The sequence below is a fragment of the Amycolatopsis vancoresmycina genome, assembly GCF_000716785.1.
Lineage (GTDB): Bacteria > Actinomycetota > Actinomycetes > Mycobacteriales > Pseudonocardiaceae > Amycolatopsis > Amycolatopsis vancoresmycina.
In genome coordinates this window covers 392,125-505,276 of record NZ_JNYY01000002.1, presented here as the reverse complement: position 1 = coordinate 505,276, position 113,152 = coordinate 392,125, and the positions used below count along the sequence as shown (strand labels likewise).

General features: G+C 70.4%; 105 protein-coding genes and 1 pseudogene (2 of these 106 running past the window's edge). 49 read left to right on the top strand and 57 right to left on the bottom strand.

Going from position 1 to position 113,152, the window contains the following annotated elements:
* From OO60_RS07890 to OO60_RS07875, 4 genes are all read right to left on the bottom strand, one after another.
* A protein-coding gene (locus OO60_RS07890; RefSeq protein WP_003058082.1) for an MmcQ/YjbR family DNA-binding protein crosses the window boundary here: on the bottom strand, positions 1–112 show its start. The gene continues 215 nt to the left of window position 1, outside the view; 112 of the gene's 327 nt are visible here — the first part of the coding sequence; it begins with the start codon at positions 110–112; its stop codon lies off the left edge, out of view.
* Positions 113–150: 38 nt separating this feature from the next.
* The gene (locus OO60_RS07885) at positions 151–1,842 is read right to left on the bottom strand and encodes a bifunctional metallophosphatase/5'-nucleotidase (protein WP_003058079.1); all 1,692 of its coding nucleotides are present in this window, start codon (positions 1,840–1,842) and stop codon (positions 151–153) included.
* A 117-nt stretch (positions 1,843–1,959) separates the two neighbouring features.
* A complete protein-coding gene (locus OO60_RS07880) occupies positions 1,960–2,739 on the bottom strand; it encodes an alpha/beta fold hydrolase (RefSeq protein WP_003058076.1) in 780 nt (259 codons plus the stop codon).
* A gap of 39 nt (positions 2,740–2,778) precedes the next feature.
* Positions 2,779–3,858 carry a Gfo/Idh/MocA family protein gene (locus OO60_RS07875; protein WP_003058073.1) on the bottom strand — a complete coding sequence of 360 codons (1,080 nt, stop codon included), beginning with the start codon at positions 3,856–3,858 and terminating at the stop codon, positions 2,779–2,781.
* Positions 3,859–4,109: 251 nt separating this feature from the next.
* Here OO60_RS07875 and OO60_RS07870 point away from each other — a divergent pair, with 251 nt between their 5' ends.
* On the top strand, positions 4,110–4,736 hold the full coding sequence (locus OO60_RS07870; protein ID WP_033261121.1) for a VanZ family protein: 627 nt from the start codon (positions 4,110–4,112) through the stop codon (positions 4,734–4,736).
* Here the strand turns inward: OO60_RS07870 and OO60_RS47090 are convergent.
* Positions 4,677–4,853, bottom strand: a complete 177-nt coding sequence (locus OO60_RS47090) for a hypothetical protein (protein ID WP_003058066.1) — start codon at positions 4,851–4,853, stop codon at positions 4,677–4,679. The two genes, OO60_RS07870 and OO60_RS47090, sit on opposite strands and share 60 nt — an antisense overlap.
* Before the next feature lie 119 nt (positions 4,854–4,972).
* Here OO60_RS47090 and mug point away from each other — a divergent pair, with 119 nt between their 5' ends.
* The 4 genes from mug (at position 4,973) to OO60_RS07850 (ending at position 8,972) form a co-directional block, all read left to right on the top strand.
* Positions 4,973–5,533 carry a G/U mismatch-specific DNA glycosylase gene (gene mug / locus OO60_RS07865; RefSeq protein ID WP_003058064.1) on the top strand — a complete coding sequence of 187 codons (561 nt, stop codon included), beginning with the start codon at positions 4,973–4,975 and terminating at the stop codon, positions 5,531–5,533.
* Between the two features lie 265 nt (positions 5,534–5,798).
* Entirely contained in the window at positions 5,799–6,584 is a 786-nt protein-coding gene (locus tag OO60_RS07860; RefSeq protein WP_033261076.1) for a response regulator transcription factor, read from the top strand.
* 139 nt (positions 6,585–6,723) lie between these two features.
* Positions 6,724–8,559, top strand: a complete 1,836-nt coding sequence (locus OO60_RS07855; protein ID WP_003058058.1) for an acyl-CoA dehydrogenase — start codon at positions 6,724–6,726, stop codon at positions 8,557–8,559.
* A 137-nt stretch (positions 8,560–8,696) separates the two neighbouring features.
* Complete coding sequence (locus OO60_RS07850; RefSeq protein WP_003058054.1) at positions 8,697–8,972, top strand: GlsB/YeaQ/YmgE family stress response membrane protein; 276 nt, start codon at positions 8,697–8,699, stop codon at positions 8,970–8,972.
* A 61-nt stretch (positions 8,973–9,033) separates the two neighbouring features.
* Here the strand turns inward: OO60_RS07850 and OO60_RS07845 are convergent, their stop codons facing one another.
* Complete coding sequence (locus tag OO60_RS07845) at positions 9,034–10,440, bottom strand: MFS transporter (RefSeq protein WP_003058053.1); 1,407 nt, start codon at positions 10,438–10,440, stop codon at positions 9,034–9,036.
* A gap of 110 nt (positions 10,441–10,550) precedes the next feature.
* On the opposite strand from OO60_RS07845, the gene OO60_RS07840 reads away from it, so the two are divergent.
* Positions 10,551–11,393, top strand: a complete 843-nt coding sequence (locus OO60_RS07840) for a helix-turn-helix transcriptional regulator (RefSeq protein ID WP_003058050.1) — start codon at positions 10,551–10,553, stop codon at positions 11,391–11,393.
* A complete protein-coding gene (locus OO60_RS07835) occupies positions 11,390–12,097 on the top strand; it encodes a leucine-rich repeat domain-containing protein (RefSeq protein ID WP_003058047.1) in 708 nt (235 codons plus the stop codon). Before OO60_RS07840 ends, OO60_RS07835 begins: the two co-directional genes overlap by 4 nt.
* A gap of 4 nt (positions 12,098–12,101) precedes the next feature.
* On the opposite strand, the gene OO60_RS07830 is transcribed toward OO60_RS07835, so the two are convergent.
* The 3 genes from OO60_RS07830 to OO60_RS07820 are packed head-to-tail and all read right to left on the bottom strand — an operon-like array spanning position 12,102 to position 16,393.
* On the bottom strand, positions 12,102–14,216 hold the full coding sequence (locus OO60_RS07830; protein ID WP_155848814.1) for a VanW family protein: 2,115 nt from the start codon (positions 14,214–14,216) through the stop codon (positions 12,102–12,104).
* Between the two features lie 28 nt (positions 14,217–14,244).
* Positions 14,245–14,577, bottom strand: coding sequence for a GroES family chaperonin (locus tag OO60_RS07825; protein WP_003058043.1), 333 nt, complete (start codon positions 14,575–14,577; stop codon positions 14,245–14,247).
* A gap of 1 nt (position 14,578) precedes the next feature.
* Positions 14,579–16,393: an NHL domain-containing thioredoxin family protein gene (locus OO60_RS07820; RefSeq protein ID WP_003058041.1), complete on the bottom strand. Its 1,815-nt coding sequence runs from the start codon at positions 16,391–16,393 to the stop codon at positions 14,579–14,581.
* 153 nt (positions 16,394–16,546) lie between these two features.
* On the opposite strand from OO60_RS07820, the gene OO60_RS07815 reads away from it, so the two are divergent.
* Positions 16,547–17,122 carry a hypothetical protein gene (locus OO60_RS07815; protein WP_033261075.1) on the top strand — a complete coding sequence of 192 codons (576 nt, stop codon included), beginning with the start codon at positions 16,547–16,549 and terminating at the stop codon, positions 17,120–17,122.
* 373 nt (positions 17,123–17,495) lie between these two features.
* Here OO60_RS07815 and OO60_RS07810 read toward each other — a convergent pair whose 3' ends face one another.
* Genes OO60_RS07810 through OO60_RS07795 form a run of 4 tightly spaced genes read right to left on the bottom strand, consistent with a single transcriptional unit; the run spans position 17,496 to position 22,511 of the window.
* Positions 17,496–19,799 carry a hypothetical protein gene (locus OO60_RS07810; RefSeq protein WP_003058039.1) on the bottom strand — a complete coding sequence of 768 codons (2,304 nt, stop codon included), beginning with the start codon at positions 19,797–19,799 and terminating at the stop codon, positions 17,496–17,498.
* A 55-nt stretch (positions 19,800–19,854) separates the two neighbouring features.
* Positions 19,855–20,628, bottom strand: a complete 774-nt coding sequence (locus tag OO60_RS07805) for an amino acid ABC transporter ATP-binding protein (protein WP_003058038.1) — start codon at positions 20,626–20,628, stop codon at positions 19,855–19,857.
* Positions 20,625–21,557 carry an amino acid ABC transporter permease gene (locus OO60_RS07800; protein ID WP_003058037.1) on the bottom strand — a complete coding sequence of 311 codons (933 nt, stop codon included), beginning with the start codon at positions 21,555–21,557 and terminating at the stop codon, positions 20,625–20,627. Before OO60_RS07800 ends, OO60_RS07805 begins: the two co-directional genes overlap by 4 nt.
* A 15-nt stretch (positions 21,558–21,572) precedes the next feature.
* The gene (locus OO60_RS07795; RefSeq protein WP_003058036.1) at positions 21,573–22,511 is read right to left on the bottom strand and encodes an ABC transporter substrate-binding protein; all 939 of its coding nucleotides are present in this window, start codon (positions 22,509–22,511) and stop codon (positions 21,573–21,575) included.
* A 138-nt stretch (positions 22,512–22,649) separates the two neighbouring features.
* Between OO60_RS07795 and OO60_RS07790 the strand changes: the two genes are divergently transcribed.
* Genes OO60_RS07790 through OO60_RS07780 form a run of 3 tightly spaced genes read left to right on the top strand, consistent with a single transcriptional unit; the run spans position 22,650 to position 26,105 of the window.
* Entirely contained in the window at positions 22,650–24,308 is a 1,659-nt protein-coding gene (locus OO60_RS07790; protein ID WP_033261074.1) for a circularly permuted type 2 ATP-grasp protein, read from the top strand.
* A gap of 10 nt (positions 24,309–24,318) precedes the next feature.
* Entirely contained in the window at positions 24,319–25,266 is a 948-nt protein-coding gene (locus OO60_RS07785; protein ID WP_003058034.1) for an alpha-E domain-containing protein, read from the top strand.
* On the top strand, positions 25,263–26,105 hold the full coding sequence (locus tag OO60_RS07780; RefSeq protein WP_003058032.1) for a transglutaminase family protein: 843 nt from the start codon (positions 25,263–25,265) through the stop codon (positions 26,103–26,105). Before OO60_RS07785 ends, OO60_RS07780 begins: the two co-directional genes overlap by 4 nt.
* On the opposite strand, the gene OO60_RS07775 is transcribed toward OO60_RS07780, so the two are convergent.
* A complete protein-coding gene (locus tag OO60_RS07775; protein ID WP_003058030.1) occupies positions 26,102–27,106 on the bottom strand; it encodes a saccharopine dehydrogenase family protein in 1,005 nt (334 codons plus the stop codon). The two genes, OO60_RS07780 and OO60_RS07775, sit on opposite strands and share 4 nt — an antisense overlap.
* A gap of 81 nt (positions 27,107–27,187) precedes the next feature.
* Here OO60_RS07775 and OO60_RS07770 point away from each other — a divergent pair, with 81 nt between their 5' ends.
* Positions 27,188–27,748, top strand: a complete 561-nt coding sequence (locus OO60_RS07770) for a TetR/AcrR family transcriptional regulator (protein ID WP_003058028.1) — start codon at positions 27,188–27,190, stop codon at positions 27,746–27,748.
* Here the strand turns inward: OO60_RS07770 and OO60_RS07765 are convergent.
* Positions 27,745–29,166, bottom strand: coding sequence for a M20/M25/M40 family metallo-hydrolase (locus tag OO60_RS07765; RefSeq protein ID WP_003058026.1), 1,422 nt, complete (start codon positions 29,164–29,166; stop codon positions 27,745–27,747). The two genes, OO60_RS07770 and OO60_RS07765, sit on opposite strands and share 4 nt — an antisense overlap.
* Positions 29,167–29,537: 371 nt before the next feature.
* Here OO60_RS07765 and pdhA point away from each other — a divergent pair, with 371 nt between their 5' ends.
* From pdhA to OO60_RS07740, 5 genes are all read left to right on the top strand, one after another.
* Positions 29,538–30,743 carry a pyruvate dehydrogenase (acetyl-transferring) E1 component subunit alpha gene (gene pdhA, locus OO60_RS07760; RefSeq protein ID WP_003058024.1) on the top strand — a complete coding sequence of 402 codons (1,206 nt, stop codon included), beginning with the start codon at positions 29,538–29,540 and terminating at the stop codon, positions 30,741–30,743.
* Entirely contained in the window at positions 30,743–31,735 is a 993-nt protein-coding gene (locus tag OO60_RS07755) for an alpha-ketoacid dehydrogenase subunit beta (protein ID WP_003058023.1), read from the top strand. The genes pdhA and OO60_RS07755 overlap by 1 nt, the downstream gene beginning before the upstream one ends.
* A gap of 16 nt (positions 31,736–31,751) precedes the next feature.
* Positions 31,752–33,074: a dihydrolipoamide acetyltransferase family protein gene (locus tag OO60_RS07750; protein ID WP_033261073.1), complete on the top strand. Its 1,323-nt coding sequence runs from the start codon at positions 31,752–31,754 to the stop codon at positions 33,072–33,074.
* A gap of 123 nt (positions 33,075–33,197) precedes the next feature.
* Positions 33,198–33,788 carry a TetR/AcrR family transcriptional regulator gene (locus OO60_RS07745; protein ID WP_003058020.1) on the top strand — a complete coding sequence of 197 codons (591 nt, stop codon included), beginning with the start codon at positions 33,198–33,200 and terminating at the stop codon, positions 33,786–33,788.
* A 20-nt stretch (positions 33,789–33,808) separates the two neighbouring features.
* On the top strand, positions 33,809–35,755 hold the full coding sequence (locus OO60_RS07740) for an ABC transporter ATP-binding protein (protein WP_051767649.1): 1,947 nt from the start codon (positions 33,809–33,811) through the stop codon (positions 35,753–35,755).
* 80 nt (positions 35,756–35,835) lie between these two features.
* Here OO60_RS07740 and OO60_RS48395 read toward each other — a convergent pair whose 3' ends face one another.
* On the bottom strand, positions 35,836–36,165 hold the full coding sequence (locus tag OO60_RS48395; RefSeq protein ID WP_420835531.1) for a helix-turn-helix domain-containing protein: 330 nt from the start codon (positions 36,163–36,165) through the stop codon (positions 35,836–35,838).
* A 97-nt stretch (positions 36,166–36,262) separates the two neighbouring features.
* Positions 36,263–37,129 (bottom strand): hypothetical protein, encoded by an 867-nt coding sequence (locus tag OO60_RS46350; protein WP_155848813.1) that lies wholly within the window; start codon positions 37,127–37,129, stop codon positions 36,263–36,265.
* Between the two features lie 442 nt (positions 37,130–37,571).
* Here OO60_RS46350 and OO60_RS07735 point away from each other — a divergent pair, with 442 nt between their 5' ends.
* Positions 37,572–38,036 carry an FxsA family protein gene (locus tag OO60_RS07735; RefSeq protein ID WP_003058016.1) on the top strand — a complete coding sequence of 155 codons (465 nt, stop codon included), beginning with the start codon at positions 37,572–37,574 and terminating at the stop codon, positions 38,034–38,036.
* Here OO60_RS07735 and OO60_RS07730 read toward each other — a convergent pair whose 3' ends face one another.
* Genes OO60_RS07730 through OO60_RS07720 form a run of 3 tightly spaced genes read right to left on the bottom strand, consistent with a single transcriptional unit; the run spans position 38,037 to position 40,545 of the window.
* Positions 38,037–39,227, bottom strand: a complete 1,191-nt coding sequence (locus OO60_RS07730; protein WP_156081297.1) for a YDG/SRA domain-containing protein — start codon at positions 39,225–39,227, stop codon at positions 38,037–38,039.
* A 53-nt stretch (positions 39,228–39,280) separates the two neighbouring features.
* Positions 39,281–39,832 carry an SCP2 sterol-binding domain-containing protein gene (locus tag OO60_RS07725; RefSeq protein WP_003058014.1) on the bottom strand — a complete coding sequence of 184 codons (552 nt, stop codon included), beginning with the start codon at positions 39,830–39,832 and terminating at the stop codon, positions 39,281–39,283.
* A gap of 56 nt (positions 39,833–39,888) precedes the next feature.
* Entirely contained in the window at positions 39,889–40,545 is a 657-nt protein-coding gene (locus tag OO60_RS07720) for an SCP2 sterol-binding domain-containing protein (RefSeq protein ID WP_205624090.1), read from the bottom strand.
* A 127-nt stretch (positions 40,546–40,672) separates the two neighbouring features.
* Here OO60_RS07720 and OO60_RS07715 point away from each other — a divergent pair, with 127 nt between their 5' ends.
* Positions 40,673–41,329 carry a TetR/AcrR family transcriptional regulator gene (locus OO60_RS07715; RefSeq protein ID WP_043787198.1) on the top strand — a complete coding sequence of 219 codons (657 nt, stop codon included), beginning with the start codon at positions 40,673–40,675 and terminating at the stop codon, positions 41,327–41,329.
* Here OO60_RS07715 and OO60_RS07710 read toward each other — a convergent pair.
* Both OO60_RS07710 and OO60_RS07705 read right to left on the bottom strand, forming a co-directional pair.
* The gene (locus OO60_RS07710) at positions 41,321–42,154 is read right to left on the bottom strand and encodes a MaoC/PaaZ C-terminal domain-containing protein (protein WP_003058009.1); all 834 of its coding nucleotides are present in this window, start codon (positions 42,152–42,154) and stop codon (positions 41,321–41,323) included. The two genes, OO60_RS07715 and OO60_RS07710, sit on opposite strands and share 9 nt — an antisense overlap.
* Before the next feature lies 1 nt (position 42,155).
* Positions 42,156–43,490, bottom strand: a complete 1,335-nt coding sequence (locus OO60_RS07705; protein WP_003058008.1) for a 3-oxoacyl-ACP reductase — start codon at positions 43,488–43,490, stop codon at positions 42,156–42,158.
* Between the two features lie 92 nt (positions 43,491–43,582).
* Here OO60_RS07705 and OO60_RS07700 point away from each other — a divergent pair, with 92 nt between their 5' ends.
* Positions 43,583–44,872 carry an acetyl-CoA C-acetyltransferase gene (locus OO60_RS07700; protein ID WP_033261072.1) on the top strand — a complete coding sequence of 430 codons (1,290 nt, stop codon included), beginning with the start codon at positions 43,583–43,585 and terminating at the stop codon, positions 44,870–44,872.
* A 47-nt stretch (positions 44,873–44,919) separates the two neighbouring features.
* Here OO60_RS07700 and OO60_RS07695 read toward each other — a convergent pair whose 3' ends face one another.
* Entirely contained in the window at positions 44,920–45,465 is a 546-nt protein-coding gene (locus OO60_RS07695; protein ID WP_003058006.1) for a DoxX family protein, read from the bottom strand.
* 171 nt (positions 45,466–45,636) lie between these two features.
* Here OO60_RS07695 and OO60_RS07690 point away from each other — a divergent pair, with 171 nt between their 5' ends.
* The 4 genes from OO60_RS07690 (at position 45,637) to OO60_RS07680 (ending at position 49,274) form a co-directional block, all read left to right on the top strand.
* On the top strand, positions 45,637–46,365 hold the full coding sequence (locus tag OO60_RS07690) for a MerR family transcriptional regulator (RefSeq protein ID WP_003058005.1): 729 nt from the start codon (positions 45,637–45,639) through the stop codon (positions 46,363–46,365).
* 155 nt (positions 46,366–46,520) lie between these two features.
* A complete protein-coding gene (locus tag OO60_RS07685) occupies positions 46,521–47,711 on the top strand; it encodes an ATP-binding protein (RefSeq protein ID WP_003058004.1) in 1,191 nt (396 codons plus the stop codon).
* Positions 47,712–47,959: 248 nt separating this feature from the next.
* Positions 47,960–48,121: a hypothetical protein gene (locus OO60_RS47085; protein ID WP_003058002.1), complete on the top strand. Its 162-nt coding sequence runs from the start codon at positions 47,960–47,962 to the stop codon at positions 48,119–48,121.
* A gap of 223 nt (positions 48,122–48,344) precedes the next feature.
* Positions 48,345–49,274, top strand: a complete 930-nt coding sequence (locus OO60_RS07680; protein WP_003058000.1) for a bifunctional helix-turn-helix transcriptional regulator/GNAT family N-acetyltransferase — start codon at positions 48,345–48,347, stop codon at positions 49,272–49,274.
* On the opposite strand, the gene OO60_RS07675 is transcribed toward OO60_RS07680, so the two are convergent.
* The gene (locus OO60_RS07675; RefSeq protein ID WP_003057998.1) at positions 49,271–49,846 is read right to left on the bottom strand and encodes a peroxidase-related enzyme; all 576 of its coding nucleotides are present in this window, start codon (positions 49,844–49,846) and stop codon (positions 49,271–49,273) included. The genes OO60_RS07680 and OO60_RS07675 overlap by 4 nt on opposite strands.
* A 32-nt stretch (positions 49,847–49,878) precedes the next feature.
* On the opposite strand from OO60_RS07675, the gene OO60_RS07670 reads away from it, so the two are divergent.
* On the top strand, positions 49,879–50,472 hold the full coding sequence (locus OO60_RS07670) for a hypothetical protein (RefSeq protein ID WP_003057996.1): 594 nt from the start codon (positions 49,879–49,881) through the stop codon (positions 50,470–50,472).
* Here the strand turns inward: OO60_RS07670 and mctP are convergent.
* Positions 50,469–52,124, bottom strand: a complete 1,656-nt coding sequence (gene mctP / locus OO60_RS07665) for a monocarboxylate uptake permease MctP (RefSeq protein WP_003057994.1) — start codon at positions 52,122–52,124, stop codon at positions 50,469–50,471. The two genes, OO60_RS07670 and mctP, sit on opposite strands and share 4 nt — an antisense overlap.
* Positions 52,121–52,399: a DUF3311 domain-containing protein gene (locus OO60_RS07660; protein WP_003057992.1), complete on the bottom strand. Its 279-nt coding sequence runs from the start codon at positions 52,397–52,399 to the stop codon at positions 52,121–52,123. Before OO60_RS07660 ends, mctP begins: the two co-directional genes overlap by 4 nt.
* Positions 52,400–52,586: 187 nt before the next feature.
* Between OO60_RS07660 and OO60_RS07655 the strand changes: the two genes are divergently transcribed.
* Positions 52,587–54,206 carry an alpha/beta hydrolase gene (locus OO60_RS07655; RefSeq protein WP_003057990.1) on the top strand — a complete coding sequence of 540 codons (1,620 nt, stop codon included), beginning with the start codon at positions 52,587–52,589 and terminating at the stop codon, positions 54,204–54,206.
* Positions 54,207–54,320: 114 nt separating this feature from the next.
* Positions 54,321–54,593 (top strand): helix-turn-helix domain-containing protein, encoded by a 273-nt coding sequence (locus OO60_RS07650; protein WP_033261071.1) that lies wholly within the window; start codon positions 54,321–54,323, stop codon positions 54,591–54,593.
* On the opposite strand, the gene OO60_RS07645 is transcribed toward OO60_RS07650, so the two are convergent.
* The 13 genes from OO60_RS07645 to OO60_RS07585 all read right to left on the bottom strand — a co-directional run bounded on the left by OO60_RS07645 (position 54,590) and on the right by OO60_RS07585 (position 67,521).
* Positions 54,590–55,168, bottom strand: coding sequence for an EndoU domain-containing protein (locus OO60_RS07645; protein ID WP_003057986.1), 579 nt, complete (start codon positions 55,166–55,168; stop codon positions 54,590–54,592). The two genes, OO60_RS07650 and OO60_RS07645, sit on opposite strands and share 4 nt — an antisense overlap.
* A 31-nt stretch (positions 55,169–55,199) precedes the next feature.
* Entirely contained in the window at positions 55,200–56,480 is a 1,281-nt protein-coding gene (locus tag OO60_RS07640) for a hypothetical protein (protein ID WP_033261070.1), read from the bottom strand.
* On the bottom strand, positions 56,474–57,079 hold the full coding sequence (locus tag OO60_RS07635) for an ABC transporter ATP-binding protein (protein WP_033261069.1): 606 nt from the start codon (positions 57,077–57,079) through the stop codon (positions 56,474–56,476). Before OO60_RS07635 ends, OO60_RS07640 begins: the two co-directional genes overlap by 7 nt.
* A complete protein-coding gene (locus OO60_RS07630) occupies positions 57,076–57,918 on the bottom strand; it encodes an LLM class F420-dependent oxidoreductase (protein WP_081911160.1) in 843 nt (280 codons plus the stop codon). The genes OO60_RS07635 and OO60_RS07630 overlap by 4 nt, the downstream gene beginning before the upstream one ends.
* Positions 57,919–57,932: 14 nt before the next feature.
* Positions 57,933–58,775 (bottom strand): TIGR03621 family F420-dependent LLM class oxidoreductase, encoded by an 843-nt coding sequence (locus tag OO60_RS07625; RefSeq protein WP_081911158.1) that lies wholly within the window; start codon positions 58,773–58,775, stop codon positions 57,933–57,935.
* A gap of 88 nt (positions 58,776–58,863) precedes the next feature.
* Positions 58,864–60,687 carry a phosphoenolpyruvate carboxykinase (GTP) gene (locus OO60_RS07620; protein WP_003072779.1) on the bottom strand — a complete coding sequence of 608 codons (1,824 nt, stop codon included), beginning with the start codon at positions 60,685–60,687 and terminating at the stop codon, positions 58,864–58,866.
* A gap of 349 nt (positions 60,688–61,036) precedes the next feature.
* Positions 61,037–61,729, bottom strand: a complete 693-nt coding sequence (locus OO60_RS07615) for a hypothetical protein (protein WP_003072782.1) — start codon at positions 61,727–61,729, stop codon at positions 61,037–61,039.
* A 101-nt stretch (positions 61,730–61,830) separates the two neighbouring features.
* Entirely contained in the window at positions 61,831–63,669 is a 1,839-nt protein-coding gene (locus OO60_RS07610; protein ID WP_003072789.1) for a dynamin family protein, read from the bottom strand.
* Positions 63,666–64,052 (bottom strand): nucleotide exchange factor GrpE, encoded by a 387-nt coding sequence (locus OO60_RS07605; RefSeq protein ID WP_003072791.1) that lies wholly within the window; start codon positions 64,050–64,052, stop codon positions 63,666–63,668. The genes OO60_RS07610 and OO60_RS07605 overlap by 4 nt, the downstream gene beginning before the upstream one ends.
* Before the next feature lie 18 nt (positions 64,053–64,070).
* Positions 64,071–64,685 (bottom strand): TetR/AcrR family transcriptional regulator, encoded by a 615-nt coding sequence (locus OO60_RS07600; RefSeq protein ID WP_003072793.1) that lies wholly within the window; start codon positions 64,683–64,685, stop codon positions 64,071–64,073.
* Entirely contained in the window at positions 64,682–65,158 is a 477-nt protein-coding gene (locus OO60_RS07595) for a YqeB family protein (RefSeq protein WP_033261067.1), read from the bottom strand. Before OO60_RS07595 ends, OO60_RS07600 begins: the two co-directional genes overlap by 4 nt.
* A gap of 45 nt (positions 65,159–65,203) precedes the next feature.
* Positions 65,204–65,851 (bottom strand): hypothetical protein, encoded by a 648-nt coding sequence (locus tag OO60_RS07590; RefSeq protein WP_003072799.1) that lies wholly within the window; start codon positions 65,849–65,851, stop codon positions 65,204–65,206.
* A 59-nt stretch (positions 65,852–65,910) separates the two neighbouring features.
* Positions 65,911–67,521: a dynamin family protein gene (locus OO60_RS07585; RefSeq protein ID WP_205624126.1), complete on the bottom strand. Its 1,611-nt coding sequence runs from the start codon at positions 67,519–67,521 to the stop codon at positions 65,911–65,913.
* A 100-nt stretch (positions 67,522–67,621) separates the two neighbouring features.
* Between OO60_RS07585 and OO60_RS07580 the strand changes: the two genes are divergently transcribed.
* Complete coding sequence (locus tag OO60_RS07580) at positions 67,622–68,791, top strand: sensor histidine kinase (RefSeq protein ID WP_420835548.1); 1,170 nt, start codon at positions 67,622–67,624, stop codon at positions 68,789–68,791.
* A complete protein-coding gene (locus OO60_RS07575; RefSeq protein ID WP_003072807.1) occupies positions 68,788–69,444 on the top strand; it encodes a response regulator in 657 nt (218 codons plus the stop codon). Before OO60_RS07580 ends, OO60_RS07575 begins: the two co-directional genes overlap by 4 nt.
* A gap of 4 nt (positions 69,445–69,448) precedes the next feature.
* On the opposite strand, the gene OO60_RS07570 is transcribed toward OO60_RS07575, so the two are convergent.
* A complete protein-coding gene (locus OO60_RS07570; RefSeq protein ID WP_003072809.1) occupies positions 69,449–70,285 on the bottom strand; it encodes a LysR family transcriptional regulator in 837 nt (278 codons plus the stop codon).
* A 95-nt stretch (positions 70,286–70,380) separates the two neighbouring features.
* Here OO60_RS07570 and OO60_RS07565 point away from each other — a divergent pair, with 95 nt between their 5' ends.
* The gene (locus tag OO60_RS07565; RefSeq protein WP_003072811.1) at positions 70,381–71,097 is read left to right on the top strand and encodes an SDR family NAD(P)-dependent oxidoreductase; all 717 of its coding nucleotides are present in this window, start codon (positions 70,381–70,383) and stop codon (positions 71,095–71,097) included.
* A 6-nt stretch (positions 71,098–71,103) separates the two neighbouring features.
* On the opposite strand, the gene OO60_RS07560 is transcribed toward OO60_RS07565, so the two are convergent.
* Positions 71,104–72,048 carry an SDR family NAD(P)-dependent oxidoreductase gene (locus OO60_RS07560; RefSeq protein ID WP_051767648.1) on the bottom strand — a complete coding sequence of 315 codons (945 nt, stop codon included), beginning with the start codon at positions 72,046–72,048 and terminating at the stop codon, positions 71,104–71,106.
* On the bottom strand, positions 72,045–72,632 hold the full coding sequence (locus OO60_RS07555; protein WP_003072827.1) for a TetR/AcrR family transcriptional regulator: 588 nt from the start codon (positions 72,630–72,632) through the stop codon (positions 72,045–72,047). Before OO60_RS07555 ends, OO60_RS07560 begins: the two co-directional genes overlap by 4 nt.
* Positions 72,633–72,920: 288 nt before the next feature.
* Here OO60_RS07555 and OO60_RS07550 point away from each other — a divergent pair, with 288 nt between their 5' ends.
* The 6 genes from OO60_RS07550 to trmB all read left to right on the top strand — a co-directional run bounded on the left by OO60_RS07550 (position 72,921) and on the right by trmB (position 77,826).
* Positions 72,921–73,859 carry an ABC transporter ATP-binding protein gene (locus OO60_RS07550; RefSeq protein WP_003072834.1) on the top strand — a complete coding sequence of 313 codons (939 nt, stop codon included), beginning with the start codon at positions 72,921–72,923 and terminating at the stop codon, positions 73,857–73,859.
* Between the two features lie 17 nt (positions 73,860–73,876).
* A complete protein-coding gene (locus tag OO60_RS07545) occupies positions 73,877–74,626 on the top strand; it encodes an ABC transporter permease (RefSeq protein ID WP_003072836.1) in 750 nt (249 codons plus the stop codon).
* A gap of 108 nt (positions 74,627–74,734) precedes the next feature.
* Positions 74,735–75,643, top strand: coding sequence for an ABC transporter ATP-binding protein (locus tag OO60_RS07540; protein ID WP_003072839.1), 909 nt, complete (start codon positions 74,735–74,737; stop codon positions 75,641–75,643).
* Positions 75,640–76,401, top strand: coding sequence for an ABC transporter permease (locus OO60_RS07535; RefSeq protein WP_003072842.1), 762 nt, complete (start codon positions 75,640–75,642; stop codon positions 76,399–76,401). The genes OO60_RS07540 and OO60_RS07535 overlap by 4 nt, the downstream gene beginning before the upstream one ends.
* Positions 76,402–76,548: 147 nt before the next feature.
* Positions 76,549–77,118, top strand: a complete 570-nt coding sequence (locus OO60_RS07530) for a hypothetical protein (RefSeq protein ID WP_033261115.1) — start codon at positions 76,549–76,551, stop codon at positions 77,116–77,118.
* Positions 77,119–77,190: 72 nt separating this feature from the next.
* Positions 77,191–77,826, top strand: coding sequence for a tRNA (guanosine(46)-N7)-methyltransferase TrmB (gene trmB / locus OO60_RS07525; RefSeq protein ID WP_425304644.1), 636 nt, complete (start codon positions 77,191–77,193; stop codon positions 77,824–77,826).
* A gap of 89 nt (positions 77,827–77,915) precedes the next feature.
* Here the strand turns inward: trmB and OO60_RS07520 are convergent, their stop codons facing one another.
* Positions 77,916–80,165, bottom strand: a complete 2,250-nt coding sequence (locus OO60_RS07520; RefSeq protein ID WP_033261066.1) for an ABC transporter permease — start codon at positions 80,163–80,165, stop codon at positions 77,916–77,918.
* Positions 80,162–80,863, bottom strand: coding sequence for an ABC transporter ATP-binding protein (locus tag OO60_RS07515; RefSeq protein ID WP_033261114.1), 702 nt, complete (start codon positions 80,861–80,863; stop codon positions 80,162–80,164). The genes OO60_RS07520 and OO60_RS07515 overlap by 4 nt, the downstream gene beginning before the upstream one ends.
* Before the next feature lie 173 nt (positions 80,864–81,036).
* Between OO60_RS07515 and OO60_RS07510 the strand changes: the two genes are divergently transcribed.
* The 3 genes from OO60_RS07510 to OO60_RS07500 are packed head-to-tail and all read left to right on the top strand — an operon-like array spanning position 81,037 to position 84,817.
* The gene (locus tag OO60_RS07510; RefSeq protein ID WP_003060899.1) at positions 81,037–82,836 is read left to right on the top strand and encodes a sensor histidine kinase; all 1,800 of its coding nucleotides are present in this window, start codon (positions 81,037–81,039) and stop codon (positions 82,834–82,836) included.
* Positions 82,833–83,486 carry a response regulator gene (locus OO60_RS07505; RefSeq protein WP_003060900.1) on the top strand — a complete coding sequence of 218 codons (654 nt, stop codon included), beginning with the start codon at positions 82,833–82,835 and terminating at the stop codon, positions 83,484–83,486. The genes OO60_RS07510 and OO60_RS07505 overlap by 4 nt, the downstream gene beginning before the upstream one ends.
* A gap of 23 nt (positions 83,487–83,509) precedes the next feature.
* Complete coding sequence (locus tag OO60_RS07500) at positions 83,510–84,817, top strand: amidohydrolase family protein (protein ID WP_003060902.1); 1,308 nt, start codon at positions 83,510–83,512, stop codon at positions 84,815–84,817.
* A gap of 64 nt (positions 84,818–84,881) precedes the next feature.
* Here OO60_RS07500 and OO60_RS48390 read toward each other — a convergent pair whose 3' ends face one another.
* Positions 84,882–85,085 carry a plasmid mobilization protein gene (locus OO60_RS48390; protein ID WP_425304642.1) on the bottom strand — a complete coding sequence of 68 codons (204 nt, stop codon included), beginning with the start codon at positions 85,083–85,085 and terminating at the stop codon, positions 84,882–84,884.
* Positions 85,086–85,204: 119 nt separating this feature from the next.
* Here OO60_RS48390 and OO60_RS48385 point away from each other — a divergent pair.
* The 3 genes and pseudogenes from OO60_RS48385 to OO60_RS07490 form a co-directional block, all read left to right on the top strand.
* A pseudogene (locus tag OO60_RS48385) lies at positions 85,205–85,390 on the top strand (helix-turn-helix domain-containing protein); the annotation flags it as partial.
* A 60-nt stretch (positions 85,391–85,450) separates the two neighbouring features.
* Positions 85,451–85,702: a hypothetical protein gene (locus OO60_RS47685; protein WP_033261065.1), complete on the top strand. Its 252-nt coding sequence runs from the start codon at positions 85,451–85,453 to the stop codon at positions 85,700–85,702.
* 315 nt (positions 85,703–86,017) lie between these two features.
* Positions 86,018–86,620 (top strand): NYN domain-containing protein, encoded by a 603-nt coding sequence (locus tag OO60_RS07490; protein ID WP_003060907.1) that lies wholly within the window; start codon positions 86,018–86,020, stop codon positions 86,618–86,620.
* A 56-nt stretch (positions 86,621–86,676) separates the two neighbouring features.
* Here OO60_RS07490 and OO60_RS07485 read toward each other — a convergent pair whose 3' ends face one another.
* The 5 genes from OO60_RS07485 to OO60_RS07465 form a co-directional block, all read right to left on the bottom strand.
* Positions 86,677–87,354, bottom strand: coding sequence for an SDR family oxidoreductase (locus OO60_RS07485; RefSeq protein ID WP_033261063.1), 678 nt, complete (start codon positions 87,352–87,354; stop codon positions 86,677–86,679).
* On the bottom strand, positions 87,351–88,976 hold the full coding sequence (locus tag OO60_RS07480) for a DUF7850 domain-containing protein (protein WP_003060911.1): 1,626 nt from the start codon (positions 88,974–88,976) through the stop codon (positions 87,351–87,353). Before OO60_RS07480 ends, OO60_RS07485 begins: the two co-directional genes overlap by 4 nt.
* 86 nt (positions 88,977–89,062) lie before the next feature.
* Positions 89,063–91,123 carry a PhoX family protein gene (locus OO60_RS07475; RefSeq protein ID WP_033261062.1) on the bottom strand — a complete coding sequence of 687 codons (2,061 nt, stop codon included), beginning with the start codon at positions 91,121–91,123 and terminating at the stop codon, positions 89,063–89,065.
* Positions 91,124–91,232: 109 nt separating this feature from the next.
* A complete protein-coding gene (locus OO60_RS07470) occupies positions 91,233–92,450 on the bottom strand; it encodes an MFS transporter (RefSeq protein WP_003060914.1) in 1,218 nt (405 codons plus the stop codon).
* Entirely contained in the window at positions 92,440–92,898 is a 459-nt protein-coding gene (locus OO60_RS07465; RefSeq protein ID WP_003060916.1) for a MarR family winged helix-turn-helix transcriptional regulator, read from the bottom strand. The genes OO60_RS07470 and OO60_RS07465 overlap by 11 nt, the downstream gene beginning before the upstream one ends.
* A 66-nt stretch (positions 92,899–92,964) precedes the next feature.
* Here OO60_RS07465 and OO60_RS07460 point away from each other — a divergent pair, with 66 nt between their 5' ends.
* Positions 92,965–93,603 carry an HAD family hydrolase gene (locus OO60_RS07460; protein WP_033261061.1) on the top strand — a complete coding sequence of 213 codons (639 nt, stop codon included), beginning with the start codon at positions 92,965–92,967 and terminating at the stop codon, positions 93,601–93,603.
* On the opposite strand, the gene OO60_RS07455 is transcribed toward OO60_RS07460, so the two are convergent.
* The 4 genes from OO60_RS07455 to OO60_RS07440 all read right to left on the bottom strand — a co-directional run bounded on the left by OO60_RS07455 (position 93,596) and on the right by OO60_RS07440 (position 96,619).
* Positions 93,596–94,297, bottom strand: a complete 702-nt coding sequence (locus tag OO60_RS07455) for a hypothetical protein (protein WP_003060918.1) — start codon at positions 94,295–94,297, stop codon at positions 93,596–93,598. The two genes, OO60_RS07460 and OO60_RS07455, sit on opposite strands and share 8 nt — an antisense overlap.
* Positions 94,294–94,812, bottom strand: a complete 519-nt coding sequence (locus OO60_RS07450; RefSeq protein WP_003060919.1) for a SigE family RNA polymerase sigma factor — start codon at positions 94,810–94,812, stop codon at positions 94,294–94,296. Before OO60_RS07450 ends, OO60_RS07455 begins: the two co-directional genes overlap by 4 nt.
* A 102-nt stretch (positions 94,813–94,914) precedes the next feature.
* The gene (locus OO60_RS07445) at positions 94,915–96,003 is read right to left on the bottom strand and encodes an inositol-3-phosphate synthase (RefSeq protein ID WP_003060920.1); all 1,089 of its coding nucleotides are present in this window, start codon (positions 96,001–96,003) and stop codon (positions 94,915–94,917) included.
* Between the two features lie 13 nt (positions 96,004–96,016).
* Positions 96,017–96,619, bottom strand: coding sequence for a PadR family transcriptional regulator (locus OO60_RS07440; protein ID WP_003060922.1), 603 nt, complete (start codon positions 96,617–96,619; stop codon positions 96,017–96,019).
* A gap of 245 nt (positions 96,620–96,864) precedes the next feature.
* On the opposite strand from OO60_RS07440, the gene OO60_RS07435 reads away from it, so the two are divergent.
* Positions 96,865–97,260: a DUF5318 domain-containing protein gene (locus tag OO60_RS07435; protein WP_003060924.1), complete on the top strand. Its 396-nt coding sequence runs from the start codon at positions 96,865–96,867 to the stop codon at positions 97,258–97,260.
* Between the two features lie 67 nt (positions 97,261–97,327).
* A complete protein-coding gene (locus OO60_RS07430; protein WP_033261060.1) occupies positions 97,328–99,982 on the top strand; it encodes a transglycosylase domain-containing protein in 2,655 nt (884 codons plus the stop codon).
* Between the two features lie 56 nt (positions 99,983–100,038).
* Here OO60_RS07430 and OO60_RS07425 read toward each other — a convergent pair whose 3' ends face one another.
* Positions 100,039–100,482 carry a hypothetical protein gene (locus OO60_RS07425; protein ID WP_003098774.1) on the bottom strand — a complete coding sequence of 148 codons (444 nt, stop codon included), beginning with the start codon at positions 100,480–100,482 and terminating at the stop codon, positions 100,039–100,041.
* Between the two features lie 551 nt (positions 100,483–101,033).
* On the opposite strand from OO60_RS07425, the gene OO60_RS07420 reads away from it, so the two are divergent.
* Positions 101,034–104,369 carry an RICIN domain-containing protein gene (locus OO60_RS07420; protein ID WP_003098772.1) on the top strand — a complete coding sequence of 1,112 codons (3,336 nt, stop codon included), beginning with the start codon at positions 101,034–101,036 and terminating at the stop codon, positions 104,367–104,369.
* Between the two features lie 52 nt (positions 104,370–104,421).
* Here OO60_RS07420 and OO60_RS07415 read toward each other — a convergent pair whose 3' ends face one another.
* Positions 104,422–105,000, bottom strand: a complete 579-nt coding sequence (locus OO60_RS07415) for a hypothetical protein (RefSeq protein WP_033261059.1) — start codon at positions 104,998–105,000, stop codon at positions 104,422–104,424.
* A 495-nt stretch (positions 105,001–105,495) separates the two neighbouring features.
* On the opposite strand from OO60_RS07415, the gene OO60_RS07410 reads away from it, so the two are divergent.
* The 3 genes from OO60_RS07410 to OO60_RS07400 all read left to right on the top strand — a co-directional run bounded on the left by OO60_RS07410 (position 105,496) and on the right by OO60_RS07400 (position 112,348).
* Positions 105,496–108,861 (top strand): RICIN domain-containing protein, encoded by a 3,366-nt coding sequence (locus OO60_RS07410; protein ID WP_003098769.1) that lies wholly within the window; start codon positions 105,496–105,498, stop codon positions 108,859–108,861.
* 146 nt (positions 108,862–109,007) lie between these two features.
* Positions 109,008–111,317 carry a transglycosylase domain-containing protein gene (locus OO60_RS07405; protein WP_003098767.1) on the top strand — a complete coding sequence of 770 codons (2,310 nt, stop codon included), beginning with the start codon at positions 109,008–109,010 and terminating at the stop codon, positions 111,315–111,317.
* A 62-nt stretch (positions 111,318–111,379) separates the two neighbouring features.
* The gene (locus OO60_RS07400) at positions 111,380–112,348 is read left to right on the top strand and encodes a S8 family serine peptidase (RefSeq protein WP_003098765.1); all 969 of its coding nucleotides are present in this window, start codon (positions 111,380–111,382) and stop codon (positions 112,346–112,348) included.
* Positions 112,349–112,390: 42 nt separating this feature from the next.
* On the opposite strand, the gene OO60_RS07395 is transcribed toward OO60_RS07400, so the two are convergent.
* Positions 112,391–113,152, bottom strand: partial view of a Gfo/Idh/MocA family oxidoreductase gene (locus tag OO60_RS07395; protein WP_003098763.1) — the 3' portion only. It continues 285 nt past the right edge of the window; the window shows 762 of its 1,047 coding nt (coding positions 286–1,047); the start codon falls outside the window, past its right edge; its stop codon occupies positions 112,391–112,393.

Sequence of the window (113,152 nt, the reverse complement as noted above, 5' to 3'; positions counted from 1 at the left end):
GCCGCGCGAACCCCTTGCCCGCCACCTTCAGCGCGGGCGTGCGATACCACGTCGACACCTCGACCTCCGGCAGCCCGGAGGCGAGGCGCACGACGTCTTCCCAGGTCGTCATGGGTCCATTGTCGACCCGGTGTCTTGCAGAAACGGGAACTACGGCAGGCGGGTGATCCGGTCCGCCGCGGGCGGGGCCAGGTTCGGGTGCGCGCCCAGGTAGGCGACCAGGGCGTCGAGGTCCACCGGGCCGCCCGAGAGGTTCGTGCCCTTGGTGAACTCGGTGAAGCCGTCCCCGCCGGCGGCGAGGAAGTTGTTCACCGAGACGCGGAACGTCGCCGCCGGGTCGACCGGCGTGCCGTTCACCGTGAGGTTCGAGACGCGCGAGCCGATCGGCGCGCCCGCCGAGTACGAGTAGTGCAGCGAGCTCGAGATCTGCAGGATCTTCGTGCCGGCCGCGGTCCACTGCTGTTCCAGCACGTTCTTCAGGTTCGCGCCGGTCAGCGTGATCGTCTGCATGATGTTCGAGAACGGCTGGACGGTGAACGCCTCGCCGTAGGTCACCACGCCGTCACCCTCGTTGTTCGCGGACGACTTGTACGTCAGGTCGGCGCGGATGCCGCCCGGGTTGGTGATCGCGACGACCGCGTTGTTCGACGCCGTGCCCGCGAGCTGCGCGTCGGCGATGACGTCGCCGAGCGGGGACTCGCCGGCCGCGTTGCCCGCCGCCGGCAGGTCCGCGGTGATGGTGCCGACCTGCTTGTTCGCGATCGGCGCCGACTTGGTCTTCGCGTCGGCGACCAGCGCCGCCACGGCCGGGTCCGGGGTGACCGTGCGCGTGACGATCTCGTTGAAGGCCTTGGTCTGCGAGCGCACGACGTCGCGGGTCTTCAGGCTGATCTTGAGGTCGACGACCGACAGCAGCCGGCCGAACGACGAGCCCTGGATGACCGGCCGCGGCTGGCCCGCCGGGTCGTTGATCACGCAGTTGTACTGCTGGTGGCTGTGCCCGTCGAAGAAGGCGTCGACCTTCGGCGTCACCGCGGCCGCGATCGCGGCGGCCGGGCCGGGGCGCAGCTTGCAGTCGTTCGGACCCTCGACCTCGGTGCCGTCACCCTGGTGCAGGAGCACGACCTGGGCCTTGACGCCGAAGTAGTCGAGCAGGTTCGCCGTCCGGTTGATCGCCTCGACCTCGTCGCCGAACTTCAGGCCCTTGATGGCCTCCGGCGTGACGACCGACGGCAGGTCCTTCAGCGTGGCGCCGATGACGCCGACCGGCACGCCGCCTTCGAACTTGACGGTGAACGGCAACAGCGCGGGCAGGCCGTTGGTGAAGTACACATTGGACCCGAGGAACGGGAACTTCGCCCCGTCGAAGGTCGGCTGGAACTGGCAGCCGTCGGTCGGGTGGCAGCCGCCGAACTGCATGCGCTGCAGTTCCTTGTAGCCCTCGTCGAACTCGTGGTTCCCGACGACGGACGCGTTGACACCGAGCATGTTCAGGAAGTCGATGGTCGGCTCGTCGTGGAACAGCGCCGAGGTCAGCGGCGACGCGCCGATGTTGTCGCCGGCGGACACGACGAACGAGTTGCGCACCTGCGCCCGCAGCTGCTTCACGTGCGTGGCCAGGTAAGCGGCCCCGCCGGCGTCCACAGTGGTCCCGTCGGACTGCACCACGCGGCCGCTGGAACCGGACGGCGGCTCCAGGTTGCCGTGCAGGTCGTTGAACCCGATGATCCGGACGTCGGTCGTGGGATCCGGGCGCTGGCCCGCGGACGCGGGTGCGGTGGTCACCGCCGTGGTCGCCAGCGCGGCCGCGGCGAACACCGCGAGCCGGGTCGAAAGCCTCATGAGTGTTCTTCCTCCGATTTCGCGCCCAAGGTCCCCGAACGGGCGCACGGCGGAGGATTCTGCCTCGCGAAGCAGTCACCTACCAGGGTCAAAAGACGGACGTAAAGCGAATGTCACCTAACGGCTTCCGTCGAGCAGCACGCGCGCCACGAGTTCCGGGTCGTCGTTCATCGGCACGTGCCCGCAGCCGGGCAGCAGCCGGAACGCGCCGTGCGGCGCGACTTTCCGCAGGTCGGCGACGCGCGGCCGGGCGAGGATCCGGTCGCGTTCGGCCCACGCGACCGTCACCGGGACGCCGGTGACCGGGCCGGTGAAGCGGAAGTCCCCACGGGACTGGGCGGCGGTGGGCTCGAAACCGGGCGCGGTGGCGAGCGCGCGGGCGTCGGCCACGACGGCGTCGGGTGTCTGCAGCTCGGGCCGTCCGACGATCATCCCGGTCAGCGCGCGGCGCCCGGCGGCCGTTGCCGCGATGCGCCGCACGACGTGCGGTGGCGTGCGCTGCGCGAGGGAGCGGTGGGCCCGGAGCGCGGCGATCGCGTACAGCTTCTGCCGCCGGTTCCACAGCCCGGCCGGGGACGACGCCGTGACGCTGCGGACCAGGCCGGCCTGCCCGAGGGCCAGGGACAGCAGGCCGCCGAGCGAGTTGCCGGCGACGTGCGGCCGGTCGAGCCCGAGGTCGGCGAAGAGCTGCTTGAACATCACCAGCGCCGGCTCGATGCCGTACCCGCCGGACGGCTCGGGCGACTCACCGAAGCCGGGCAGGTCGACGGCGATGACGTCGCGGTGCGGCGTGAGCAGCGGAAACACCGGCGCCCACGCCTGACGCCGGTGCCCGATGCCGTGGATCAGCACCAGCGGCTCACCGCGTCCCGCGCGGTCATAGACAACGTCGTCCATGACCCGATGGTAACCGAAACCTACGACCGGCAGTAACAGTTACTTTGCGTCCGGTTCGACCCGGCGCCCGCTGTCGGCCGACCGCTGGACGGCGTCCAGCACGCGGTGCACGCGCAGGGCGTGCGCGAAGTCGGGCAGATCGCCCTTCAGGTGCCGGGCGTAGGCGTGCGCCACGTTGTACGACGGTTCGGCGCTGCGCCCGGCCAGCTGCGGGAGCTCGTACCGCGCGGGGACGGTCAGCTTCTCGAGCGTGCCGGTCCGGCTGCCGCGCAGCGTCAGCTTCGCGATCCAGAACAGCGGGTCCGCGGCCTCGACGACCAGCGTGCCCTCGGTACCGTTGATCTCCCAGTGGAAGTCCGTCGCTGGCGAGGTCCCGCCGCGCAGGTGCAGCGACGCGACCGCGCCGCCGGACAGGACGCCGGTGACGGCGATCTGGTCGGGCGCGGTCATCGCGACGGACTCGCCGGTGACCTCGTCGCGCACCCGCGGCCGGACGGTCGCCATCGTCGCCGAGAGCTCGGTGAAGCCGCCGAGGACCATGGCGAGCGCGTCGGCGGTGTGCGCGAACGGGATGGTCAGCATCGTCGCCCCGCCCTCGGGGTGCAGCTGGTAGTCCCGGCCGGCCCGCACGCTCGGCCCCCAGTTGGCGCCGGAGGCGATCAGCGACGTCGAAAGCACGCGGCCGACGTAGCCGTCCTTGATCAGGTCACGCAGGTAGCGCAACGCCGGCGCGGACCGTCCCTGCAGCCCGACGGCGGTCGTCTTCCCGCGAGCGGCTTCGGCCAGCGTCTCGGTTTCGGCCAGGCTGACGCCCAGCGGCCACTCGCTCAGCACCTGCTTGCCGGCCGCCAGCGCGGGCTCGATGAGCGCCCGGTGCTCGGGCACCTTCACGGCGACCACCACGAGGTCGACCTCGGGGTGCCGGGCCAGCTCGCCGGCGTCGCCGAAGGTCAGCGGCACGCCGTACTTCTCGCCGGCCACCCGCGCCGAGTCCGCGTTGCTGCCGCTGAGCGCCCGGAGTTCGTAGCCGTCCACCGCGGCCAGCGCGGGCACGTGCGCGGTCGCGGCCCAGCCGCCGTTCGCGCTGAGCCCGACGATGCCGACCCGGACCGGTGCCATGAGCGTTCCTTTCGTTGCCTGCCCAACACTCCGACGTGCCGAGCGTCGTGGTCATTCCCCGGTCGGCGCAAGCAGCATCCGGTTACGCCGGCATGACATCGGTAACACCGGCCGAGGTGGCGTTCCGGGCGCGACGACGACTGCTGACCGATCGGCCCGGCGGTGGGTCGGTCAAGTGGCCGATGGGCTTCCGGGCCGCGCGGCTCATCGACCGAAGCGGCGGCACCAGCATGATCCATAACGTCGATGGCATGACGAACGCACAGGTCACGGCCCTGCAGTACGGCTTCATCGGGTTCCTCGCGCTGTGGGTCGTGGTGCTCGTGCCGCAGCTGATCACCCAGCTCGCCCGCCACGGCGGCCTGCGCCTGCGCGGCCTCGCCACCACGGCGGCGGTGCTGCTCTACGGCTGCACGACCCTCGCGGTCGTCTTCCTGCCGCTGCCCGGCCCCGGCACCCGCCGGCTGACCCAGACGGTGCAGCTGCACCCGTTCCAGTGGATCGCCGACATCCACACGGAGCTGCTCAAGCACGGCGGGGACTGGTTCACGACGCAGACGTTCCAGCAGGCGTGCCTGAACGTGCTGCTGTTCGTCCCGCTGGGCGTGTTCGCGCGGGTCCTCTGGCGCCGCGGCCTGACCGGCACGGTGCTGATCGGCTTCGCGGCCTCGCTGTTCATCGAGATCACGCAGGTCACGGCCAACTTCGGCACGGCACCGTACGTCTACCGCATCTTCGACGTCGACGACCTCATGAACAACACGCTCGGAGCCGGCGTCGGCTGGGTGTTCGGCGCGCTGCTGCTGACGCTCCTGCGTTCACCGGTCCACGTGCAGCCGGCCCGGCGCGAGCGGGTCCACCTCGCCCAGCCGCGCTAACCGCGCCTTCCGCTGCAGCGCGGCCCGCTTGGCGGCCCGCCGGTCTTCCAGGACGACGACGAGCGCGGCGACGGCGAGGACCAGCGCCACCAGCCCGAGGACGATCGGAAGCTGCACGAAATCCTCCTCGGTACGGCGCTGTGCGGGAGATCACACAGGTTACGCAGGTTCGTGGTGAATTCGCTACCCCCGGTCCGCGGTGACCTCCACGCCCGAGCGTGCCGGAAACTGGACCGGTGAGCACCCGACCCACGAAGGACCAGCTGGCCGCGGCGCACAACGCCACCATCCCCGACGTCATCGCGCCCGGCCTGGACGTCCTGTTCTGCGGCATCAACCCCGGCCTCTACTCCGGTGCGCTCGGGCAGCACTTCGCGCGCCCGGGCAACCGCTTCTGGCCCGCGCTGCACGCCGGCGGCTTCACCCCGCGGCGCTACACCCCGGGCGAGCAGTACGAACTCCTCGACCTCAAGCTCGGGATCACGAACGTCGTCGCCCGGACCACGGCTCGCGCCGACGAGCTGTCCGACGACGAGCTGCGCGAAGGCGGGAAGGTGCTCGTCGCGAAGGTGCTCGAGTACCGGCCACGATGGCTGGCCGTCGTGGGGATCGGCGCCTACCGGACCGCGTTCGGCTTCCCGAAGGCGCACGTCGGCCCGCAGGACCACCGGATCGGCGACACCCGCGTGTGGGTGCTGCCGAACCCGAGCGGGCTGAACGCGCACTGGACGCCGGCCGGGCTGGCGGCCGAGTTCGGCCAGCTCCGGGCCGCATCCGATCACTGTCGAAATCGTTGAACGGCTGCGGGCCACCCTCAGTAGCGCCAACCGCCCCATCAGGTCCCATCCCGGCCGGCCAAGTCGACTCGACAAGATCGACTTCTACCCAAAGTTTGCTGTGACCTGCGGGTTGGGCCATGAGGGGGAATTGGCGTCATGAGCTGCGCAATCGCGACTCGTACCAAGCAGGAGGAGTCACTTCTGTCCGGTCCAGCAGGGGGACCGGACGCCGCCGGAGACGTCCGGCGGCCCAGGAGCGACGGCGCAGAGACGGAGGCCCACGATGCACGGCATCGAGCCCAGCCGCAGGCCCAGCGGGCCGGCCGGACCCGGCGGGCGCAGTCTCGGCGTGGCGGTCGTCGACCCGGTCCCGATCTTCCGCGACGGCCTCGCCGCGCTCGTCCACCGCAGCCAGGGGCTGCACTGGGCGGGCCAGGCCGCGAGCCACCACGCCGCGCTGCAGCTGTGCGAGCAGGTGAAGCCGGACGTCGTCGTGCTCGATTCGGCGCTCGACCCGAACTGCCACCTGACCAAGCTGCTCAACGCGGGTGACCCGGCGCTGATCCTGGTCACCCTGATCCGGGACGCCAACCGGACGCAGCAGTACCTCGCGGCGGCGATCGCCGCGGGCGCGCACGCGATCGTGCCGCGGTCGATCGATTCACGGCGGCTTGCCGAAGCGATCCGGCGGGCCCACACCGAACGCCGTTACATCGATCCAGCGCTGGCTGCCCTCACCGCGCGGCCGAAGCGCTCGACCACGCCGAAGGGCGACCTCGCCCACGACAGCCAGCCGGCGCCGCGCGGCGGGATGCCGCTGTCCCGGCGCGAGTACCAGGTGCTCCAGCTGGTCGCCGAAGGACTCGAGAACTCGGCGATCGCGAAGCTGCTCTTCCTGTCCGTCGAAACGGTCCGGACGCACGTGAAGAGCATCCTGCGCAAGCTTTCCGCCCGTGACCGGACACACGCGGTGACGATCGCCTTCCGCAGCGGCATCCTGGTCGCCCGGGCCGAGGACGGCCACCTGCCGGTGACTGCCGACACAACGGCCCTTCCGAACCAGCGTTGACCCGGAAACGGCCCGGATTTCGCTTACCCGGAAGTGCGGATCTGCTTGCCCTGGTTACCCGCAGGTAATATCCTGAAGTTACCGGCGAGTAAGGCGAACATGTGCCCGGCCGGGGAGCCGAACACATTGGAGTGACGACATGGGCCACTACAAGAGCAACGTCCGAGACCTGGAGTTCAACCTCTTCGAGGTACTCGGCGTGCAGGAGCGCCTGGGCAAGGGTGTGCTCGCCGAATCCGACGAAGAGACCGCCCGCGGGGTGCTGTCCGAGCTGAACAAGCTCGCGACCGGCCCGCTCGCCGAGTCCTTCGCCGACGCGGACCGCAACCCGCCCGTCTACGACCCGAAGACGTTCAGCGTCAAGATCCCCGAGTCCTTCAAGAAGAGCTACCAGCAGCTGCTCGACGGCGAGTGGTGGCGCCTCGGCCTGACCAACGACCTCGGCGGCTTCGGCCTCCCGCCGACCGTCCAGTGGGCCGCGTCCGAGCTGATCCTCGGCGCCAACGCCCCGCTGTTCATGTACCTGGCGGGCCCGAACTTCGCCATGATCGTGAACAAGAACGGCACCGAAGAGCAGAAGCACTGGGCCCAGCTCATGATCGACCGGGCCTGGGGCGCCACGATGGTGCTGACCGAGCCGGACGCCGGCTCCGACGTCGGCGCGGGCCGCACCAAGGCCACCAAGCAGGAGGACGGCTCCTGGCACATCGACGGCGTGAAGCGGTTCATCACCTCGGCCGAGCACGACATGAGCGAAAACATCATGCACCTGGTGCTCGCCCGCCCCGAAGGCCCCGGCATCGAGACCAAGCCGGGCACCAAGGGCCTGTCGCTGTTCCTCGTCCCGAAGTTCCACTTCGACACGAAGACCGGTGAGCTGGGCGAGCGCAACGGCGCTTACGTCACCAACGTCGAGCACAAGATGGGCATCAAGGCGTCGACGACGTGCGAGCTGACCTTCGGCCAGCACGGCACCCCGGCCAAGGGCTGGCTGCTCGGCGAGGTGCACGACGGCATCGCGCAGATGTTCCAGGTCATCGAGTACGCCCGGATGATGGTCGGCACGAAGGCCATCGCGACGCTGTCGACGGGTTACCTCAACGCGCTCGAGTACGCCAAGGAGCGCGTCCAGGGCGCCGACCTGCCGAACATGCTGAACAAGACCGCCCCGCGCGTCACCATCACGCACCACCCGGACGTCCGCCGCTCGCTGATGCTGCAGAAGGCGTACGCCGAGGGCCTGCGCGCGGTGTACCTCTACACCGCGTCCTTCCAGGACCAGCTGTGGACCGGCGAAGGCGACCAGAAGCTCGCGCACGGCGTCAACGACCTGCTGCTGCCGATCGTCAAGGGCGTCGGCTCGGAGCGCGCCACCGAGCAGCTCGTGCAGTCGCTGCAGACGCTGGGCGGGTCCGGCTTCCTGCAGGACTACCCGATCGAGCAGTACATCCGCGACGCCAAGATCGACTCGCTGTACGAGGGCACCACGGCCATCCAGTCGCTGGACTTCTTCTTCCGGAAGATCATCCGCGACAAGGGTGCTTCCCTGGCCTTCGTCGCCGGCGAGATCACGAAGTTCATCGAGTCCGAGGCGGGCAACGGCCGACTCAAGAACGAGCGTGGGCTGCTCAAGCAGGCCCTCGAGGACACCCAGGGCATGCTCGGCTCGCTGATCGGCTACCTGACCGCGTCGCAGGAGGACCCGCAGAGCATCAACAAGGTCGGCCAGCACACGGTCCGCCTGCTGATGTCGGTCGGTGACCTGCTGATCGGCTGGCAGCTGCTCAAGCACGCCGAGGTCGCGATCGGCAAGCTCGACGCGGGTGCGTCCGCCAAGGACGTCCCGTTCTACGAGGGCAAGATCGCCGTGGCCTCGTTCTTCTCGAAGCAGGTGCTGCCGGAGCTGACCGCCCGCCGCGCCATCGTGGAGGCCGCCGACAACGCGCTCATGGAGATCGACGAAGCCGCGTTCTGATCAACGCGTTCCGCCGAAGGGTCCCTTCCCGCCGGGAAGGGGCCCTTCGGCGTTTCGAGGCCGTGAAGCCGGGGAATTCCGTCTGCGAGTTCGCGGGACCGAGTGGCCGGATCCGCGATCATGGAGAGGAGATAGTGATGACTGTCGCCGGCATCGTCAGCGCCATCATCGTCGGGCTGATCATCGGCGTTCTGGGCCGGCTGGTCGCTCCCGGCAAGCAGAACATCCCGATCTGGCTGACCATCGTGATCGGTATCATCGCCGCCTTCATCGGCACGGCCATCGCGCGCGGTCTCGGGTACGCGGACACCAACGGCATCGACTGGCTGGAGATCCTCACCCAGGTCGTGCTGGCCGCGATCGGTGTCAGCATCGCCGCCGGCGCCTACGGCCGTCGTGGCGTAACCAGGTAACTCCCCCGGATCCCGGCCCGGCCGGTCCACCTTCGGGTGAACCGGCCGGGCTTTTCCGTGCCTACCGCCGGGTCGAGGCGCGGGCCAGCGCGACGGCGAACCCCGTGCCGGCCAGCAGCAGCACCGCGGCCCAGGTCATCGTGGTGGTGATGGCGTGGGCGGACGACCCACCCGCGAGCGTCAGGAACAGGCTCCCGAACGTCGCCACCCCCACGACCTGACCCAGCTGCAGCGTCGTCGTGAGCAGGCCGCTGGCGTCCGCCGCGCTCGCGAGCGGGACGTGCGTGAGGGCGTGCGCCATCAGCGACCCGAACGCCAGGCCCATGGACAGGCCGAACAGCACGAGCGCGGCGAAGAACAGCGCACCGCCCTTGCTGCCGTCCTGCAGGCTCAGCCCCAGCAGGGCGTACGCGATCGCCGACCCGACGTAACCCAGCGGTGTCAGTGCCGCGTGGATGCGTTCCGGCAGCTTGTGCCAGAAGAAGCCGCAGATGCCGAAGACCACGCCGCCGGGCGCCATGGTCAGGCCGGCCGCCAGTGCCGTCTCCCCGAGGCCCGCCTGCAGGTGCAACGCCACGCAGAAGAGGAACCCGCCGTAGGAGGCCACGCCGGTGGCGAGGGCGGCCAGTCCCGGCGCGACCCCGCGGACCTTGAGGACGCCCAGGTTGACCAGCGGATCGCGCACCCGGCGTTCCACGACCACGAAGAGGACGGCCAGCAGCACGCCGGCCGCGAGCGACACGAACGTCCACGTGGGCCAGCCGGTTTCGTGCCCGAGGACCAGCGGCAGCACGACGAGCACCACCGCGGGCACGGCGATCGCGAGACCGGCGAGGTCGAGCCGGCGGCCCGCCTTCGCCGCGCCGCCGGGGACCAGCCGCAGGGCGAGCGCCGCCACGACCACGCCGATCGGCACGTTGACCAGGAAGATCGGCCGCCAGCCCGCGCCGAAGAGGTCCGCGCCGACGAGCACCCCGCCGAGGACCTGGCCCGCCACGAACGCGACCGAGATGACCGCGGTGTACGCGCTGAGCGCCCTGGCCCGCGCGGGACCGGTGAACTGCGCCTGGATGACGCTGATGACCTGCGGCATCATCAGCGCGGCGCCGGCGCCCTGGGCGATCCGGGCGGCGATCAGCAGGCCCGCGCCGGGCGCCAGGCCGCAGAGCAGTGAGCAGAGGGTGAAGGCGACAACGCCGGTGACGAACAGCCGTCGGCGGCCGAACAGCTCGCCGAGGCGGGCGCCGGTGATCAGCAGCATCGCGTAACCCACGGTGTAGCCGGAAACGACGAGCTGCAGCGCGGCGCCGGACGCGTGCAGGTCAGTGCGGATGTCGGTCATGGCGACGTTCACGACGGTGACGTCGAGCAGCGCCATGAACTGGCCGAGCAGCAGGACGGCCAGCATGAACCACGGCCGCGCGGCGGCCCGGTCCGGGACGGCCGGGGCAGGAGTGGTCAGTGTCATGGCTCTGACCTTGGGGTTCGCCGGTTTCCTCCGGAGAGAGCCTGCTGGTGCTGGTACTGGGAACACCCGGTTCGCGGAAAATTGTCGCACCCCTCGGGCACCATGTCGGTATGACGTCCACGCAGGTTCACCCCAGCCGCCGAGAGGAACTCGGCCAGTTCCTCAAGGCGTGCCGGGCGCGGATCGGCCCGGCCGAGGTCGGGCTGCCGCCCGGCGTGCGCCGCCGCACCAGCGGGTTGCGGCGGGAAGAGGTCGCGCTGCTCGCCGGCGTCGGCGTCACCTGGTACACGTGGCTGGAGCAGGGGCGGCCGATCAACGCGAGCTCGCAGGTGCTCGACGCCGTGGCGCGCACGCTGCGGATGGACCACCCCGAGCGGGAGCACCTCTACCGGCTGGCGGAGCTGACGCCGTCGCGGCTGCCGTCGTCGGTCGTGGAGGTGCCGGACGCGGTGCGCGAGGTGCTGCGCGCGCTCGATCCGCTGCCGGCCACGGTGGTCAACGGCCGGTTCGACGTGCTCGCGTCGAACGCGGCGCAGGAGGACCTGTTCCGGGAGTGGCACAGCCTGCCGTGCCTGCACAAGAACCTGCTGTGGTGCTGCGTGACCGAGCCGAACGCGCGGCGCTTCCTGCTGAACTACGACGAGGAGGTGCCGCACATGGTCGCGCGGATGCGCGCCGACTACGGCAGCCACGTCGGCGACCCGTCGTGGGAGGAGGACATCCGGCGGCTGTCGGCGCTGAGCCCCGAGTTCGCCGGGCTGTGGGCGCGGCACGAGGTGGCGGAGCCGCGGCCGCGGCTGCGCGAGTTCGAGCACCCGCGGGCGGGCCGGATGCACTTCCGGCTGACCGAGCTGGCCGTGTCGGAGGCACCGGGCCTGCGGATCCAGGTGTCCACACCGGACAATGCGGCGACGTGGGCGCTGCTGCCCCGGACTCGCCTGGAGGCGCCGTGACGGCACTGGACCTGAGCGATCAGGGGCTGACGACGGTGCCCCCGGTACCACCCGACGTCACCCGGCTCGACCTGTACAAGAACTCGATCTCGGTGGTGCCCGGGTCGTTGTGGTCGCTGACCGGGCTGCGCGTGCTGAACCTGGCGGCGAACCGGATTTCCGCGCTGCCGCCGGGAATTTCGGCACTGACGTCGCTGCACACGCTCGACCTGGCGCACAACCAGTTCGACTCGCTGCCGGACGAGCTGGGCGAGCTGGCCGGGCTCACCGAGTACCTGTACGTCAGCGACAACCGGCTGGCGAAGTTCCCGGATGCCTGGTGCCGGCTCGGCAAGCTGCGGTACCTCGGGTGCACGGACAACCGGCTCACGGCGTTGCCCGCGGACCTCTCGGGGTTCGCGGCGCTGCGCGAACTGCGGCTGTACCGGAACGAGCTGACCGCGCTGCCGGAGTCGATCGGCTCGCTGGGTGCGTTGCGAGAGCTGCACCTGCGGGGCAACCGGCTCACTTCGCTGCCGTCGTCGATCGGCGCGCTGAGTTCGTTGCGGCAACTGGACCTGCGGGAGAACTGTTTGACGACGCTGCCGGCGTCAGTGGCTCAGCTGTCTAAATTGGACAAACTGGATCTGCGGTGGAACAAGCAGTTCCGGGAGCCGGCGTGGCTGCGTGACTTCGAGGAGGCTGGTTGCATGGTCCTTCGCTGACAACTCAACACAGCACGGTCGGACGCGGACCGTAGGTCGCCGTGTGCGACGTCCGCCTGACCTCGGTGCCGCTCGCGATGTCGTAGAGCACGCGCGTGTCGGTGACGCTGAACCCGGACGAGCCGATCGACGGCAGGCACGGGCCGCTCCCACCGGAGCCGAACTGGATCGGGGGCGGGTCGCCGGGGGTCTGCGCGCCGGTCTGGCCCTCGACGCGGAAGTGCCGGGTGCCCCAGATCCGGACGGTCACCGAGTCGCCGGACACCGTGGCCTGGACGGCGATGCCGGTCGCCGCGTCGTTGGTCACCTTGAGCTCGACGGGGCTGCCGTCGGCGTTGACGGCCTTGGCGTCGCGGCCGGCGGGGTAGCGGTCGAGGTAGTGGTCGTGGTTCAGGTGGCCGGCGTCGGCGAGCCCGGCGAGGTAGGCGGCGTTGTACAAGGTGGACGCCAGCTGGGAGACACCGCCACCGACGACGTCCGCGCCGGTGCCGTCCTCGTCGACCGGGGCGGGCACGTAGCCGGCGTCCGCGGTGCGCGGTCCGGAGCGGCCGCCGAGGCTGAAGGTCTCGCCGGGCTTGACGATGGTGCCGGACACGCGGGCGGCGAGCGTCGCGTTGTTCGTCGCGGCCGGGCCGGCCAGGCCACCGGTGGTGAACTCGCCGATGACTTCCTTGATGCCGAGCGCGCTGGCGGCGTCGGTGGTCACGCTGGGCGCCGATGCGCTGTAGACGACCGGGAGATCCCGCTTGTCGGTCCTCTTCAGCACGTCGATCAGGGGGAGGAAGGTCTTCTCCCAGTCGACCTTGCGGGCGTCCTCGGAGGGTTCGACGGTGGGCTGGTCGCCGCTGAAGACGATCTGGGCGTCCTTGCCGTCGGTCTCGGTGCTCGCGAGGTCGTCTTTGAGGGCGGCCTGCAGCTTGCCCTGGTCGATCCGGACCTCGACGGCCCCGCCTTCGACCGCGGCGAACTGGAACGACGACGCGATGGCCGCCGGCTTCAGCGGAACGTCCTTGCCTTGGCCGTGCACGACGACCGGCTTCGCGACGGCGGGCACGACGATCTGCTGGTAGGCGGCCTGCACACCGGCGGCGGTCGCCCGCACGGGCGTGATCGCCATGGCGAGCTTGACCCCGCCCGGGTCGAGCCAGTGGTCGGTGACGGTGTGCACGGCGCCGGCGAGGTCGGTCAGCTGCTGGCCCTGCCGCGGCAGGATCGGGAAGGGCGTGACACCGCCATCGCTGCCGTCGATCGGCGTGAACCCGACCGAGCCTTCGGTGGCGGGGTGGTTCAGCCTGCCCTCGGCGAGCTCCCGCAGGGCGTCGCTGATCCGGTTCGGGTCGGTGCGCGTGGCGACCCCGACCTCGCGGCTGGTGAAGAAGGACATGATCCGCGTGATCGGGCTGAGCGGCTGGTGCCCGGCGAGCCCGAGGGTGTTGGGCCAGTCGAGCCCGAGCCCGGACTGCGAGGGCACGAGTTCGGCCTGCACATCCCCGCCCCGCACGACGACGGGCCGGGTAAGCCGCGGCTCGAGCTCCTTCCGCAGCTTGGCTTCGGCCTCGGCGTGGGAGAGCCCCCCGACATCGATCCCGGCCACGGTCACCCCGCGCGGAACATCCCCGGCGCTGACGGCGAGATCGATGGCGTAGAGGATGACGAACAGCCCGAGCGCGAGCCCGATGGCCATCATGGTCCGGGCGACACCCTTGCGCAGCTTCCGGGCCGGAGTGTCCGGGACGGGGGGAGGCGCGGGGGTTTCGAGGAGCTCGCCGAGCAGATCGTCGGAGAAGAGATCGGTGGCAACGACGGTTTCGCCGGGTGGTTGGGCGGCTGGTTCGGCGGGCACATCGGGTTCCGCGGCCGGCCAGACCGGCGCCGCAGCGGCAGCCGACTCGACGGCGGAAACGGTCTTGGCGGGCTCGGCCACCCCCACCGGCCCGGCAACCGGCAGCGCACCCCCGGCCTCGGCAACCGGCTCCGCACCCTCGGCACCGGTCTCGGCCACCGGCGGCTCGGGTTGGGCGTCGGGCCACACCTCGGCTGCCGTCGCCTCGGCTTCCGCGGGCTCGGCCGGTCCGGCCGTCCGCACGTTGTCGCCCTCGGGCACCTCTTCGTCTGCCACGCCCCTGCCTCCCGGGGACCGACCCGACCTACAGGTAGAGGCCCGTCCCGTGTTCGGTCCGCTCGGTCGCCACCGCGTGGATGTCGCGTTCGCGCATCACCAGGTGCCCCTCGCCCTGGATCTCGACCTCGAGCTGGTCCTCCGGGTTGAAGAGCACGCGGTCGCCTGTCTTGACGTTCCGCACACTGTTGCCCACGCCCAGTACATCACCCCAGGCCAGCCGGCGCGCGACCTGAGCCGTCGCGGGGATCACGATGCCGCCGCTGCTGCGGCGCTCCCCCTCTTCCGGCGACAGCCGCACCAGCACGCGGTCGTGCAGCATCTGGATTTCGAGTTTCGGCCCGGCAGACACGGGCTGCATGTTACTCGGCAGGCCGCGGCTCACCGGCCATGACCAGACTCAACTCGCGCGCTCCGCCGCTTTCGAGCCGCACCGGCACGCCCCAGTCCTGCCGGGTGATCCGGCAGGCCGGGTGCTCGCTGCCGTCGCTGTCGCAGCTCGCCGCCTGCGCGACCACCTGCAGCACGCCCTCTCCCGCCGCGAGGCGGATCTTGCGGCTCAGGTCCGTGCCCGTTCCGCCGCCGTCGACCAGCAGGGACGGCGGTGACGCGCTGATCTCCAGCCGCGTCGACGGGCCGAAGCGGTCGTCCAGCTTCTCGCCGGGCGGTGCCGTGAACACGACCGAAAAGTCGATTTCGCCCGGCGCCAGCACCGTCGGCGGGCGGCGCACGGCGTGCGCGTCGCCGGCCACGACCGTCGGCTCGGCCGGCGACAGCGGGCCGAGCCGGTTGCCCGCCGACTCGACGACCAGCAGCTCGCCGTCGTGCAGCAGCAGGCCCTGCGGCTCGGCGAGCCCGGTGGCGATCGTGGTCACCTCGCGGGTGAAGACGTCGAAGCGGCGGACCGCGCCGTTGTAGGTGTCGGCGATCGCGACCTTGTCGCCGGGCAGCACGGCCAGGCCCAGCGGGTGCTGGAGCAGCGCCTTGTCGGCCGGGCCGTCGGTGTGGCCGAACGAGAACAAGTCCACGCCGATCGCCGTCTGGACGGTGAACGACTCGCCGTCGGGCTCGATCCAGCGCAGCGCCGACGTCTCCGCGTCGACGAGCCACAGCTTGTCGCCGTCCACGGCCAAGCCGGACGTCTGCGCGAAGAACGCTTCGCTGACATCGCCGTCGCGGAGGCCTTCGACGGTCGTCCCGGCGAAGCGGCGGATCGTGCCGCTGACCGGGTCGAAGACGCTGAGCGTGTGGTTGCCCGCCATGGCGACGACGACCCCGCCGGCCGGGCCCCACCAGGCGACGTCCCACGGGCTCGTGAGGTCGACCTCGGCACCCTTGCCGGAATCCGGCCCGCTGCGCCACTGCGCGCCGGTGCCGGCGACCGTCGTCACCTCGCCGGTGATCAGGTCGAGGCCGCGCAGCCGGTGCCCGGCCGTGTCCGCCACCACGGCGTGGTAGCCGACACGCTCGGCGACGTCGTACGGCAGCAGCGCGATGCCGGACGGCTCGGCGAAGGTCGCGATGTCGAACGGGCCGTCCTCGCCGCCGCGCTCCCCGCTGCCGAAGCGGCGGATGACGGTCTCGCCGTCCGAAGCGAACTCGACGATCGCGTGGTGCCCGGTGTCGGCGACCAGCACGCGGCCCTCGGCCGTGGCGACGGCCTTGCTCGGGAACCGCAGCTCGGTGGCCTGCTCCTCGACCGGCACGTACGGGCTGCCGCCGCGGCGCAGCGTCCCCTTGGCTTCGTGCTTCGTGACCAGGTCGGCGATGACGCGGCGAAGCGCCTCTTCGTGACCTTCGCCGGCGGCGACGTGCACGACGTACCCCTCGGGGTCGACGACCGCCAGCGTCGGCCACGCGCGGACCGCGTACTGCGACCACAGCTCCATCTTCGGGTCGTTGACGACCGGGTGGTGCACGTCGTAGCGGCGGACCGCGGCTTCGATCGACGCGCGCTCGCCCTCGTGCAGGAACTTCGGCGAGTGGACACCGATGGTGACCAGCACGTCCGCGAACTCCGCCTCGAGCGGGCGCAGCTCGTCGAGCACGTGGAGGCAGTTGATGCAGCCGCTGGTCCAGAAGTCCAGCAGCACGACGCGGCCACGCAGCTCGGCGAGGGTGAGCGGGCGGCCGCCGGTGTTCAGCCAGACGTCGCCGCGCAGCTCGGGGGCGCGCACGCGGCTCTGCGGTCGGGGAGAAGTCACGGCATGAGTGAACTACACGCGTTCACACTCTGTTCCGCGGTCCGCCCGATGAGAGAACAAACTCACCCCTTGTGGGTGGCTGAAAAAGGACGGGCGTGCGGGTGAGCCGCCGCTTAGGCTCGGCTCATGACCCCAGTCCAACCGGCCGGCGCCCTCACTCCGGAGGAGGCGCGGCACCTGCAGGAGAATCTCCGGGAACCCGTGCGTCCCGGACTGAGCGAAACCGAACTCGACGACGTCGAGCGCCGGTTCGGCTTCCGTTTCGCGGCGGACCACCGGACGTTCCTGTCCGCCGGCATCCCGATCGGCGACCGCTGGCCCGACTGGCGCTGCGGCAACCCGGACCAGCTGCGCAAACGTTTGGCATGGCCGGTCGACGGGGTGCTGTACGACGTCGAGCACAACGGCTTCTGGCTCCCGGACTGGGGCACGCGCCCGGTAGGCCCGGAGGACGCGGTCCGCGAGGCCCGCCGTCGCCTGGCCGACGTGCCACAGCTGGTGCCGGTGTGCGGGCACCGGTACCTGCCCGGCCTGCCGGACACGGTGGGCTACCCGGTGCTGTCGGTGTACCAGACGGACATCATCGTGTACGGCAGCGATTTGCGGGACTACCTGCACCGAGAGTTCGCGACGGGCGGAATCAGCACGGCACCCCCGGACGGCCCGCGGTACATACCGTTCTGGTCCCGCTTCATCGACTAGCCCCGACGGCCTACCCGATAGAGGAGCAGGGTGGTCATCCCGTCGCCTGAGGCCGTCAAATCACTTTGAGCCGGGCCCGCAACCCAGAGCGCAACTCGGGGGTGGCAGCGCACGATTGCGGGCCCGGCTCAAAGTGATAGGCCTCAATCAGGCGACGGGATGACCACCTTGCGGCCCACCTCACTAACGGGAGATGACAGCGGCACGAGTGGTCATCCCGGAGCCTGCCCGTCCGGCGAGGACAGTCTTTTGTCTTTTGCCGTGGGTTTGCTCTGCCGCGGCTGAATTCCCTGCCGCGGTGGGGCGGGTCCGACCGCCCTCGGCGGGCCCGATTTCGTCGGTCCCCTCCGCTAGCGTGGAAAACGGGGGCTGCTCAGCTCTCCCGGCGCAGCATGCGGCTCACGCCCGCCGCCACCGTGGACGCCAGGATCCAGCCCGATGCCGTGAAGCCCGCCGCCACCCAGTTGTCCGTTCCGTGCATGTACCACCTCGACTTGTTGCCGAAGTCCACGATCGGGACCAGCAGGTCCGCCGTGTAGATCACCGGGTTCCACTGCAGGCCCGTGTCCTGCTGGTTGACCACGCAACGCTCGCCGTTCGCCACGACCCGGCCCGACCTGTCGTGGATGCAGTCGTCCGACCCCAAGCCGAACCACAGGCTGCCCAGGACCAGCAGGGTGAGCAGCCAGCCGAGGGCGCGGACCGGGCGGTAGCCGTAGCCCACCATCGATCGCTGGAGCCAGCTCCACAACCGGACCCCGGGGCCGAAGAACTTGAAGCCGCGGGCCAGTGCCTCGTACCTGAACTGCTGCTTGCGCAACGCCACCGTCGATGCGTGCTCTTCGTTCCCCGCCGCGCGCAGCATGTGGGCCAGCTGGTCGTACGGGCCCGGGCGGTAGCCGCGCATGGCCTTGCGCAGCTTCTCGATCCGCTCGTCCAGCGCCCGGTCGTCGTCGAGGGGGATTCCCTTCTTCAGTGCGTCGTAGCGGAAGTCCTCCAGCTCGATGCCCTCCGACGCCTCCCAGAACTGGTTGTTGTCGCTCAACGTGCCGCAGTGCGCGCGCCGCAGCACCACGCGGCCGGCCGGCGGGGCGCTCGGGGTCAGGATGAACTCGTCCGAGGCGACGTCGCCCGCGTCGAGGGCCACGTTGAACGGGGGCAGGGAGCCCAGCTGGGAGCCTCGCAGGTCCACGCGGCGGGCGACCTGGGCGCCGTCCAGGTTGACGCCGCCCTCCGCCACGAACGGGCGGCCGTTGTTGTCGCGCAGGGTCAGGTCGCGGCCGACCCGGCCGGTGCGGACGTCGAGGGAATAGCTGCTGGTCGCGCGGCGGCCCGGGTCCGTCAAGCGGGTGCCCGCCAGGTTGATGCTGCCGCCGACGTCCACGCCCTGCAGGCGCAGCGTGCCGTGGATCGTGGCGTCCGTGAGCTGGAAGTTGCCCGCGATCTTCGACCGGCGGGCGGAGAACACGTCCCGGCCGGGGTGGCGGAACATCGAGTTCCAGGCCAGGAAGTTGCCGCCGACCGTGACGTCGGCCAGGCGCAGCTGACCGGCCGGGACGCGCAGGCTCGTCGCCTCGATGTCGCCGCCGATTTCGGTGCCGTCCAGGTGCAGCGCGCGGTCGTAGTACGGGACCGTCTTGCCGCGCTCGACGCGGATCTCGGCGCCGGCCAGCCGCAGGGAGCCGCCGATGCGGGCGTTGACCATGCGCAGCGTGCCCAGCGCCTGCAGGCCGTCGGACAGCTCGACGTTGCCGTCGACGCGCATCCGGTCCGCGACCAGCGCCGGACGCGGGTCCAGGTACGGGTCGTTGGACTTCCACGCGTCGACGGCGATCGGGCCGTGCTGGGACACCGTCAGCTTGGCTTCGCGCAGCGAGATGTCGCTGTCGACCGTCGCGCTCGGCAGGTACATGATCCCGGTCGCGGAGAACCGTTTGCGCTGGCTGGCCGGCCCGTAGTTGTCCACCTCGCACAGCAGGCTGCCGCCGATGTGCAGGCCGTTGCCGTTGAGCGCGAAACCGTCCGGGTTGTTCAGCGTGGCGCCGGAAAAGTTGACGTTACCGCCGGTCCGGAGGCCGGGGAGGCGGACTTCGCCGTTCGCGACCATCCGGTAGGCCAGCAACGCGCCGGTCAGCACCAGCCGGTCGGCCTGGATCGCCTTGCCGTGCGGGTGCGAGATCACGGTGCGGGTCAGCACCATCGACCCCTCGATCACCGCGTCGGTCAGGTTGACCGCGGCGTTCGGCATGCCGCGCTCGCGGTCGTCGCCGCGCTGGACGGTCGTCTCCTCGATCTCGCGGACGTCGCCGTCGACCTGCACGACGCTGCGGATCAGCCGGACGTCGTTGCGGCTGCGCATGTTGCGGGCCTTGAGCCCCGGCAGCCAGCACTTGCGGAACACCAGGCCCAGCAGGTTCGCCTCGCGCACGTCCGGTGGCTGCTCGAACCGGCAGCGCTCGAACCGGAACAGGTACTTCAGGTCCGCGGCCCGCAGGTCCAGCGTCCCGGTGATGTAGGCGTCCTCGACGTAGACGATCGGGGCGTTGGTGGCCTGCCGCCGCCAGCGCATCAGGCCCGCGTTGCCGGGTTTCAGCAGGTCGGCGGCCTTGACCTCGTACCGGCGATCGGGGATGCCCGCGAACGGGTCGAGAGGGGGCAGCACGCTTTCGGTCGTCAAAAGGCCGGCCCCCTCCCTCACCCGCTTTCAAAATAGCGAACCCGAACGGGTTTCGTCAGGCGTTCGGGTTCAGCACCCGGGCCAGGAACGACTTGGTCCGCTCCTCGCGCGGGCTCCCGATGACCCGCTCGGGCGGCCCTTCTTCGACGACGACGCCGCCGTCCATGAAGAGCACCTTGTCCGCCACCTCGCGCGCGAACTGCATCTCGTGGGTGACGACGACCATGGTCATGCCGTCCTTGGCGAGCTGCTTCATCACGCCGAGGACGTCGCCGACGAGCTCCGGGTCCAGCGCGGACGTCGGCTCGTCGAACAGCATCAGCTTCGGCTCCATCGCCAGCGCCCTGGCGATCGCGACCCGCTGCTGCTGCCCGCCGGACAGCTGCGCCGGGTAGTTCTTCGCCTTGTCGGCGAGGCCGACGCGCTCCAGCAGCTCGTGCGCCCGCTGCCGGACCTTGGCCTTCGGCTCGCGCCGGACCTGGATCGGCGCCTCCATGACGTTCTCGAGCGCCGTCATGTGCGGGAAGAGGTTGAAGCGCTGGAACACCATGCCGATGTCCTTGCGCTGGAACGCGACCTCCTTCTCGCGCAGCTCGTGCAGCTTGTCGCCACGCTGCTTGTAGCCGACCAGCACGCCGTCGACGTACAGCCGGCCGGCGTCGATCTTCTCGAGGTGGTTGATGCAGCGCAGCAGCGTCGACTTGCCCGAGCCGGACGGCCCGATCAGGCAGAGCACTTCGCGCTCGTGCACCTCGAGGTTGATGCCCTTGAGGACGTGGACGCTGCCGAAGCTCTTGTAGATCCGCTGCGCGGACACGACGGGGGTCATGTGACGTTCCCTCCACCCCGGCTGAACATTCGCGACGCCCAGCCCTGTCGCTGGACCACGTCACGCGAAGTACCCCGCGCGAAGCGCTTCTCGATCTGGATCTGGACCAGCGTCAGCACCGACGTCATGAACAGGTACCAGGCGGCCGCCGTGATCAGCAGCGGGACCGTCTTGTAGTTCTGCGAGTAGATGGTCTGCACCGCGACCATCAGCTCGAAGTACCCGATCGCCACGACCAGCGACGTCGTCTTCAGCATCGAGATCGTCTCGTTGCCGGTCGGCGGGATGATCACCCGCATCGCCTGCGGCAGGATGATCCGCCGCAGGGTCTTCGTCCGGCTCATGCCCAGCGCGCTCGCCGCTTCCAGCTGGCCGGAGTCGACCGACTGGATGCCGCCGCGCACGATCTCCGCCATGTACGCGGCCTCGTTGAGCCCGAGGCCGAGCAGCGACGCGGTGAACTGCGTGATCAGCTGGTTGGTGTCCCAGCTGACGAACTCCGGCCCGAACGGGATGCCGAGGCCCAGGCGCGGGTAGGCCAGCGCCAGGAAGTTCCAGATCACCAGCTGCGTGATCAGCGGCGTGCCGCGGAACAGCCAGATGTAGATGGCCGCCGCCCCCGAGGTCAGCGGGTTCGGGGACAGCCGCATCACGGCCAGCAGGATGCCGCCGACGATCCCGATCAGCATCGAGATCACGGTCAGGATCAAGGTGTTCTGCAGGCCGCGCAGCACCCGGTCGTCGAAGAGGTAGTCCCCGACGACCGGCCACTGCAGTGCGTCGTTCGTGATCACGCTGCGGACCACGATGAACGCGAGGAAGAGGATGACCACCCCGGCCACCCAGCGCCCGTAGTGGCGCACCGGGACGGCCTGGATGGGCTCGGCTTCGATCGGCGCCTCGCCGGGAGGCGCTTCGGAGGAACTCACGAACTACGTCCTATCTCAGGAAGCCGGGTTGATCTCCGACTTGGTGACCGCGCCCGCGGCGTTGAGACCCCACTTGTCGAGGATCTTCTTGTACGCGCCGCTGTCGATCAGCTTCTGGATCGCGCCCTGGACGGCCTTGCCGTAGTCACCGCTGTTCTTCGGCAGCACGATGCCGTACGGCGCCGTGTCGTACGGCGTGCCGACCGACTCGAGCTGGCCGTTGGTCTGCTTCACCGCGTAGTCGATGACCGGGGAGTCGGCCAGTTCGCCCTGGACGCGCTTGGCGGTCAGTGCCAGGTTGACGTCGGTCTGGGCCTGCAGCTGCGTGACCTCGATGGCCGGCTTGCCGGCGCCGGTGCACGCGGCGTTCTTCTTGTCGAGGTCCTCGACCTGCGTGGTGCCCTTCTGGACGGCGACCTTCTTGCCGCACAGGTCATCGACCTTGAGGCCGTCCGGGTTGCCCTTCAGCACGGCCAGCGAGGTGCCCGCGCTGTAGTAGGAGATCATGTCGACCGACTGCAGCCGCTCGGCGTTGATGCTGAACGACGACATCGCCAGCTCGTACTTCTTGGCGCCGATGCCGGGGATGATGCCGTCGAAGGCGGCGTTCTGGAAGTCCATCTGGACGCCGAGCACCTGGCCGATGGCGGTGCCGAGGTCGACGTCGAAACCGGCCGGCTTGCCGCCGTCGACGAACTCGTTCGGCGGGTAGCTCTGGTCCTGGCCGACCACGATCTTGCCGTCGGACTTGACGTCGGCGGGGACCATCGCGGCGAGCGCGTCGTCCTTGGCGACCGTGCCCACGTCACCCGATCCGGTGCCCGGGGCGGCGGCGGAGGTGCTGGAGCCGACGTTGCCCGCGCCGCTCCCTCCCGCGCCGCACGCCACGGTCAAGCCGACCAGGGCGAACGCAGGCAGCAGGGCGATCGCCTTGAGCTGGGTTCCTCGGGCCACGTCGTCACTCCTCGTAGTTCTCAGGTTCTGAGAGCACGCATATTGCCACTCATCCATACCAAAGCACAGCACCGTGAAGTTACAGCGATGTTTAGAGCAGCGCGCGAGTGTCGCGTCCGGAGCACACGGTGAGCGAGGATGTCGACCATGAACCCCACCCCGCCCCGGCTGCCCCCGTCCGGTCGACGCGCGCGGAAGGCGACGACCAGCCGGATCACCCGGCCGGGGGCCCGGTTCGACGGCTACCTCTCCCCGGAGCGGCCGCACGCGGGCGCCTACGACGAGATGTTCGCGGCCGACGGCACGGTCCGCGGCCCGTACCGCGCGCTGTACGAGTCGATCGCGGCGCTCGACGCGCACGACCTGAACTCGCGGGCGCTCGCGCTGGACCGGGCGATGGTCGACCAGGGCATCACGTTTTCGCTGTCCGGCCAGGAACGGCCGTTCCCGCTGGACCTGGTCCCGCGGGTGATCCAGGCCGCCGAGTGGACGAAGCTCGAGCGCGGTGTCGCCCAGCGCGTCCGCGCGCTGGAGGCGTTCCTCGCCGACGTCTACGGCGACCGGCAGATCCTGCGCGACGGCGTGTTGCCGCGGCGGCTGATCACCTCGTGCGAGCACTTCCAGCGGGAGGCGTTCGGCATCAACCCGCCGAACGGCGTGCGCATCCACGTGTCCGGTGTGGACCTCGTGCGTGACGAAGAGGGCACGTTCCGCGTGCTGGAGGACAACCTGCGCAACCCGTCCGGGGTGTCGTACGTGATGGAGAACCGGCGCACGATGGCGCGGGTCTTCCCGGACCTGTTCGCCCAGCACCGCGTGCGACCGGTCGGCGACTACGCGTCGCACCTGCTCCGGGCGCTGCGCGCGGCGGCCGCGGCGAACGTCGCCGACCCGACCGTCGTGGTGCTCACCCCCGGCGTCTACAACTCGGCGTACTTCGAGCACTCGCTGCTGGCGCGGCTGATGGGCGTCGAGCTGGTCGAGGGCCGCGACATGTTCTGCCGCGACAACGTCGTCTACCTGCGGACCACCGAGGGCGAACGCCAGGTCGACGTCATCTACCGGCGGATCGACGACGAGTTCCTCGATCCCGTGCACTACCGGCCGGACTCCGTGCTCGGCGTCGCCGGCGTGCTGAACGCGGCCCGGGCGGGCAACGTCGTCGTCGCGAACGCCATCGGCAACGGCGTCGGCGACGACAAGCTCGTCTACACCTACGTGCCGGAGATGGTGAAGTACTACCTGAACGAGAAGCCGCTGCTGCCCAATGTGGACACCTTCCGCTGCTGGCTGCCGGACGAGTTCGACCACGTCATGGCCCACCTCGACGAGCTGGTCGTGAAGCCGGTCGAGGGCTCCGGCGGCTACGGGATCGTGTTCGGGCCGGAGGCGACCCCGGCCGAGCTGGCGTCGCTGCGGCGCAAGGTGCGCGCGAACCGGCGCGGCTGGATCGCGCAGCCGGTGGTCCAGCTCTCGACCGTCCCCGCGAAGGTGGAGGACCGGCTCGCGCCGCGGCACGTCGACCTGCGCCCGTTCGCCGTCAACGACGGCAAGGACATCTTCGTGCTGCCCGGCGGGCTGACCAGGGTGGCGCTGCCGGAGGGCAGCCTGGTGGTGAACTCCTCGCAGGGCGGCGGCTCCAAGGACACGTGGGTGCTGGCGTCCCGGGCGTCGACGGCCGAACGCGAGCTGGAGCGGCCCGCACTCGGCGTGATGTCCACTGTGGACGGCCTGGCCGCCGAACAGGGGCCGGAGCTGTCGACGTCCCAGCAACAGCAACAGCAGCAACAGAGCTAGGGAGGCCGGCATGCTCGCGCGCAACGCGGAGTCGCTGTACTGGATCGGCCGGTACGTCGAACGCGCCGACGACACCTCCCGCATCCTCAACGTCTCGGTCCACCAGCTGCTGGAGGACGCGACCGTCGACCCGGACCACGCGAGCCGGCAGCTGCTGGCGGTCCTGGGCATCGACCCGGCGGGCACGCAGGACCTCGACGTGTGGAAGCTGACCGAGCTGGTGGCGTACGGGAAGGACAACCCGGCGTCGATCGTCGGCTCGATCAACTCGGCGCGCGAGAACACGCGCGGCGCCCGCGAAGTCGTCTCGACCGAGCTGTGGGAATGCCTGAACGCGACCTGGAACGCGGTGCCCGACCGGCAGCGCTACGCCCGCCGCGCCGGCCCGCACGCGTTCCTGTCGTTCGTGGAGGAGCGCGCGGCGATGTTCGCCGGGCTCGCCGATTCGACGATGTCGCGTGACGACGGCTGGCTGTTCATGGTGCTGGGCCGGTCGATCGAACGCGCCGACATGGTCGTGCGCCTGCTGCTCTCGCGGGTCGCGGACCGGGCGTCGTCACCGGGCTGGATCACCGTGCTGCGCTCGGCCGGCGCGCAGGACACCTACCTGCGGACGTACCGGGGTGCGCTGGACGCCGGGCGCGTGGTGCAGTTCCTGTTGCGCGACACGCTGTTCCCGCGTTCGGTGTTCCACGCGCTGCGGCAGGCCGAGGAGTGCCTGCAGCGGCTCGACCCGGGCGGCGGCTCGCGCAGCAACGAGAAGTCCGAGGCCCTGCGCGAACTCGGCCGGGCCCGCAGCGAGCTCGAGTTCCTCCGCCCGTCGGAGCTGCTCACCGACCTGCCCCGGCGGCTCGGGGCGCTGCAGACGTCGATCAAGGAGATCGGGGAAGCGGTCTCGATGCAGTACTTCAGCACGTCGCCGTGGGTGGCGTGGAGCGGCGCGGAGGTTTCCCTGTGACGTGGCAGCTGCGCGTGGCGCACCGGACGGGCTACCGGTACGCGACACCGGCGACGCAGTCGTACAACGAGGCCCGGCTGACCCCGCGCTCCGACCGCCGCCAGACGACGGTCGCGACGCGCATCGAGACGACCCCGGCCACCCGCGCCTACCGGTACACCGACTACTGGGGCACGGTCGTGACGTCGTTCGACCTCCACGCACCGCACACGGAGTTCGCCGTGCTGGCGACGTCGGTGGTCGAGACGGCGGACGAGGCCGAGCCGATCCGCACGGCGTCGTGGAAGGACCTGCGGTCCGAGACGGTCGTCGACCACCGCACGGAGTACCTGACCCCGACCGACTACACCCCGCACGACCCCGAGCTGGCGCGGGAGGCCCGCGCGCTGCGGACGGGCCTGGACCCGGCGGACGCGGTGCTCGCGGTGTGCGAGTGGGTGAACAAGCAGCTCAAGTACCAGCCGGGCACCACCGGCGTCCATTCGACGGCGACGGACGCCTGGCAAGCGCGTGAAGGCGTGTGCCAGGACTTCGCGCACGTGACGCTGGTGATGCTGCGCGCGATCGGCGTGCCGGCGCGGTACGTGTCGGGGTACCTGCACACCAAGCCGGACGCGAAGCTCGGCGAGGTGGTCGAAGGCGAGTCCCACGCGTGGGTCGACGTCTGGACCGGCGGGTGGTGGGCGTACGACCCGACGAACGCGATCCCGGTGGGGCCGCGGCACGTGTGGGTGGCGATGGGCCGGGACTACGCGGACGTGGCGCCGTTGAAGGGGATCTTCACCGGGGGCGGTCAGTCCACTTTGGACGTCTCGGTGCACCTGACCCGGCTGGCCTAGAGCAAGAAGGTCCCGCCGGCCGCTTCCGCCACCTCCGCGCCGAGGGCCGACGCCGGTGTGTGGGCGCCCGGCTTGCCCTCGCCGCGGGCCAGCCGGGCCGCCGTTTCGGCCACCACCGCCGCCGTGAAATCCATGGCTTCGTCCGCGCGCAGCCAGCCTTCCCGGGCCGAGCCGTCGGGCCACGTCACCACCGCGTGCCCCCACGTGTGCGTGCGGGGTCGGGGCGCTGCCTTCGTGCGGACCGCCGCGAGCCGCTGGACGGCGAACCGGCGCACCGCCGGGATCGACACCACCCGGCCGAGCAGCGGGAGCAGGGCCCGGACCACCGGAGCGGTCGGGGCCAGCCCGGAGAAGACCGTGACGTCCGAGGCGCCGGACGCGCGCTGGGCGGCGATCAGCTCGCCCGAGGGGATGCCCGCCACCTTCGCCGTCTCGCCGTCCGGCAACACGAGGGTGCGCGGCTTCGCGCCCCGGGCCGAGACCGCGGTCATGGCGTCGACGATGCTGGCGGCCAGCGCGACTCCCACGGCCCCTTCTTCGGTGGCGACGGAGGCCAGCGCGTCGACCTGGACGCGGCTCGGCGTGTCACGTCCCTCGCACAGCTTCGCGACGACGGCCTCAGTGGCCAGGACGCCGAACCCGGCGCCGGTCACGAACGTGCTGCCGCCGGTCAGGGCCTCGTCGTGCAGGTCCAGCAGCCCCTGGACGGCGACGAGGTCCGCGGCCATGTCCACGTAGTGGCCGCCGGGCAGGCAGGCCCGGGCGAGCGCCGGGGCCGTGGCGGCGTACTCGCCGATCGTGTTGATGACCACCGTCGGCCGCCGCCGCCGGATCTCCGCCGCCATCGCCTCGACGCCGTCGGCGACGACGAAATTCGCGCCGGTCGCTGCCAGGCCGTCCCGGTTGCGCCCGACCAGCACGCCCGGCAGGCCCCGGCGCTCGAGTTCGGCGGTGATGGCCCGGCCGGTGCGGCCCAGCGCGCCGAGAACCCAGATCTCCACGGTTTCCTCCAGTGACGTCTCAGTGTGTCATCACCGAGGCTAGCACGTGATGACACACTGAGACGTCAGCTAGGCTGAGGCGTGGCCAGATGGGATCCCGGGACCGCGGACCGGCTGCGGAAAGCCGCGCTGGAGCTGTACGCCGAGCACGGCTACGACGCCGTCACGATCACGCAGATCGCCGAGCGCGCCGGGATCACGCGCCGCTCGTACTTCCGCTACTTCCCCGACAAGCGCGAAGTCCTTTTCGCGGGCGCGGAGCAGCTGCCGCCCGCCGTCGCCGAAGCCGTGCTCGCCGCCGAAGAAGGCGAGTCACCGTTGAGGACGGCGCTCACGGCGTTGGCCGAGGTCGGCACGCGGGTCACGCAGCTCGTCGACCCGTCGCCCGAACGCCGGGCGGTCATCGCGGCCACGCCCGAGCTCCGCGAACGCGAGCGGAGCAAGGGCGCGGCGATCACGACGGCGATCCGGGACGCGCTCGAGCGGCGGGGAACACCGCCCGAGCTGGCGAAACCGGCCGCGCAGGTCGCGGCGATCGTCCTCGGCGACGCCTTCGACCGCTGGATCGACTCGGGCGGTGACCGCGAGTTCCCGGCCTACCTCGACGAAGCCGCCGAAGCGTTCCGGGCGGCTTGCCGCTAGCCGCGGGCGTGCGCGTCCAGGATGTGCGCGACGGCCTCGGTGACCTGCTGCGCGTAGTCCAGGTGCAGCCACTCGTCCGGCACGTGGATGTTCGAGTCGGCCCCGCACGCCCCGGTGACCAGGAACTGCGCCGCCGGGAACTTCCGCGAGAGCAGGCCCATGAACGGGATCGAGCCACCCATGCCGGTCGCGCGGTGGGGGCGGCCGAACACCTCGTCGCTGACCGTGCGCAGGGCCGTCGTCAGCCACGGCGATTCGGTCGGCGCGTTCCAGCCGTTCTCCGCCTGCGGGTTGTCGCTGAAGGTGACCTTCGCGCCGTACGGGACGTCGGTGGTCAGGGCCTTCTTCACGGCTTCGAGCGCCTTCTCGGCGTCGGCCGTCGGCGGCAGCCGGAAGCTCAGGGTGAGCGTGGTGCTCTCGCGAAGCACGTTGCCGGCGTCGGCGGGCTTCGGGAAGCCGTCGGCGCCGATCACCGACAGTGTCGGGCGCCAGGCGTTGTTGAGCATCAGCTCCAGCGCGTCTTCCGTGATCACGCGCCCGCCTTCGACCAGCGGGAACGCCTTCGACAGCGCCTCCGGGAAGTCCTGCGAGACGGCCTTGAGCTCCGCCAGCCGGTTCGCCGGGACGTCGACCTTGAGCTCGTCCAGCAGCAGCTCGCCGGTCGCGCTGTCCTCGAGGCGTTCGATCAGGTGCCGCAGGATCCGGAACGAGCTCGCGACGACGCCGCTGGCGACGCCGGAGTGCTGCGCCGAGCCGAGCAGCTGCACGGTGACGTCGAGGTGCAGCATCCCGCGCAGGCTCGTGACCAGCCACAACCGCTCGTAGTCGCTGCCGCCGGCGTCGAGGCAGACCACCAGCGAGACGTCGCCGATCCGGTCGGCCAGGTGCTCGACGTAGGCGGGCAGGTCGGGGCTGCCGGACTCCTCGCCGGTCTCCAGCAGCAGCACGATCCGGGCGTGCTCGCCGCCGGCCGCGTGCACGGCTTCGATCGCCGTCGTCGCCGCATAGCCGGAGTAGCCGTCGTCGACGGACCCGCGGCCGTACAGGCGGCCGTCGCGGATCACCGGCGTCCACGGGCCGAGGCCCTCGGACCAGCCGCCCACCGGGGGTTGCTTGTCGAGGTGGCCGTACATCAGGACGGTGCCCTTGTCCGCCGCGCCCGGGGTCGCCGGGACGTCGACGAGCAGCAGCGGGGTCCGGTCTTCGAGCTGGACGACCTCGAGGGTGGCGCCGGGCAGGTCACGCCCGGCGATCCACTCGCGGACGTGGCCGACGGCGGCGGCCAGGTGGCCGCTCTTCGCCCATTCGGCGTCGAAGGCCGGGGACAAGGCGGGGATCGCCACCAGTCCGGACAGGCTCGGGATGACGTCGTTGGTCCACGACGACACGACGGATTCACGCACGGATTTCTGCTCCACACCGCCATCGTGCCACGGGGGTCCGACAGTGCCGCACATCACAACCCCGCCTCACGCCTCGTGAGTGGTAAGGCGAGTTAGAACTCGCCTTACCACTCACGACCCTGGTGAGCGTTACCGGTGATCCCCAACTCTCGTAGTTCCGATGCTCGGGCTTCCAAGCGTTTTCCCTGTTCAGCACGGGTTTCTCAGCAACAAATCAGCAACCGCGTCTCACCACGGCGGCGGCCTTCGTGCCAGGATGTCCGCGTGAACCGTCAACGCCGACGGTGACTGAGCGCTTCGGACCCGACGCGCTGGTCCCCGCCGGTGCAGTCGCTGTGGTCGCCACAAGCGGCCGCCAGAGGCACCGACACCGAGGAGTACTGCGCATGCCGTCCGAACAGTGGACGCACCCGGAGCCCGGCGACGGGCCGGCCGCGGTAGCGGCCCAACCGTCCCCCGAGCAGGTGATCGCCGGGTTGCGAGCGACGAGCGAAGGTGGCGCTGAGCTGACTCAGCTGCTCACCCCCGAAGGCGAACGGGTCCCGTCGCCCCAGTTCGACAAGTACGTCGACGACATCGACGCCGAAGCACTCCGCGGGCTGTACCGCGACATGGTGCTGGTCCGGCGGGCCGACCGCGAAGCGAACGCCATGCAGCGCCAGGGCCAGCTGGGCATCTGGGTCCCGCTGCTCGGCCAGGAGGCCGCGCAGATCGGCTCCGGCCGCGCCCTCAAGGCGAACGACATGGCGTTCCCCAGCTACCGCGAGCACGGCGTCGCGTACACGCGCGGGGTCGACATGAAGGACCTGCTGGGCATTTTCCGCTGCACCGACCACAGCGGCTGGGACTACCAGGGCACCGGCTTCCACCCGTACACCATCGTGATCGGCAACCAGGTGCTCAACGCCGCCGGCTACGCGATGGGCCAGAAGTTCGAAGGCAAGGTCGGCGACGACGACGGCGAAGCCACCATCTGCTACTTCGGTGACGGAGCGACTTCGCAGGGTGACGTGCACGAAGGCTTCGTCTGGGCCGCCGTCTACGACGCGCCGCTGGTGTTCTTCTGCCAGAACAACCAGTGGGCGATCTCCGAGCCGACCGAGCGCCAGTCGCGCCTGCCGCTGTACCAGCGCGCCCGCGGCTACGGCTTCCCCGGCATCCGCGTCGACGGCAACGACGTCCTGGCCTGCCTCGCGGTGTCCCGCTGGGCGCTCGACGAGTGCCGCCACGGCAACGGCCCGGTCCTGATCGAGGCGTTCACCTACCGGATGGACGCGCACACGACGACCGACGACCCCACCCGCTACCGCCTCTCCGACGAGCTGGAGGAGTGGAAGCTCAAGGACCCGATCGAGCGCGTCCGCGCGTTCCTCGCCCGCGGCGGCGGCGCCGACCAGGCGTTCTTCGACAGCGTCCAGGCCGAGGCGGACGCCTTCGCCGCCGACCTGCGCGAGTACACGTTCAACATGCCGGAACCACCGCCGGAGCGGATCTTCAGCAACGTCTACGCCGAGGGCAACCCGGTGCTGGAGGCGCAGCGCGAAGAGTTCCTGTCCTACCTCGACGGCTTCGTCTCGGCGGGTGAGCACTGATGACCGACCTCCAGAAACTCACCATCGGCAAGGCCCTCAACCTCGGCCTCCGCCGCGCGATGGAAGAGGACCCCAAGGTCCTGATCATGGGCGAGGACGTCGGCAAGCTCGGCGGCGTCTTCCGGATCACCGACGGCCTGCAGAAGGACTTCGGCGAGCAGCGCGTGCTGGACACGCCGCTCGCCGAGTCGGGCATCATCGGCACCGCGGTCGGCCTGGCCGTGCGCGGCTTCCGGCCGGTGTGCGAGATCCAGTTCGAGGGCTTCATCTTCCCCGGCTTCGACCAGATCTCGTCGCAGCTGGCGAAACTGCACTACCGGACGCAGGGCAAGATCAAGATGCCGGTCGTGATCCGGGTGCCGTTCGGCGGCGGGATCGGCGCGGTCGAGCACCACTCGGAGTCGCCGGAGTCGCTGTTCGCGCACATCCCGGGCCTCAAGGTCGTGTCCATCTCGAACGCCGTCGACGCCTATTGGGGCATCCAGCAGGCGATCAAGTCCGACGACCCGGTGCTGTTCTTCGAGCCGAAGCGGCTGTACCACTCGGGCGCGCTGCGCGCGGAGATCGATGTAGCCGGAACGCCGGTCCCGTGCTTTTCGTCGCAGGTCGTCCGCGAAGGCACGACGGCGACGGTCGTCGCGTACGGACCATCGGTGAAGGTCGCCCTCGACGCGGCCGCCGCGGCCGAGGACGAAGGCAAGTCCCTCGAGGTCATCGACCTGCGCACGCTCTCGCCGCTGGATCTCGGCCCGGTGTTCGAGTCGGTGCGCAAGACCGGACGGCTGATCGCGCTGTCGGAGGCGCCGTCGGAGTCGTCGCTGACGTCGGAGATCGCCGCGCGCGTCCAGCAGGAGTGCTTCTACTCGCTGGAAGCGCCCGTCCTCCGGGTGACCGGGTTCGACACGCCGTACCCGCCGGCCAAGCTCGAGGAGCACTACCTCCCCGACCTCGACCGGGTGCTGCACGCCGTCGACCGCTCGCTCAACTGGTAAGGGGGATTTCCGCGCAATGCCTACGTTCAAACAGTTCCCCTTGGCCGACACGGCGGAGGGGCTGACCGAAGCCGACATCCTGTCCTGGCACGTCAAGCCAGGCGACACCGTGACGGTGAACCAGATCGTGGTCGAGATCGAGACCGCGAAGGCCGCCGTCGAGCTGCCGATCCCGTGGGCCGGGGTCGTCACGGAACTGCACGTCGAGCCGGGCCAGACGGTGGAGGTCGGCACGCCGATCCTCACCATCGACATCGACCCCGGCGGCGCGGCCGCTCCCGCGCCTACCGCTGCTGCTCCCGCGCCCGCCGAGGCGGAAGAGGAGATGAAGCCGCTGGTCGGGTACGGCTCCAAGGCCGTGGTCACGCAGCGGCGGGCCCGGAAGGGTGCTGCTCCGGCCGCTCCCGCTCCGGCTGCTGCGGTCGCCGCTCCTCCGGTTCCTGCCCCGGTTGCGCCTGCCCCGGCTGCTCCGCGCGGTGGGTACGTCCCGCTGGCGAAGCCGCCGGTGCGGAAGCTCGCGAAGGACCTCGGCGTCGATCTGCACGCGCTGACCGGCACCGCGTCCGGCGGCGTCATCACGCGTGATGATGTCGAGCGCGCCGCAAACGGGACTCCAGTCGCACCCGCTGTGGACAGCGGGTCGCGGGAGCGGCGCGTCCCGATCAAGGGCGTCCGCAAGGCCACCGCGGCCGCGATGGTGCAGAGCGCGTACACCGCTCCGCACGTCACAGAGTTCCTGACCATCGACGTCACGCCGATGATGGAGTTCCGCGAGAAGCTGAAGAAGTCGCGGGAGTTCGCCGGGGTCAAGGTCACGCCGCTGACGTTCGCGGCCAAGGCCGTGTGCCTGGCGGCGAAGCGCACCCCGGACGTCAACGCGGTCTGGGACGAAGCGGCGCAGGAGATCGTCTACAAGGACTACGTGCACCTCGGGATCGCCGCGGCCACCCCGCGGGGCCTGATCGTGCCGAAGGTCCGCGACGCCGACTCGATGTCGCTGAAGGAGCTGGCGAACGCCCTGACGGCGCTCACCGAGACGGCTCGCGAAGGCAAGACGTCCCCGGCGGACATGGCGAACGGCACGATCACGATCACCAACGTGGGCGTGTTCGGCGTCGACACGGGAACGCCGATCATCAACCCGGGGGAGTCCGCGATCCTGTGCCTCGGCGCGATCAAGGACCAGCCGTGGGTGGTCGACGGCGAGATCAAGGTCCGGAAGGTGCTCCAGCTGTCGCTGAGCTTCGACCACCGCGTGGTCGACGGCCAGCAGGGTTCGGAGTTCCTGGCCGACGTCGGCGCCCTCTTGGCCGACCCGGCGATGGCCATGACGTACTGAGTTTCTCCAGGTGAGGGCCGCTTTCGGGCGGCCTTCACTTTTACCCATTTGACGGAGTGAGCACTCACTCCGCACACTGGTGACATGACACCAGCACCCGAGACCCGGCGAAGAGCGCCGGGCATGAGCGTCGAAGCCCGGCGCGCCATGATCGTGCACGCGGTGCTGCCGCTCCTGATGGAGCACGGCACCAACGTCACCACCAGCCAGATCGCCCGCGCCGCCGGGATCGGCGAGGGCACCATCTTCCGCGCGTTCAAGGACAAGGACGAGCTGTTCGACGCCTGCACCGCCGAAGCGCTGCGGCCCGACCACGCGCTCGACGCGATCGCCGACATCCCCCTGGACCAGCCCCTGACCGACCGGCTCGTCGAAGCCGCCGAAGCACTCGGCGCGCACCTCGAGCGGATGGGCGCGCTGATGGGCGCCCTGCACGCGTCCGGCCGGCACAAGCTGCGTGACCCCGAGCAGCGGCTGAAGGACCGCCGCGGCTCCTGGAAGAACGGCCGCCGCGAGTCGATGACCGCCATGCGCGGGGCGATCGTCGAGCTGTTCACGCCCGAGAAGGACCAGCTGCGGCTGCCACCCGAGCAGCTCGCCGCCCTGTTCCTGGCCCTGCTCTTCGGCGGCCGCCCGATGGCCGCGGACGACGACGCGCCCACCACGCGCCAGGTGGTCGACGTCTTCCTGCACGGCGCCGTGGAGGCCAAGTGATCCCGGGCGGTGGGGGCGGCATGGAGTTCATGCTGGCTCGGCGAGGAAGACGGCGGCACGCCGTGACCGTGCCGGAGAGCGGGCTCACCGGGCCCGTCGACATCCCGGAACCGAAGCAGGACGACCAGCCGAAGGACCTGCGCTCGCGGCTGTCGCGCGCCAAGACGTCTGTCGCGGGCACGGTCCGCGGCCTGCCGAAGGTCGTCAAGCTGACCTGGCAGGCGAGCCCGGTCCTGACGATCCTCCTGGCGCTGATCACGCTGTTGTCGGGGCTGCTGCCGACCGTGACCGCGTACGTCGCGAAGCTGCTGCTCGACGCCGTCGTCGCGGCGATCCAGGGCAAGGGCACCACCGGCGACATCGTGAACGTCGCGCTGTTCCAGTTCGGCGTGCTCGCGGCGACCGCGATCAGCAGCGCCATGACGTCGATCGCGCAGTCGCTGCTGCAGGAACGCATGACGCTGACCATCCGCCACCAGGTGATGGCGCACGCGAGCGAACTGCACCTGGCGTACTTCGAGGGGTCGGCGTCCTACGACATGCTGCGCCAGGCCGCGCAGGAGGCGCCGACGCGGCCGCTGTCGATGATGAACTCCGCGCTGGGGCTGGTGCGGACGCTGATCACGTTCGGCAGCATGATCGCGCTCCTCGTTTCGATCAGCCCGCTGCTGGCGCTAGTCGCGCTGGTGGCGCCGATCCCGGCGTTCATCTCGCAGTCCAAGTACGGCTCGCGCGCGTTCTGGCTGACGTTCCTGATGTCGCCGATCAAGCGGCGGATGGACTACCTGTCGTCGCTGGTCACGACGGACACGTACGCCAAGGAGACGAAGCTGTTCGGGCTCGGCCCGTACTTCGTCGACCGCTTCCGCCGGCTCGGCATGGTGTCGTACGAGCGGCAGCGGAAGCTGACGATCAACCGCAACGTCAGCTCGACGTCCTGGGGTCTGTTGAGCACGCTCGCAGGCTCGGCGATCGCGCTGTACATCGCCCTGGAGGCGGTCGGCGGGCGGCTCACGCTCGGCGACCTGGCGTTGTACACGGCCGCGGCGACGTCCGTGCAGACGTCGGTGTCCGGGCTGTTCACAGCGTTTTCGGGGATGTACGAGAACAACCTCTACCTGGACACGCTGTACCGCTTCCTGGACACGAAACCGGAGATCACGGCGCCGCCTTCGCCGCGGCCCATGCCGTCCACTGTGGAGGGTCACATCGAGTTCGACTCGGTGACCTTTGCCTATCCGGGGGCGGAGGAGCCGGCGCTGGAGGACGTCAGCTTCGAGATCCGCCCGGGCGAGACGGTGGCGGTGGTGGGCCGCAACGGCGCGGGCAAGTCGACGCTGTTCAAGCTCCTCTGCCGGCTGTACGACCCGACGGACGGCCGCATCCTCCTGGACGGCGTCGACATCCGCGAGTACGACCCGGACGAGCTGCGCACGCGGATCAGCGCGATGTTCCAGGACTACGTGACGTACCAGGGAACGGCGGCAGAGAACATCGGCCTCGGCGACCTGGGCCGCCTGGAGGACCGCCCGCACATCGAGGATTCGGCCCGCCGAGCCGGCGCGGACGAGCGCATCGAGCGGCTGCCGTCCGGCTACGACAGCCCGCTGGGCAGGTGGTTCGACCAGGGCGTCTCCCTGTCCGGCGGCGAGTGGCAGAAGATCGCGCTGGCCAGGGCGTTCCAGCGCGAGGCGCCGATCCTGATCCTGGACGAGCCGACTTCGGCGCTGGACGCCCAGGCCGAGCACGACCTGTTCGCACGGCTGCGGTCGTTGTCCGAAGGCCGGACGACGCTGTACATCTCGCACCGGTTCTCGACGGTGCGGCAGGCGGAGCGGATCCTCCTGCTGGACCACGGGAAGGTCGCGGAGTACGGCACGCACGAGGAGCTGATGGCGGCGAAGGCGGGGTACGCCGAGCTGTTCACGCTGCAGGCGCAGGCGTACTTGGACGAGGTGCCGAGCTAGTTACAATCGGCGAGCCTATGGCGTCCTGGCGGAAGCGCTCAGCGCGTCATCGAGCTGAGCACTTCCGCCAGGACGACCTACTAGTGCTGGCCGTACGAGCTCAACACGACTTTCAAGTGCTCGATCTCCGCACGGAACTCGGAGCGCTCACGAACTGGAGCACCCTTCTCCAGGCGATGCCTACCACCCTCCATGTACTCAGCAATCCATGAGCGCACCTCTTTTTGAGCTACCCGATGCAGACGCGCAGCATCGGATACCGTGATCTTCCCGGCAAAGTAGCCCAAAACCACTTTTTCTCGAGTCTCAGTGGAGACTTCTCGAACGTGCGACAATCTAACCCTTCCTGCCACAACCCACTCATCACGTGACTGAGATTGCAAAAAATTCCATACCGGGTTAGAGTCCATTCTGGGTTACCAGAGTCCAGAATAGGTCCCGGCCTGTTCGATGGCTAATCACCCAGCGCCGGGTGGAGACCTCCAATCTCCACCCGGCGCTTCTTCGCTACGAAGCAACTGGCTTCGGCATGGATTCTCCCTTACGAAACGATAGGTATTGGCGCTTTTCGCCCTTGACCCAGTCATTCCATGCCTTTATATAGATTGCAACGTGCTCACGCGCATCCATACGGCGCCGTCCACCTTGGGCTCGACCGTTGATAAAGAAGTTGCGGAATCTCAGCCGCGGATCTTCCTCATCAAGGTTCGCCCCAGAGATGACACCAGCGAACCACTCACTCTGATCCATGTCGGACGCAGCGCGGCGCGTCACGTAAATCGCGGCTGCGCACGCTGATGTGATGATGCCAATCGCGCCAGCGACAGGCCTCGCGCGCCTAACACAGTCCAGCATTCCAGGGTGCTGCTCATGCAACTCAAGCACCTGGTCATTCGTCAGCCTCGCCTTAGGACCAGTCCACGCAACATCGCCCGGCAAAGTGTCATAAAGGCACAGGTAGCGGAGAGATGCGGCCAAGTTCAGCACATCTGCCGCACCGATAATCTTCAGACTATCACTCGCACTGCGACGCTTACCGGTATCAACAACACTGAAGGAGTCCCGGTCAACACCTCTGACCACCAGCATAGGAACCGACACGCCGGATCTAACCACCGCAGCCAGCCGATGCTGCCCATCTAGCAAGTTGCCACGATCATCAATCGCGACTCCTTGATGCGAAAGCTTCCACTCGCCGCGCTTCATGGCACCCGCATAAAGTTCAACAGTCGAGCGATCTAGTTTTCTATTTCCTTCGTTGTAGCGAAGAATTTCCGCTGCCATCTGCGGATCCATCAGCTGCACCTGGGATACAAAACCTTCTGCCCCCCAGCTGGTCGCCGACATGTCCAGCACCTGAGCCGGATCGTTCATAAAATCACCACCCATCACTAGGTTGCCGCCATACAGCTCGCCCGTACCCTGATGTGTACAAGGCAGGGGTAACGTACTCGCGGTCGATATCCAAGTTGGTCAACACGCTGAGACAGCCGTGCATGACCACCCGATCGAGTTCTCTTCTAAGAGAGCTGGGTGCTCGCCTTGGGCATCCGCGACCGACACGCAAGAGCGCCCCGTTCGGTATCCAGCCATCGTCTATAGCAGGTCGTTCGTATAGCCTGATCATCCATCGAGCAGGGTCTGCCTGCAGCCTTGACCTGTACCTTTGCGACACGCTGCAGTGTCTGACAGACGACTCAACCAACGTCACTAGCAGTGTCTCCCGGCCATCCGACCAGTGCGCCGCGACACCGCACTACGTCGTGCTGACGACCGAGGCCGGGAGCAAATCGGGCGGCTCGTTCGTTGGGCGGATATGGCTGTCGCGTTCCTGCTTTATGTCATCGCCGAGATCGCCGCGATCTGGGCGGTGGGCTCGGCCGTGGGCGTGCTCGGCACGCTGGGCCTCCTGCTGGCGGGAGCGTTCCTGGGGTCGTGGCTGGCCCGCCGCGAGGGCGCCAAGGCGATGCGGGCGTTCGCGGCCGCGGCCCGATCCGGCCGGCCGGCGGAGAAGGAACTGACCGACGGGATGCTGGTCGGGCTGGGTGGGGTGCTGATCCTGGTGCCCGGGTTCGTCAGCGATGTGCTGGGGTTGCTGCTGATCTTGCCGCCTTCGCGCGCGGTAGCTCGCCGGTGGTGGTTGCGGCGGATGAAGAAGCGAGCGGTGCGGTTTGCGAACCGCCGGCGAGGGCCGGTGATGGCGATGGACAGCGAGGTGGTCTCGGAGCCCCGCCGACCGGACCAGCCGACGGTGATCGAGGGTCGGATCGTCGAGAACTGACTACGAATGCACCGACCGGTGATACTCAAGGAACTCAGAGCCAATGTTGTGAGCTTCACGCACCGTCAGTAGCCCCACGGCCTTACCCTCACGGATGATCGTTCGGTCGGCGGCGATAACGATCGCGCCGCGGTCGAACTGCACGTGGCAATTCGGGCACAGGCAGAGCACGTTGGGCGGCAAGTCCGGGCCGCGGTGAAGACCGCCAAGCGCCTTGATGTGCGCGCCTTCGGAGTAGGCCCGACCGTCGCCGACCGAGAGGCGCACACCACAGATTTGGCATGTGTGATCATACATCCCCTTCACGTACTCCACGACCTCAGTCGAGCGAACGGTGCGCTGCGTAACGACCATTTTGCGGCCAGGCTGCACGCTGCCCTCAGGGGCCTCCGCGTGATACGGCTTCGGCGACAGTACGAAGCCCTGTGGGGCGAAGGTGATGTCAACGCCGGTCCTCATCTTGACCATGCGAAACCGGCAAATCAGATGCCGATCGCGGCCCGGCAACATCACCGCATCGACCACACGAAACAGGCCGTCGTACCGGTAGCCTGCGTCGGGAGCATGCGGCGAATTCTTATCAGCTCCCCGCACGACTCGGACGAGCGCGCCCGTCTTCCAACTAGTCCGGAGTGCAGCGTTCCCCGGTGCTTCGAAGGTCTGATCCTCAACTTGTCGACCCCGACTGTCTCGACCACCGTGGCCGCTGTAGAGTAATTCGTCCCCCTGATCGTCGTCATCTCTATACCCGCCTGACGAAACGATGGACTCGGCACCCGTCTTACCGGTACCGACGATGCCCGCCTGCAGCGCGCGGTGAACGCCACACGCGGCCACTTCAGCTCGACTAGCGAATTCCGATCCTTCCGGGTAGCCGGAGATCTCCCCAAAGCCATCGGCCTCGGCCAGCGGCACGTTGCGGTCTCGGAAGTCGAAGCCCAGGGCAGTGAGCCGGGCCACGACGGTTTGCAATCCACCGCTGAACTCGGCCGCGGTCAAGGCTCGCCCGGTTGCATACCCGTGCGCTGCCCCGAGAAGCGCCTTCGAGTCATAGGTGTCCCCGCCGTAGACCACGACGTACTGGCGCGCAGGGCCAAAGCCGTACTTGCGGAGAAATGCTTCGCGACCGAGGTCGTTGAACTCCTCGATGGCTTTGAGAACGTGCTCCAGGTCCACGTCGGCGAGACTCATGGGACCACTCTAAGGTGGGACAACCACAGTTTGGTGTCACCCAGCCGGGACAGCTAGTCCACGGACGGCTTGGGGATGTCGAAGTAGCTCGAGAACCGGACCGCCGGTGCGTACTCGCCCTTCACCTTCACCCTCCCCGTCACGAACATCGCTGCCACGGCCGCGTTACCGGTTGCCATGCGGATGAAGTCGTCCACCGACAACGTGATCGTTGTGTCCGGGGTCCTCGACAAGTCCGTCGAGGAAACGCATATCCCGTCTTCGATCACCGTCTGGAAGCGGTCGAAGCCGTCCTCGCCGGAGCCCTCGGAAAAGCGCCAGGAAACGACGAAATCCACGTGGCGTGCGCGGCCTGGTGAGAAATGCTCTGACATCCTGCGGAATATCTCGTCCAGGAACACCGAGCGCAGCTCCGGATGGGATGCGATTGCCTTCAGCTGTTCGCGGGAGGCTCGGCGGACCACGTCGACCAGCACGTCCGTCGACAGGGAGCTCAGCTCGATGCCCGCGCCCGCGGAACCCAGCATGTGGAGGGTTTCCAGGACCTGGATGAACTGGGCGGCCGACAAGCGCCCGATGACCAGCTTCTCCGCGAACGCGTTCACCGCGTGGCCGCCGCGAACGGGGCGGCGCCATTTCGGTTTTCGGGGCACAAGCCGGACTATACGGGGTGGGGGAGGTCGAAGAATCCGATCAACCCCGCCGCGAAGGCCAGGTCGCCTTTGACTTTGATTCTTCCCGTGACGAACAACACCGCCGGGGTTGCCTGGTGGGTGATCAACCTGAAGAAGTCGGCCGGTGCGATGGTGATCGTGACTCGCGGAGACGAGTTCATCTCGCGGCTCACCGTGCACGAACCATGCGAAATCGCCGTCTCGTAGCGGTCGAAGCCGCCTTCGCCGGCTCCGCCTGACAGGCGCCAGTGGACCACCGCCTGCAGGTTGCGGGCTCGGTCGGGGCGGATGTGGGCGCCCATGCGGGCGAAGATCTCGTCCAGGAGGCGCTCGCGCAGGGCTCGGTCGGCGACGACGCTCTCCAGCTGCGCGCGCGATGCCGAGGCGACCAAAGAGGCGAACCGGGCCGGTTCGACCTTGCTCAGGTCGAACGCCGGGGCCTGGGCGGCCAGCCTCACCAGGGCGTTCAAGAGACGGCGGAAGTCGTCCTTGCGGAGGTCGCCGGGGTCTAGGGCGAGCTCGTTGACGTTGAGGGCGTGGGCCTCGGGGCTGAGCGGGTCGAGGCGCTCCAGCGCGTCGAGCAGCGGTGCCCCGCGGAGCTCCGCGATCCGATCGGCGCTGGTCATTCCCGTGTTGTCGGCCATGGTCACCCCTCTCCCAGTTACTCATGCGTAAGGCTACCCGTCAGTAGGTACGCGGGCAAGCGTGCCGAAATCACCCGCGCGTGGCAACGCCCGGTACCGTCTCCGGGCAGCAACGAGGAGGTCCAGCGTGTCAGAGGAAGATCAGCGTCCGCCCGAACGGGCCAGGCGGCTGCCGCGTGCCGTGCGCGAGCGGCAGATCCTGGACGCGGCCGTCCAGGTCTTCTCGCGGCACGGCTACCACGCCGCGTCGATGGACGAAATCTCCGACGTCGCCGGCGTCTCCAAGCCGATGATCTACACCTACCTCGGCTCGAAGGAGGACCTCTTCGGCGCGTGCATCCGCCGGGAGGCGACGCGGCTGCTCGAGGCCATCCAGGCCGGCGTGCAGCCGGACCTGCCGCCGGACATGCAGCTCTGGCACGGTCTGCGTTCCTTCTACCGCTTCGTCGCCGAGTACCGCGAGTCGTGGACGGTCCTGCACCGCCAGGCCCTCACCGTCGGCGGGGCCTTCGCCGCGGAAATCACCGACATGCGGGCGCGCGCGATCCAGCTCGTCGCCGCGCTCGTCGTCTCCGCCGGCACCCGCAAGGGCGTCGGCGAGCAGGCCGAGTTCTCCGGCGAAGGCCTGGCGGCGTCGCTGGTCGGCGGGGCCGAGTCGCTGGCCGACTGGGCCCTCGACCACCCCGACATCTCCGACGGCGTCCTGGCCTCCTGGCTGATGAACCTCGTCTGGCTCGGCTTCAACGACCTCATCGAGGGCGCGGTCTGGAAGCCGTCAGAGTGAGCTGATCGTCCCCTCCAGGTGCGGCTTCGAGCCGCCCCACAGCTCGAAGGCCCAGCCCTCTGGCGTGGCCCACGAGGTGAACGCGGCCTTGGCCGGCAGCAGCACCGGCTGCTTGAAGCGGACGTCCACCGCGAACGCCTCCGGCAGCCGTCCTTCGAACGCCGCCAGCGCGTGGGCCTTCGTCCACATGCCGTGCGCGATCGCGCGCGGGAAGCCGAACAGGCGCGCCGTCAGCGGGTGCAGGTGGATCGGGTTGCGGTCGCCGGAGACCTCCGCGTAGCGCCGGCCGATGTCGGCCGGGACCCGCCAGAGCGCGTCCGGCGTCGGCGGGGCCAGCTGCTCGCGGCGGCCGGCCGGGCCCGACGAAGGGCCGCGACGCAGGTAGGTGCTGACGTCGGCCCAAACGAGGTGATCGCCGGTCCAGGCCTCGCTGACGACGTCGAACTGGCGGCCCTTCTCGTGCGGACGCAGGTTCTCCGCGCGCACCCGCACGGTCAGCGGCTCGCCCACGCGCAGCGCGCGGTGCTGCGTGATCCGGTTCGCCACGTGCACCATGCCGAGCAGCGGGAACGGGAAGCCCGGCTCGGTCATCAGCGCCATCTGCAGCGGGAACGCCAGCATGTGCGGGTACGTCGCCGGCAGCTCGTCGCTCAGCCGGAAGCCGCACACCGTGTTGTACGCCGCCAGGTGCGCCGGGTCGACGACCACACCCGTCCGCACCAGCTCGGTGTCGGGCAGCGAAGAGCCCGTCTTGCGCAGGCCGAGCAGCGCCTTCGGGTAGAGCGTGGCCAGGCTCGGCGTGCTGTCGAGTTCGCGGATCGCCACGTCACGCCCCCAGCAGGGCCTGGCCGCAGACGCGGACCACGTTGCCGTTCACCGCGGCCGACGCCGGGTTCGCGTACCAGGCGATCGTCTCGGCGACGTCGACCGGCAGGCCGCCCTGGCCGAGGCTGGACAGCCGACGCCCGGCTTCGCGGATGAACAGCGGGACCGCGGCCGTCATCTTGGTCTCGATGAACCCGGGCGCCACGGCGTTGATGGTGCCGCCGTACGCCGCGAGCTGCGGGGCGCCGACGTTGACCATGCCGATCACGCCCGCCTTCGACGTCGCGTAGTTCGTCTGGCCGACGTTCCCGGCGATGCCCGCGATCGACGAGACGCCGATGATGCGGCCGTTTTCGTTCAGCACGCGGTCGGCGAGGAGCTTGTCGTTCACCGCGAGCTGCGCCGCCAGGTTCACCGCGATCACCGAGTCCCACGCGCTCTCGCTCATGTTCCCCAGCGTCTTGTCGCGGGTGATCCCGGCGTTGTGCACGACGATGTCGACACCGCCGTGCCGTTCCTTCAGGTACTCCGCGAGCTTCGCGGGCGCGCTCGGCGAAGTGATGTCGAGCTGCAGCGACGACCCGCCGACCTTGTTGGCGACCTTCGACAGGTCGCCGCCCTGGGCGGGGATGTCGAGCGCGACGACGTGCGCGCCGTCGCGGGCCAGCACCTCGGCGATCGCCGCGCCGATGCCGCGGGAGGCCCCGGTGACCAGCGCGACCTTGCCGTCGAGGGGCTTCTCCCAGCTCGCCGGGGCCGCAGCCGTCTTGCCTTCGGTGCCGATCCGGATGACCTGCGCGTCGACGAACGCCGACTTCGCCGAAAGCAGGAAGCGCAGCGTCGACTCCGTCGCCTCTTCGGCGCCTTCGGCGACGTACACGAGCTGAGCGGTCGCGCCGCGCTTCAGCTCCTTGCCCACCGAGCGGATGAATCCTTCGAGCGCACGCTGGGCGATCCGCTCGCGGCCCTCGACCTGCTCGGGCGGGGTGCCGAGCACGACGACCCGGCCGGACGGCCCGACGCTGCGGATCACCGGGTGGAAGAAGTCGTAGACCTCGCGCAGCCGGGCGGGGTCGGTGACGCCGGTGGCGTCGAAGACCAGCGCCGCGTGCCGGTCCACCGCCGAGGTGACGACCTCGATGCCGGCGTCGGCCAGCTGGTCGCGCAGGGTCTTCTCGAGCCGGCTACCAGGCGCGGAGCCGAGAAGTGCGGGACCCTCGAGAGCGGGTTGCCCGGGCTTGTACCGGCGCAGCGTCGCGGGATTGGGCAGGCCGAGCTTCGGCACCACGAACTTCCCCACCGGGGTTTTCGTGAACTGCTGGTACCTGTCAGCCATCGGATGCCTCCCGTGCCGTCTGCGTCACGTCGCAGTCTAACCTACTCCCGAGTAGGTTACAGTGTGAGGGACACGACCAGAGAGGTGAAGTCATGCCGCCGAAGAAGACACCCGCCGTGCGCAAGGTCGCGATCATCGGGGGCAACCGGATCCCCTTCGCGCGGTCCAACGGGCCGTACGCGAAGGCGTCGAACCAGGACATGTTCACCGCCGCGCTCGACGGCCTGGTCAGCCGCTTCTCGCTGCAGGACGAGGTGATCGGCGAGGTCGCCGCCGGCGCCGTGCTCAAGCACTCCAAGGACTTCAACCTGGCCCGCGAGAGCGTGCTCGGCAGCAAGCTCTCGCCCGCCACGCCGGCGTCCGACGTCCAGATGGCGTGCGGCACCGGCCTGCAGGCGATCGTCAACGTCGCCAACAAGATCGCGCTCGGGCAGATCGACTCGGCCATCGCCGGCGGCGTCGACACCACGAGCGACGCGCCGCTGGCCGTCAACGAGGACCTGCGCCAGATCCTCATCCAGCTCAACGCGGCCAAGACGCTCGGCGACCGGCTCAGGCTCGTCGCGAAGCTCCGGCCCGGGCACATCGTCCCGGCGATCCCGCGCAACTCCGAGCCGCGCACCGGCCTGTCGATGGGCGAGCACGCGGCGCTGACCGCGAAGATCTGGGAGATCACCCGCGAGGCACAGGACGAGCTCGCCGCGAGCAGCCACCAGAAGCTCGCCGCCGCCTACGACCGCGGGTTCTTCGACGACCTCGTGACGCCGTTCCTCAAGCTCGCGCGCGACCAGAACCTGCGCCCGGATTCGACCGCGGAGAAGCTCGCCAAGCTCAAGCCGGCGTTCGGCGGCCCGGACGGCACGATGACGGCGGGCAACTCGACGCCGCTGACCGACGGTGCGTCGGCGGTCCTGCTCGCCACCGACGAGTGGGCGAAGGCGCACAAGCTGCCGGTGCTGGCGTACCTGACGTTCTCGCAGACCGCGGCCGTCGACTACGTCCACGGCGAGGAGGGCCTCCTGATGGCGCCCGCGTACGCCGTGCCGCGGATGCTCGCGCGCGCCGGGCTGTCGCTGCAGGACTTCGACTTCTACGAGATCCACGAGGCGTTCGCGTCGCAGGTGCTGGCCACGCTCAAGGCGTGGGAGGACCCGGCGTTCGCCAAGGAGAAGCTGGACCTGGACGAGCCGCTCGGCGCGATCGACCGGGCGAAGCTGAACGTCAACGGCTCGTCGCTGGCGGCCGGGCACCCGTTCGCCGCGACCGGCGGCCGGATCGTCGCGACGCTGGCGAAGCTGCTGCACGAGAAGGGGTCCGGCCGCGGCCTGATCTCGATCTGCGCGGCCGGTGGCCAGGGCGTCACCGCGATCCTGGAGAAGTAACGCACGCAAATGGGCCGTCCCCCGCGGGGGACGGCCCTTTTCGCGTTCTAGTTGGGGAGGGCCTTCTGGGCCCGCTTCGCGAGCTTGTTCGCCCGCTTCTCGGCCTTGCGGCTCAGCTTCCCGGCCGCGGTGCCGACGTCCTTCGTGGCGTGCTTCGCGCGCCAAGCCGCCGACGGCTTCCCGTGCGTGTCGGCGACCGCGAGGAGCAGGCCACCGGCCAGGCTCGCGTTCTTGAAGAACTGGATCTGCTGCTGCTGGCGCTCGCCCGGGTCCTTGATGGTCCAGAAGCTGTGCGTCGAAAGCGTCGTCGGCACCAGGCTGCCGAGGAGCAGCCCCGCCGCCAGCCGCGGCGCCTTGCCGGACGCGAGCGCGAGGCCGGCGCCGATCTTCACCGCGGCGTCGATCCGGACGAGCGTCACCGGGTCCCGCGGGATCTGCTCCGGGAGCTTGTCGCCGAACTTGTCGATCGCGCTGTTGAGGAACGGTTCCGCCGCCTTGGCGTGGCCCTCGGCCTGCCTCAGCGCATTGATCCCGCCCGTCACGAAGATCGTGGCGAGCAGGGGACGTGCCACTCGACGGAGTATCACGGTCATAGCCTTCCTCGTACGGGCCGCTGCCTGGTCGAACCTACTCCGTGGATGCCCGCTCGGCCCGGGCTCGAATCCTCATCGGGCTTTCTGGCTCTTTATAGCTGTGGTGCTAGAAAGCATTAGACAGCGTTAGCGGTTGACCTTGACGCTGCGTCAACTTCTATCGTCGTCGGCATGGAGTGGTCGATCCAGGACATCGCCCGCTCGGCCGGGACCACGAGCCGGACCCTGCGCCACTACGGCGCTGTCGGCCTGCTCGAACCCAGCCGGATCGGCGGCAACGGCTACCGCTACTACGACGAGCAGGCACTCGTCCGGCTGCAGCGGATCCTGCTGCTGCGCGAGCTCGGCCTCGGGCTGCCGGCGATCGCCGAGGTGCTCGACGGGCAGCGAGACAGCGCCGCGGCGCTCGAAACCCACCTGGAGCTGCTCGAAGAGGAGCAGCGGCGGATCGGTCGGCAGATCGAGTCGGTCCGCACGACCCTCCGGAAACTGAAGGGAGGTGAACGACTGATGGCAGAGGAAATCTTCGACGGCTTCGACCACACGAAGTACGAGAAGGAGGTCACTTCGCGCTGGGGCGCCGACGCGTACCGGCGCGGTGACCAGTGGTGGTCGTCGTTGTCGGCGGCGGAGAAACAGGCCCACCAGCAGGAGCAGCGGGACATCGCGGCGGCGTTCGGCGCGGCCGCCGGGCTCGCTCCGGGCTCCGACGAGGTCCAGGCGATCACGCGGCGGCTGTACGAGTGGCTGCGGCCGGCGGTGTCGACGGTGTCCGCGGGGTACTTCGCGGGCCTCGGGCAGCTGTACGTGGACGACCCGCGCTACGGCTTCGAAGGCGCGACGGCGGAATTCGTCCGGGACGCGATGAAGATCTACGCGGAACGGAACCTGACCGGTTAGTGGTGCGTCGTAAGGGCGCACTGGGGGTAGGGACGAGCAGGGCTGCAGACCTGTTCGTCTCTATGTACGGCCATCCGGTCGAACCTGGGCGACACGCGCTAGCCCTCTATGGCGGAATATCGGGCTCACCCTAGAAACGCCGATAACTTGGCAGAGTGGACCCCATCCGCAACCCCTTCGCGCCGGGCGCCGGCCAACGGCCGCCCGAGCTGGCCGGCCGCGAGCGTGAGCTCAAGGCCTTCGAAGTGGTGCTGGAGCGGGTGGCGCGGGGGAGACCCGAACGCAGTCTCGTCCTCACCGGCCTCCGCGGCGTCGGCAAGACCGTGCTCCTCGGGGAGCTGCGGGCGATGGCCGTGCGGCACAAGTGGGGTGCCGGGAAGATCGAGGCGCGGCCGGACGCCGAGCTGCGGCGGCCGCTGTCGGCCGCGCTGCACCGGGCCATCCGGGACCTCGCCGTGCGGCACCGCGCGCCGGACCGGGTCGAAGAGGTGCTCGGCGTGCTGAAAGCGTTTGCGCTGCGGGCCAACAAGCCCGACGCCAAGCTGCGGGACCGCTGGCAGCCGGGCATCGACGTGCCCGCCGCGCAGGGGCGGGCCGACTCCGGGGACATCGAGATCGACCTCGTCGAGCTGTTCACCGACGTCGCCGAGCTGGCGGCCGACGTCGGGACCGGCGTCGCGCTGCTCATCGACGAGATCCAGGACCTGCAGCCCGACGACGTCTCGGCGTTGTGCGCGGCCTGCCACGAGCTGTCCCAGTCCGGTGCGCCGCTGGTGGTCGTCGGCGCCGGGCTGCCGCACGTGCCCGCGGTGCTCTCGGCGTCGAAGTCCTACTCCGAGCGGCTGTTCCGGTACGCGCGCATCGACCGGCTCAGCCGCGAGGACGCCGACTTCGCCGTGATGGCACCGATCGAGCGCGAGGACGCCGGCATCGAGCCGGAAGCCCTCGACGCGCTCTTCGACGCGTCCGGCGGCTACCCCTACTTCATCCAGGCCTACGGCAAGGCGGCCTGGGACGCGGCGCCGTCCGACCCGATCACGGTGAAGGACGTCCAGGTCGCGGCGCCCGAAGCCGAGTCGGAGCTGGCGGTCGGCTTCTTCGGCTCGCGCTACGAACGCGCGACGCCCGCCGAGCGCGAGTACCTGCAGGCGATGGCCTCGCTGACCCAGGGCCGCGACGAGCCAGCCGGCACCGCCGACGTCGCCGTGTTCCTCGGGCGGAAGCCGTCGTCGCTGTCGCCGGCGCGCGACAGCCTGATGAAGAAGGGCCTCGTGTACTCCGCCGAGCGGGGGCAGATCGCCTTCACCGTGCCGCACTTCGGCCACTACCTGCTCGGCCGCGACTGAACTGGGCTTTTCCGGCTGTCTCGCGGTCTATGAGCGTCACTAAGGCTGTATTGGATTTTTGCTATAGAGGCGCATACAGCCGTAGCGGGTTGCGTCGCCGTGATGGCCGCCACCCCACATCCCTCCGGCCCATACCCAAGTTTGCCGATGATTCATCGGCGAGTGCGCCACATCACCGGATATTCATTGGCGTCCTTGTGAAAAAAGGCGCATACTAGACCTACAAGCCACCAAGACCCTCGAAGGGGATGCAGAAACCGATGAACAACATCGCCGCCAAGCTCCGTGCCCGTCGCGCCGAGGCTCGCACTCGCCGGGCGCTGAACCGGGCGATCGACACCGCCGCCACCGCGACGGTCCGTCAGGAACTCATCGCGATCGCGCAGGCTCGCTCGGGCTACATGCGCTGATCTCTCACCCCGTGGCGGTCACCCGTTAGAGTGACCTAGGCCACATAGTGCTCACGGTGTAACGCCGCCCAGAGGGGCGTCGATACCCAGTACGACCCCGTGATGCTGGCGGACCCCCGACCTGGCAGCATCACGGGGTTTCCCATTTCCCCGGAAACTCCCTTGCCGCCGCCGATGTGTCCGGTAATCTTTGACTTCGTCAACGAACTTGTTGAGGTGGTCAATGAACGACGCTGCTCAGCTCGCCGGCCGGGTCGCCGCGGTCCGTGCCTTCAACCGGCTCTACACCGGGGTCATCGGCGTGCTCGACGAAGGCCCGGCGGACGCCGAGTACTCGCTGCCGGAAGCCCGCGTGCTGTTCGAGCTCGCCCACCAGGACCCGATGCCGGTCACTGACCTGCGGAAACGTCTCGAGCTCGACGCCGGCTACGCGAGCAGGCTGCTCGCCCGCCTCGAGTCGCGCGGGCTCATCGTGCGCGAACGGTCCGAGGAGGACGCCCGCCGCCAGCTCGTGCGGCCGACTACCGCGGGCCGGGACGCCTTCGCGGTGCTGAACCGCCGGTCCTCCGAGCAGATCGGCGGGCTGTTGCGGCGCTTCGCCGACGAGGACCAGCAGCGCCTGCTGACGGCGATGCGCACGATCGGCGACCTGGTCGGCGACCGGCGGCGCGACCCGGCCCTCGTCCTCCGCCCGCCACGACCGGGTGACCTCGGTTGGGTGGTGGAACGCCACGGCGCGTTGTACGCGCGGGAGTACGGCTTCGACGCCCGCTTCGAGGCGCTGGTCGCGCGGGCGGCCGCCGGCTTCCTCGACCGGCACGACGACCCCAAGCAGGCGTTCTGGATCGCCGAGCTGGACGGCGAGCGCGTGGGCAGCATCGGCTGCGAGCGCGGGGAGGACGGCGCCGCGCAGCTGCGCCTGCTGCTGCTGGAGCCGTCGGCGCGGGGCCACGGCGTGGGCAAGCGGCTGGTGGCCGAGTGCGTGTCGTTCGCCAGGGCGCACGGCTACCGGGCGGTGGAGCTGTGGACGATGTCGGCGCTCACCGCCGCGCACGCGATCTACCGCGCGGCCGGGTTCGAGCTGGTGAAGGAGGAGCCCCACGACGGCTTCGGACCGGCGCTCGTCCAGCAGTTCTGGCGCCTGGAGTTCTAGCGGGGGAGCCGGCCGAGCAGGAAGAACTCCGGGTTCGGCCGCAACGCCGTGAGGTGGGCGAGGCGGTTCGACATCGCGAACAACGCCGTGATCGCGCCGACGTCCCAGATTTCGTCGTCGGTGAGGCCGGCGTTGCGCGCGGCCTCGAGGTCGCCTTCGCCGAACAACGCCGAGTCCTGGGCGAGGGCGAGCGCGAGGTCGATGATCGCGCGGCCGCGCTCGTCCAGCTCCACCTGCCACGGGTTGCTCGACACCCGGTCGGCCAGCTCCGGGTCCTTGGCCCGGATGCGCAGGATGGCGCCGTGCGCGACGACGCAGTAGGTGCAGTGGTTGGCCCCGGACGTGGCGACGACGACCAGCTCGCGTTCGGCCTTGGTGAGGCCGCCGGGGCGGTCCATCAGGGCGTCGTGGTAGTCGAGGAACGCGCGCAGCTCGGCGGGCCGGTGGCCGAGGGCGCGGAAGATGTTCGGCACGAACCCGGACTTCTCCGCGATCGCACCGACGCGCTCGCGCAGGTCGTCGGGCAGGTCTTCCAGTTCGGTCACCGGGAACCGGCTGACGGCGTCGCTCATGGGCTTCACGCTAGTCGTGGTTGGCTGGTCGCGTGCCGGACTACGTCGACGGGTACTGCGAACGCGTTGCGCCCGGGCTCTGGGGTGAGCCGCTCAACAGTCTCAGCAATCTCGCGTTCCTCATCGCCGCCGTCCTCGTGTGGCGGCTGGCCGCGGGGGACCGCACCGGCCGGGTGCTGGCCGGGCTCATCGGGCTGATCTTCGTGGCCAGCAGCGTCTTCCACCTGCTGGCGACGCGGTGGGCCGGGGCCGCGGACTCGCTGGCCATCCTCGTCTTCGTGCTGGTGTACGCCGGGTTGTTCCCGCGCGTGTTCTTCGGGTGGCGGCTGTGGTGGCTCGGGCCGCCCGCGTTCCTCGCGCTCACCGTCGTCACGGCGTTGCTGGGCGGCGGGCTGTACCTCGCGCCGCTGATCGGCTTGTTCGCCTTCGCCGCGGTACTCGCCGTCAAGCGCGACGCCGCCTGGACGCAGTTCGCCGTGGCGGGCGCGGTTTTCGCGCTCTCACTCAGCTTGCGCACGCTCGACCGGGACGTGTGTGACTACGTCCCGGCCGGCACGCACTTCCTCTGGCACCTGCTCAACGGCGTGGTGCTCTACCTCGTCTCCCGGGCCCTGCTCCGTCCTTAGTGGACGCCGATCGGGCGCAGGTCCTTGTCGTTCTCGTCGGCGTGGTAGTCCTCGGCGTTGGTGTCGTCGGTGCCGTTGAACACCTTCAGCTGCCGCGCGATCACCGTGACGATCGCCGCCACCACCAGGTTCGCGACCAGGGCCACGAACCCGACGTAGATCTGCACCTGGGAACCCGAGAACGGGTGCCAGCCGAAGATCGACATGTTGCCCAGCGCCAGCGCCGAGCCGCCGAAGTGCTGCTTGCCGTTGGCCGGGTTGGGGATGCCGTACAGCATGATCAGGCCCCAGCCGATGCCGACGACCCAGCCCGCGATCAGGCCCCAGCGGTGGAACCAGCGCGTGTACAGCGCCAGCGCGACCGCCGGCAGCGTCTGCAGGATCAGCACGCCGCCGATGAGCTGGAGGTCGATCGAGAACTGCGGGTCGATCAGGATGATCACGGCCACCGCGCCGAGCTTCACGACCAGCGAAGCGAGCTTCGCCTGCTTCGCCTCTTCGGCCGGGGTCGCGTTCTTCCGGATGTACTCCTTGTAGATGTTGCGGGTCCACAGGTTCGCCGCGGCGATCGACATGATCGCCGCCGGCACCAGGGCGCCGATGCCGATCGCGGCGAACGCGATGCCGGCGAACCAGGACGAGAACTGGCTGTCGAACAGCACCGGGACGATCGTGTTGCCGTCCGCCTTGCCGGTCGCCGCGTTCGTCAGCGGCTTGACACCCGCGGTGATCGCCACGTACCCCAGCAGCGCCAGCAGGCCCAGCACCAGCGAGTACGCCGGCAGCGCGACCATGTTCCGCTTGATGACGTTGCGGCCGCGCGAAGCGAGCACGCTGGTCAGCGAGTGCGGGTAGAGGAACAGCGCGAGCGCCGAACCCAGCGCCAGCGTTGCGTACTGCAGCTGGTTGTTGGCCGTCAGCAGGATCGAGCCGGCCGGCTTGCCGGTGGCCGGGTTCGGGGTGCCGAGCTTCTTCGCCGCCGCGTCGAAGATGTGCGACCAGCCGCCCAGCTTCGAGGGCAGGTAGATGATCGCCACCAGGATCACGATGTAGATCAGGATGTCCTTGACGAACGCGATCAGCGCGGGCGCCCGCAGGCCGGACTGGTAGGTGTAGAAGGCCAGGATGATGAAGGCGACCAGCAGCGGCAGGTGCCCGACGATGCCGGAGCCGTTGATGCCCATCGTCCGCAGCACGGCTTCGAGGCCGACCAGCTGCAGCGCGATGTACGGCATGGTCGCGACGATGCCGGTGATCGCCACCAGCAGCGCGAGGACCGGCGAGCCGAAGCGGCCGCGCACGAAGTCGGCCGGGGTGACGTACCCGCGCACCCGCGAAACCGACCACATCCGCAGCGCCGGCAGCAGGACGATCGGGTAGACGACGATCGTGTACGGCAGCGCGTACAGGCCGAGCGCGCCGGCGCTGAACACCAGCGCGGGCACCGCGACGAACGTGTACGCCGTGTAGAGGTCACCGCCGAGCAGGAACCAGGTGATCCACGAACCGAACTTGCGGCCGCCGAGCCCCCATTCGTCCAGGTGGTCCAGCGTGCTGCCGCGCTGCCACCGCGACGCCATGAAGCCGAGCACGGTGACCAGGGCGAACAGGATCGTGAAGATGATCAGTTCGGGCCACTGCAGGTTGCTCATCGAGCGTCCCCCTCGTCCAGGTCGTCGACGCTCAGCTTGTCCGGCGCGTCAGCGGTCGGCTTGTCCCGCGTCATCAGGTAGACGATCCAGGTGCTGAGCACCCCGACGCCGACCATGAGGAACTGGAACCAGTAGAAGAACGGCATCCCGAACAGCCGGGGGCCGTCCAGGTTGAACAGGGGGGTGACCAGGACAAGCAGCGGGACGATCAGGAGCAGGTTCCACGGGCTGAACTGAAACCCGCGCACCTTTCCGTCGTGTTTCACCGTCGACATCGACCTCACCTAACACTCCCGTAACCGACTGCCTGACCTTAGAACCTGGGTGACAGCGAGTCACGTCTGTCCGATATCGATTTGATCGCCCCGGCCGCCGATGCCGACCAACGTCGCTTGCCCTGCCCGGACGGGCCCGATATCAATAGCCCGACTCCACACGCGAATACCCAAAAGGGGCAACCGTATGACACGACTCCGCTACGCGGTGGTGATCCCGGCCATTGCCGGCACCCTGCTGGCCGGGTTCACCCCTGCGTTCGCAGGGCAGGAGGTCGCGGCCGGTAAGCAGCCGCTGAACTCCACGAACATCCCGCCGCAGTACGCGAACCAGAAGCTGGACTGGCACAAGTGCGCCGTCCCTTCCGAGCTGCCCACGGCCCCGCCCGCGGGCGCCGAAGACATGGAGTGCGCGACGTACAAGACGCCGCGCAACTGGTACCAGGCGAACGCCCAGATCGACCTGACCATCGCGGTCAGCCGGCTGAAGGCGACCAAGGACGCGACGGCCAGCGTCGTCACCAACCCGGGCGGCCCGGGGGCGCCCGGGCGCAACTTCCCGGCCCGCCTGCGCAACCAGCCGAAGCTGCGCGAGCACCAGGAGATCGTCGGGTTCGACCCGCGTGGCACCGGCAAGAGCACGAACATCACCTGCGGTGGCGCCATCGGCACCGGCTCGGACCTCGACCCGCGTGACCGGTCGAAGGACAACCTGAACCTGATCCTGCAGGCGACGAAGTACGCGGCGCTGTCCTGCCAGCAGAAGTCCGGCGAGCTGGGCCCGCTGATCAACACCGACCAGACGGTCAAGGACATCGACCTGCTGCGCGTGCTGCTCGGCCGCGACAAGATCAACTGGGTCGGCTACTCGGCGGGCACCTGGATGGGCGCGCACTACGCGCAGGCCTACCCGACGCGCACCGGCCGGTTCGTCCTCGACTCCTCGACGGAGTTCACCACGACCTGGCAGAAGTCGTTCGACTGGCAGCCGCTCGGCTTCGAGCGCCGCTTCCGGCAGGACTTCCTCCCGTGGGTGGCGAAGTACGACAAGCTCTACCACTTCGGCACCACCGGCGAGGCCGCCCGCCAGACCTACGAGCAGGTCCGCTACGCCCTGACCCAGGGCGCGGTCACCCTGCCCGACGGTTCGACCGTCTCGGCCAACGGCCTCGACTCGTTCATCGCGTCGAACATCTACTCGAAGCGGTCCTTCCCGGGCCTGGCCGACTACCTGGTCAGCGTCCGCACGCTGACCCAGGGCACCGCGTCGGCGCAGGCCAAGTCGTCGGCCGCGCAGAAGGTCAAGGCCGCCGACAAGAGCACCGAGACCTCCGGCGCGCAGCCGCTGATGGTCCCGACCGACGGCGACGCCTACGACGCCTCGTTCTGGACGATCCCGTGCAACGAGGGTCCGTGGACCGGCTCGACCCAGAGCGCCATCAAGCAGTCGCAGAAGCTGATCGACCAGCAGCTGCCCCTGCTCGGCGCGGGCTGGTTCATCCAGCCGTGCCTGTTCTGGAAGAAGCCGCCGTCCCCGCTGCCGGTGCTGGACGGCAAGGGTGTCCCGCCGGTGCTGATCGTCGAGTCGGAGCACGACCCGGCGACGCCGATCGAGGGCGCGAAGCGGGCGCACAAGGCGTTCGCGGGTTCGCGGATGCTGACGATCACCGGTGAGGGTGACCACGGCATCTACGCCGGCGGCAACGCGGGTGTGGACAAGGTCGTGGAGGCCTACCTGGTCGACGGCGTCGTGCCGAACGACCAGAGCCTGCCCGGCATGCCACTTCCGGTGCCCGCGGGCGCCTGAGGGCACTAGATGTGGTGGGGCCCCGCCGATCTTCGGGTCGGCGGGGCCTTTTCCACACCTGTGCACAGAGTTGTCCACAGGCAGTGGACAACTACTGGTATTAGAATCCCGCTCATGGTGCGAGTGCCGCTGACGGACGAAGAGCGCGAACGGGGCGAGCGCCTCGGCCTGGCGCTGCGGGCGGCGCGCGCCGGCCGCAGCATGGTCGACGTCGCCGCCGAGGCCGGGATCTCCGTCGAGACGCTCCGGAAGATCGAGACCGGCCGCATCCCGACGCCGGCGTTCTTCACGGTCGCGGCCATCGCCGACGCCGTCGGCCTGCCGCTGGAGGAGCTGCGCGCGGCCGTCACGCCCGCCGCGTCACCGCCGCTTTCGCAGGCCAGTTAGATCGGGCGCAGCTGCCGGAGGATGTGCTCGCGGTCGTTGAGGAACGCGCAGCCCGGCACCGGCAGGTCGTAGCTGTTGAGCAGCTTCTCGAAGTCGGAGAACTCGTCGGCCGAGAAGCCGAAGCCGAGCTTGACGGCGTGCGCGGCCAGCACGTCGGCCAGCTCCTCCCACTCGCCGGCCCACAGCAGCGTGCGGTAGTGCGTGTAGTCCTCCGGCGAGAGCCGGTCGGCGAGGTGGGTCAGGATGCTGTCGGCGAAGAAGCTGATGCGGTTGCCCTGCAGGTCGGCGACCGTCGGGTTCGCCGGGTCGCGCGCGGTGTCGGGGTTGCGGACCACGCCGGGCCCGGCCACCGGGTAGGCGGTGTGCACGTGCCCGTTGTCCTCGACCAGGACGATCAGGTGGACGTTGAACCGCTCGCCGGCACACCGCCAGCGGCCGTTGCGCTGCTGGCAGCGGGCCTCGCTGGGATCGTTGGCGACGTCCTTGACGACCGAGATGATGTGCTCGTCGCTCCAGCCGGCCGGGAACTCGCTGGTCGCCCGCCGTCCGACGCCCGGTGCGTGTCCGCCGCCCACTGGCTGCTCCCTTCGTCGCACCGAGAGTAGGTCAAACGGCGGCGGCGAGCAGCGCGATGCCGACCAGCAGCAGGTCGAGGCCGCGGAACAGCTGCCGGGTCAGGTTGGCCGGCATCGGGCCCATCGGGGTGTCGACGAACCCGGGATTCGCGTAGTCAACGGCGGTCCGGGTGACCGTGCGCAGGATCGAGAGCACGGAAAGCGGCACGGCGAGCCACGCGGTCGCGGCGAACGACGTCCCACCCGCGAGGGTGACCACGACGAGCGCAGCCGTCCAGACCAGGCCGACGCCGCCGAGCACCAGGCCGTGGGCGAGCACCAGCTCGCGGTCCGCCGAACCCAGCCACCGCCGACGGCCCGGGTTGCGCCAGAGCTCGCCGAGCCCGGCGCCGAACGGCGTCAGCGCGAGGTATCCGCCGAGGCCGATCAGGACCGCGCCCGGCACCGTCGGCACCGCGATGTGCGCGACGACGACCGCGAGGGCGATCAGCAGCGCCGCGCCCGCGTACCGGGAGCGGCCGAGCGTGCCCGCCCAGGCCAGCCGCAGCGGGGTGGGGCGGCGCAGCGAAAGCCCGCCGGCCGGCACGGACGGAGGGAGCAACATCATGGGGTCGAGGAAGGTGACGGCGACCGAGCGCAGCACCCGGCCGTCCCACCCGGCGAGCAGCGCCGCCCGGCCCGCGCCCGACACCGGCTCGCCGCCGAAGGCCAGCGGCAGCGCCGCGACCAGTACGCCGGCCGCGACGAGCTGGACGGCCGCCGGGCCCAGGCGCAGCGCGGCGATCCCCAGGCCGAGGACCGCGAGCGCCAGCGGACCGAGCGCGTCGAGCCGCAGCGACGTCCGCCTCGCCGTCGCGAAGGCCGTCACGCCGGTCGCGGCGACCATCGCGACCGCGGCCCGCCACTGGTCCAGCCCGGCACCGCCGACGGCGAGCAGCAGCGCGGCCAGGTAACCGGTCACCGCGACCACGCCGGTCCACGCGCCGAGCAGCCGCAGCGTGACGACGCGGCCGCGGTTCACCGGGGCGAAGTCGAGCCAGGTCAGCTCGGCCGGTTCGACCCAGGCGAAACCGCGGCGCAGCAGGCCGCGCCAGCCCACCGCGCAGCAGAGCGTGAGCAGCCCGAGCACGGCCGGGAAGGCGGGAGTGGACGATCCGTAGAGGGCCGGGCGCCAGCTGTCGACGTGGAAGAACGCGGTGAACAGGAACCCGAAACCGAACAGGAAGGCGAAGGAGGCGACGTCGCCGCTGAAGATGCCGCCGAACCGCTTCCGGCCGGGGATCCGCATCCGCTTCGGCGCCAGAGTCACCACAGTTCGAGCACGCTGTCCGCGGCTTCCAGCAGCGGCGGGTGGTGGGTGGCCACCACGACCGCCGCGCCGGCCGCCGTCGACCGGCCGATCACCTCGACCAGCCACTCCTTGCCCGCGGTGTCCAGCGCGCGTTCCGGCTCGTCCAGCAGCAGCACCCGGTGCGGCCGGGCGGTGACGCCGAGCAGGAGCAGCCGCCGGCGCTGGCCCGCGGAGAAGTGCCCGGCCGTCACGCGCATGCGGTCGCCGAGGCCGGCGTCGCGCAGCAGCTCCTCGTGGTCGCCGAGGTCGGCGCCGAACGAACCGGACAGCAGGTCCAGGTGCTGCAACGGCGTCAGCTCGGCGAAGAAGTCGGAGTCGTCGAAGAGCACCGACACCTTGCGGCGGAACCCGACGTCCCGCTCGTCCGGCACCTTGCCGTCCACCAGGACGCGGCCCCGCTGCGGCTGCTGCATGCCGTAGAAGCAGCGCAGCAGGGTCGACTTGCCGGCCTTGTTGGGCCCGACGATCGCGGCGCACTCGCCGGGCTCGACGCCGAAGTCCAGGTCGTCGAACAGCCACAGTTCGCCGGCCCGGACGCCGAGCGCCTTCGCGTCGATCACCGGAGGTGCTCGAGGACCGGCGCGAACTCCTCCAGGTGCATCTCGAGGATGGTGAAGTAGGTGAAGCCGTACCGCTCCCGGTGGCCGCGGATCTGGTCGGCGATCTGCGCCGGCGTGCCGACGAAGGCCGTCGGCAGTTCGGCGAGCTGCTCGACGGTCAACCGGCCCTGCAGGCGCTGGGCGAGTTCGGCCAGCCCGGCTGCGCGGTCGCCGGTGATGGTGACGAACTGGCCGAGCAGGTTGAACTCCGGCTGGCGGTCACCGAGCTTCGCGCGGACGAACGCGACGCGCTCGTCGACCTGCTCCGCGCTCACCCCGCCGGTGAAGCCGATGATGTCGGCGTGCTCGACGGCCAGGCCCAGCACGCGGTCGCCGCGGCCGCCGATCAGCAGCGGCGGCCCGGACTTCCGCACCGGCGCCGGCTTGTGCTCCGGGTCGGCGTAGAGCCGCTTGAGCTCGGTGATCGTCCGCTCGAGGTGGTCGACGCGCTCGCCGGCGGACGGGAACGGCAGCCCCGCGGCCTCGAACTCCGCCTGCACGTACCCCGCGCCGAGGCCCAGCTCCAGCCGGCCGTCGGTGAACTGGTCGGTGCCGATGACCTCCCGGGCCAGCAGCGTCGGGTTGTAGAACGCGCAGTTCAGCACGTAGGTGTTCACCTTGACGCGCGAGGTGGCCTCGGCGGCGAGCACCAGCGCCGGGAACGGCGGGGCCATGCCGAGGTGGTCGGCCGCGGACACGACGTCGTACCCGAGGTCCTCGGCCTTGCGGCACTTTTCGACCCAGGCGGCGCGGCTGCCGGGCACGACCATGTTGACACCGAAACGGAATTCCCCAGTCATGGTGCCCAAGGTACTCAGCGGAGCCGCTCGATCACCGGCGCCAGCCGGTCCAGATCGTCTTCGAGCACCGTGAAGTAGCTGACACCGAGGCTTTCGCGGGTCCGCCGCAGCTGCTCGGCCACCCCGTCCGCGGAGCCGGCGAGGACCGTGGCCAGCGTGCCGAGCTCCTCGACGTCGAGGTGCGGCACGAGCTGGTGGGCCGCTTCCAGTGCCGCCCGCCGGTCATCGGTGATCCGGACGAAGTGGACCATCAGGTTCAGCTCGGCGTCCCGGCCGTCGAGCACCCGCTTCACGAAGTCGGCGCGTTCGGCGAGCGCGCCGGAGTCGGCCAGGGCCAGCCGCCCCTCGGCCGCCCCCGGCGCCGTGCCGGTGAGGGCGATGGTGTCGGCGTGCGCGGCGGCGAAGGTCAGCATCCGGTCGCCGCGGCCGCCGAGCAGCAGCGGCGGCCGCGGGCGCCCGTCGAACGCGCGCTCGAGCTCGGCGACCACGTCGGCAACCCGGCCGAACCGGCGGCCGGGCGTGCCCCAGTCGATCCCGGCGGCTTCGAACTCTTCGCGGACGTACCCGGCGCCGATCCCGATCTCCAGCCGGCCGCCGGTGAGCTCGTCGAGCGCGGTGACGTCCCTGGCCAGCAGCACCGGGTTGTGGAAACTCGCGTTGAGGACGTAGGTGTTCAGCCGGATCCGCTCGGTGGCCTCGGCGGCGAGGAGCAGGGCCGGGATCGGCGCGACCCGGCCGAGGTGGTCGACCACGCCGACGACGTCGTAGCCGAGGTCCTCGGCCCGGCGGCACTTCGCCATCCACTCGGCCCGTGAACCGGGCACGTACAGGGCCACCCCGAAGCGAAAGGATCTCATAGTCGCGAAATTACCGGGGCAAGTGGTCGTGAGTGAAAAAGAGGGTTAGAACCCTCTTTTTCACTCACGACCAGCTGCGGCAGGGGGCTCAGCTGAGGCGCTGGGCCAGTGCGTCGAGCTCGTCCCGCAGCGACGTCGGGACCTGGTCGCCGATCTTCTCGAACCACTCCTCGATCAGCGGCAGCTCCTCGCGCCACTCCTCGGGCTTGACGTCCAGGGCGGCCTGGATGTCCTCGATCGGCTCGGTCAGGCCCTCGGTGTCGAGGTCCTCGGCCCGCGGCACGAAGCCGACCGGCGTCTCGACGGCGTTGCCCTTGCCCTCGACGCGCTCGATGACCCACTTCAGGATCCGCGAGTTCTCGCCGAAGCCCGGCCACAGGAAGCGGCCGTCGTCGCCGCGGCGGAACCAGTTGACGTAGAAGATCTTCGGCAGCTTGTTCGCGTCCGCGTTCTTGCCCAGGTTCAGCCAGTGCTTGAAGTAGTCACCGGCGTGGTAGCCGAGGAACGGCAGCATCGCCATCGGGTCGCGGCGGACGTTGCCGACCGCGCCGGCGGCCGCGGCCGTCGTCTCCGACGACATCGTGGCGCCCATGAAGACGCCGTGCTGCCAGTCGCGGGCCTCGTTCACCAGCGGGACCGTGGTCTTGCGGCGGCCGCCGAACAGGATCGCCGAGATCGGCACGCCCTTCGGGTCGTCCCACTCCGGCGCGAGGATCGGGCACTGCGACATCGGCGTGCAGTAGCGCGAGTTCGGGTGGGCGGCCTTCTCGTCCGAGTCCGGCGTCCAGTCCTGGTGCTTCCACGAGGTCGCGTGCTCGGGCTTGTTCTCCATGCCCTCCCACCAGATGTCGCCGTCGTCGGTCAGGGCGACGTTCGTGAAGACCGTGTTGCCCTTCTCGATCGTGCGCATGGCGTTCGGGTTGGTGTGCCAGTCGGTGCCCGGCGCAACGCCGAAGAAGCCGAACTCGGGGTTGACCGCGTACAGGCGGCCGTCCTCGCCGAAGCGCATCCAGGCGATGTCGTCACCGAGGGTCTCGGCGCGCCAGCCCGGGATGGTCGGCTGCAGCATGGCGAGGTTGGTCTTGCCGCAAGCGCTCGGGAACGCGGCCGCCACGTAGTGGACCTTGTCCTCGGGCGAGATCAGCTTGAGGATCAGCATGTGCTCGGCGAGCCAGCCCTCGTCGCGCGCCATCACCGACGCGATGCGCAGCGAGTAGCACTTCTTGCCCAGCAAGGAGTTGCCGCCGTAACCCGAGCCGTAGCTCCAGATCGCGCGCTCCTCGGGGAAGTGCGAAATGTACTTCGTTTCGTTGCAGGGCCAGGAAACGTCCTGCTCGCCCGGTTCGAGCGGGTGGCCCACCGAGTGCAGCGCGGGCACGAATTCACGCTCGGATCCGTCGGGCGCGATGAACTTCTCGAGTGCGGCCTTGCCGGCGCGGGTCATCACGCGCATCGAGGCGACGACGTAGGCGAAATCCGTGATTTCGATACCCAGCTTGGGATTGTCGTCGCCGAGCGGGCCCATGCAGAAGGGGATGACGTACATCGTGCGGCCGCGCATCGAGCCCCGGAAGAGCTCGGTCATGGTGGCCTTCATCTCGGCGGGGTCCATCCAGTTGTTCGTCGGCCCGGCGTCCTCGGGACGCTCCGAACAGATGAAGGTCCGGTCCTCCACGCGGGCGACGTCGTTCGGGTCGGAAGTGGCCCAGAAGGAGTTCGGCTTCGACTTGAGCTGCACGAACGTGCCGGCCTCGACCAGCTCCTGGTTGATCCGGGCGGCTTCTTCGTCGGACCCGTCGACCCACACCACACGGTCCGGGGTCGTCAGTTCGGCGACCTCCCGGACGAAGGACAGCACGCCAGTGTGCGTCGTCGGCGCGGTGTCCAGTCCGGGGATGGCGACTGCGGTCATCTCTACTCCTGACTTCCGACGACAAAAGCGCCCACACCGGAACAACGCTGTCCCGGTGCGGGCGACATTGCCGGCGACCGAATGGCTTCGCGCACCGGCTGGCGAACCGGTGTGCGCGATTTGGGATTCCCTGAGAGTAGCCGCATGACCGGCAAGTAACCGAGAGCTGACGTGTAGGTTCTCTCACAAGAACGATAAGGGAATCGATTCAGATGTCACTTGATCGGTGCATTCGGTGAAAATCTTCCCGTGGCCCGGGACACAGCTGTGACCTGCTCGTTTTCATTGAAGACATGAAGAAAGCCCGAGGCCGCAGCCCCGGGCTTTCAAACTATGACCTGGGTCACTTTCAGTTCGGCGAAATCCACTGCCCGGTGCCGGAGTCGATGCGCGCGACGCCCTCCAGCGTCTGCGTGCCGGCCTCGCCCCAAGCGGCGTCCGCGGCCGGATCGCCGTCGTTCATCAGTCCACTGGAGACCTCGGTCCACTGGCCGTGTCCGGTGTGCTCGAACGTCGTGGTCGTGCCGTCGGCTTCGGTCTGCACCGCGATGTCCGCTTCGCCGTCGCCGTCCTTGTCGGTGAAGGCGATGGTGCCGCCGCTCTTCGTCTCGACGATGGCGGTGTCGTTGTGCCCGTCGTGGTCGGTGTCGATGGTCGCGACCCCCGCGTCCACCTCGCCGTCCGGCATGTCCGCGTGGATGTGGCCGCCGGCGCTGTCGTCCCGGCCGCCGGTGTCGGAGTGGTCGTGGCCGCCGGAGCCGTCCTCGACCCACTGGCCGCTGGCCTCGTCGTAGACGGCCTGGTCGACGACCTTCCCGTTCTCGTCCAGCACGGCGTAGTGGTCGGCCTCGCCGTCGTGGTTCGTGTCGATGAAGGCCTGGGCCGAGCCGTCGTCGTGCTCGATGATCGCGGTGTCGTTCACCCCGTCTTCGTTCACGTCGTAGTTGACCTCGGCCTGGTACTCCTGGCCGTCGACGTGGACGGTCATCGCGTCCGGGCTGCTCGCGTCGGTGTCGCTGCCGCCACTCTCGTCGACCCACATGGGACTTCCCCCTTCGAACCGGGTAACACGCTCCGACCTGCTGTCTGAGGGTATGACTCACCGTAGGCCCGTTCGGTTCCGCTCCACAACCGGACCGGTGCTCAGGCGGTTTTGTCCCGCAGTGCCCGGATGCGCGTCAGGAATGTTTCGGCGCGCTCGCGGCCGTCGCTGACCTCCTTGAGCCGCTTCGAGACGATCGCGATCTTCTTGGCCCGTTCCTGCGCGCCCATCTTGATCGTCTTGTCGACTTCCTTGAGCTCGGCTTCGATCGCGTCGATGCGCCGGCCGAGCGCTTCGTCCAGCGCCATCGACAGCTGCTGCTCGGCCTCGATGAGCTGCTCGGCGACGAGCTGGTCGAGCGTCGAGCGGGCGTCCGCGATGGCCTCGACCAGCCACTGCTTCATGTGCTGCTTGTCGGCCGCGTGCTTGCGGGTGCGGGCCATCCACCAGCCCGCGCCGAGGCCGATGATGATCGTCGCCGGCAGCACGACCGGGTTCAGGATCGCGACACCGGCCAGCGGCAGCGCGGCCACCTTGCCCGCGCCGACGCCGCCGGAGATGCCCATGAAGACGAGCAGCTTGTCCTCGGCCGTCGGCGGCTTCTTGTCCGGTGGCCGCAGCACCACCGGCGGGCCGCCGGCCCGGGCGAACTGCGCGCGGATGACGTCGAGCTCCTCGGGCGAGAACAGCTCCGACAGCGAGACGTTGGTGACCTGGTTCAGCCGCTGCGAGAGCAGCATCGAGATCCGCTGGGACGTCGTCTGCAGCGCGATGTCGACCTGCTGCGGCAACGCGGCCAGCTCGTCGCGCTTGGCCGCGTCGATCAGCTGGCGGAAGTGGGTCTGCGCGTCCCGCATCTGCCGGGCGCTCTCGTGCCCGACCTCGACGCGCGTGCGCTGCACCTCGCCGCGCAGCTTCAGCTGCCAGCCGCGGGTGGAGCTGCGGCGTTCGGCCTGCAGCTGGTCACGGCGTTCGCGCAGCTGCTCGGCCTCGGCCTCGCCCGCGGACAGCGCCCGGCTTTCGGCCTGCAGCTTCGCCTTCAGCTCGCCCAGCGCGCTGGACAGCGCGCGCAGCGTGTTCGCCTCGCCGAGCATCGCCGAGCGGCCGACGAGCAGCTCCTGCAACGCCGTCTGGATCGCCGCGACGCCGGACTTCTCCCGCAGCATCGCGGCCATCTGCTCGTTGGGCGCCTTCGCCGCGGTCTCGAACATCCGCGCCGACACCGGGTGGAACACCGCGTCGGCGAACCGGGGTGCGTGCTCGCGCAGCAGCTGCCGGTCGGCCTCCATGACCTCGCGCCAGCCGCGGAACATGTCCACCTTGGTCAGCGCGAACACCACGGTCTCGACGCGCTCGCCGACGTCACGGAGGAACTGCAGCTCGGTCGAGGTGAACGGCGCCGAGGCGTCGACGACGAACAGCAGCGCGGTCGCGCCCGCGGCGGCTTCCTTCGCCAACTCGCCGTGCATCGAGTCGAGCCCGCCGACCCCGGGGGTGTCGACCAGCGAAAGGCGGTCGAGCAGCGGCACCGGGCCGGTGACCTCGACGTACCGCGGCGGGAGCTGGCCCGGCGGGAGCTCGTGCGCGGCGGACACCCAGTGGATCAGCTGGCCGAGGTCGATCGGCACCGGCGCGAGCTGGCCGGGGTAGCAGGCCTGCGCACCCCAGGTGTCCGCGTGGTCGAACACCAGGTAGGTCGCGGTGGCGACGTCGGCGTCCACCGGGGACAGTCCCGGGCTGGCCAGAAGCGCGTTGACCAGCGAACTCTTCCCGCGGTTCGTCTCACCGACGACCACGACGGCCGGCTTCTTCGGCCGGGCCTTCCGGATGTCCTCGACCCACTTGGCGGCGGCCGGATCGGCCTCGCGCACGACGGTCAGCAGCTGGTCTCGGGCTGCGGCGACCTGCGTGGGCAGGCTCGGCGCGGTCGGTGCGCTCACGGGTTCTTCTTCGCGTAGACGGTGACGACCGGGGCGCGCAGCAGGCGGTCGTGGTCGGCGAAGCCGGTGACCTCGGTTTCCGCCACGATGCCGTCGAGCGCCGGGTCTTCGGTCGGGACCGCGCCGCCGGCTTCGTGCCGGGCCGGGTCGAACCGCTCGCCGACGGGCCGCAGGGCTTGGACGCCGATCGCGGCGAGGCCCTCCTCGAGGCGTTCGACGACGCCGCCGCTGCGGGCGCGGTCCAGCGCGTACAGGCACATCTGGATCAGTGCCTGGCGGTCCGCGAGGGCACGGTCGAGATCGCTTACCTGCTGCAAGGGGTGCACATCGGTGTCCGACGCGGCGGCACCGCGTTCGGTTCCGTCCTTGCGAAACCACGCCATGCCGACAGTCTGGCGGACTCAGCCGCCGTCCGGCGGCGAAACCGGGCGAAGGAACCGGATCAGGATCGTCCGGAGGATCGCCTGTTCGGCCGCCAGATCGAGGTCCCGGTCGAGACTGGCCCGCGAAATCATCGCGTCGATCAGCCCGGCGACCCAGCCCGCGGCCGCACGCGGGGCGACGCCGGGGTCGATCAGCCCGGCGACGGCGGCGCGGGTGACCAGCACGGCGAGGCCGTCCCGGAGGGCGGCGTCGTTGCGCCGGATCAGCTCGGCGAACTCGGCGTCGCGGGCCGCTTGGGCGGCGGCCTCCAGCACGAGCCGGACGACCGCGGGGTGCGCGAGCTGGCCGGCCAGTTCGGCGACGACGTCGAGCAGCGCCGCCAGCGGGTCGTCCGTCCTCGCCGCGGCGGCCAGGCGCTCGGCCGTCTCGGCGGCGTCGTCGGTGAAGATCGCCGTGAACACCGCGCGCTTGCTGGGGAAGTAGTGGAAGAGGCTGCCGGAGCTGATGCCCGCGGCCCGGCAGATGTCCGCCGTCGTCGTGCGCTCGAAGCCCTTCTCGGCGAAGCAGCCTGCGGCGGCGTCGACGATCGCGCGGCGCTTCGCCGCGCGCTTGGCCGGGTCGACGGTCCTCATCGCTCGACCGGCTCGTCCTGCCAGGGGTAGCCGTGCTCGGCGAAGGCGGGCGCCAGCTCGCGGCCGGTGAGGTCGGTCTTCTCGCGGGCGATCTCCCGGCCGTCGGTGGTGCGCAGGACGAGTTCCTTGCCGTCGAGGTAGACGGCTTCGAGCTCGGCCTCGATGCGGCGGGTCCGGTCGCCGCGGACCAGCGTGACGCGGGTCGGCGACACCGTGACGACCAGCCGATCGCGGGCCCAGATCGCGGCGAACACCAGCCCGAGCACCAGCCCGCCGGCGACCGCGGCCAGCGTCGCCCACGGCTGCGGCAGCTTCGTGAGCACCTTGAACACGCCCTGGAACGGGAAGGCGGGCAGGTCGCCGACCCAGGCGGCGACGGCCCAGACACCCACGCCCAGCGCGCCGCCGATGAGCGGGCAGCCGATCCAGGACCCGGTGCGCAGCCACGGCGGCTCGTCGACGGTCGTCTCCATGCCGCTCATTATCCGACCGCGTGCTCGGTTTATGAAAGCCGGGTCTCAGACCAGTTCGTCGATCACCGTGCGCAGGACCACTTCCAGGCCCGGGCCGTCCTCGGCGAGGCGGGACGAGACCAGCAGCTGGTCGTCGGCCGTGCGCAGCCAGATGGCGCCGGCGACCGAGATCTCGATGACGTTCAGGCGGAACGGGTACGCGCGGCGACCCAGCCGCACTTCAGCCTCGCGCACCAGCTGGCCGAGCCGCTCGCTGGCGACGATCTGCCTGCGGTAGAAACCGGGCGCCCACGGCGTCCCGCCCATCGGCTCGCCCGCGCCGCGCAGCGCGGGGCCGCGCGCGTTGGCGAAGTGGCGGGCCGCGGCCGGGCCGAAGAAGTCGACCGCCTGGCGCATCGCCGAACCCACCGCGAGCGCCGGCCGGCCGTAGCGGGTGCGGGGGCTGCGCGGGTCCGGGTCCTCGCGCTGGCGGAGGAAGGCCAGCAGGTCGACCCACCAGTCGGCCCACTGGGCCTGGACGGCCGCGCGGTCGACCCCCGGCGGGACGTGCACCGGGACCTGCGGCTCCACCGGCGGCAGCACCTGGCCCTCGGAAACGGACAGGGCCAGGGCATCGCGGATGTACAGCGCGACGTCGATCTCGCTCTCGCTGCCCCAGCTCGCTCGCCAGGAAGTCGTGTTTTCTAGGCGCACGTTTTCACAGTACGCGGGGAAACGCCGTGTTCAGGAGAAGTCGGCAAGCAGAGACAAACTCAGCCCTGGGGCTCGCGGACCTGTTGCCAGATCAAGAAGTACGCCCGGTGCACGACGTGCGCGACGCGGCTCTGCGCCGGCGTCGCGCCGAAGGACGCGAAGGAGCGCCACCAGCCCGCCCGCTCGAGGGCGTGCGCGGCCAGTTCCGGCCGCGGGGCACCGGGCTTGCCGAGCTGGGCGCCGATGTCGGCGTTGCTGCCCACCCGCAGGACCTCTTCGGAGAGGTCCTCCGGCATGTCGACCGCGCCGGACGCGACCAGCGTCAGCGCTTCGAGCAGCCGCAGCTGGTGGGCCTCGGGCTTGGCGAGCAGGACCTCGATGGCGTCGTGGACGCGCTGGCGTTCCGCCGGGTCGCCCGAGGCGTGCGCGAGCGCGGTCACCGACGCCAGCGCCGCGGCCGCCTTGATGCCGTCGGCGCGGGCGGCGAACACGATCGACAGCCGCTGCCGGACCGCTTCCAGGCCGGACGCGTCGAGCAGCGATCGCCGCAACGCGCCCGCGGTGATCTCCGGTTCCTTGCGGATGGCCTCGACGGCGTGCGAGACGCCGAACAGGTCGAGCTTCTCCAGCAGCCGCAGCCGGGTGCCCGCCGGGACGTCGCACTCCCAGCTGGTGAAGATGTCGGCCGAGATCAGCATGGTCTGCAGGACGTCGTCGTCGAGGACGGCGAGCTGCCGCAGGGCCTCGGCGTCGGCGGAGGTGAAGCCGCCGGACTCGGCGGATTCGGCGATCAGGCCGATCACCGGCAGCACGTCGGCGACGCGCGGCTTCAGCGTCGACGCCTGCTTCTCGGCGAGCAGGGTCGCGGCCTTCCAGACGTCGCCGCCCGCGCCGTCGACCGACTCGGGCGCGATGGTGTCGGCCTTGTTGAGCACGGCGATCGCGTTGACCGGGCCCGCCTCGCGGCTCGCGGTGGCCGCGGTGAAGGCGGCGAGGGCCTGCTGGTCGTCCGCGCGGACGCCCTGGGTGACGACGTAGAGGACGGCTTCCGCGCCGGCGACGGCGTTGCGCGAGGTGTCGTCGAGCTCGTCGGAGCCCTCATCGTCCTCTTCTTTGCGGTGCTTCGCCGCGCCCAGCAGCTGCTCGGTGCGGGACACCGAAGCGGCGTCGAGCGAGCCGAGGCCGGGGGTGTCGATCACCGTCATGCCCTGCAGGACGGCGTTGGTCAGGTACGCCTCGATGTGCGACACCTGCTCGATGTCGACGCCGAGCTCGGCCGGGATCATGCCGTCGGCGGCGAACGGGAGCACCTGCTTGCGGCCGTCGGCGAAGACGATCTCGACACGGTCGACCGTGCCGTACTGGAACCGGGTCACCAGCCGGGTGCACTCACCGATGTCGGTCGGCGCGACCCGGCGCCCGATCAGCGCGTTGACCAGCGTGGACTTGCCCGACTTGATCCGGCCGGCCACGGCCACCTGCAGCGGCGCGCCGAGCCGGCGCAGCACCTCGGCGAACCCGGCGGCGGTGCGCGCGGAGACCTGCGACTGCAGGCGGTGGCACAGGTTGGCCACCGACATCGACAGCGGACCCGCGAGCCGGCCCTGCTCGGGTGACGTCACGGCCCCCAGTCCTCCCCGGTCGAAGCGACAACCCGTGAATCGTGCCATGGGCCTCATCCCGAGGTCGCACCCAAGGTGGTCCCGCCGACCGACGCGCGATCTCCGCCGCGCGACCTAGGGTTGGGTGGTGCGACGGCTGAGTCTCTGGATGCGTGCCCACCCCATGGCGGGCGACACCGTGCTGGCCGTCCTGCTCGGCCTGGTCGACATGCTGCTGTTCGCCGCCGACGGGTTCGCCGAGATCGCCGAGATGCCGCCCTGGTACATCGCCGTGCCGGTGAACATCGCCATGGTGGCGCCGCTGGTGTTCCGGCGGAAGTCGCCGCTGTGGTCGGCGTACGTCGTGCTGGTGATCGGTGTCGTGCACGAAACGCTCCAGCTCGGCATCTCCAGCGTCGCCGCGCTGGCGATGAGCATCTACTCGGTCGTCGTCTACGCGGGGCGGCGGCCGGGGCTGGTGTACGTCGGTGCCGTCATCGCCGGGTCGGCCCTGCAGCTGGCGCTCGGCCCGGCGGACGAGCTCCTGATCTCGGCGCTGTTCCTGGCGTTCGGGATCGCCCTGTGCTGGACCCTCGGCGAGTTCGTCGGGGCCCGGCGCGCCTACGACGTGGAAGTGGAGGCCAGGTTGCACCTGCTCGAGACCGAACGGGACCAGGCCACCCGGATCGCGGTGGCCGAGGAGCGCGGGCGGATCGCGCGCGAGCTGCACGACGTCGTCGCGCACGCGGTGAGCGTCATGGTCGTGCAGGCCGACGGCGCGTCGTACGCGCTCCAGAGCAACCCCGAGCTCGCTCAGCGGGCCCTGCAAACGATTTCCGAGACCGGCCGCGGCGCGCTCGGCGAGCTGCGGCGCCTGCTGGACGTGCTCCGCAGCGACGACGCCGACGGCGAGCCACGGGTGCCGCAGCCGGACGCGCACGCCCTCGCCGAGCTGGCCGACCGGATGCGCACCGCCGGCGTGCCGGTGGAGCTGGAGCTCGGCGAGCTCGGCGACCTGCCGGCCGGTGTCTCGCTCGGGATCTACCGGATCGTGCAGGAGTCGCTGACGAACACGCTGAAGCACGCCGGGCGCGGCGCGACCGCGTCGGTGCGGGTCCAGCGCACCGGCGACCTGGTGGAGGTGCTGGTGTCCGACGACGGCGCCGGCGTCGGGCAGCTGGTCCCGGCCGGGCGGCGCGACCCCCGGCTGCCGGGCGGCAACGGCTTGATCGGCATGCGCGAACGCGCGCACGTGTACGGCGGAACGTTGGACGTGGGCCCGGCTCCGGGCGGTGGATGGCAGGTCCGCGCGGCCCTGCCGGTTAGGTTGGACAAGTGATCCGGGTGGTGGTCGTCGACGACCAGGAACTGATGCGCGTCGGGTTCCGGATGGTGCTGGGTGCGCAGGCCGACATCGACGTCGTCGGCGAGGCGGGCGACGGCGCGCAGGCCATCGAGCTGGCCGCGCAGCTGCGGCCCGACGTCGTGCTGATGGACGTCCGGATGCCGGTGCTCGACGGCGTCGAGGCGACGAAGCGGATCGTCGCCGCGGGCACCGCCCGTGTGCTGGTGATGACGACGTTCGACCTCGACGAGTACGTCTACGCGGCGCTGCAGGGCGGCGCGAGCGGGTTCCTGCTCAAGGACACCCAGCCCGACCACCTGGTCTCGGCGCTGCGCGCGGTCGCTTCGGGCGACGCGGTGGTGTCGCCGTCGGTGACCCGCCGCCTGCTGGACCGGTTCGTCGGCACCGGCGGCTCGCCGATGCGGGACACCGCCGAGCTGGACGTGCTCACCGACCGCGAGCGCGAGGTGCTCGTGCTGATCGCCAAGGGCATGTCGAACCTGGAGATTGCCGAGGCCCTGTTCCTGTCCGAGGCGACGGTGAAGACGCACGTCGGTCGGATCCTGGCGAAGCTGGAGCTGCGGGACCGGGTGCAGGCGGTGGTGCTGGCCTACGAAACCGGTCTCGCGCGCCCCGGTCTCGGCTGAACCGTCAGAGCCGGGTGGCCGCGCGGACCAGGGCGGCGAGGGCCAGGGAGCGGCTGTGCGGCGGCCACGCGATCACCGTCGTCACCGTCGGCGCGTCCGTGACCGGCACGGCGACCAGGCCCTCGAGCAGGTTGGCGCGGCTGGACTCGGGCATGACCACCGTGGTGCGGCCGAGCGCGATCAGCTGCAGGAGCTGGGTCTGGTTGCGGACTTCCGCGCCGGGGCCGTCGGGGTAGCTGCCGTCGGGGCCCGGCCAGCGGGCCAGCGGCAGTTGCGGCAGCGAACCGACCTCGGCGAGCCGGAGGTGGGGCCGCCCGGCCAGCGGGTGCGCGGCGGGGAGGATCGCGATCTGTCCCTCGGTGCGCAGGGTTTCGGTGTCGAGGCCGGCCGTCGAGTCGAAGGGCTCGTGCAGCAGGGCGACGTCGGCCCGGCCGTCGTGCAGCGCCTGCTGGGGCTGGGACTCGCAGAGCAGCAGGTCGACGGGGACCGCGCCCGGCTCGGCCGCGTACGCGTCGAGCAGTTTCGCCAGCAGTTCGCCGGAGGCGCCGGCTTTGGCGGACAGGACGAGCGTGGCCGGAGTCGTCGCGGCCGCCCGGGTGCGCCGCTCCGCCGCGGCCAGCGCGCCGAGGACCGCCCGGCCTTCGGCCAGCAGCACGGATCCCGCGCCGGTGAGCGTCACCTTGCGGCTGGTGCGTTCCAGCAGCGCCACGCCGAGCCGCCGCTCGAGCTGGGCGATCGTCCGCGACAGCGGCGGCTGGGCGATGCCGAGGCGTTCGGCGGCCCGGCCGAAGTGCAGTTCCTCGGCGACCGCGACGAAGTACCGCAGCTCCCTCGAGTCCACCCGCCCAGGCTACCCGCAGCACCGATACCACCGGGGTATCGTCGCTCGTCACGCCGGGTGTTGGTGCCTCGCCGGAGCCCGCCGATGATCGGGGCATGAACGAACGGACGGTCGCGCTGGTCACCGGCGCGAACAAGGGAATCGGCTTCGAAATCGCGGCCGGCCTCGGCGCCCTGGGCGTGCGCGTCGGCATCGGAGCGCGCGACGAGCAGCGCCGGGAGGACGCCGTGGCGAAGCTGCGCGCGGCCGGCGTCGACGCCTTCGGCGTGCCCCTCGACGTCACCGACGACGCGAGCGTGGCGGCCGCCGCCGCCCTCCTCGGGGGACGGCTCGACGTGCTGGTCAACAACGCCGGCGTCGCGGGGGCGTGGCCGGACGAGCCGTCGGCCGTCACGCCGGAGAACCTGCGGGCGGTGGTGGAGACCAACGTGATCGGCGTCGTCCGGGTCACCAACGCGATGCTGCCCCTGCTGCGCCGCTCCGGGCGCCCGCGGATCGTCAACCAGTCCAGCCACGTCGCGTCGCTGACGTTGCAGACCACGCCGGGCGCCGACCTCGGCGGCGTCAGCGGGGCGTACTCGCCGTCGAAGACGTTCCTCAACGCGATCACCATCCAGTACGCCAAGGAACTGGCCGGCACGCCGATCAAGATCAACTGTGCCTGCCCCGGCTACGTCGCCACCGACCTGAACGGCTTCCACGGCACCAGCACGCCCGCGGACGGCGCCAAGATCGCCGTCCGGCTCGCCACCCTGCCCGACGACGGCCCGACCGGCGGGCTCTTCGACGACGCCGGGGACGTGCCCTGGTGACGGCGGTCAGCGGTAGCCGTCCGGCGGAGTGGCCGCCGGGTCCTTGCCCGCGTTGCGGACTTCGGTGAGCCAGCGGCCGAAGTCCGGGCGGTCGCCGTCGACGTCGGTGTAGCCGTACTCCTTCATCAGCGTCCACGACGCCAGTGTCTGCCCGGCGAAGCGAGCGACCTCCGGGTCCTGCGCCAGGGCCGCGACGCCGCGGGCCAGCAGGTACGGCGTCTCGGAGATCTTGAAGTCGACCGGGGCCAGCTTGCCGACCGCGTCGCGCCAGTTGGCCTCGGTGACCTCGAAGTGGTCGAGCATCGACTCCGACCGCAGGAAGCCCGGCGTCACCGCGAGGCCGACGCAGTCGTTCTTCTCCAGCTCCACGCCGAGGGCCCGGCCGAGCGCGCGGATGCCGCACTTGGCCAGGTAGTAGGGGAGACCGGCGCCGACGTAGTCGTCGTTGTCGCCGTCGGTCACCTCCAGGACCAGGCCGCGGCGGTCGACCACCAGCGGCAGCAGCTTGTGCAGCGCGATCAGGTGCGTGTCGAGGGCGTTGTGCGTCAGGTTGAGCGCGTCATCAAGGGGCGTCTCCCAGAACGGCGCGTCGAAGTGGAAGTACATGTCGCCGCCCCAGACGTCGTCGACCAGGATGTCGATTCCGTCCACTTCGGACTCGATGCGGGCCTTCAGTGCGTCCACATCGGACACCGAGGTGAAGTCGCAGCGGACGACGACCGCGCGGCCGCCGGCCGCTTCCACCAGTTCGCCGGTTTCCTCGATCGTCTCCGGGCGCTTCATCGGCGACACCGTTTCGCGGGTCGTGCGGCCGGTGACGTACACCGTCGCTCCCGCGCGGCCCAGCTCCACCGCGATCGCCCGGCCACACCCGCGCGTCGCTCCGGTGACCACCGCGACCTTGCCCTGCAAACTCAGTGGTGAATTCGATTCGTTCGCAAGCTCACTCATGCGTCCTCCCGTCCCCGCCACGCGGACAGCACCGCGTCGACGTCCTCCGCCAGCCGGTCGGCCAGCCGCCCGTGCGGCCGGATCGACCAGTCGATCGACACCCCGTTGATGACGCCGAGCACCGCACGGGCCGCTCGCGGCACGCTCGGCGCGTGCGGCAGCGAAGCCGCCGCCGCGCGCACGAGCCGCCGCAGTTCCGCTTCCACCGCCGTGAAGTGCTCGCCCAGCAGCGACCGCAGCACCGGGTCCCCGATGTCCACGCCGAGCTGGCCCAGGTGGTTCGCCGCTTCTTCGGCGTCCCCGAGCACCGCGTAGACCGACACCGCCGCGGCCCGCAGGCCGTCGACCGGGTCGTCCACCCGTTCCGCGCTCTCCCGCATCTGCTCGACCGCCCGCCGCGTGGCCCGCCGGCTCATCGCCTGCAGCAGACCGCTCTTCGAGCCGAACCGCTGCGCGACCGTGCCGACCGAAACCCCGGCCTCCGCCGCCACCTGCGCCAGCGTGAAACCGGGGCCACAGCGGCCGATCACGGTCTCCGCCGCGGCCAGCAGCCGCTCGTCGGTGATGCTCCTCGGCCGGGCCACGCCATTATTGAACCACAGTTCATTAATTACTTCGAATCAGAACCTTGTTCTGGTTAGGACGGCGCCACGGACCGCAGCTCGCCCACCTGCGGCGACCGTCGCGCCGGCCGACGGCTGAACAAGGTTCTCAGGGTCGACTCAGGGTCATCACGGATCGCGCATCGGCCGAAGAGCCAGCAAGGTACTACTCAGGTAGGGGGAGGGGTTCGGCCTCCAGGGTGACGCGCGAACCACCCCAGACCCGCGACGATGAACGCGTCGTAAGCGAGGGGCGGAAGAGGAGCAGCCATGATCGAGGCAACCGGCCTCACCAAACGGTACGGAAAGACACTGGCGGTGAACAACCTGTCGTTCTCCGTGGCCGCGGGTCAGGTCACCGGCTTCCTCGGCCCGAACGGGGCGGGCAAGTCCACCACCATGCGGATGATCCTGGGCCTGGACAACCCGACGGGCGGCCAGGTCACCATCGGGGGCAAGAAGTACCACGACCTCAAGGAGCCGCTGCGCACCGTCGGCGCGCTGCTCGACGCGAAGTGGGTGCACCCGAACCGCTCGGCGCGCGCCCACCTGCTGTGGATGGCGAAGGCCAACCGCATCCCGGCGGCCCGCGTCGACGAGGTACTCGAAATCGTCGGCCTGACCAGCGTCGCCGGCAAGCGCGCCGGCGGGTTCTCGCTCGGCATGTCGCAGCGGCTCGGCATCGCGGCCGCCCTGCTCGGCGACCCCGAGGTGCTGCTGTTCGACGAACCGGTGAACGGCCTGGACCCCGAGGGCATCCTGTGGATCCGGAAGTTCATGCACCGGCTGGCCGAGGAAGGCCGCACCGTTTTCGTGTCGAGCCACCTGCTTTCGGAGATGGCGCTGACCGCCAGCAACCTCGTGGTGATCGGCCGAGGCCAGCTGATCTCGCAGTCCTCGACCGAGGACTTCGTCTCCCGCGCCGCGGAGAACACCGTCAAGGTCCGCTCGCCGCAGCTGGCCGAGCTCCGCGACGCCCTGCAGCGCGCCAGCGCCGGCGTCACCGGGGACGACAAGGCGCTCGTGGTGTCGGGGATGGACAGCGACAAGATCGGCGAAATCGCCGCCGCCGGCCGGATCGTGCTGCACGAGCTGAGCCCGCAGACCGGCTCGCTGGAGCAGGCCTTCATGCAGATCACCGGCGACTCCGTCGAGTACCACACCGGCCTCGACGCCGAGGCGCAGCACGTGCTCGAGTCCGCCAAGTAACCGGGGAAACCAAGATCATGAACCTGCTCGCGGTCGAACGCATCAAACTGTTCAGCACCCGCTCGCCGTGGTGGTGCGCGCTCATCACCGTCGCCCTGTCCGTCGGCTTCGCGGCCATCCTGGCCGGCGCGACGCCCACCGACGAACCCATCGCGCTGTCGGCCACCCAGTTCGGCGGCTCCCAGTTCGGCATCGCCGTCGTCATGGTGCTCGCCGCGCTCGCGGTGACCACCGAATACCGCTTCAACACCATCCGCACGACGTTCCAGGCGGTGCCGCACCGCTCGCCGGCGCTGGTCGCCAAGGCCGTCGTCGTCGCGCTGGTGGCGCTGGTGATCGGCGAGATCGGCGCGTTCGGTGCGCTGGGCCTCGCCATGCTCATGCGGCCGGACGACCACCTCGGCCTGCACACGACGCAGGACTGGCTGAACGTCGCCGGGCTCGGCCCGGTGTTCGCCATCAGCGCCGTGCTCGCGGTCGCGCTGGGCATCCTGATCCGGCACAGCGCGGGCGCCATCGCCCTGCTGCTCATCTACTACTTGGCCGTCGAGGAGCTGGTCCAGCTGATCCCGAAGGTCGGGCACCACATCCACGAGTGGCTGCCGTTCAACGTGGCGAACAAGTTCCTGCGCGGCTCCGTGGTCGTGGACGGCCCGGCGCCGTCCGACTCGCCGCTGAGCCCCGGCTGGGCGCTGGCGTACTTCGCCGGCATCGCGATCGTGTTCCTGCTCGTCGCGCTCGGGGTCGCGAAGAAGCGGGACGCATAAAGGGGGAACAAGGGGATAAGGGGAAACCGGGAGTCCGGGTCGCGCTGTCGGGGGGCGACCCGGATTCCCGTTTCGCAGTAGGCTTCCGGTGACGGACGAGGGAGCCCCATGATCGAAGCGACCGCGCTGACCAAGCGGTACGGCGCCACCACGGCGGTCAACGAGCTGACGTTCACCGCGCAGTCCGGGCGCGTAACCGGCTTCCTCGGCCCGAACGGGGCCGGCAAGTCCACGACCATGCGGCTGATCCTCGGCCTCGACCGCCCGGACGCGGGCACGGTGCTCGTCGACGGCGTCCCGTACCGCGAGCTGGAAGATCCACTCAGGACGGTCGGCGCGATGCTCGACGCCACCTGGCGCCACCCCGGCCGCAACGGGCGTGACCACCTGCGGTGGCTGGCCGCGACCAACGGCATCCCGGACAAGCGCGTCGACGAGGTGCTGGCCCTGGTCGGGCTGACGAGCGTCGGCAAGACGCGCGTCCTGCAGTACTCGCTCGGCATGCAGCAGCGGCTCGGGATCGCCGCCGCGATGCTCGGCGACCCGCGCGTGCTGCTGTTCGACGAGCCGGTCAACGGCCTCGACCCGGAGGGCATGGCGTGGATCCGGCAGCTGCTGCACGCGCTGGCCGCCGAAGGGCGGACCGTCTTCGTGTCCAGCCACCTGCTGCCCGAGATGGCGCAGACCGCGCAGGACCTCGTCGTGATCGGCCGCGGCCGGCTGATCTACCAGGGCACGATGGACGACTTCGTCGCCCGGACGAGTGAACACGGCGTGCGGGTGCGCACCCCGCACGCCGACGAGCTGCGGGCGGCCCTGACCGGCCAGGCCGAGTTCACCGAGACCGGCGGCGCGTTCGTCGTGTCCGGAATGGACAGTGACCGGATCGGGCAGCTCGCCTTCGACGCCGGCGCGACCCTGCACGAGCTGAGCCCGATCACCGGCTCGCTCGAGCAGGCCTACCTCGACCTCACGCACGAGGCCGTCGAGTTCGCCACCCCGGAGGCCGTCCAGTGACCACGTCGACGAACCTCCTGCGCGCCGAGCGCATCAAGCTCTTCAGCACGCGCGCGCCGTGGTGGTGCCTGGCCATCGCGCTCGTCGCGCCGCTCGGCTTCACCGCGCTGTTCTTCGCGCTGGCCGGGCCGGAAATCCCGCCGACGGTCGGCAACACCCAGCTCGCGAGCGGCAACGGCCGGACCGTGCTGCTCGTCCTCGCCGTGCTCGCGACGGCGTCGGAGTTCAACTGGGGCACCATGCGCCTGACGTTCCAGGCCGTGCCCAGCCGCGTCCCGGCGCTGCTGGCCAAGGCCGTGGTCGTCAGCGCGGTCGGCGCCGTGCTCGGGCTCGTCGTCGGCTTCGGCTCGTGGGCGCTGGCCTCGCTGGTGCAGCCGGAGGCCAACCTGGCGCTGCACACCGGCGCGGACTGGCGCTCGGTGCTCGGCCAGAGCCTGGTCTTCCTGTTCACCGCGGTGGCCGGCGTCGGCGTCGCGCTCCTGCTGCGCAGCGTCGCCTTCGCGTTGACCATCGTCCTCGTCTGGACGCAGGTGCTGGAAGGCGTCATCCTCTTCATCCCGGGCATCGGCAAGCACGTCTACCAGTGGATGCCGTTCCACGCGGCCGACCAGTTCGTCGGCGCGGGCGGCTTCGCCGGCGGCGCGCTGCAGCTGCCCTCGCCCGCGCTCGGCCCGTGGGGCTACCTCGGCTACTTCGCGGCGATCAGCGTGGCGCTGCTGGCGGCCGGGGTGCTCGTCACGGCCCGCCGCGACGCGTGATCGCGGTCTCATACCGCAAAAATCCGTGTTAAGACGAGATGAAATGGCTGTGGCTTCTCTCACAGCCGCCGGACATACTGCTATGACCAGGCAATATTCGAAGTGAGCACCGGAACCGTCTAGCTCCCCTGGAGGTGAATCTTGACGGTGGACACCGGGCAAGAATTGGGCGGCACGATTCCCCGAGCCCGCGTCGAAGACGACGCCCCCCGGCTCGAACCCATGCTGGACCTCGAATGGTCGCGGGCGATCGAACTCCCGCAGGCCGCCATGACGGCGGCGACGCCGGCCGAACTCCGCCGGGCGTGGGTGCACCGCGCGCCCGAAGACAGCGTCCTGGCCCTGTTCCGCGCTTCGGCCGGGATGGCGGGCCCGATCCCCGCGCCGTGGTGGCTGCGCGCGGTCGCCGACGGCAAGCTCGATTCGCGGGAACAGGGTTTCCGCGTCGAGGACCGGATCGCGCAACTGCTCGGCAGGCGCCCGGGGTGGGAATTCGTCCCCTGGGCCGCGGACGGTGAATCCGGGTACTGGGAGTTCATGCCCTCCGAACGCGGCAAATCGGGGCACGCGATTCCCACCACGGTGATGAACACCGACCGGCACGAGGGCTGGATCGACGTCCTCCCGGCGCACACCGGGCCGACGCCGGACCCGATCCCGATCGCCGGGCTCGCCGGACTGCGGTCACGTCTCGGGGTCATCGAAGCCGTTCGTTAACCTCGCTGAGTGGAAAACGAGGACGGACGTCGGCTGCGCAGCGTGGTCAGTTACGTCAAGCGCGGTGGCCGGATGACCGTCGGGCAGCAGCGGGCGTGGGAAGACCACTGGCCGCGGCTGGGCCGCACGGTGAGCGAGCTGCCCCCGGGGCCGCTCGACTTCACCGCGTGGTTCGGCCGCGAGGCGCCGGTGATGCTGGAGATCGGCTCCGGCATGGGCGAGACGACGTCGCAGCTGGCCGCCGCGGCGCCCGAGCTGAACTACGTCGCGGCCGAGGTCTACGACCCGGGCCTCGGCCAGCTGATGCTGCGCGCCGAGAACCTCGGCGTCGAAAACCTGCGGCTGCTGCACGGTGACGCCGTTGTCCTGCTGACCGAGCACGTCGAGCGGGACACGCTGCACGGCGTGCGGCTGTTCTTCCCCGACCCGTGGCCGAAGAAGAAGCACCACAAGCGGCGGATCGTTTCGCCGTCGTTCGCCGCGCTCGTGGCGTCGCGGCTCGCCCCGGGCGGCACCTTCCACATGGCGACCGACTGGGAGAACTACGCCGAGCAGATGCTCGAAGTGTGCTCCGCGGAGCCTTCGCTGAAGAACCGGTACGACGGCTGGGCACCACGGCCGGAGTGGCGGCCGGTGACGAAGTTCGAGCAGCGCGCGGACGTCGAAGGCCGCGTCTCGCACGACCTGATCTTCGAAAAGCGGTCGTGAGTGTTTAGACGAGTTAGAACCCGCCTAAACACTCACGACCTCCCTCTGTACCCCCGTATCCGCCCCTCCCCCGACAGAGGGGCGGACGCCTATTCGTCGGCCAGCGGTTCGGCCTGGACCCGCTTCAACGCGGGCGTGCAGACCGACGCGCCGAGCAGGGCCACCCCGACCCCGAGCACGACCGGCGCCAGGATCCACGGGCTGAGCACGATGCCCCGCTCGTCGACCATGCTGAACAACCCAACGCCGACGAGTACCCCGACGATTCCCGCGCCGATGGTGGCGACCAGTGCGGGCAGCGCGGCCTCCATCCGCAACGCCCTCGCCAGCACCCGCACCGGGGTGCCCGCGGCCATCAGCGCCCCGAAGGTGCGGCGGCGGTCCATCACCGAGCCCGCGGTCGCGACGGCGGCACTGCAGCCGGCCAGGATCCCCGCCGCGAGCAGCCCGATCACCGTGACGCGGCGCAGGTCGCCGAGCTCGGTCTGCTGGTTGAACAGGTACTGGTCGCGGCTGCCGATCTCGGCGCCGGCCGCCGGGCCGGCCAGCGCCGTCCGGACGATCTCGCGGTTCGCGCCGGTGGTCGGCGCGACGATCGTGTAGTCCTTCGGCGTCAGGCCGTCCGGCAGCGCGGCCGGGTCGATCACGAACGAGCCGGACAGGTCGGCGTCGGGGTACTTGACGGTTTCCACCCGCGTTCCCGACTTCGCGGCCATCGCCGGGCCCTCCCAGGCCGGGGCGAGCTGGTACTGCGCGAGGTCGATCGCCGCGTCGCCGAAGACGGCCGGGCCGCCCGTGCAGTTCTCCGGCGTCAGGCCGAAGCGGGTCAGCTTGACGGCGTCGGCGCAGGTCATCACCAGCGCGCGGTGGCCGTAGCGGTTGTCGCCGGTGCCCTTGACCAGGTAGACCTCGCCGACCGCGACCGCCTTCTCCGGCTGGCCGTACTTCTGCAGGGAGGCGTTGGCCTGGTCGACGATCTTGCCCGCGTGCTCGTGGTCGGTGTCGACGTAGAGCACGGAATCGGCGAACGACCGCCCGCCACCGGCCATCGACTCGAACGTCGGCAGCAGCGTCAGCGCCATCGACCCGGCGAACACCGCGAGCACGATCCCGGCGGAGGAGCGGTAGGCGCCCTTCGGGTCGTCACGCAGGCGGCGGCCGGCGAGCAGCGCGGACGGGCGCCGCCAGATCCGGACGAACGTGCCGCCGACCGCCGACGTCACCCACGGCCCGACGATCGCGGCCGAGCCGACCAGGAAGAACAGCCCCGCCATGACCAGGCCGATGCCGCCGAAGTCCTTCGCCGTCGTCACCGCGATGAGGAAGAACGCCCCGGCGGCGGGCAGCGCCAGCAGCCGCCACCAGTGCAGCGGCTTCTTCGTGTGGCCGCCGGTCGCGAACAGCGGGTTCTTCAGCACGCGGCGCAGGCCGAGGACGCCGGCCAGCACCACGAGCACCGGGATGGCCACCACGATGAACACCGTCAAGCCGGTCGGCAGCGCGAAGTCGGCCGGGAGCCAGGTGCCGCCGGCCCACGGCACGAACGACGCGAGGCCGTGCAGCGCCGGGCTGATCAGCAGGCCGAGCAGGGCGCCGATCCCGGCCGACAACGTCGTCTCGGCGGCCACCATGTTCGTGACCTGCCCCGGCGTCGCCCCGGCCAGCCGGATCGCGGCCAGCCGCCGCTCCCGCCGGGCGGCGGTCAGCCGGGCCGACGACGCGACCAGCACCAGGCTCGGCACCAGCAGCACGATGATCCCGACCCAGGACAGCAGCGTGAGCAGCGCGTCCGCGCTCGCCTTCCCGCTCGGGAAGCCGGCCACCTTGTCGGCGCGCTGCGGCATCGCGTCCGGCGTGTGCCCGGTCAGCGCGACGAGCTGCTCCGGGAACCGGAGGCCCGCCTCGCCGAGCGCGCCGACGGGCTTGCCGAACCGGTCGCCGAGCCGCTCGGCCGGACTGGCCTGCAGGAGCCGGCCCAGCGCGGGCGACACGACGGTCTCCCCGGGGCCGGGCAGCTGCGGCACGCCCGGCGGCAGCTGGATCGACCCCGGCGTCGCCCCGGGCGCCACCGCGATGTCGACGCGGACGATCTGCTTGCCGTCGAAGTAGTCCTTCGACGAAGAGAAGAGCAGGTTGACCGGGCCGTCGGAGCCGTGGCTGTAGAAGTTCTCGCCCTGCCAGAGGGCACGCTGCTCGCGGTTCTGCGTGGCGAACGGCAGCGTCGCCAGCAGCAGCACCAGCCCGGTCGCGACGGCCACCCCGACCGCGGTGAGGATCGCCGACGTCCGGGTCCGCCGGTCCACCTTCAGCACCCGCAGGGCGAGCTGGAGCGAGTTCACGCCGCCAGCCTCGTCGCGATCAGGCCGTCGCGGATGGCGACGGTCTTGGGCATCGACTCGGCCAGCTCGCGGTCGTGGGTCACCACGATCACCGCGGCGCCGGTCTCGTGCGCGGCGCCGAGGAGGGCGTCCATCGTCTCGCGGCCGGTGCGCGTGTCGAGCGCGCCGGTCGGCTCGTCGGCGAAGATCACCTTCGGCCGGTGGGTCAGCGCCCGCGCGATCGCGACGCGCTGGGCCTCGCCGCCGGATAGCTCACCGGGGCGGCGCTTCTCCTTGCCGGCCAGGCCGAGGCGCGCGAGCCACTGGCGGCCGGCGTCGATGGCCTCCTTGCGGCCGAGCCCGGCCAGCAGCGACGGCAGCGCGACGTTCTCTTCGGCCGACAGCTCCGCGACCAGCATCCCCGACTGGAAGACGAACCCGAACTCGGTGCGGCGCAGCTCGCTGCGCTTCTTCTCGCCGAGGTGGTCGATCCGCTGCCCGGCCAGGAAGATCTGCCCGTCGTCGGCCTTGAGGATGCCGGCCAGCACGTGCAGCAGCGACGTCTTGCCGGAGCCGGACGGCCCGACGATGGCGACGGCGTCCCGCGGCTGGATGTCGATGTCGATGCCGGCCAGGGCGAACTGGGTGCCGTAGCGCTTCACCAGCCCGCGGCCGGAGAGCACCGGGCCGTTCGTCGCATGTGGAGTGTTCGGGTCCACGAGGTTCTCCCTGTCGGTTCGGATCTTGACGCCGATGAGCCTCGCGGAAACCACGGGGTGTCCACTTCGGGCAGACGGCCAGTCACGCACCGGCCCGCATCGGCCGATCGGCCGAGGGAGCGCGGGCCACTCGGCCAAGGTGCGGGCACCGGGGAATCACGTAACGTCACGTTGTGCCCGCCGCGCCCCCCTCGAACACGCTCTCCACCCGCGCCGCCGCCCTGGTGCGGCGCATCGGCGTGCCCTCCGCCGTCCTGTACGCCGCCCTGCTGTTCGACGTCGTCTTCACGACGCAGGCGGCACTCGACGACCACGGCCCGCGCTTCGTCGACTTCGGCCTGCTGCCGGGGATCTTCGCGATGGCCGCCTGCGGGGTGTGGGCCCAGAAGCGGGCCGCCGTCGCCGGGGTGGCCGGCGGCGGGGTGCTGATCTTCTCCACCCTCTTCATCCACGCGCTCCACATCCCGCCGTACTCCAGCGTGCTGCCGAAGGTGACCATCACCGAGGTCGTGGCCGGGGTGCTGATGGTCTACTACGTGGCCCGCCGGGCGCGGGCGGGCGTGGCGTTCTGCGTGACCGGCTTCCTGGTCGTCGCCGGCCTGGTCGCCGTCTTCGGCCGGTACTCGGGCGTCGGCGACATCGACGGTGGCACCGCCACCCAGGCGCTGCTGTTCGGCCTGCTGCTGCTCGTCGGCCCGCTCGTGCCGGCCGTCGCGGCCCGCGACCGCAGCCCGCGCGCCGATCCGCGGAGCCGCCGGGTCCGCTGGGTGACCGAGCTCGCGCTGGGGCAGTGGCCGCTGATGGGCCTGCTCGCCTTCGCGCTGCTGTTCGAGTTCGGGTTCACGTACTCGAGCAACGCGCGCGGATTCCCGATCCTGTTCTGCTCGATCGTCTCGGCCGTGATCGCGGTCCTGTCCCCGCGGCGGCCGGCGGACGCGCTGCTCGGCCTCGCCGGGATCATGCTGCTGTCCGCGGTCGTCACGCCGTTCCTCGACCTCCGCACCTACGACTACGAAATGCCGGGCGGGGTGCCTGCCGCGCAGGTCATCGCCGGCATGGGCGTGGTCGTGAACCTGGTACGGGCCCGCGGGCTGACCCGGTCGTGGCGGCGGATCGCCGTGCTGTCGGGCGTCGTCGCGCTCGCCGCGATCCTCAACTCGTACCGGTCGCGGGGCCTGCAAGCCGATCCCGAAGTCCTGACGGTGCTGGCCTTCGCCGCGGCGCTGATGCTGGGCATCTCGATCGCCGTCGGCCTGGTGCTGCGCTCGCGGGACGCCCAGCGCACGCAGGCCGTGCAGACCGCGGTGTCCGACGCGCAGACCGCCGAGCGGATGGCGCTGGCCCGCGAGCTCCACGACGTCGTCGCCCACCACGTCACCGGGATCGTCGTGCAGGCGCAGGCGGCGCGGCTGATGGCCGAGAAGAACCCGCAGATCGCGGTGGAGGCGATGGGCCGGATCGAGAACGCCGGCGTCGAGGCGCTCGCGGCGATGCGGCGGCTGGTCCGCTCGATGCGCGGCGACGCGCCGGCCGGGTCGAGCGAGTTCAGCGAGCAGGCGACCACCGATCTCGGCGCCGACCTGCGGAAGCTGGTCGAAAGCGCCAACCACGGCGTCCCGACGTCGATGCACCTCGACCTGCCGCCGGACCTGCCGCACGAGGTCGGCCGCTCGGCCCTGCGGCTGGTGCAGGAGTCCCTGACCAACGTCGGCAAGCACGCCGCCGACGCGACCGAGGCGTTCGTCGTCGCCGAGGTGGCCGGCGATGAGCTGCACCTGCGGGTGACCGACGACGGGCGCGCCACGGCACACCGGCCGGCCGGCGGGTCGGGCGGCTACGGTCTGGTCGGCATGCGCGAACGGGTCGCGCTGCTGAAGGGCCGGCTGTCGGCCGGGCGCGGCCCGGACGGCGGCTGGCGGGTCGAAGCGTGGCTGCCGCTGGCCGCCGGAGAAGACACGGAAGGGGACGAGTGATCCGGGTACTGATCGCCGACGACCAGGAGATGGTGCGGATGGGCTTCCGCATGATCCTGGAGTCCCACGACGACATCGAAGTCGTCGCCGACGTCGCGGACGGCGTCTCGGCGGTCGCGAAGGCCCGGGAGCTGCGCCCGGACGTCTGCCTGCTCGACATCCGCATGCCGGGCCTCGACGGCCTCGAGGTGACCCGGCAGCTGGCCGGACCGGACGTGACCGACCCGCTGAAGGTGGTCGTCGTCACGACGTTCGACCTCGACGAGTACGTGCACACGGCGTTGCGCAACGGCGCGTCCGGCTTCCTGCTGAAGGACGCGGGCCCGGCCCTGCTGATCGAGGCGGTCCGCGCGGCCGACCGCGGCGACGCGCTGGTTTCGCCGCAGATCACCGTCCGGCTGCTCAAGCACTTCAACGGCGCCGGCTCCGCGAAACCGCAGGTCCCGCCGCCGGCCGAGCCGTTGACCGCGCGCGAGCTCGACGTGGTCAAGGCGGTGGCGCGCGGGCTGACCAACACCGAGATCGGCGCGGAGCTGTTCCTGTCGCTGTCGACGGTGAAGACGCACCTGGCGTCGGTGCAGGGCAAGATCGGCGCGCGGAACCGGGTGGAGACCGCGGCGTGGGCGTGGCGGAGCGGAGTCGTTTCGTGATTCCCGGTGCGTAGTATCCAGAGATGCAACGCCGTTTCCACGCCCCTGTCGTTCTCCCCGCCGACCCGTCCTGTTCGCTCCTCCGTGACGCGGTCGTCGATGTCGACGCCGATGGGCGCATTTCGTACTGCGGACCGGCGGCCACCGCCCCCGAGTCCGCCGCACCGGTCACCACCCTGACCGGCATCCTGCTGCCCGGCCTGGTCAACACGCACGCGCACAGTCCGATGACGCTGCTGCGCGGCATGGGCGGCGACCTGCCGCTGCTGCCGTGGCTCAACGAGATCATCTGGCCGGCCGAGGCCAAGCTGCGCCCGGAGGACGTCCGCACCGGCATGCTGCTCGGCTCGGTCGAGATGCTCCGCCACGGCGTCACGACCAGCGCGGAGATGTACTTCGAAGGCGAGCAGCTGGTCGACGCCGTGCTCACGACGGGCGGCCGCGTGCTGGTGGCGCCGCCGGTGATGGAGCTGCCGGGCCTGGACTGGAAGGCCCAGCTGGCCGACATCGAGCGCTGGATCGACACGGACGGCCTCCGCTTCGGCCACGGCGACCGCATCGAGCTGGGCTACGGCCCGCACTCGGCGTACATGCTGTCGGCGGAGGGCCTGCGCGCGACGGCGGAATCCGCTGTCTCGCGCGGTGCGCTGATCCAGATCCACGTCGCCGAGGCAGCGCTCGAGGACACGGCTGTGCGTGAGGCGCACGGTTCGGTGCCGGCGCTGCTGCGCGAGCTGGGCATGCTGGACGGCCGGGTGCTGGCGGCGCATTCGATCCACCTGTCGGACGACGACATCGCGCTGTACGCGGCTTACGGCGTCGGCATGGCGCACTGCCCGGGCTCGAACGCGAAGCTGGCTTCGGGCATCGCGCGGATCGCGGACCTGCGTTCCGCGGGCGTGTCCGTCGGCCTCGGCACCGACGGCCCGGCGTCCAACGACGACATCGACCTGTGGGAGGAACTGCAGCTCGCGGCGATGTTCGCCCGCCTGGCCACGGGCGACTCGACGGTGCTGACCGCGGCGGACGTGTTCCTGCTGGCCACCCGCGGCGGCGCGGCGGCTTTGGGCCGGTCCGACATCGGTTCGCTGGAGCCGGGCCGGTGGGCCGACCTGGTGCACGTCGACCTCGACGACCCGGCGTTCGCGTGCGGCATCGACGTGCCGGACGTGCAGCTGCTGTCGAACCTGGTGTGGGCGGCCGGGTCGCGGCGGGTGCGGGACGTGTGGGTCGCCGGGGAGCAGGTCGTGGCCGAGGGCGAGTCGGTGAAGGTGGACCGGGCGAAGGTGCAGGCCGGGGTGGCGGAGACCGCGGCCCGGCTGCGGGCCTAACGCGGGCGGAGGCCCGGTTCACCGGTACGGCGAACCGGGCTGACTCGCATGGATCCGGAGGGGATCAGGCAGGTCGAGCCCGAGTGTCGACGCCAACCGCGCTCATGGCGCTGACCCGCAGAAACTCGGACAAGCTCATACCTCGGGACCGAGCGGTGGACTCAAGCAGTTCGCGCTCCTCGGGGAGCAGTCTCAGTGCCACAAGTGCCGTTCGTTGCCGCTGCTCAGAACGCCGGCTACGCCCTTGAGCTTCGCGCTCATGTGACATGCCGTCTCCTCCGCTCGGATAGGCCACAGTTTGGCACATTTGCGAGCTAGCCGGGCGTACCTACGCTCAGGCGGGTCGTATTTGGCACACTGTGCGACACTACAGAGCACAATGTAGTCGTGGCCGGGCTTGACTCCGAAGGCGCCGATGAATGGTTGTCCGTACGGGACGCCGCGTCGGCACTTGGATGCAGCCCTCAAACCGTCCGTAACTGGATTCGCAACGGACGGTTAAGGGCTGAACGCTCCAGCCGAGGCGCAAGACGCGACATCTACCGAGTTCCCAGAGAATCGATCAGCGCGTACATCGCTGAGCACGGTCGGGTTTCAGACACACGATCCACTGAGAACGCTCAGGTCAGCAGCTTGATCGACGACCTCGCCAACCGGGTCCGCGCACTGGAGGGGCACCAGATCGCCGCGGCGCCCGACCAGGTCAACCTGCTCTACGCCAACCTGCGCCTCCTGGAGGTTCAGGAGGAGTACGACCGGGCACTCGAGGCGATGCTCGCAGCGGACGAACATCGACGCCAGGCGTTGAACTCGATGCGGAACGTGGCCGGCAAGTACCGCGCCGTGATCGAGCAGTTCCACCTGCCGCGAACTCCACCACCTTGACTCCCGGCGACTCAGCTTCGGCGTGTCGCTCGCGCATGATGACGCCCGCGAAGGCATACTCCCATCGGCGGTATAACCGCCGAGCCAACGTCCTGAAGCCCACGTCCAACAGAACCGATGCAGTGCACCACGGCACGTGGTGCCGTCAGGTGCGTTGGACATGGCAGCAGCGTCAAGGCACGACAAAAGAAACGGCCCCCTTGCGGGGGCCGTAAGGCCAAGGCTGCTCGCCATGGCGTGGTGTGATTTCCACTTTACACACCCAGGCAGGTGAGGACCAGGCATCTGGAAGGGGTGTGTCCTGTGCAACGTGTCATGGTCTTCATCGACGGCTTCAACCTCTACTACGGCCTGAAGCAGAAGTACGGTCGGCGATACCACTGGTTGGACCTCGAAGCTCTGGCCACGAGCCTTCTCAAGCCTTGGCAGACTTTGACCGGAGTCAAGTACTTCACGGCACGCGTACGCAATGACGCCGGCAGCCTTCAGCGGCAATCCACTTACCTGGATGCGCTGGGGGCGCACTGCGCCAACTTGGAGATCATCGACGGACGGTTCCAGGAGAAGGTCCGAGGTTGCCGACAGTGCGGCTCTACGTGGACGGGTTACGAAGAGAAGGAGACCGATGTCAGTATCGCAATCGCGCTCCTCGAGCACGGCGTGACAGATGACTTCGACACCGCCGTGATCATTTCAGGTGACAGTGACCTTTGCCCCGCGGTCCGCGCGCTCAAGCGGGTGTGTCCGGACAAGGAAGTCGTCGTCGCGTTTCCGCCGGCTCGATGGTCCCACGACCTGAAGCTAGCCGTGCTAGCCGCCTTCCCCATCGGCGTGGCCAAACTCCGCCAAGCGCAGTTACCTGTCGAGGTGATTACTGACGATGGACACACCCTGAAGCGCCCCGGCCGATGGGTATGACCCAATCTTCGCCCCGCTGACCAGGCCGAGCCTGATCCACCTCTTCGGATCGATGCCTAACGCGGGCGGAGGATGATCTCCGTCTGGTGGCTGTCCGGGGTGGCTGACACCGCCGTCACCACCGCGGTGGCCACCGAGTCCGCCTTCAGCAGGTGCGCGGTGTCGTACTCGCGGCCCTCGCCCGCGAAGATCTCCTGCTGCATCTCCGTGTCCGTGCGGCCCGGGTAGACCGAGGTCACGCGGATCTGCGGCTCCTCCTCGCGCAGGGCGTCGGCGAACGCGCGGACCGCGAACTTGCTCGCCGCGTACGGGGACCAGCCCGGGCGGGCGTTGCGGCCCGCGCCCGAGTTGATCACCACCACGTGGCCGCCCGCTGTGCGCAGGGCCGGCAGGAGCAGGCGGGTCAGCTCGACCACCGCCAGGGTGTTGACCTCGAAGTTGTCCCGCCACGCCGCCGACGACGCGTCCTCGATGCGGCCCAGGCGTGCGACGCCCGCCGAGTGGACCAGGACGTCCAGGGACGGGATGTCCGCCACCGCGGCCGCCAGTGACGCCGGGTCCGTCAGCTCCACCGGCCACGGCTGCGCGCCCGGGAGCTCCTTCGCCAGCGCGGCCAGCGCGTCGGCGTCGCGGCCGCCGAGGAGGACACGGTGGGTCGGGGCCAGCTGGTGGGCGACCGCCGCGCCGATGCCGCGGGACGCGCCGGTCACCAGGGCGAGGGGAAGATCCGTCATGCCCCCACCGTAGCGGCGAACCCGGCGTCCACCGTGCGGTCTTCGCGCTGGTCCTGGCCGAGCGTCCGCGGGTCCGCGCAGCCGGACGCCGGGTCCGCGTCGGAGTCGCGGGCGTCGTCGCCGGTGTCGCGGGCGGTCGGGTGGTGGCCGTCCGCTGTGAAGCACACCTGGTACGTGCCGTCCTCCAGGCCGTCGAAGCCGTAGGTGCCACCCGCGCCGGTGACCACGCTCGCCAGCTCCTTGCCCGCCTTGTCCTTCAGCACCACCTTGACGCCGGCGAGGCCGGGCTCGCCGGCGTCCTGCAGGCCGTTGCCGTTCGTGTCGGCCCAGGCGAGGTCGCCGATCCGGTTCGTCGGCGTGACCAGGCCGATGTCGGCCGCGAAGTCCTGGTGGGACGGGCCGCCGACCGTGCGCGGCGCGGTGCAGCCGCCGGCGTCCGCGTCCGAATCGCGGTCTTCGGTGCCGACGTCCTGGCGGGTCACCGCGAAGCCGTCCGGGACGGCGAAACAGACCTGGTAGGTGCCGTCCTTCAGCTTCTCGAAGCCGTAGTGGCCCTTGTCGTCCGTGGTCGTGGTGGCGACCGTGCCGCCCGCGCCGTCCTTCAGCGTCACCTTGACGCCCGCGACGCCGGGCTCGTCCGGGTCCTGGATCCCGTCGCGGTTGCGGTCCGCCCAGGCGAAGTCGCCGATCTTCGCGACGGACGGCGGCGGCAGCACGGTGATCGTCGCCGACGCCGTCTTGTCGCCGAGCGTGCCGCCCGGGTAGTGGACGCCGGTGACCTTCGCCGTGTTCACGTGCTTGTCGTCGGCCACCGTGAGGCCCGGGTGGTCGCAGGTCAGCTGCCGGTTCGCGCCCGCGGCCAGCGCGAACGGCTCGAACGTCCCGGTGCACCACGGGTCGGCCACGGTGATCCCGGTGAGCTCCTGCGTGCCCTCGTTCGTCACCGTGACGCGGTAGTGCGCGGTCTCGCCCGCGGTGACCGTCGCGAACGAGCCCCACGCGCCCGTCGCCGGGTTCTGCACTTCCTTCTTCACCGTGTACGCCGCGAGCTGGAGGTCGACGCAGTCCCAGTGCAGCCGGTCGAGGGTGGTCGCGGCGAAGAACTTCACCGCGGCCGCCTTCGCCGGCGCCGTCGCCGCCGGGAAGTCCTGCCGGGCCAGGTCCCCGTCGCGGGCGTAGTGGTCGGCGACCAGCTTGGTCTCCTGCACCTGCGTGCCGGACGCGTCGAAGAACCGCAGGCCGGTGGCGGGTGCGTAGCGCGGCGCGTTCGCGGCGGTCCAGACGCTGAGCGTGTAGACGCCGCCGGGGACGAACCGCTCGGTCTGGTAGGCGGTGCTCGTCTTGCCGTCCGGCGTCTGGATGACGGCCGCGCGCTGCCCGTCGACGGCGTACGCCTGCTCGGTCAGCAGCCTCGGCGCCTTGGCCGCCGGTGTCCCGGGCGGGACCGGCGCGGCCGGGGCGAAGACGTACCCGTCGGGCGCGCCGTTGCGGGCCGTCTCCTCGACGCTCGGGTTGGCCGCCACCCCGCCGCACGACGGCGGCGGCTCGTCGGCGGACGCGGGCACGACCGCCGCACCGAGCACCACCACCGCCACTGCCACCACGCGCGCCGAACGGACCATGCCTTCGACTATGGCGCGTGGCCCCGGCCCGCACCGGCCGACAACCGTCCACTTAAGAGTGAACATCACCGGTGCGGGCCTCTGCCTCAGCGTTCGCCGATGCGTCCCGGGCGCCCGAAGCGGCCCGTCTTCCACACCGAAACGATGGCCGGCCGCGGCTGCGCGGTGCCGCCGTCGGGCCAGTGCGACGTCGGGTTCGCCGAGCTCGCCGCGTTCTCGCCCGGGTGCTGGACCGCGACGAGCACCAGGTCGTCGGTCACGACCGGGCCGCACGTCTCGGCGCCGACCGGCACCGACAGGAACTGCTTGACGTGGCCGCGCTCCGGGCCGGTGACCGGCACCGAGAACAGGCCGTCGTTCGCGCCGAGCGCGTTGCCGTCGGTGGCGACCCAGAGGTTGCCGTGCCGGTCGAACGCGACGTTGTCCGGGCAGGAGATCGGGCTGACCTGGTCCTTCGGGAAGCCGCCGAAGTAGGTGTCCGCCGCCTTGGGGTCGCCGCAGACCAGCAGCAGCCGCCAGGAGAAGCGGGTCGACGCCGCGTCGCCGCGGTCCTCCTCCCACTCCAGGACGTGGCCGTTCTTGTTGCCGTTGCGCGGGTTGACCTCGTCGGCGCCGGCCTTGCCCGCCGCGCCGCGGTCGGTGTTGTTGGTCAGCGCCGCGTAGATCCGACCGTTGACCGGGTTCGGCTCGATGTCCTCCGGCCGGTCCATCTTCGTGGCGGCCACCTTGTCCGCCGCCTGGCGGGTGAAGACGTAGACCTCTTCGGCGGTGAACCCCTCGACGAACGACTTGTCGCCGCTGACCAGCGGGATCCATTCGCCGGTGCCGTCGAACTGGCCGTCGGCCGGGAGCTTGCCGGTGCCGTCGATCTCGCCCGGGCTGTCGCCGGTGAAGCGGGCGACGTACAGCGTGCCCTCGTCGAGCAGGGCCGAGTTGTGGCGGCGGGCGTGCGCGCTGTGGCCGGGCTTGTACTTGCCCTTCGACACGAACTTGTAGATGTACTCGAACCGGCTGTCGTCGCCGGAGTAGACGGCGACGTGGCCGTCGGCGGTGATCTTGATGTTCGCGGCTTCGTGCTTGAAGCGGCCGAGGGCGGTGTGCTTGACCGGCGTCGAGTCCGGGTCGTTCGGGTCGATTTCGACGACCCAGCCGAACCGGTTCGGCTCGTTCGGTTCCCGCGAGACGTCCCAGCGCTTGTCGAACCGCTCCCACTTGCGGGTGCTGGTGCCGGTGCCGACGGTGTAGCGCTTGAGCCGCGCCGCCACGACCGGGTCGGTGACCTGGTCGGCGTTCGCGAAGTACTGGTCGAAGTTCTCCTCGCCGGAGAGCACCGTGCCCCACGGCGTCACGCCGCCGGAGCAGTTGTTCTGCGTGCCGCGGACCTTGCGCCCACTCGGGTCGGCCGACGTCTTGAGGAACTTCGACCCGGCGGCCGGGCCGCGGACCTCGAAGACCGTGTCGAGGGTGATCCGGCGGCCGTACCGGCTCGGGACCACCTCGAGGCCGCCGCGGACCGGGTCACGGCGGGTCAGCAGGACCGACAGGCCGTGCGCCGCCCAGGCGGTCTTGACCTGCTCCTCGGTCGGGTTCGCCGGGTCGTACTGGCCGGCCGGGAACATGTGGACCTCGGTCGTGTACTCGTGGTTGACCACGAGCAGGTTGGTCAGGCCCAGCGGGTCCTGCGGGATCAGGCCGACGAAGTCGTTGTTGTAGCCGAACTGCTTGGCCTGGGCGGCCGCGGTCTGCTTGGCGAAGTCGAACTTCGGCGCGCCCGGGACGACCGGGTCGCCCCACCGGACGACGACCCGCTGCGCGTAGCCATCGGGCACGCTGACCTGGTCGAGCTTGTTCGGCGGGACCGGGTCGAAGTCGGTGCCGGGCACCGGCCGCGGCGGCCGCGGCTTCTGCAGCGGTGCCGCCGCCGCGGTGCCGGACAACGCGTTGAACCCACCCGCGGCGGCGGCCATCACCGCGCCCGCCTTGAAGACGCGACGGCGGGAGATGTCCTTCACGACGTCACCGAAGTACTCGTTGGCGGATTCGTTCGCCTCGGGGTGGGCGCACGCGTTGCCGCAGCGGTACTCGCAGGTGACCGGGGAACGGCCGCCCGGGTGGGTGGGCAGCAGCGGGAGCAGGCGGTCGGGCACTTCGCCTCCATGGTGGGAGTTCGGGGACGGACCGAACCTAAGCTCCCAAAACCAGCCATTCCAGACATTCAGCTGAACAGCAGGTGTACTGCTACCCCGAACGGACCCGTCAGAACTCTTCGCCGACGAGCACCGCTTCCCGCGGCACGGTGTGCGGGTCCGCCGTCTTCTCCCGCAGCGAGAGCAGCGCACCCGCGACGACGCACAGCACGGCCGAGGCGATGAACGGCGCCTGCGGCGACCCGAACCACTCCGCGACGTGCCCGACGAGCGTCGCGGCGACGGCGCCACCGAGCCAGCGGCAGAAGTTGTAGCCCGCGCTGGCGACCGGGCGCGGCGCGTCGCTGATCGCCATCGCGGTGCCGGTGAACAGGGTGTTCAGCAGGCCGGACACCAGCCCGGAGACGATGATCCCGGCGACCAGCACCGGCTTGCTCGGCACGGCGAGGACCAGCATCAGCACGGCGTACCCGAAGACGGCGGCCGCGGCGGCATGCCGTTCGCCGAGCCGGGCGGCGAGCCGCGGCGCGAGGGCGACCCCGGCGACGGCGACGCAGAGACCCCAGCCGCAGAACACGAGGCCGACGGCGATGGCGCTCCAGCCGAGGACGAACGGCGACCAGGCGAGCACCGCGAAGAACGCGGCGGTGTACAGCGCGGACGCGACCGACGTCCGCAGCAGGCCTGTGTGCTTCAGCGCGCGCAGCGGGTCGAGCAGCTTGATCGGCGCCCGCTGCTCGTGCTTGTCGCTCTTGAGGAACACCGCGCACAGCACGAGGGCGCCGGCCATCAGGATCGCGGTGCCGAGGAACGGGCCGCGCCACGAGATGCTGCCGAGCAGGGCACCCAACAGCGGCCCGACCGACAGGCCGACCCCGAGGGCGGCCTCGTAGAGCAGGATCGCGCCGGACTGGCCGCCGGTGGCGGCGCCGACGATCACCGACAAGGCCGTCGCGATGAAGAAGGCGTTGCCGAGGCCCCAGACCGCGCGCAGCCCGACGAGCTGCTCGATCGACCCGGCGGCCGAACACAGCGCGGTGGCCACGACGATCAGCGCCAGCCCGGCCAGGACGGTCCGCTTGGCGCCGAAGCGGGCGCTCGCCGCGCCGGTGACCAGCATGGCGACGACCTGGACGCCGAGGTAGGACGAGAAGAGCAGGGTGACCTGGGACGGCGTCGCGTCCAGGCCCTTGGCGATGGACAGCAGGATCGGGTCGACCAGCCCGATCCCCATGAAGGCGATGACCGCGGCGAACGCGGTGATCCAAACCTGCTTGGGCTGGCCCTTGACGGCGTCCAGCAGGCTCGAGTGGTGCTCAGCGCTCATCGCTGATCAGTTCCTCCTTTTTGGTGTCGACCAGAAGCTTGGCGAGGGCCGGGAGGGCGGCTTCGATCGCTGCGCGGTCGGCGTCGTCCATGGCGATGAGCCGTTCGCGAAGGAACTCTTCGCGGGCAGCCACCGTCTCGGCGTAGAAGCGACGGCCTTCGTCGGTGACGTCCACGAGCACGGCCCGCCCGTCGGCGGGATCCGGGCGCCGGGTGGCGAGGCCGAGCCGTTCGAGCCGCCCGACGACGTCGGTCATCGACGGCAGCTTGACCTGCTCGAACTCGGCCAGCGCGCTCATCCGGCGCGGCCCGCCGTTGACCAGCTCGCTCAGCACCGACCCCTGGGTGAGGGTCAGCGACAGCTGCGGCGTCTGCCGGCGCACCTGGTGGTACAGCCGGAAGACCAGCGGCCGGAGCCGGTGGGCGAGATCGGTGATCGCGGAAGTCACTTAGCTAGGCTAACAAAAATTAGTAAGGGTAGCTAAGTAACTCCTCTCGCAGGCTAGGCTCGACGCATGGAAGCGGTGATCTTCGACCTCGACGGCGTGCTGGTGGACTCCGAGCGGATCTGGGACGAAGTGCGGCGCGCGGTCGTCGCCGAGCACGGCGGCACCTGGCGCGAGGAAGCGACGCGGGCCCAGCAGGGGATGAGCACGCCCGAGTGGGCCCGCTACCTGGTGGAGGAGCTGGGCGCGCAGCTGTCGCCACTGGAGATCGCGACGCTCGTCGTCAAGCGCATGGCGGCCCGCTACGCGGCGGAGCCGCCGTTGATCCCGGGCGCGGTGGAGGTCGTGCGGCAGGTCTCGGCGCGGTGGCCGGTGGCGATCGCCAGCTCGTCGCCGGTGATCCTGATCAAGGGGTTCCTGGACGTGACGGGCCTGCCGGTGGGCGCGGCGGTGTCGTCCGAGCAGGTCGGGGCCGGGAAGCCGGCGCCGGACGTCTACCTGCGGGCCGCCGAGCTGCTGGGCGTGGCGCCGCCGGACTGCGCGGCGGTGGAGGACACGACGAACGGGCTGCGGTCGGCGCTGGCGGCGGGGATGGCGGTGTATGCGGTGCCGAACCCGCACTTCCCGCCGGATCCGGCGGTGCTGGGGCAGGCCACGGCGGTGGTGGAGAAGATCACCGACCTGCCGAGGGCGCTGGGGCTCAGCTGACGTCGGCGCGCACCGGCGGTGAGCCGGGGGTCACGCCGGCCAGGAACACCTGGTAGGAATTCGCCAGCCGGCCCACCCACTGACCCTGGCTGAGGTCTCCGTGGGCGTCGTAGAGCCGCAGCTGGTTCGCCGGAGCGCTGAGCAGGTAGACCGCTTTGCCCGGCGGCAGCGGCCCGACGGGTTCGCCGGCGTACCCGGCCAAGACCGCCTTGCCGTCGGCCGGCGCGAACGGAACGCACTGCGGGGACATCCCGGACTGGGCGGCGGCGCCGTCGAACGGCTGGTCCGCGGGCAAGGCGGCCACGCAGAACAGTGGCCTGCCGGGTTCCCGCCTCCGCTCCGCCGAGAAGGCCCACCCACGCCAGCGGTCGGATTGGCCGGCGAACTCGGTGAGGGCCACGGGCGAGCTCATCAGGAGCAGCTCCGCCATCGGCAAGTGCTCCGGCTTGGCGAGCACCAGCTCCTCGGCGGGTGTCACCGTCGGCGCCTTGGCCGTGTTCAGCAGGGTGGCCAGGAGCACGCTGGTCAGCAACACCAGCGCCGCCGCCAGGGGCGCGATCACCACCGTGGACCGCCGGTGGCGCGGCCGGCGCTGCCTCCGCTGCTGCTCCACCCAAGCCGCGTCCAGGTTCGGCGTGACCTCCCCGGCCTGCGCCCGCAACGTCTCGGCCAGCTTGCGTTCGAGTTCGGTCATCCCTCACCTCCCGGCTCGTCCCCCCAGTGCTTGCGCAGGTTCGCGATCGCGTGGTGCGCGGTCGCCTTCACCGTGCCCACGGAGATGCCCAGCGTCTCCGCGATGGCCGCCGTGCTCAGGTCCAGCCAGTACCGCAGCACGAGGACCTCGCGCTGGCGCCGCGGCAGCTTGACCAGCACCGCGCGCAGCCGCCGGTGCTCCCAGCCGGCCAGAGCCGTGACCTCGGCCGACGGTTCGTCCGGTGGCCGCTCCTGCGGGGCCCGCCGGACCACCTTCAGGTGCCGGGTCCGGGAGCGGGACATGTTCACCACGGTCGTGCGGAGGTAACCCGCCACCCTCTCGTGGTCCGCGAGGGTGTCCCAGCGCTGGTGGAGCTTGACGAACGCCTCCTGCACCACGTTCTCCGGGTCGTCCGCGCCGAGCAGGTGGGCCAGCCGCGTCAGCCGGCCGAAGTGCTCGCGGAACAGGTCGTGGAAGGTCGGTGCGCCCAGGTCCCCCGGTGCGCTTTCACCCACGCTCGCGCTCACGCGACGCCAACGCCCGCCCCGCCCCACCGGTTTAGTGCAGCACGCGAAAAAGGCCGTCACCAGGGGTGACGGCCTTTCGCGAGACCAGCTCTACCGCTCGACCTCGCCGCGGATGAACTTCTCCACGGCGTCACGCGCGGTGGCGTCGTCGTACTGCTCCGGCGGCGACTTCATGAAGTAGGAGGACGCCGACAGGATCGGGCCGCCGATGCCGCGGTCCTTCGCGATCTTCGCCGCGCGGACCGCGTCGATGATGATGCCCGCCGAGTTCGGGGAGTCCCAGACCTCGAGCTTGTACTCCAGGTTCAGCGGCACGTCGCCGAACGCGCGGCCCTCGAGCCGGACGTAGGCCCACTTGCGGTCGTCGAGCCACTGCACGTAGTCCGACGGTCCGATGTGGACGTTGCCCTTGCCGAGCTCGCGGTCGACCTGCGACGTCACGGACTGGGTCTTGGAGATCTTCTTCGACTCGAGCCGCTCCAGCTCCTTCATGTTCAGGAAGTCCATGTTCCCGCCCACGTTGAGCTGCATCGTCCGGTCGAGCTGGACGCCGCGGTCCTCGAACAGCTTCGCCAGCACGCGGTGCGTGATGGTCGCGCCGACCTGGGACTTGATGTCGTCGCCGACGATCGGGACACCGGCGTCTTCGAACTTCTTGGCCCACTCGGGGTCGGAGGCGATGAACACCGGCAGCGCGTTGACGAACGCCACGCCGGCGTCGATCGCGGCCTGTGCGTAGAACTTGTCCGCCACCTCGGAGCCCACCGGCAGGTACGACACGAGCACGTCGGCCTGCGCCTCACGGAGGGCGGCGACGATGTCGACCGGGGTCTCGTCGGACTCCTCGATCGTCTCGCGGTAGAAGCGGCCGAGGCCGTCGTGGGTGTGGCCGCGCTGGACCGTGACGCCCAGCGGCGGCACGTCGGCGATCTTGATGGTGTTGTTCTCCGAGGCGAAGATCGCCTCGGACAGGTCGCGGCTGACCTTCTTGGCGTCCACGTCGAACGCGGCGACGAACTCGATGTCGCGGACGTGGTAGCCGCCGAAGTCGACGTGCATCAGACCGGGGACGCGGGTGGCCGGGTCCGCGTCGCGGTAGTACTGGACACCCTGGACCAGCGACGCCGCGCAGTTGCCGACGCCCACGATGGCCACCCGTACGCGGCGGTTCTCGCCCATGGGGGTTTCTCCTTCAATCCGTCTGTTCAGTAGGTCTGGTGCCGCGACGCTGCGGCCCGGCCGGCCGGCCGGGGTCCGGCGGACCCTGCCGTTCGGCTTGTTCGTGCGCGATCAGCTCGTTGAGCCAGCGCACCTCCCGCTCGCTGGTCTCCAGCCCCAGCCGGTGCAGCTCGCGGGTGTAGCGATCGATCTTCTCCTCGGCCCTGGCCAGCGCCGCCCGCATGCCCTCACGGCGTTCCTCGACGCGACGGCGGCGGCCCTCGAGGATCCGCAACCGCACGTCGGCCGGGGTCCGCGAGAAGAAGGCCAGGTGGACGCCGAAGCCTTCGTCGTCCCAGGTCTGCGGCCCGGCGTCGCCGAGCAGCTCGCCGAAGCGCTCCTTGCCCTCCGCGGTGAGCTTGTAGACCCGCCGTCCGCGCCGCGACCACGCCCGGTCGTCGGCCTCGTCCAGCTCTTCGACCAGGTACCCGGCCCGCAGCAGCTTCCGCAGGGTCGGGTACAGCGAGCCGTACGAGAACGTCCGGAACGTGCCGAGCGTCTCGTGCAGCCGCTTGCGCAGCACGTACCCGTGCATGGGCGCTTCGTGCAGAAGACCGAGGATCGCGAACTCCAGCACAGCGCACCCCCTTCCGGGAACAAACCGAGACGACCCGCGTTGCTCCGAACGAGCGCCTCGATCCAACCTACTCAGCCACTATATCGCGCCGATACATCGAAGTGGCGAAGCTAACCCCGACCGGGTACCCGTCGAGGGCGAAATTCACCGGAGAGTTATCGAACGTCCGGCGTGTCCGCCCCGGTCCGCGGCCTGGTGCCGCTAGGGGGCGTGGACGCCACAGGAAGAGCCCGTACTCTGTCCTCGTGATTAACCAGCGGCAGGTCGTGGACTACGCGCTGCAGCGCCGTGCGCTGCTGGCCGAAGTCCGCTCCGGGCGCGTCGGCAGCTACGAAGCCTGCGACGCGAGCCCGTACCTGCTGCGAGCGGCGAAGTTCCACGGCCGGGCCGGTGACCAACCCTGCCCGATCTGCCGCCAGGAGCCCCTGACCCTGGTGTCCTGGGTCTACGGTGACGAGCTCAAGCACGTCGCGGGCTCGGCGCGGACCCCGGAGGAGCTGGCCAGGATGGCGGGCTCGTTCGCGGAGTTCACCGTGTACGACGTCGAAGTGTGCCGGGCGTGCCATTGGAACCACTTGGTCCGGTCATACGTCCTGGGCACAGGGGAACCGGCGGGTCCGCGAAGGACCGCAGGCCGGTGAGCCACCGTACGACCAACGCAACGCGCAGGTCAGTGCCCCTGCGGGTACTGATCCGGGAGGACCGTCCGTGACCGACGACCACAACCGCTCCTGGCCGAACCAGGAGCCAGACGCACCTCGCCGTGCCCAGTGGCCGGGCGAAGACGCGGGACCGGCGTGGCCCGGTGAACCGGCCCGGCGAGCCAACCCGGCTCGCGGTGGCGCGCGGCAGTCCGGGCCCGCCTGGCCCGCCGGTGACGAAGGTGGCCCGCAGTGGCCCAACGACCAGGCACGACGTCCGCAGACGCCGCCCGGCGGCGCCCGCCGTCAGCCGCCGCCCGGACGCCGTCCCGGCGGCCCGCCCGGCTCGCCGCCACAGGGCTTCCGGCAGCCACCGCCGGGCGGTCGCCGTCCCGAGCCGGGAACCGAACGTGAGCCGGATCTCATCACCCACCACGCGCACAACGGGACCGAAGACGCGTACGACTCCTACGACGACGACCGGCGGTTCGACGAGTTCGCCGACGACGTCGAGCCCCAGCGCGAGCTGGACGAGAAGGGCCGGCCGGTCCTTTCCCCGGCGCAGCGGAAGAAGCGCCGCTGGAAGATCATCCGGCGAGTCGCCTACGCCTGCGTCGGCGTCTTCTTCGTCGTGCCGGCGATCGCGTTCGTGATCACGTACTTCATGGTCGACGTGCCGACGCCGGAGAGCGTCGCGGCGCTGCAGAGCCAGCCGGTCACCTACTACTACGCCGACGGCAAGACGGTGATGGGCCGGTCCCTTCCGAAGGGTGGTGACCGCCAGCTGCTCAAGCCGGGCGACATCCCCGACACCGTGAAGCACGCCGTGTACTCGGCCGAGGACGCGACGTTCGAGACGAACTCCGGCTTCGACGTCACCGGCATCCTGCGCGCGGTCTACAACCAGGCGACCGGCGGCCAGGGCGGTGGGTCGACCATCTCCCAGCAGTACATCAAGAAGGCCACCGAAAACGACGCCCCGAGCCTCAGCCGGAAGTGGACCGAGCTGGCCAAGTCGTTCAAGATGAACAACCAGGAGTCCAAGGAAGAGATCATCACGGGCTACCTGAACATCGTCTACTTCGGACGCGGGGCGAACGGCATCCAGGCGGCCGCGAAGGCGTACTTCAACAAGGACACCAAGGACCTCAGCGCGTCCGAAGCCGCGCTGCTCGCCGGGCTGATCCAGGGGCCGAGCAAGTCGGAGAACCAGGACTACGCCACGCGGCGCTGGAACTACGTGATGGACCAGATGGTGGCCAACAAGTGGCTGCGCGCCGACGAGCGTTCGGCCGCGCAGTTCCCGACGCCGGTCCCGAAGGCGGCCAAGGACACCGGCCAGTCCATGCCGTACCACATCCAGCAGCGGATCGACGAAGAGCTGGCCGCCGACGGCTACGACAGCGCCCGGCTGCACTCGACCGGCGCCAAGGTCTACACCACCATCGACCCCAAGGCCCAGAAGGCGGCCGAGGACGCGGTCACGAACAAGATGAAGGGCCAGAGCGACGACAAGCTCCTGGGTTCGCTGGTCGCGGTGAACCCGAAGACCGGCGGCGTCCTGGCGTACTACGGCGGCCCGGACACGGTGAAGGACGACAAGGGCAACGACAAGGTCGCCGAGGACTGGGCCAACGTGCGGCAGAACCCGGGCTCGTCGTTCAAGGCGTTCGACCTCACCGCGTACCTCAAGATGGGCAAGGGCCTCGGCGACACCTTCGACGGCACGAACAACCGGATGTTCCCCGGCCGCAAGACCCCGCTGCGCAACGCGGGTGACAGCGCCAGCTGCACCGCGGAGTGCACGGTGGCCCACGCGATGGAGATCTCCGCGAACACCGTGTTCTACGACATGGTGCTCAACGTGACGAAGCCCGCGCGCGTGGCGCAGGCCGCCAACGAGGCGGGCGTGCCGACGTCACCGGAGATGAGCCAGGACATCAACATCGCGCTCGGCGGTGGCGCCACCCGGGCCACGCCGGAGGCCATGGCCGCCGGGTACGCCACCTTCGCCAGCGGCGGCATGCGCCGGGACGCCCACTTCGTCGCCAAGCTGACCAACGCCCAGGACGAAGTCGAGTTCGACGAGAGCAAGTACCAGGCCACACCGGCGTTCGACAGCGACGCGCAGAAGACCGCGCAGATCGCGGGCAACGTGACCACGGCCCTCGGCCCGGTCATCACCCACTCGCACCTGAACTGCCCGGCCGGCCACCAGTGCGCGGGCAAGACCGGTACGCAGCAGTACGACGTGCAGAACGGCGATCCGGCGAACTACGCGAACCGCAACGCGCAGACGTGGATGGTCGGCTACACGCCGTCGGTCGCGGCCGCGGCCTGGGTCGGCGGCGACGGCAACCAGCCGCTGCACGACAACAAGAACCAGCCGATCTTCGGTAGCAACTACCCGGGTCCCATCTGGGAACAGTTCATGAAGGAGTACCTGGACGGGACCCCGCCGGAGAAGTTCGACAAGGTCGAGCCGATCGGCAAGGACGTCAACGACGTGACCACGACGGCCTCGAAGCCGTCCGAAACGCCGACGCCGTCCGAGACGCCGACCACGACGCCGAGCCAGCCGAGCACGGAGCCGAACACCGAGACCGAGACGCCGTCGACCAAGCCGACCCGGTCGCGGCCGGGCCCGGGCACGGGCGGGCCCACCCCGCCGCTGCCCGGCGGTGACGGGTTCGCCCGGCCACCGGGCTCGGAAACCGGCTGACGCGGGGGCCCCGCACTCTTCGCGAGTGCGGGGCCTTTGCCGTTACCGGGCGTGCGTCAGTACCACGGCGTGAGCGTCATGACGCCGTTGAAGTAGGCGCCGCCGCGGAAGCGCCAGTTCGGGCTCGGGTTGGTGGCCTTGGCGGCCGAGGTGAGTGACCACTTGTAGGTCGACGTGCCGAACGGGCCGCACTGCAGCCACGTCCGGCCGCCGTCCTGCGACCAGTCCATCCAGACCGAGTCGCCCGGCCCGAGCGCGGCTTCGCTGCCGTGGGCCCTGGCCCACCCGCGCTTGACGCCCTGGACGATGCCGACCTCGACGGTGAGGCTGCGCCCCGGCGAGTTGGCCACGACGGTGCCCTCGAGGTCGTCCGGGATGTCGACGAACCCGTTGGCGCCGTGCGCGCAGTCGGCCGCCGACGCCGAAGCCACCCCGGACACCCCGACCAGCAGCGACGCGGAGGCCGCGACGACCGCCGCGCACGCGCCAAGCTTTCGCAATGAAGACAATTCAATCCTCAATTCCTGAGTACCAGTGAATGAGGGAAGCGCAGCACGAGCCGCCAGAACCCTCCCCGCCAGCAGCAAACCACGATCACCGCCGTTCCACCAATAGGCCATCACGGTCGGAGATCCACACCGGCGCGGCCCGGCACCTCGGCCGAAGGCTCGAGGCAAAGCGGCAAAAGCCACAAAACCGACAGGAAAGCGCTTCACCAGGCACCCGGCCCCGCCGTGGGTTCCACCCGAATGGCGGCTTGGCGCCGCCGGTAGCGCGAAGTTTGATGTTGTCTGCCACGAGTTCGCGCTGATGATCGTGGCCGAGCAAGGGGAGGCATCGGCGCCACCAGGCTGTGAGGTTTCCTCATGACGTCGATCTTCGGCTGCCGCCTTTCCCGACCACGCCCATCGGGCACCCATTCCCGCGCGTCCTAGTGCAGTTGGCGTAGCACGCATTTTTTTCCGCCATTCGGCAAACCACGGTTTTCGCGCGCCGGAAATCCCCGTGCCCGAAATCTTTCGGCCATTCCTGCGCGCAGGAAAGAGAAGAGATGAGATCCAGCTGGCGGAAGGCTGCGCTCGGTGCGCTGGCCTTCCTCACCTTGGTGCCGGCGGTGACGGCCACCCCGGCCGCCGCCGAGCAGACAACCCAGGAAAGACAAGCGGTTCCCGCCGACGATCCCCCCGTCGTCGCGGCCGCGAAGCGGGACGAGCTGCTCGGCCAGGGCTGGCAGGCGTCCGGCGACCGGCTCTGGACCACCACCGGCGACGCGGAAGGCCTGCACGTCCTGACGGCCGAAGCGAAGACGGGCTACAGCTGGCGCACGATCGCCGACCTGACGGTGACCGGCCTCGAGACCGACCAGTGGATCGGCCACGGCTGCGTCACCGGGTCGGGCCGGCGCGCCGTGATCGTCTACGCGCCCCGCACCTTCACCAACAAGGAGGACCTCACCTCCCGCGGCGGCCTCACCGCCGTCGTCGACCTCGTCACCGGGGCGGTGACGAAGCTGCCGATCCGCACGACGCTGTCGTACTACAACCCGGGTTGCGGCACCGGGGAAACCGCCGCGCTGACGCAGGAAGGCGGCGACCGGATCCCGAAGACCGGTGTCGTCACGGTGGACACCACGACCGGCACGCTCGGCGCCCGCACCGAACTGAACGGGCAGACGACGTCGGCCACCCCGGTCGACGGCGGGTTCGTCGTCGCCGACACCGCGGGCCTGCTGAAGGTCGGCACCGACGGGACCAAGCAGCGGCTCGTCGCCGGCACCGGCGGTGTCCCGTTCAACGTCCGCGCCGACGCCCAGGGCGGCGTCGTGTTCATGGACCTCGCGGGCAACGACAGCCGGGTCCGGCGCGCGCCCTCGTCCCGGCAGGCCCGCCAGGACGCGCCCACGCTGGCCAGCGGCCCGCTCGGCTCGGTCGGCGTCGCTTCGGGCACCGGCGGCAAGGTGTTCGTCACGGGCACGCCGGCCAAGCTGGGCACCCTGCCCGGCGCGGTCGCCAAGCTCGACGTGCCGTCGGACGCCGAAGTCTCGTCGCTGGGCCAGACGGCGATCACCGACGTGGCCCTCGCCCCGGTCAAGCCGGGCACGAAGGCCGCGAGCGACCCGCACCGGCCGCGTCCGGTGCACATCGCCACCCGCAGCCTGCGCACGGGCAAGACGTTCGGCTTCGGCGTCGACCCCGGCGACACGCTCAAGCCGCGCTGGAACGACACGGTCGACGCCGACCGCGTCTGCTCGGTGCCGCGCAACGACCCGGGCACGCAGGTCTACCAGCCCACCCCGCGCGAGGTGGAGTGGGCCGCGGACAACGCGGTGACCGGTGCGCGCAGCGTGGGCGACAAGATCCCCGCGCAGATCCTGCTGGGCGTGCTCGGCCAGGAGTCCAACCTCTGGCAGGCCGCGCGGAACATCTGGGCGGGCGAGTACGGCAACCCGCTGGTGGGCAACTACTACGGCCTGGAGATCTACGACGACAACCCCAGCAACGACTGGGACATCCGCTGGGACAGTGCCGACTGCGGCTACGGCGTCACCCAGACGACGGACGGCATGCGGCTCGCCGGGCACCCGAAGCCGGGCACCCCGGACGACGCCAGGCCGGCCACCGAACAGCGCGCGATCGGCACCCAGTACATCACCAACGTCAACTCCGGCCTGCAGATCCTGCTGGACAAGTGGCGCCAGCTCCAGGCGCGGGGCATGACGCTGAACAACAACGACCCGATGCGCATCGAGAACTGGTTCTACGCGACCTGGGCCTACAACTCGGGGCTGCACGACGGGACCAAGCCGGACGACGCGGGCGTCGTCGGCCTCGGCTGGCTCAACAACCCGGCGAACCCGCGCTACCAGGCGGACCGGGCGAACTTCGGCACCAAGCCGTCGGACTTCGCCCACCCCGAGCGGTGGCCGTACCCGGAGAAGGTGCTCGGCTTCGCGACCAGTCCGCCGTCGGGCTACGAAGGCCCCAACCAGCCGGAGCCGTTCTTCCGGGCGGCGACCTGGAACGGCGCGAGCGGACCGGACACCACACCGGGCACGGCGAACTACAACCGCCGGACCGCGCGGCCCGCACCGCAGACCTTCTGCACCGCGGACAACAACTGCTCCTGGGGCACCGCGGTCCAGCCCGACGTGCCGGGTGAGCTGCCCGGGCCCTGCCTGCACCGGGACTCGGCGGGCAAGCTCGACCTGCGGTGCTGGGTCAAGACCGCGGCGACCTGGAAGACGGACTGCAGTGCCACCTGCGGCTTCGAGTTCGTCCGGTACGACCCGGGCGTCGGCAAGCCCGCCGACGGCGCCAGTTACCCGCCGCGGTGCGACAACAACGACAGCAACCCGAGCCACAACGGGATCGTCGCCACGGCCGGGGTCATCGACGACGTCACCACCCAGACGCCGCCGGTGCGGCCGTGCCGGGGGATCCACGCGAACATGGCGGGGAGTGACTTCTCGTTCAGCTACCCGGGTTCGGCGTCCAAGGTCGACCTGCACCAGGTCGGCGGCGGCTACGGCGCCCACTACTGGTACGGGCACACCCGTTCCGACACCGACGAGGGCCACAAGACGCAGCTGATCGGCAACTGGACGTTCCCGAGCGTCGACGGGCTGGCCAGGTTGATGGTCTACATCCCGTCCCACCTCGCGGACGCGGCCGTGGTGTACGTCGTCGACACGGCCAACGGCCCGGTGAACGTGCCGGTGCGCCAGGCCGACCACCACGACGAATGGGTCCCCCTCGGGGCGTTCCCGTTCTACGGCCAGCCGAAGGTGCACCTGAACACGATCACGGCCGGGGCGAACGGCCTCGACGCGGTCGCGTTCGACGCCATGGCCATCGACTCGGTGCCCGACGGGCCGGGGTACACCCCGATGATCGTCAACGAGTCCTCCGGTCCCGACGGCAACTACGCGTGCCTCGGGCTCAAGGGCAACGTGACCAAGCCGGGTACGCCGACCGAGTTCCGGTCCTGCAGCAAGTCGTGGGGCTACGGGTACTGGAACGAGGTCGACGCCAAGGTCGTGATCAACCTGCCCGACTCGACGCAGGCGCGGGGCTACATCCTGCAGGACCGCTTGGCGGGACAGTGCCTGCAGGTGGCCGACGGGCGCACGGACGACGGGGCTCCGGTCGTGCTGGGGTCCTGCGTGGCAGGCGACAACAACCAGATCTGGACGTTGCCGCCGCAGCCCACGCCGGCCACCGGGACCCAACGGCAGCTCGTGATCAACCTGAAGACCGGCAAGTGCCTCTCCCTCGGGAACGCGAACCCCAACGGGACCAGCCCGGTGGTCCAGTCCACCTGTGACTACGGCGGCAACATCACCACGCAGTACTGGAAGGCGTACACGCAGCAAGTTCCGCTGCAGTAGCAGAACGGGCCCTCCGCGCGGGTGCGCGGAGGGCCCGTTTTCCGTTACGGCGTCAGCAGTTCCGGATGCTCCACACCGGACCCCAGTAGTACGACTCGTCAAAGCTGTCGGGGGCCGGAGTCGTGAAGAGCAGGTTGCCGGACTGGCCGTAGAAACGGGCACGCGTGCCCGGCGTCTGGGCGTTGATCCACGAACCCGTGCCGGTCCAGTTCGGCAGGGAGTAGCGGGCGCAGTTGTACGCCTCGATCACGTCGCCCATGTACCACTCCTGGCTGTAGGCGCAGAAGTAGCCGTCCTTGGCGTGCTGCTCGCCGTAGAAGCACGGGTCCCAGTCGGCCGCGGTGTTCGCCGTCTTCAGGTTCCGCGCCTTCGTCTCGCCCGGCACGGTGAGCACGATCGTGGCGTTGCCGTCCAGGTCGATCTTGTTCGGCGCGATCTGCTTGCCGCCCACCGAGGCGAGGTAGGTGTCCGCCTTCGCCTGCAGCGCCGCGGCCTGGTCGGCGGTCAGCCCCGCCGCCACGGCGTCCGCGCGGAAGTCCGGGTGGGTCTGCGCCGCCCCCGCGGAAACCGCACCGCCGAGCAAGGACAGCACGGTCGCCGCGAGCACCGCAGCAAGACGTGTTCCAGCCATTGTTACCCCTCTCAGAAATGAATGGCGGAGAAACTCCGCCGGTTCGAAGAGTGCCCGAATCGCACCCGGTGATCAAGGCGGAAAAAAGGATTGCTTCCAATGGAGCAGAGCGCTCGGCGCCAGATACCCCACCCACGGCAAAAGGCACGTGAAGCCGCTACAGCGCGTGGGCGTTTTGTCCGATATTGCACCCGAATGGCGGCTGGCGCGAGCCGAACCCGGAGAGCTTTGATGATCGAGTGCGCCGGGGTGTTTGCCCAGGCCACGACCGCCGGAGCACGGGGAGGCGCCGGCGTCACAGCAGTACCCGGGGGAGAATCGTGTTCACAGTCCTGCCTTCGCCGCCCTCGTGCGCCGTTCCGCGTCGAGCCGTCAGCCGCTCCGCCGGATAACGCTTTCCTTAATTCGTCGTTCGCGTATTCAAAAGGATTTCGCACGCCGGTTTCCCCGGCGACCGGTGAATTCGGCGCGCCCGGCGTGCGAGAGAGGGAAGAAATGAGACGAAGCTGGCCGAAGGCCGCGGTCGCGGCGCTGGCCTTCCTCACCCTGGCCCCGGCGATGACCGCCGCGGCCGACCCCGACGCGGTCCCCACGCTGCCGCCGGGCGCGGTGCAGGCGAACGCCACGCCGGCACCCCCCGCCGACCCACCCGCCGTCGACCCCGGCAAGCGCGACGAACTGCTCGGACAGGGCTGGCAGCGCTCCGGCGACCGGCTCTGGACCACCAGCAGCGACGCCTCCGGGTTCCACGTCCTGGTGGCCGAGGCCAAGACCGGCTACACCTGGCGGACCGCCGCCACGCTCGGCAAGCCGAACGCCGACGTCGACCAGTGGATCGGCAACGCCTGCGTGACCGGCTCCGGCCAGCGGGCCGTCGTCGTCTACGCGCCCCGCCGGTTCACCAACAAGGAGGCGCTGACCGGCCGCGGCGGTCTCACCGCGGTCGTCGACCTCACCACCGGCGCGATCACCAACCTGCCGGTGCGCACGTCGCTCGCGTACTACAACCCGGGGTGCGGCGCCGGGGAAACCGCCGCGCTGACCCAGGAAGCCGACGAGGACCTCGGCAAGACCGGGGTGCTCGTCGTCGACGCCGCGACCGGGAAGCTGAGCCCGCGCACGGAGCTCGCCGGCCAGGTCACCTCGGCGACGCCCACCGCGGGCGGGTTCGTCGTGGCGGACCGGCTCGGCCTGCTGAAGGTCGGCGACAACGGCAGCCGGACCCGGCTGGTCAAGGACACCGGCGGCGTGCCGTTCGGCGTCCGCGCCGACTCAGCGGGCGGGGTCGTGTTCATGGACCGCGACAAGGACAAGGCCCGCGTCTTCCGGGTGGCGCCCGGGGCCGGTGTCACGGCACTGGCCAGCGGCAAGTTCGGCGCGCTCGACGTCGCGAGCGGGGCGGCCGGCCGGGTGTTCATCACCGGCAAGGCGGACACGCTCGCCGCGCTGCCCGCGCAGGTGCGGAAGCTGGACACGCCCGCGACCAGCGAGGTCTCCACCCTCGGCGAGGCCGCGGTGACCCGCACCCAGACGCAGATCACCAACGCGGACCCGGCCGTGCCGGAGCAGGTGCACATCCAGAGCCAGAGCACGAAGACCGGTAAGGCGCTCGGCTTCAGCTTCAACCCCGGTTCAACCCCGAAGCCGCGCTGGAGCGACACGACCGACCCGGCCCGGACGTGTTCGGTGCCGCGCAACAACACCGGCGTGCAGGTGTACCAGCCGAAGCCGAAGCAGGTGGAGTGGGCGGCCGACATGGCGGTCAAGGGTCACCTCTTCGCGTCGCGGCCGGCGAACTGGAACGGCAACGGAATCAGCGCCTACACCCCGCAGGGCATGTTCCCGCCGGTGGCGCTGTCGACCGGCGGTGAGGTGCCGGCGCAGATCATGCTCGGCATCCTCGGCCAGGAGTCGAACCTGTGGCAGGCCAGCCGGTACGCGCTGCCCGGCGAGACCGGCAACGCGCTGATCGGCAACTACTACGGGCTCGACATCTACGACGCCGACGCGAGCAACGACTGGGACATCCACTGGGACGACGCCGACTGCGGTTACGGCGTCTCGCAGATCACCGACGGCATGCGGCTGGCCGGGCACGCCAAGCCCGGTGAGACGCTGCTGCCGGCGAACCAGCAGATCGCGGCGGGCACCGACTACGCCGCGAACGTCGCCGCCGGCCTGCGGATCCTCGTTTCCAAGTGGAACCTGATGCAGAGCGTCGGGATGAAGGTCAACAACAATGACCCGGCGAAGATCGAGAACTGGTTCTACGCCACCTGGGCGTACAACTCGGGCTACCACAACCCGGGCGAGGCGGGCACGAACGGCGCGTACGGGCTGGGCTGGCTGAACAACCCGGCCAACCCGCGCTACAACCCGGCCCGCCACCCGTTCGGCAGCGACCCGCACGACTTCGCGCACCCGCAGCAGTGGCCGTACGAGGAGAAGGTGCTCGGCTTCGCCACGTACCCGCCGAGCGGGTTCGAGGCGCCGGGCGTCGAGGTGCCGTTCTTCCGCGCGGCCTGGTGGAACACCGAGGGCTACCGGGCGGCGGCGGTCCCGGCACCGCAGCTGTTCTGCACCGGGGACAACGCGTGTGACTGGGGTTCCTCGCACACGCCGAACGCCCCCGAGGTCGCCGGCGAGCCGGCCGGTCCGTGCGCGCACACGAACAGCGCGGGCCAGTACGACCTCAAGTGCTGGGTGCACACCGCGCTGAACTACAAGTCCGACTGCGACAACGAGTGCGGGCACGAGTTCATCCGCTACGACTACCCGGACTTCGCGGCGGAACCGGCGAACGGGACCAGCTACCCGCCCGCCTGCAACACGCTCGGGCTGTCCGGTGACGCGCTGACCGTCGACGACGTGCCGGACGCGACCAGGCCGATCCAGAACCCGAACTGCAACGGGATCGGCAAGAGCTTCGGCAGCTTCGACTTCGCGTTCGCCAAGGACGCGAACGGGTTCGAGTCGTCGAAGATCGACCTGCACCAGCTCGGCGGCGGCTACGGCTCGCACTTCTGGTTCAGCCACACCCGCGCCGACAACGCCGAGGGCCGCAAGACCCAGATCACCGGCACCTGGACGTTCACCGCGATCGACGGGCTGGCCAGGGTCAAGGTGCACATCCCGGCGCACATGAGCGACGGCGGCACGGTGACCTACACGATCGACACGGCCAACGGCCCGGTCGCGGTCCGCGCGGCCCAGTCGACCAGCACCAACGGCTGGATGAACCTCGGCGTGTTCCCGTTCAAGGGCGTGCCGAAGGTGCACCTCGGCACGATCGACCAGACCGGCGACGGCACGGAGAAGGTCGCCTGGGACGCGGCCGCGCTCGAACCGGCGTACGGCCAGGACGAGCAGGGCGACTACAACCCGAGCTTCCACAACGACGGTTCGAAGATGTGCCTGCTGCTGCGGGGCAACACCCCGGCGAACGGCGCCGTCGTGGAACAGCGGGCGTGCAACGCCTTCACGACGAACTACTGGCACCTCAACGAGCTGCGCACCGAGGGCAGCGGCACCAGCCTTTCGCACATCGTGCAGATCGTCGACCGGGGCAGCCACCTGTGCCTCACCGTCGCCGGTGGCAGCACGGCCAGCGGGGCGGCCATCGTCGAGGCGACCTGTGACGTGAACGACGCGGCTCAGCAGTGGAGCTTCGGCACCCTGACGAACACCGAATCGTTCACGTCCGAGGGGCTGCACAACATGAAGAGCGGGCTCTACGTCGGGCCCAAGGACTCGGCGAAGACGGAGGGCGCCCCGATGACCCAGCGGGCGCTCGACCTCGACGGCGACCACGTGCTCGACGACACGCAGTGGTGGGGCAAGTTCATGGGCACCGCCCCCTGATCGGGCCGCTGATCGGCACCTGATCGACCGGGCCCGGCAGGCATCCCGCCTGCCGGGCCCGGTTCCGGTGAACCAGTTCCGCCCGCGGTCCGTGTGCTGTGCGAGGGGTCTGCGCCCGCAGCCCACTTGTGCACCGAGGACGGCCCGTGTACACCGACCGAAATCGCTCGAGGCCCGGCCGGCGGCCGGTTCCGCGTGGTCGCTACCAGCCACGCCGGCCCCTCCCGCCGCTGCCGGGCGAACTGTACGAACCGCAGGAACCGGACGAGACCGGCGCACCGCCGCCGGACCTGCGCCGCCGTCGCCGCTGGAAGACCGTCCGCCGGGTGGTGTACGTGCTGGCCGGCCTGTTCTTCGTGGTTCCCGCGATCGCCTTCGTCGTCACGTACTTCTCCGTCGACGTGCCTTCGCCGGAGAAGGTCGCGCAGTCGCAGGGCCAGGCGGTCACCTACCTCTACGCCGACGGCACCGAGATGGGCAAGGACGTCCCCGCCGGCGGGAACCGGCAGATCCTCAGCCCCACCCAGATCCCGGACGTCGTCAAGAAGGCCGTGATCGCCACCGAGGACGCGTCCTTCGAGACGAACTCCGGGTTCGACGTCTCCGGCATCCTGCGGGCCGCCTACAACCAGGTCACCGGCGGCTCCGGGGGCGGGTCGACGATCTCGCAGCAGTACATCAAGGTCTCCTCCGGCGACGACGCGCCGACGCTGACCCGCAAGTGGGTCGAGCTCGCGAAGTCGTTCAAGATGAACCAGACCTACGAGAAGGCGGACATCATCACCGCCTACCTCAACATCATCTACTTCGGCCGCGGCGCGTACGGCGTCCAGGCGGCGGCGCAGGCGTACTTCGGCAAGGACGCCGCCCAGCTGACCTTCTCCGAGTCCGCGCTGCTCGCCGGGCTGATCCAGCAGCCGGGCCGGTCGGAGAACCCGACGGTGGCCCGCGACCGGTGGAGCACCGCGCTGGACCGCATGCAGCGCAACGGCTACCTCACCGCGGCCGACCGGCGGGCGGCGAAGTTCCCGACGCCCGTCCCGCTCGTGGACTCGCGGCAGGGGAACACGGTCAACCCGTTCATCAAGAAGCAGGTCAAGGCCGAGCTGGCCGCCGCGGGGATCCCCGAGGAGAAGTACTACGCGGGCGGCTTCCAGGTGTTCACGACGATCGACTCGAAGGCACAGGACGCCGCCGAGCAGGCCGTCGCGCAGGGCATGGCCGGGCAGACCGACGACCGGATCCTCGACGCGCTGGTCGCCGTCGACCCGCGGTCCGGCGGTGTGCTCGCCTACTACGGCGGGGCGCCGATCGTGAAGGGCCCCAACGGCGAGGACCAGGCCGGGCGCGACTGGGCGGACGAAGCGCACAACCCCGGGTCGTCGATGAAACCGTTCGACCTTACGGCGTTCCTGAAGGACGGCCGCGGTCTCAACGCCGTCTTCGACGGCCGCTCGCCGCGGACGTTCCCGGACGTGCCGCTGCCGGTGCGCAACGCCGGGACCACCAGCAGCTGCTCCGAGACGTGCACGGTGGCCGAGGCGATGCAGCGGTCCACCAACACCGTCTTCTACGACATGGTGCTGAACGTGACCAAGCCGTCGGGCGTGGCCGAGGCCGCGCAGGAGGCGGGGATCCGCACGAAGGACAACGGCGGCCGCAGCGTGCTGTTCACCGGGGACAACAACATCTCCATCGGCGGCGGCCAGACCGCGGTCACCCCGGCGGACATGGCCGCGGCGTACGCGTCCTTCGCCTCCGGCGGGGTCCAGCGCGGCCGCCACTTCGTGCAGAAGGTGACGAACGCACAGGGCGAGACCGCCTACGAGGCCGACACGCGCGCCACGGACGCGTTCGCGGACAACGACCGCGGCAAGAGCAAGCAGATCGCCGGGAACGTCACCGCCGCCTTGGCGCCGGTCATCCCGTTCTCCCGGCTGACCTGCCCGTCCGGGCACGAGTGCGCCGGCAAGACCGGCACCCAGCAGCACACCCCGGGCGCGGACGAACCGGCGTCCGCGGCGAACACGAACTCCCAGACGTGGATGGTGGGCTACACACCGTCGGTTTCGGCCGCGGTGTGGGTGGGCGGCGACGGCGACAAGGCGCTGCGCGGCCCGGCCGGCCAGCCGCTGACGCCGTCGCTCGTCGCCGGTCCGGTGTGGCAGCGGTTCATGCAGCTCTACCTGGCCGGAAAGCCGGGCGAGCGCTTCGACCGCGTCCAGGCGATCACCTCGCCGCAGGACGACCAGTTCCAGCTGCAGCTCCAGCAGGAACAGCAACAGCAGCAGTTCCAGGAGCAGCAGCAACAACAGCAACAGGACTTCACCTTCGGCCGCGGCGGCAACCAGGACCAGCAGCAGCAGCAACCGAACCGCGGCCGCGACCGGCGTGACGGCCGCGGTCCCGGGCGCGGCAACGGCAACGACACCGGCCAGGCGAATTTCGGCCCCTGACCTCCCGCGTCTGCCAGGATGATCGCGGGACGCCCGTCCCGCGATCATCCGTCGGGAAGGTCATGCGGAAACTCGCTCCTCTCACGCTCGCCGCCCTGCTGGCGTGGGCGACGACCGCGGCCGCCGCGGGGCCGTACTGGGTCGACGAACTCCGGCTGCCCGCGGCCTGGCAGCTGTCCGAGGGCGCCGGGGTGCGGGTCGGCCTGATCGACACCGGTGTCGCCGCGGACCCCGACCTCGACGGCGCGGTGCGGCCCGGCGCGGACTTCCCCGACCTCGGCGCGCCCGCGGGGGACGCCATCGGGCACGGGACGACGATGGCCCTGCTGATCGCCGGCCGCGGCACCGCGGGCACCCGCGGGGTCGCGCCGAAGGCGGAGATCCTGCCGGCCCGGCTGACCGGGGGTCCGGCGGACGCGGTCGCCGCCGTCCGCTGGGCCGTGGACCAGGGCGCGAAGGTCGTCAACCTGTCGCTCGGCAGTGGCGGCCGGACCACGGAGTACGACGACGCCCTGACCTACGCGCGCGACCACGACGTGGTCGTCGTCGCGGCGGCGGGCAACGCGGGCGAGGACCGCGAGGTCACCAGCCCGGCGGACCGCCCGGGCGTGCTGGCCGTGTCGGCGGTCGACCGGGCCGGGAAGTTCCGCGACGACGTCAGCGTGTCCGGCCCGGAGGTGAGCTTCGCGGCCCCCGGTGTCGACATCTCGACCTCCCGCCCGGGCGAAAAAGCGCCGACGTCGGGCACGAGCCAGGCCGCCGCGATCGTGTCCGGCGTGGTCGCGCTCGTGCGGTCGCGGTACCCGGACCTGACCGCGGCCCAGGTGACCGACCAGCTGGCCAGGACGGCGAAGGACCTCGGCGCGCCGGGCCGGGACGCCGAGTACGGCTACGGGCTGATCGACCCCGTGGCCGCGTTGTCCGCGGAGCCGGACACCGGTACGCCGTGGTGGGTCATCGCGCTGTGGTCAGCGGGCGGGGTGCTCGTGCTCGGCGCGGGGTTCGTGCTGCTGAAAAGAAGGAGGCCGTGACCTCGGAGCTGGGGGTCACCGAGGTCACGGCCGGTCAGAGGGTCAGAGGTCGACGACAACGCCGTCGACGCCGGAGCGGTGGGCGGCCTCGATCACGCGCAGGGCCTGCACCGACGACTCCGGATCCACCGGGAACTCGCCTTCACCGCGCAGCGCGTCGCGGACCTGGGCGTAGAACTGCTCGTAGCGGCCGGTCTCGGTCGGCACGGTCTCGACGTCCGGGCCGACGCCGAGCTTCCCGGCGTCCGCCGCGGGTTCTTCGCCCCAGCCCGCGTCCCCGGGCCGCAGCCCGGCCTTGATCTGGGGTTCCTGCACGTCGAGGCCGAACTTGGTGAACGTCGCCCGGTCACCGAGGACCCGGAAGCGCGGGTTCTGCGTGCCCGCGAGCGCCGAGGACCACAGGTGCGACCGGACACCGTTGGCGTGCGTCAGCGCGACGAAGACGTCGTCGTCGACCTGGACGCCGGCCCGGCGGCGGTCGACCTCCGCGTAGACCCGGGTGACCGGGCCGAACAGCTGCAGCGCCTGGTCGACGATGTGCGCGCCGAGGTCGTAGAGCAGGCCGCCGGCTTCGGCCGGGTCGCCGAACTCGCGCCAGTTGTCCTTGATCTTCGGCACCCAGCGGTCGTAGCGGGACTCGAAGCGGAACACCTCGCCGAGCCGGCCGGACTCCAGGACCTTTCGCACGGTGAGGAAGTCCGAGTCGAGCCGCCGGTTCTGGAAGACCGTCAGGCCGACGCCCGCCGCCTTCGCCGCGGCGACGACCCGCTCGGCCTCGGCCGCGGTCGGCGCGAAGGGCTTGTC

Coding starts and splice junctions, on each gene's coding strand:
- OO60_RS07470 (WP_003060914.1), bottom strand. CDS start 92,450: ATGAGCGCTGAGCACCACTCGAGCCTGCTGGACGCCGTCAAGGGCCAG.
- OO60_RS07850 (WP_003058054.1), top strand. CDS start 8,697: ATGACTGTCGCCGGCATCGTCAGCGCCATCATCGTCGGGCTGATCATC.
- OO60_RS07490 (WP_003060907.1), top strand. CDS start 86,018: ATGGTCTTCATCGACGGCTTCAACCTCTACTACGGCCTGAAGCAGAAG.
- mctP (WP_003057994.1), bottom strand. CDS start 52,124: ATGAGCAACCTGCAGTGGCCCGAACTGATCATCTTCACGATCCTGTTC.
- OO60_RS07410 (WP_003098769.1), top strand. CDS start 105,496: ATGAGACGAAGCTGGCCGAAGGCCGCGGTCGCGGCGCTGGCCTTCCTC.
- OO60_RS07845 (WP_003058053.1), bottom strand. CDS start 10,440: ATGACACTGACCACTCCTGCCCCGGCCGTCCCGGACCGGGCCGCCGCG.
- OO60_RS07690 (WP_003058005.1), top strand. CDS start 45,637: ATGGAGTGGTCGATCCAGGACATCGCCCGCTCGGCCGGGACCACGAGC.
- OO60_RS07825 (WP_003058043.1), bottom strand. CDS start 14,577: ATGCAGCCCGTGTCTGCCGGGCCGAAACTCGAAATCCAGATGCTGCAC.
- OO60_RS07400 (WP_003098765.1), top strand. CDS start 111,380: ATGCGGAAACTCGCTCCTCTCACGCTCGCCGCCCTGCTGGCGTGGGCG.
- OO60_RS07875 (WP_003058073.1), bottom strand. CDS start 3,858: ATGGCACCGGTCCGGGTCGGCATCGTCGGGCTCAGCGCGAACGGCGGC.
- OO60_RS07620 (WP_003072779.1), bottom strand. CDS start 60,687: ATGACCGCAGTCGCCATCCCCGGACTGGACACCGCGCCGACGACGCAC.
- OO60_RS07855 (WP_003058058.1), top strand. CDS start 6,724: ATGGGCCACTACAAGAGCAACGTCCGAGACCTGGAGTTCAACCTCTTC.
- OO60_RS07815 (WP_033261075.1), top strand. CDS start 16,547: ATGACCCCAGTCCAACCGGCCGGCGCCCTCACTCCGGAGGAGGCGCGG.
- OO60_RS07485 (WP_033261063.1), bottom strand. CDS start 87,354: ATGACGGATCTTCCCCTCGCCCTGGTGACCGGCGCGTCCCGCGGCATC.
- OO60_RS07625 (WP_081911158.1), bottom strand. CDS start 58,775: ATGAGATCCTTTCGCTTCGGGGTGGCCCTGTACGTGCCCGGTTCACGG.
- OO60_RS48395 (WP_420835531.1), bottom strand. CDS start 36,165: ATGGACTCTAACCCGGTATGGAATTTTTTGCAATCTCAGTCACGTGAT.
- OO60_RS07480 (WP_003060911.1), bottom strand. CDS start 88,976: ATGGTCCGTTCGGCGCGCGTGGTGGCAGTGGCGGTGGTGGTGCTCGGT.
- pdhA (WP_003058024.1), top strand. CDS start 29,538: ATGCCGTCCGAACAGTGGACGCACCCGGAGCCCGGCGACGGGCCGGCC.
- OO60_RS07580 (WP_420835548.1), top strand. CDS start 67,622: ATGCGTGCCCACCCCATGGCGGGCGACACCGTGCTGGCCGTCCTGCTC.
- OO60_RS07695 (WP_003058006.1), bottom strand. CDS start 45,465: ATGACCGTGATACTCCGTCGAGTGGCACGTCCCCTGCTCGCCACGATC.
- OO60_RS48390 (WP_425304642.1), bottom strand. CDS start 85,085: ATGTCACATGAGCGCGAAGCTCAAGGGCGTAGCCGGCGTTCTGAGCAG.
- OO60_RS07415 (WP_033261059.1), bottom strand. CDS start 105,000: ATGGCTGGAACACGTCTTGCTGCGGTGCTCGCGGCGACCGTGCTGTCC.
- OO60_RS07790 (WP_033261074.1), top strand. CDS start 22,650: ATGTCGACCATGAACCCCACCCCGCCCCGGCTGCCCCCGTCCGGTCGA.
- OO60_RS07885 (WP_003058079.1), bottom strand. CDS start 1,842: ATGAGGCTTTCGACCCGGCTCGCGGTGTTCGCCGCGGCCGCGCTGGCG.
- OO60_RS07730 (WP_156081297.1), bottom strand. CDS start 39,227: ATGAGTCTCGCCGACGTGGACCTGGAGCACGTTCTCAAAGCCATCGAG.
- OO60_RS07785 (WP_003058034.1), top strand. CDS start 24,319: ATGCTCGCGCGCAACGCGGAGTCGCTGTACTGGATCGGCCGGTACGTC.
- OO60_RS07755 (WP_003058023.1), top strand. CDS start 30,743: ATGACCGACCTCCAGAAACTCACCATCGGCAAGGCCCTCAACCTCGGC.
- OO60_RS07735 (WP_003058016.1), top strand. CDS start 37,572: ATGGCTGTCGCGTTCCTGCTTTATGTCATCGCCGAGATCGCCGCGATC.
- OO60_RS07745 (WP_003058020.1), top strand. CDS start 33,198: ATGAGCGTCGAAGCCCGGCGCGCCATGATCGTGCACGCGGTGCTGCCG.
- OO60_RS07445 (WP_003060920.1), bottom strand. CDS start 96,003: ATGGGCGAGAACCGCCGCGTACGGGTGGCCATCGTGGGCGTCGGCAAC.
- OO60_RS07545 (WP_003072836.1), top strand. CDS start 73,877: ATGAACCTGCTCGCGGTCGAACGCATCAAACTGTTCAGCACCCGCTCG.
- OO60_RS07860 (WP_033261076.1), top strand. CDS start 5,799: ATGCACGGCATCGAGCCCAGCCGCAGGCCCAGCGGGCCGGCCGGACCC.
- OO60_RS07870 (WP_033261121.1), top strand. CDS start 4,110: ATGACGAACGCACAGGTCACGGCCCTGCAGTACGGCTTCATCGGGTTC.
- OO60_RS07650 (WP_033261071.1), top strand. CDS start 54,321: ATGGTGCGAGTGCCGCTGACGGACGAAGAGCGCGAACGGGGCGAGCGC.
- trmB (WP_425304644.1), top strand. CDS start 77,191: ATGACCGTCGGGCAGCAGCGGGCGTGGGAAGACCACTGGCCGCGGCTG.
- OO60_RS07700 (WP_033261072.1), top strand. CDS start 43,583: ATGCCGCCGAAGAAGACACCCGCCGTGCGCAAGGTCGCGATCATCGGG.
- OO60_RS07630 (WP_081911160.1), bottom strand. CDS start 57,918: ATGACTGGGGAATTCCGTTTCGGTGTCAACATGGTCGTGCCCGGCAGC.
- OO60_RS07740 (WP_051767649.1), top strand. CDS start 33,809: ATGGAGTTCATGCTGGCTCGGCGAGGAAGACGGCGGCACGCCGTGACC.
- OO60_RS47085 (WP_003058002.1), top strand. CDS start 47,960: ATGCAGAAACCGATGAACAACATCGCCGCCAAGCTCCGTGCCCGTCGC.
- OO60_RS07615 (WP_003072782.1), bottom strand. CDS start 61,729: ATGTGGGTCGACGAGAGTGGCGGCAGCGACACCGACGCGAGCAGCCCG.
- OO60_RS07455 (WP_003060918.1), bottom strand. CDS start 94,297: ATGACCGAACTCGAACGCAAGCTGGCCGAGACGTTGCGGGCGCAGGCC.
- OO60_RS07660 (WP_003057992.1), bottom strand. CDS start 52,399: ATGTCGACGGTGAAACACGACGGAAAGGTGCGCGGGTTTCAGTTCAGC.
- OO60_RS07585 (WP_205624126.1), bottom strand. CDS start 67,521: ATGGCACGATTCACGGGTTGTCGCTTCGACCGGGGAGGACTGGGGGCC.
- OO60_RS07880 (WP_003058076.1), bottom strand. CDS start 2,739: ATGGACGACGTTGTCTATGACCGCGCGGGACGCGGTGAGCCGCTGGTG.
- OO60_RS07605 (WP_003072791.1), bottom strand. CDS start 64,052: ATGGCGTGGTTTCGCAAGGACGGAACCGAACGCGGTGCCGCCGCGTCG.
- OO60_RS07840 (WP_003058050.1), top strand. CDS start 10,551: ATGACGTCCACGCAGGTTCACCCCAGCCGCCGAGAGGAACTCGGCCAG.
- OO60_RS07600 (WP_003072793.1), bottom strand. CDS start 64,685: ATGAGGACCGTCGACCCGGCCAAGCGCGCGGCGAAGCGCCGCGCGATC.
- OO60_RS07500 (WP_003060902.1), top strand. CDS start 83,510: ATGCAACGCCGTTTCCACGCCCCTGTCGTTCTCCCCGCCGACCCGTCC.
- OO60_RS07680 (WP_003058000.1), top strand. CDS start 48,345: ATGAACGACGCTGCTCAGCTCGCCGGCCGGGTCGCCGCGGTCCGTGCC.
- OO60_RS07550 (WP_003072834.1), top strand. CDS start 72,921: ATGATCGAGGCAACCGGCCTCACCAAACGGTACGGAAAGACACTGGCG.
- OO60_RS07560 (WP_051767648.1), bottom strand. CDS start 72,048: ATGAGTGAGCTTGCGAACGAATCGAATTCACCACTGAGTTTGCAGGGC.
- OO60_RS07705 (WP_003058008.1), bottom strand. CDS start 43,490: ATGGCTGACAGGTACCAGCAGTTCACGAAAACCCCGGTGGGGAAGTTC.
- OO60_RS07595 (WP_033261067.1), bottom strand. CDS start 65,158: ATGGAGACGACCGTCGACGAGCCGCCGTGGCTGCGCACCGGGTCCTGG.
- OO60_RS07565 (WP_003072811.1), top strand. CDS start 70,381: ATGAACGAACGGACGGTCGCGCTGGTCACCGGCGCGAACAAGGGAATC.
- OO60_RS07655 (WP_003057990.1), top strand. CDS start 52,587: ATGACACGACTCCGCTACGCGGTGGTGATCCCGGCCATTGCCGGCACC.
- OO60_RS07460 (WP_033261061.1), top strand. CDS start 92,965: ATGGAAGCGGTGATCTTCGACCTCGACGGCGTGCTGGTGGACTCCGAG.
- OO60_RS07750 (WP_033261073.1), top strand. CDS start 31,752: ATGCCTACGTTCAAACAGTTCCCCTTGGCCGACACGGCGGAGGGGCTG.
- OO60_RS07420 (WP_003098772.1), top strand. CDS start 101,034: ATGAGATCCAGCTGGCGGAAGGCTGCGCTCGGTGCGCTGGCCTTCCTC.
- OO60_RS07540 (WP_003072839.1), top strand. CDS start 74,735: ATGATCGAAGCGACCGCGCTGACCAAGCGGTACGGCGCCACCACGGCG.
- OO60_RS07675 (WP_003057998.1), bottom strand. CDS start 49,846: ATGAGCGACGCCGTCAGCCGGTTCCCGGTGACCGAACTGGAAGACCTG.
- OO60_RS07720 (WP_205624090.1), bottom strand. CDS start 40,545: ATGGCCGACAACACGGGAATGACCAGCGCCGATCGGATCGCGGAGCTC.
- OO60_RS07805 (WP_003058038.1), bottom strand. CDS start 20,628: ATGACCCCCGTCGTGTCCGCGCAGCGGATCTACAAGAGCTTCGGCAGC.
- OO60_RS46350 (WP_155848813.1), bottom strand. CDS start 37,129: ATGAACGATCCGGCTCAGGTGCTGGACATGTCGGCGACCAGCTGGGGG.